Source organism: Flavobacterium myungsuense (assembly GCF_042677265.1).
Classification (GTDB): domain Bacteria; phylum Bacteroidota; class Bacteroidia; order Flavobacteriales; family Flavobacteriaceae; genus Flavobacterium; species Flavobacterium myungsuense.
The window spans coordinates 1-115343 of sequence record NZ_JBHTIZ010000023.1; the positions used below are offsets into that span (position 1 = coordinate 1).

The window sequence follows — 115343 nt, forward strand, 5'->3', positions numbered from 1 at the left end:
AGTATATCAATAAATTTATATTTGACAGACCTATAAACAATATTAAAAATCAAATAATTTAATTACACCCAACGGGTTAGTATTATTTCTTTTTATTTTAAGCGGACTAAGCGGACAAATAATCTCTATAAATGACAGCTTAAAAATTGGTTGTCCACAAAACTTAAAATTTAAAACAAAGCAATTAATCATCCCAGCTATTTTATTTACGTACGGTATAGCAGCAATCGAAAGTGATTATTTGAAACTGGTTAATACAGAGCTTCGCAACGAATTAAAAGAGAGTATTGATGAGAAAGTAACCATTGATGATTTTGCACAATATGCACCAGCTGTATCCGTCTATGCCATCAACAATTTAGGAATAAAAGGGAAAAATAATTTGCGAGATAGAACACTAATTTTGGGAACATCTTATTTATTAATGGGAACTTCGGTATACGTATTAAAGAATTTGTCAAAAATTGAACGACCAGATGGAAGTTCAAAAAATTCATTTCCATCGGGTCACACTGCAACCGCATTTGCCGGTGCAGAATTTTTGTGGCAAGAATACAAAGATGTAAATATTTGGTATGGAATTACAGGATATGCGGTAGCAACTGGAACTGGTTTTTTTAGAATTTATAATGGTAGACATTGGCTTTCAGATGTGTTTATGGGAGCAGGAATTGGTATTTTAACAACTAAAATTGCTTACTGGATTGTACCATATCTTGACCATCATATTTTTAAATTAAATAAAAGTGTGAGTTCAACAATGATTGCTCCATTTTATAATGGAAATCAAATGGGAGTTGGTATGATTTTAAATCTAAAATAATCTATAAATATGGCAAATAAAACATCCCAACATATTTTAGGAACCTCAGCAAATTTGTTAGGTTTTTGTCTTTTCATTATTACATCACTTCATTTAACGAACAAATCCGAAAGTACTATAATTGATTAGTTTACAGCAATTTTAGCATTTCTTTTGACTGTTTCTTCCATTTTTTCTTTTATTTCAATTAAAACTCAAAACAACAAAAGAGAATTGTTATTTGAGCGAATTGCAGATTATTTATTTATTCTAACACTATTTGGAATTTTAATAATAATTACACTTGTAATTATCAATTTTTTGGGGAAATAAGAAGCCTATTTATAACTAATCTATTTTGCTATAAATTATTGTATGCGTCAACATAATGTCTTAAAAAGTTGGCAAACTGATTTCTATTGGGTTAAATTATAGTTATAACTTTAACTATTAAATCTCATAATTGCGCATTCATCTTTTTTTTTAAAATTATAAAATACTCCGTATATAATTTATTCCTAATTTTTTCACTATTGCCATAACAATATTTTGCAATTTAATAAGTTGTTCTCCAAATAACCAAATAAATTATTACCAATAAAAGTGTGAATTTTAAAACATTTACTAAAATTCCTATAACGGTACTTACAAGAATTCACCTCAATTTTATAGTATAACTTATAACACTTTAAACAAATGAAAAAAGCAACTCTTTACTTAATGATATTTCTAGTATCAGTAAGTATATTTCCGACTTCTGCTACTGCAACAGAAAAAAATTCGAATTCAATTAGCAATTCACCAAAAGAGATTCCTGCAGAGGTGCAAGTGATGCTAAACCGTTTGAACGAAATTAAAGCAATGGATAAATCAAACATGAATCGTTTGGAAAGAAAAGCGCTCAGAAAAGAAGTTCGCGCAATCAATACCAATTTAAGAAGCACGGGTAATGGCGTTTATCTTTCCGTTGGGGCGTTACTCATTATTATTATACTATTGATCATTTTGTTGTGAGACGATGAATAACTATTTCTTTCTGTGTATTGCATTGATTGTGATGAATGTTTCTGTTGAAGCTCAGATTATTGTAAATGTTTCTCCGCCAAAATGGGGTCCTTTGGTTACAACAGAAGAATACTATTATTTAACTGATATTGATTCGTACTATATATTCGTCAATCACAGTTTATATATCTTAATAAGGGTGTATGGATTCGTTCTAGAACGTTGCCAAATCGTTTCCGAAATTATAATTTAAATTCGGGTCGTGTGGTTGTAATTAAGGATTATCATGGCAATAGTCCGTATGCTCATTTTAAAAATCATAAAGTGAAATATTACAATAATAATAGTCATTGGAAAGATAATGGAGAAGGAAAAGTGCTTCGTGGAAAAGGGAAAAACAACCGAAATAAAAAAGAGAAATAGTAGGAATCAAAATTGCTTAATAGGGCGGTTTTATATGTAATCTCTATATCATAAGCTACAAAAAATGAAAATAGACAGTTTAACAATTCAAATTGAATATGAATTTTGTAAGTTTTAAAATTAATTCTGTAACAACTAAGGATAATGTTAAAATTAACTTTATTCAAAGTTTAACCTAAATAAAAATGAAAATGAAAAATTTACGCATTAGTCAATATGTATACTTAGTATTGATTTGCTGCTTAGTAATCTCCTCATGCAACAATAAAAATGTAGAAGCAAAAACTACAACCAAACAACATATGGATGCAGGAATTAAAACAATTGAAAATATGCAATCAGCCTACAAAGGCGAGAAAACAGCAACAGCAAAATATAAAGCATTTTCAAAGAAAGCCGAAGAAGAAGGCTATCATAACATTGCATTACTGTATAATGCAGTTTCAGCAGCCGAAAACATTCACGCTATAAATCACAAAGCTGTAATTGAAGATGCTGGAGCTACTGTTCCTGTAATAAAACCTGAATACAAAGTTAAATCAACAAAAGAGAATTTATCTGATGATATAAATGGGGAAGCTTATGAAGCTAAAACTATGTATCCTGATTTTTTAAAAACAGCCGAAACAGCCGACAACCAAATTGCATTTTTAAGTCTTACTTATGCTATGAAAACAGAGCAAAAACATAAAGTTTTTTTCGAACAAGCTTTAGGTGACATCAATAGTAATACCTTAAATAGTTTGCCATCTGAATATTTTGTTTGTCCTGCTTGTGGTAATACTTACACTACTGCACCCAGACATTGTGACTTTTCACTAACTGAAAGAGAAAAATTTATCGGTTTTAAATAAAACATATTATGGATCAAACTCACATTCAATTACTCATTGCACACTTTCCAATTTTTGGTTCCATTTTAGGTGGACTTGTGCTTCCCTTCGGAATTTGGACAAAGAGTAATCAAACAAAAATTGCAGCCTATAATCTTTTTATAATTTCTTCCATTGGTGCAGGAATAGCATATTTTACTGGTGAAGGAGCATAGGAAAGTGTTGAGGAATTGCTGGTGTTGTTGAAGCGACTATAAAATAAAATGAAGAGTTTGCACTTTTTGCATTAATATCTTTAATTATTTTAGGAATTGCTTCTATTGTTGGTTTATTTTTGACTATAAAACAATCACCATTAACAAGAACAACAGCATTTGTTACTTTATTTATTTCAATAATTAGTTTCTTATTGGTAGCAAGAACAGGATATTTAGGCAGTCAAATTAGACATACTGAAATTACAAATGGTGCGCCTGTTCCCTCAGAGTATTCAGAGGAGGAAGATGAAGACTAAAGTTGAACTATTTATAGGGTTGGAGTTGGTTAATGCTACGACACAAATAGCATATAAAAATTCAACAAGATGAATTTGAAATAAAATACAAATAATCATATTGCTATTTTTTGTAGGACAGAATTCAGAAAATGACGACAATTTTATTCATCATATTTATAGTAAGTTTCCTAGCATTTTCGCTTAGTGCAATTTGCGGTGGTGGTGCAGGACTCATACTCATTCCTATTCTTGGACAACTGTTGCCAATAAGTCAAGTGCCCGCAGCGTTGTCAATAGGAACATTTTCAAGTTCTGCTTCCAGACTTATCGTTTTTAGAAAAAATATTTGTTGGCATATTGTAAAATATTTTGTACCTGCTGCTTTGCCCGCAGTGTGGTTAGGAGCTTGGTTACTTAAATATGTAAATCCCGTTTATTTAGAAATTGTTATGGGACTCTTTTTAATTAGCAACTTGACCTTTCTTTTTAAAAAATCAAATGAAATAAATGAAACAAAAAAGCCAAAAAACTTTATTTTAAGTCTTGTTGGTTTTTCAGCAGGTTTTTTATCAGGATTAACAGGTGCTGTTGGACTTCTTTTTAATCGGTTCTATTTGAGTTACGGACTAACAAAAGAGGAAATTATAGCGACAAGAGCTGCTAATGAAATCATCCTACATTTAGTAAAAATTATACTCTATTTTTTGTTTGGACTAATCTCGATGAAAGTAGTTTATGTAGGTATAGTCGTTGCTGTATCTGCAATATTTTCTTCATGGGCGATGAAATGGATTTTACCATTTTTAAGCGAATTTTTATTTAAAAAGACAGGATATTTTGCGATGGTAGTTTCAGGATTTTTAATGCTTTCTCAATCAGCCAGAAATTTGTTCACAGCAAATAACGGAACTATTCATACTGATCTTAAAACAAAAGGTTTAGAGAGCAAACTAAAATGGCAAAATGCAAACTACGAACTTGAATTTGCATATGACTCTGGTTTTAAATTTGAACAAGAAATACCAATGTCAGAACTAACTTTCAAGCAACAAAAGTTAGTTGCCAACAAAAAACAAAATGCAAACAAAATTGTGTTAGAAGTAGTTTATACAATTGGTTCAAAATCTTATGAAGCATATTATTTTAATGACAATCAATTAATTGAACAAATTGACTTTAAATAAAACACACACAGCTAAAACTAAGATTCTAAATCTAGGAATGATATAAAGAATTTAATTAGTTGTATAACAATCAACATTGCAATTAGTGCCAACTTTGCTGAGTTATGAAAATTCATTCACAACATTAAATTCTTACAAAATGATTGGAGTAATTGATAAAGAAAAAAAGGTAAAAGATCCGAAAGTTGAAAGTCAAAAAATAATTGACAATCATCAAAAAGCAGCCATGCATCATGAGGCAGCAGCCATGCATCATCATGAAGCCGCTAAACATCAAATGGCAGGCAACAGTACGATGGCTTGTGGTTGCAATTGCAAAGCAAAAGATCAGACTGATTTAGCTGTTAAAGCACAAAAAAAGAATAAGAGAAAGCAAGCTAAAATAGCTTAAGCTGCCTCTTTGGTTAATTTTTAATTCTAGAAAAGCACCAAAAACCATTTTGGTGCTTTTTTAATTACCAAATACATAATGAAAACAGAAAAAGAACTAACTGAAAATATTTCAAAAATAACAATGACCATTCGAGAGGAATTTCCAGAATTGATTAAATTCTTAAATGAAATGCCCGAAACAATTCCCAATGTAGCGCATCCAGCAATTAATACTAAAATTTTGCAGGATTATTTTAATTCATTAAAAAAATTGCTACAGGAATACGCACCCAATCACAGTCATTTTGGTAAAACCCTTTAAAACCAAACCAATGGAAAATCAAAAAAAAATAGTAATTTACTTAGATCATTTCACTGCAAACCTTATCGAATATACTACAACTGCCAAGTTAGTAAAGACCATAAAATCAGATTTTAATCAATTTGAAAAAAAGAAAATTCTACAAAAAGGGGAAAGTCATTTGCATGATAAAGAGCAACACTTACAACTTCAATTTTATAAAGAAATTAGCGATAATAGTGTTGGTTTTTCAATAGTAGTACTATTAGGGCCTACTACCGCTAAAGCAGAATTAAAAACCATACTCTCTCATGACAATCGATTTTCAGATGCCGATATTAGTCTAAAAATTACGGATAAATTAAACCAAAAAGAACAAATCGCTTTCGTAAATAATTTCTTTTATATTGATACCAAATGAATGCAACATTCATAAAAATGGAGATGCTTTTTGAAAAACTAACTTCTATAATCACTAGAATCTTAGGAAACGCTATTTCCTTTATTTTAGCATTAATCATGGTTTTCTTTTGGTGGTCAACCAATTTATTTACTTCTAGGGATTCGCATCAAAACATTGGCGACATTATCTTTGGAATTACTTTCTTGAGTTTGTTTATTATCCAAAAATCATTTAACAGGTATTCTGCTTTACTACATTTAAAAATAAACGAACTGATTGCCTCACACGAACCAGCAAACAATTCGGTAATGAATACTGCTCATAAAACGGAACAAGAAATTCTAGAATTATCTAAAGAATATATTGAAGATATAATAGAAGAAATCAGTAAGAATGATACTGCGGAGAATCAAAAATAAGTAGGAATTATAAAACTATTTCCTTTAAAATTACAACCCATTTCCTCCCATTGATTCGCATCTTTACTTTTCTTACTGTTCAATAAAAATTAGATTAGGAAGTAAGCATAATCGTTAACAATAAACTATAAAAACATGAAAAAAACTATTTTATTATTTGGTATTCTAATCGCATTTGGTTGCAACATACAATCGCAAAATGTTTCTAAAAACGCTCTCGGTTTGAGATTAGGAGACAACGATGGTTTTGGCGGAGAACTCTCTTATCAGCGAAAACTTAGTGGCAACAACCGACTCGAATTGGATTTAGGAATTAGAGACAGCCATTACGTAAATGCACTAAAATTAGCTGCGATCTACCAATGGTACTGGAAAATTGAAGGCGGTTTAAATTGGTACGCAGGCGTTGGAGGCGGTATAGGAAGTTGGAGATATGAAAGAAAAAATGATAATGACAACGGTAGTTTTGGTTTTGTAGCTGGAGATTTAGGAATTGAATATGATTTTGATTTTCCATTACAAATTTCACTAGACCTACGTCCTGAATTCTATTTAAATTCTGATGAATATAGAGATAATAATTATGGTTCCGATATTGGCTTAGGTATTCGGTATCGATTTCAATAACTATAAAAGCTAGGAATATTGAAACACTTTTGTAAAACTATGTAAAAGATTATGACGCAGCACTTCGCAACTTTGTACGGTTATGAAAAAGCATTCTAACATTAAAAGAAAAACATATGAACACAACAACCTTATTGGGTGATTGGGTAGAACAGAAAGGAAAACTCAAAGAAAAATTTGCAAAGCTTACCGAAAATGATTTACTATATATTGATGGTAAAAAAGAAGAAATGATGGGGAAACTCGAAACCAAATTAGGAAAAACCAAAGATGAATTAAATAAAATTCTTGCAGAACTCTAATGATAAAAAAAACAATTTATATCCTTGCTATAACAGTACTTATAGGAGGATTTTCGCTACTCGGATGCAAATCTAATACTAAAGAAAAAGAAGATGCAATCGAAAATGTTCAAGACGCCAACGAAGATTTACAAGAAGTTGAAGCCAATCAAACAGCTGATGAAATTACTAAAGCTAACGACGAAGAATGGCAAACCTTTAAATCGGAATCGAACAAGACAATTATAGCAAACGATAACAGAATTATGGAATTGAAAAAAGCTATGAATAAACCAGGTACCACTTTTGACGCTTCATATACAAAAGGGATTGATGAACTTCAAGAAAAAAACACTAAGCTCAAAAAACGAATCCTGAATTACGAAAACAATCAAACCGATTGGGAATCCTTTAAAAGAGAGTTCAATTCTGATGCAGATGTCGTTAAGGAAGCTTTCAAAGACTTAACTTCAAATAAAAAAAAATAATCAAAAAGGAAGTAAGTCATTCATGGCATCATTGTAAATCATTTCAAATATTCTTAAATGAAAAAAAATGAAAAATTCAAAAAAACATCTTACAATTCTTTTGTTACTTACATTACACTTTTTTACTGCTAGTGCACAAGGAGATATTAAATTAGGAGTTAAAGGAGGCGTAAATTTCGCAAACTTATCTTCGAGTGACACCCAAAAAAATAAAGTATTAACAGGGATTAATTTTGGACTTTTTGCAAGGGTGCCTCTAACCAAATCATTTGCTCTTCAACCTGAAATGTATTTTACTAGTAAAGGTTCACAACAAACGTATGAAAACGCAATTACCTCGGGAACCGCCAAATTTGAGTTGAACTATATAGAAGTACCCATTATGTTAGTTTTTGATCTTACTAATAACTTCAACTTCCAGTTGGGACCTTATGCTTCTTATTTAATCAGTTCAAAAGTAAAAAATGTCTCTGACATCAGTTTCAATTTTGAAGACAATATAGATTCAGGCGATTTTAACAAATTCGACACAGGTATTGCTGTAGGAGTTGGTTATGACACCAAATCAATTGGTTTTGGTATAAGATACAACCTAGGATTGGTAACTGTCGGCAAGGAAAAAACCTATTTAGGTACAAACTATGTATTTCCCGACGGAAAAAATGGTGTCATCAATTTATTCCTTTCTTATTCATTTTAATAAACTTAAAAAAAAACACTATGAGCAATCTTCTTTACACCATCGCAGTCATTTTAATCATTTTTTGGGCCATAGGATTCTTTGCCTACAGTGCCGGAAGTATCATTCACATTCTCTTAGTCATTGCTGTTATTGCAATTATCTTAAGATTAATTCAAGGAAAACGAGTATAAATTAGTAATCATTAAATAAAAGGAAATTATGAATTCAAGTAAAGTATTATTAGGAGTATTAGGTGGCGTTGCTGCTGGTGCCATTGCAGGTATATTGTTTGCTCCTGCAAAAGGTTCCAAAACAAGAAAAAGAATTGTCAATAAAGGAAAAGGATATGCCAACGATGTCAAAGGAAAATTTGACAAGGTTACCAAGGACTTTTCCAATCAATACGAAACAATTTTGCAAGAAGCGAAAGATATGGTTTCTGATCTTCAAGAAAGATAATCAAAAGAAATGGAAAATAACACCGCAACAATAGAAAAGCTGATTGAAAAATCAGAAATTTACGCTAAAACAACACTAGAATTATGCAAATATGAAGCAGTTTACAAATCGGCTGATATATTTTCAAATTTGGCTGTCAAAATAGCCGTTAGTATTGTTGTGGTCTTATTTATTTTACTGGCAAACGTTGGTTTATCACTCTTTATAGGGCAACAGTTAGGCGAAATCTATTACGGCTTTTTTGCGGTTGCATTTGCTTATTTATGTATAGCAATCCTGATATATATGTTTAGAGAGGAATGGGTTAAAACACCTGTTAGTAATTTCATTATCAATATAATGAAAACCGAAAACTTAGGATGAAGACAATAAGCGAGAAAACAAAATTGGCAGCAGAAATTGCTTTTTTAAAAAACAAACAAATAGAAGATTTCTGTATACTCAAAGAGCAATATCATATCACGATTGATAGTTTTAAAACGCTCAATTTAATCAAATCTGCCACCCGTGAATTTATGGCTGACCCCAATTAAAATCGAATTTAATAAAAGGAGCTATAGGCTTTGGAACAAACTATATCAGTAAAAATGTATTATATCAAGATTCCGTAAATCCTATAAAAAGAGTTTTAGGAAGAGTTTTAAAGTTTGCATGGAACAATTATATTGGAAAAAATAGACAAAAATCTAGTGATATAGGTTGAAGCATTTATTTCAATTATCAAAAACCGATTCGTAAGTTTCGGTTTTTTTTGTTCTAAATAGCTATTGGTATTCAACCATATTTGGTTTAGAAATTTCAAAATTTTGCAACCCAAAATCAGAAGTTGAAATCGAATTGGTTTTAAAAACTGAATTTCCATCAGGAATATTTGGATAAATTGAAAACGAAAATTGAAAGGAATTAAAAACCAAATAGTCATTGCTGACAATAACACCAAACCCAATTTGTGAATAGAGTTTACTCCGGCTAAATCCAATGCCTTTTTGACCTAACATGCCTGCGGTATAACTAAAATACGGATTCAATCGAAAACCAAAAGCGCGCCAAGGAGAATAGCCTTGTGTCTGAAAAGTTACGAGTATTTTCTTGGTTCCAAACAACGCTTCACTAGCAAATCCTGTTATTCCTGTTGCACCATTTAAGGTCAATTTATCAGCATTAGAATCCAACCTATTATTGCCAATAAGTAGTTGAGGCTTTATAAATTGACGCAATTTCCAGTTGCCAAGTTCTAGCAAATTTGTAAAATAAATCATTTTCAAGCTAGATGTACTTTGGTTGGTTTTACCTGAATTTACAAAAGTGCCATATTCTAAATTTCCACTCAAATAGCCAAATTCAAAATAACTACCCATGGCTATTCGCCCACCTAAATAAAATTGATACGCCTCATACTTTTTTTGGTAACCCGTAGTGATATTGTAGACAAATCCTGAAGCAATATCTTCAGTAACATTAAAATTAAAAATGTATTTTTCTTGTGTAAATTTTCTAGATGAAATACCCAAACCAACTAAATACAATTTTTCAGTAGAATAAATATTCAAACTATCAGAATTAACATAGGGCAAGTCTGTATACTTTTTATCAAAGTATCGAGCACTAGTTATAAAGTTGGTCCCACGATTGTATTCAGAATTTCCTTTGAAAATTTGGAAAGAATGTCCAGCCCAGTAATCCTGAAAATTGAATTTAGCATTTTGAGTTTCTTTATATTGATTTGCGTTTAAGGATAGAATTGAATTCAAATTTTGTCCCAAAGCTACACCTGCACCCCAACGTGCATAAGGCGAATAAAAGGGGCGTTCTATCTGTATTAATTTGGCGTTATTGCCATCTACATCAATGCTATAGGCCAATCTGCCACTTACAAACGTATTTCTAATACTAGGAATCGAGTAACTGGTTGAGAAACCATTTTGGCGATTAGTGAGGCTTTCGGTGTAGGAACTTGTAAATTCATGACCTGTGCCAAAAAAGTTTCTATCCGTCAAATAAAAATTAGATTTTGAGCTTGATGTAGAAAAATCGGGAACCAAACTCCAGGCATCTAGGACACGAATAGAAACATCAACAGAATCTTGTGCAACCCTTTCAATATGTGAAGTGACACTTGTAATAAATCGTTGGCTTCTAATTAAACGCTCTGACTCTCTAATCAATAACGAATCTAAAACATCATTTTTATGAATCAAAAGTAAATTCCGAATGGCTAAATGCTTAGTTTTAGGATGCAGTGCGTTCCCTGCTTTAGCTAAAAAAGTTCTTGGAGTTTTAGTTGAATCAACATCCGAATATCCAAACGGATCTAGAGCTGTGATTACTATGTTTCGAATTATTTTGCCTTCAAATGGTGCATAATTAGGTCTTTTTATTTTATGGAAACTACTTTTTTTGACTTTTTGTTTGGCAACTGGTTCAAAAATGAGTTTATAAATAAATTGGGTGAACTTTCTTTTTTTAGAATATTTTTCAATTTTGAGATACACTTTTGCAGAATCTTTTTTGGCTGGAACTCCTTGCGCAAACGATAGTTGACAATTGTAAAAGAATAAAAAAATCAATGTCCACTTTAGTTTTAAAATCATTCTATAAAATTAAGATTAAAATCACCCATTAGCTAAATAAGTGGGAATTATACAATTCTAAAAAATAATTGTAAAATCCCATAAGCGTAACTTTGTGATGGAACACTATAAAGCAAATTATTATGAAAAAATGTGAAGAATATAAAATAAACAATTTCACTACACTGCGCAAAACAGTATTTTTAGTGCTACTTGTGTTTTTGTTTTCAATCAAGGTTGTAGCGCAAAATACGAACAGTCAAACAGAAACAAAAACCACGACATCAACTCTAAAAGATTCTAATGGTGAGCATAAAACCGTTAAAAATGAAGTTATAAATAGAACGCAAAAAATAGAATACGGGCAAGAGCAACCCAATTCAATCAACATCCCTACCATAGACTCTCCCGTAAGTGTTACTAGAACAACAACAATTACAAATCCTGACGGAAGTACCAGAACGGTCGATATTGATCGTAGTTCATATTATGTCTCAGATGGTTCTATATACAAACTGGCTCTAGACGCCTCTGGCTATATATTGACTAATGGAAACTTTGAGCCCTCCTTATTAAGAAAAACATCAACAAACAGCTATATCTATAAATCCAATAATCAAATTGCGATTGGTTATTTTGATTTGGAGGGCAATCTAATTATAGAAAACTATGACAATCAATCAGATAAAGTGATTATAAAAAAATACGGTATCGTAAAATAAGATATTGATATTTTTACAAGAAAATTGATTCCAGTTTAGAAATCGATTTTTATGTTTAATTCATGACCATTTTTTAGTAAATTCATTTTTTAGAAAAATAGATAATTATACTCAACGATTGAAATAGACCCTAATTACTAATAAGTCAATTTATACTTCTAATTCTTAAAATATAAGATAATTTCCATAATCGACAATCTATGTATTTTAATCTATGGCGTTTTTCACACAGCCATCAGGGTTGGCTCCGCTCCTATCATTAATAAATAATTAATTCTGTAGCTTTACCCTAAATCAAAGAAATTAGCAAATGTAGGAAATCTATATATCCAAGCCTTTTCTCGCTCTCGAAGTTCAAACGAAATTTCGCAAACTTAATGTTCCTAATCCTACTTTGGTTGATTGATTATTGTAGCACTGACAAATCCCTAGCATCTATATCACTATGGGAAGCATCAAAAACCGATTTCCCATCTTTAATTACCAATATTTGTGGTGATTCATGGTATACATTAAAACGACTAGCAATTTCATTAGAAATAGCTCTATTTTCTAATACATCTAAATAATAAGTAACGACTTTTTCAGATAAGTCAAATTCATTTTCAAACTGTTTCAAAGCCATTCTACTTACACTGCAACGAGTGCTATGCTTAAAAATTAAAACTAGTTTTTCTGTAGAGGTGTTTACAACCTCATTCAGTTGCCCTAAATTATTCAATGTAATCCAATTGACTTTTGAAATTACTGACTCTTTTTTTTCGGAACTACCAAATAGTGAATTAAATATACTCATTTGTCGTATTTTATGTCGTTTTGTCTTTATAAAATAATGAAAATCATTGTTTAAACGTCAAATTGTCCGTAAATTTATAATGGAATGCCGTTTGACGTTTCTACTGCAAAGTTAGTTATTAAACATTATAAATTATATAAAACCTTTAATCATGAACATTAATAAATTTACCATTAAATCGCAGGAAGCTATTCAGCTTTCACAGCAATTGGTTCAGAGTTTGGGTCAACAGCAAATAGAGAATGAACACATTTTCAAAGTAATATTTGAAGTAGATGAGAATGTAGCTCCCTTCATTTTGAAAAAACTAAACGTAAATGTGCCATTGTTTCTTCAAATTTTAGATAGTACGATTCAAAGTTTTCCCAAAGTAACTGGAGGAGACATTCAACTCTCTAGAACAGCCAACACTACTTTAACCGATGCAGAAATCATCGCAAAAAAAATGAATGATGAATACGTTTCGATAGAACATCTAATCTTGGCCATCTTTAATTCTAAAAGTAAATTGGCGCAAATTCTGAAAGATCAAGGAGTTACTGAAAAAGGATTAAAAGTTGCTATTGAAGAACTGAGGAAAGGAGAAAGAGTAACTTCGGCTTCAGCTGAAGAAAATTACAATTCCTTAAATAAATACGCTAAAAATCTAAATGAATTAGCACAAACAGGAAAATTAGACCCTGTTATTGGTCGTGATGAAGAAATTCGTAGAGTATTACAAATCCTAACACGCAGAACCAAAAATAATCCTATGCTTGTGGGAGAGCCAGGAGTTGGTAAAACCGCAATTGCTGAAGGTTTAGCGCATCGAATTGTTGATGGCGATGTTCCTGAAAACCTTAAAGACAAAATCGTGTTCTCATTAGATATGGGAGCATTGATTGCCGGTGCCAAATACAAAGGAGAGTTCGAAGAACGACTGAAATCTGTTGTGAAAGAAGTAACCGCTGCCGAAGGTGATATAGTATTATTCATCGATGAAATCCATACACTTGTTGGTGCAGGTGGGGGCGATGGCGCAATGGATGCTGCAAACATTCTTAAACCAGCTTTGGCTCGTGGTGAATTAAGAGCCATTGGCGCTACAACTTTAGACGAATATCAAAAATATTTCGAAAAAGACAAAGCACTCGAGCGTCGTTTTCAAAAAGTAATGATTGAGGAACCTGATACCGAAAGTGCGATTTCTATCCTTCGTGGCATCAAAGAAAAATACGAAACACATCATAAAGTTCAAATAAAAGATGAAGCTATAATTGCCGCTGTTGAATTATCTCAACGCTATATTACCAATCGTTTTTTGCCAGATAAAGCTATTGACTTAATGGATGAAGCTGCTTCTAAAATTCGTATGGAAATTAATTCTAAACCAGAAGAGCTTGATGTTTTGGATCGAAAAGTGATGCAATTGGAAATTGAAATTGCTGCAATAAAACGAGAAAAAGACGAAAGCAAACTCAAAGCTTTAGGAATGGATTTGGCGAACTTAAAAGACGATCGAAATAAAATCTTTACTAAATGGAAATCAGAGAAAGATGTTATCGATAATATTCAAGCTGTAAAAACCGAAATTGAAGATTTTAAATCCGAAGCCGAACGTGCCGAGCGCAATGGCGATTATGGAAAAGTAGCTGAAATTCGTTACGGAAAAATTAAGGAAGTCCAAGAACGATTAGAGGGACTTCAAAAACAATTGGCAGAAGATCAATCAGGAGGAAATTCTTTAATTAAAGAAGAAGTAACCCGTGAAGATATTGCCGAAGTTGTTGCAAAATGGACAGGAATTCCCGTGATGAAAATGCTACAAGGCGAAAGAGAAAAGCTATTGAGACTCGAAGACGAACTGCACAAAAGAGTCGTGGGTCAGGAAGAAGCCATCGAAGCAGTAAGTGATGCCGTGCGACGCAGCCGAGCTGGATTGCAGGATATGAAAAAACCAGTTGGAACCTTCCTTTTTCTTGGAACAACAGGAGTCGGAAAAACCGAATTAGCAAAAGCACTTGCTGAATATTTATTTGACGATGAAAACGCCATGACCCGAATAGACATGAGCGAATACCAAGAACGTCATACTGTGAGTCGATTGGTGGGTGCTCCTCCTGGTTATGTAGGTTATGACGAAGGCGGGCAATTGACCGAAGCAGTTCGCAGAAAACCGTATTCTGTAATTCTGTTAGACGAGATTGAGAAAGCCCATCCTGATACCTTCAATATACTTTTGCAAGTTTTAGACGAAGGGCGTCTGACGGACAACAAAGGAAGATTAGCCGATTTTAAAAACACGATTATCATCATGACTTCCAATATGGGAAGCCAAATTATTCAAGAAAAATTCGAAAATCTCAAGGGAAATATTGAAGCTGCAACTGAGCTCGCTAAAATTGAAGTACTCGGATTATTGAAACAAACAGTGCGTCCCGAGTTCCTCAATCGAATAGACGAAATCGTCATGTTTACACCTTTGACTAATGCTAATATTACTCAAATTGTAAATTTACAATTGAAAAGCGTTAAAAAAATGCTAGCCATACAAGGCATTACTTTAGACGCAACTTCAGAAGCAATTGCTTGTATATCTGAGAAAGGATATGACCCACAATTTGGAGCCAGACCAGTAAAACGAGTAATACAAAGAGAGGTTCTTAATGCATTATCTAAAGAAATTTTATCAGGTAAAATTTCTAGTGAAAGTATTGTTTTGATAGATGCGTTCAATAATCAATTGGTTTTTAGAAATCAAAGTGAATTAGTTCATTAAATCATTTTTATTAATGGTTTGTTTAAGTTGAAAAAGAGCACTAGCTGAACAGTTGCTGCCCTTTTTATTCAAAAAATAATCAAAATATTTGTCCCTACAAATTTATAACTAATTCTTCCTGCTGAATAGCTTTTTATGAAATAGAAAAAATTATTTTGACGATTCATCATTTCCCTCCCGCTATATTTTAATATGCATTAATTTTTAAAAAAGAGCTAAAAATAGTATCTTAATGTTAGTTACAGAAAGCAATTAAGTTCTAATTATAAAGATATTTCATTTTATTTAACTCTTCAAAAATAACTTCAATAATTACAAACTTCTATTACTATTTTTTTTTCATGGAAGACAACTTAATAATGGATTGCAAATTAAATCCTGCAAACCATATAATTTTGAAAGTATGAAAGCTATATTTACAAAAAAAAGCTTACCTTATTGGTTTTCAATATTTTATTATTACATTTATATTCCTAAAATCATTTTTGATGATGAAATAAAACCTATTTAATCCACCAATATATGAAAAAAAGTTTTTAAACCGTTTAGTTATCTTAACGATTTCAACTTTAGTTGTAAGCTGTAAACCAAAAACAGAAGAAGTAAAAGTTGACAAAGAGCAAATAAAAATTGAGATTCAAGCCATCGAAAATAAAATGGCCGAATTATTTAATGATAGTAACTTAAACAGCGAAGAATATTATGCCGAAAATGCGATTAGTTTTTCTCAAAACAAACCTCCAATTGAAGGAAGATTAGCTATTCGAAAATCAATTAAAGAAGATTTAGCCAATTTTCCAAATGGATATAAAATTGCCTTTGTAGTTAATGAAGTACACCCTTCAAATGACGGAATTCAAGTGGTAGAAATTGGTCACTACAGGGTTTCTGATTTTGTAAGTACACCTTTGTATACAGGGAATTTTATTGCAGTTTTTGAAAAAAGAGAGGGAAAATATGTTTGTATAAGAGATATGTCTGCCTCTGACCGTCCAAGATTAGAAAGCAAAGTAAAAGATAAAAAAGAATAATTCTAACCTTTTTTTATTTTTAAAAGCACTTTATTTAAAAGGTGCTTTTTTTGTGTATTAATTTTCGCAAAATCTATCATAAATAAATACAGAAAAAAATCACAAAACGATTCTTACTAAATACTAAACCATCAAAACTATTAATCTATTTAACAGTAAAAAGGGTATTCTTCAAAAAATTAAAATAACTTTCTAGCGCGTTCTAAGTCTTCAAAAGTGTCTATGCCAATTCCTACATGAGTAGTTTCGACTAATTTAATACGTTTGCCATATTCTAAATAGCGTAATTGTTCTAATTTTTCTGAAGCTTCTAATGATTTCATAGGTAAGCTATAAAAATCCAATAAAGCTTGTTTACGGAAAGCATAAATCCCAATGTGTTGAAAATACCGAACTCCAACATTCTTTTCTCTGGGAAACGGAATTACAGAACGTGAAAAATACAAAGCAAAACCATTTTGGTCAACAACTACTTTTACGTTATTCGGATTACTGATTTCGGTTTCGTCTTTAATTTCTCGCATTAAAGAAGCTAAATCGACTTGTTTTGCTACATCATTTCTAAAAACCTCAATTACTTTTGCTAAAGGTTCTGCATCAATAAAAGGCTCGTCTCCTTGCACATTGATAACTATATCCACATCCAAATGTTCCACAGCTTCAGCAATACGATCACTTCCCGATTCATGTTCTTTAATGCTCATAATGGCCTTTCCCCCATTTGAACTGATTTCATTATAAATTAAATCGGAATCCGTAACAACAAAAACATCATCGAATAACTTTGTTTTTATTGCGGCTTCGTAGGTTCGTAGAATGACTGTTTTCCCGCCCAAATCCTGCATTAATTTAGCTGGAAATCGTGTGGATGCATATCGTGCGGGGATTACTGCTATTATTTTCATTTTGAGTATTAATTATTTCTCTACAAAATTCTCATCCTTAAATCCTATCAAATACAATTTATCTTTGGCTCTGGTGATTGCCGTATACAACCAGCGAATATAATCTCTGTTGATTCCGTCAGGCAAATACGGCTGCTCTATAAAAACCGTATTCCACTGTCCACCTTGCGATTTATGACAAGTAATGGCGTAGGAAAACTTAACCTGCAAACCATTGAAATATTCGTTTTCTTTTACTTTCTGAAACTTCTTGTATTTGGTACTTTCGTTTTCGTAATCCTTCATCACTTCTTCGTACAATCGATTCGATTCCTCGAACGTCAACGAGGGTGATTCGCTGGTAATCGTATCTAATAACAGAACTGTTTCAAAAGGTTTTTGGTTGGAATAATCTACCATTCGGATTTTTACATTGGCAAACTTAAATCCGTACAACTCTTTGAAATTGAAAATTTCTAAAACCTCAACAATATCACCATTGGCAATAAAACCCGCTTCATCTGAATCTTTAAGCCAAAAGTAATTATTTTTTACGACCATCAAATAATCGCCCGTAGAAAGTTCGCTTTCCTTATCTAAAATTTTGGTCCGAATTTGCTGATTGTATTGATTCGCTCTTTTATTAGATCGCACAATAAAAGCCGTATCTTCTATGCTATACTTATTGTACGCCGAATTAATCGCATCCTGAATATCATACCCATCGGTTAAGCGAACAATGTCTTTAAATCCTTTTAAATCAAACTGAAAGGCATCTACAAAATGTTCTTTTAATAGTTCCCGCAATTCCGTGGCGTTGAATAAAATTCCTGAATTTTCTTCCTGACGCATGACTTCATCCAATTCGATGTGTTTGACTTCTTTGTCATAATTCATTCCAAGAGTATCAATATTTAAGGCTGGGGAAATGTCTAAATTGACTGGTGGCAATTGAGCGGTATCGCCCAGTAAAATAATCTTGCAATTGGTTCCCGAATAAATATAGGAAATCAAATCATCAAGCAAAGAACCATTTTCATATAATTTGCTTTCAGAATTAGTGTCCGAAATCATAGAAGCTTCATCAACAATAAAAAAGGTGTTTTTATGCTTGTTTTGTTGAAGTGTAAAACTCACCCCACCACCCGAATTTTTCTTGGGAAAATATATTTTTTTGTGAATCGTAAAAGCGGGTTTGTGCGAATAATTAGCAATTACTTTGGCTGCGCGACCCGTTGGTGCCAACAGCACATATTTCTTATTAATTTCGGCTAAATTATTGACAATGGTAGAAATTACGGTTGTTTTTCCTGTTCCTGCATAGCCTTTCAGCACGAAAATCACGTTATTATCTGTATTGGTAATGAATTCTGCTATTTGTTGAAAGAAAATATCCTGTTTGTACGTAGGCTGAAAAGGAAAATTTCTGGTTAATATACTATAAAAATGGCTGGAACTCATTTGGGATTTAATTTACCGCAAAGTACAAAAAAATAGCAATGTAAATTTCAATAGCAATTACAAAAAAATCGTAAGTTTGCTACTTTCTGATTTTAAAGTCAAAAAAAGTTTATGCTAGTAAATAACGCCAACATTACCGAAAAAAAATACAGAAAGCTTTCTATTCAGGTTTCCTTGACTGGATTTTCTTTTTGTTGTTTTGATACGTTGAATAATACTGTTTTATCTTTTAAAGATATTGTTTTTGACACCTCTGATAAAACGGCTACAATTGAAAATTTATTTGCAAAAGCTAGAACTGAAAATCCAGAACTAGGAGAAACCTATGATGAAATTACCGTTTTACACGACAACAACCTTTCTACATTTGTTCCTGTGGCTCTTTTTGACGATCAGTTTCTCGGCAGTTATTTGCAATACAACACCAAAGTTTTTGAAACTGATTTTTTTGCTTTTGATGAAATTGCAACTTATCAAATGAATACTGTTTACATTCCGTATGTGAATATCAACAATTTTTTTGTAGACGAATTTGGTTTTTTTACTTACAAGCATAGCAACACCATCTTAGTTTCTAAACTTTTAGAACTTTCTAAAAATGTCGATGCCAAGAAAATGTTTGTTCACATGGGAACTGGACATTTTGAAATTATTATCGTTCAGAATCAGCATCTATTGCTTTTCAATTCATTTGATTATAAAAAACCTGAAGATCTAATATATTACTTGCTTTTTACTGCTGAACAATTAAATATGAATCCAGAGAGTTTCCCATTAGAATTTCTTGGTGCAATTGCTGAAGAAGATGCATTTTATAAAATAGCCTATAAATACATTCGAAACGTATCCTTGTTTGATATATGCGACTTACAGAAAAAAAATTCCTTTTCTAAAGCCGATAATTTAAAACATTTTACTCTTTTTCAATCGTGAGAATCATATCTGGGAAATTCAAAGGAAGACGTATTTCTCCACCAAAAAACCTTCCTGTTCGCCCAACAACTGATATGAGTAAAGAAGCATTGTTTAATGTTTTGAACAATCATTTCAATTTCGAAGGTTTGAAAGTATTGGATTTATTCTCAGGAACGGGAAACATCAGTTATGAATTTGCTTCACGAGGCAGTAGCAACATTACCAGTGTAGATGCTGATTTTGGTTGTGTAAAATTTATTAAAGAAACCGCAACAGAGTTCGATTTTAATATCGCAGCCATAAAAAGTGATATTTTTAAGTTTATCGAAAAATGCAAAGCTTCCTATACTATTATTTTTGCCGATCCTCCTTATGCTTTAGACCAAAAAACGTTCGATAAAATAGTGTTGTCTATTTTTGAACAAAATTTATTGCAAGAAGACGGCATGATGATTATAGAACATTCTAAATATACTAAACTTGATCATATCATTCATTTTTCTTTTAAGAAAAGTTACGGCGGTTCTATTTTTAGTTTCTTTGAAATTGGAAAAGAAAATGGAGTCGAGATTGATGATGAAGATTTAGTTTCGGATTCTGAAGAAGAATAGTATTCAAGTAGTTTACTAGATTAAGAAAATAACCGCAGATTCGCAGATTTAGATTAATTTAAATCTGCGAATCTGCGGTTTTAATAAAAAAGCAGACCTATAAGCCGGATTCTGTCTACGCCTAAACGTAGCCTTATCATTTATCTAGGCACGCAATTACTCACGTACTCCATCTTTCTACCCTTCGACAACGGGCGAGAACCCTTAAATGTCGATATACTTGAAATTTCACCGCATAGAGTTTACCTGTTTTCACTACAGCATTACCTGTACATACTTTCTGTTGCACTTGTCCTCTCCTATCCCGAAGCTTCGGGACAGAATGACGGGAGTTACCCGCTATGCTTCTCTGTGGTGTCCGGACTTTCCTTCCCTAATTAATAGAGACGATAAGGCGGTCTGCGTGGCAAAAGTAGGGATTTTAGATTTAGGATTGTTGATTTTAGATTTAGGATTTTATAATGGAGATTTTGGAATATAGAGAATAGAGCATAGATTTTAAATGTTATTTATTGAAGATGCCATTTAATTGCTATTGTCATTGCCATTGCTTTTATTTTTTTAATTTTTAATTTTTAATTTGATTTTATAAAATCTATATTTGCTATCCAATACAAAACAATGGAACAATTCGTAGTATCGGCTCGTAAATATCGTCCGCAAACATTTAAAGATGTTGTGGGTCAGCAAGCTATTACCAATACATTGTTGAATGCCATAGAAACCAATCACTTGGCTTCTGCCCTATTGTTTACAGGACCTCGTGGCGTTGGAAAAACAACTTGTGCCAGAATCTTAGCTCGTAAAATTAACCAACCCGGTTATGACGACCCGAATGAAGATTTTGCTTTTAATGTATTCGAGTTGGATGCCGCTTCTAATAATTCGGTAGATGATATTAGGAATTTAATTGATCAAGTTCGAATTCCACCACAAACAGGTCAATTCAAGGTTTATATAATTGATGAGGTGCATATGTTGTCTTCGGCAGCTTTTAATGCTTTTCTGAAAACATTAGAAGAACCACCAAAACATGCCATATTTATATTGGCTACGACCGAAAAACACAAAATTATTCCAACGATACTTTCTCGTTGTCAGATATTTGATTTTAAAAGAATCACAGTAAAAGATGCTAAAGAACATCTTGCTGATGTGGCACAAAATCAAGGAATTACCTATGAAGACGATGCCTTACATATCATTGCCCAAAAAGCAGACGGTGCTATGCGTGATGCTTTGTCTATTTTTGATAGAGTGGTTTCCTATTGTGGGATCAATCTTACCCGACAAGCCGTAACCGAAAACTTGAATGTTCTAGATTACGAAACCTATATCAATGTAACTGATTTAATTTTAGAAAATAAAATTCCAGATTTGCTAATGGCATATAATGATATCCTTTCTAAAGGTTTTGACGGACACCATTTCGTATCAGGATTAGCATCGCATTTTAGAGATTTACTGGTCAGTAAAACACCTTCTACCCTATCTTTATTAGAAGTTGGTGAACAAGCTCAAAAATTATACGGATTACAATCGCAAAAAGCATCACAAGATTTTCTGCTAAAAGGAATTGAAATTGCTAATGATTGCGATTTAAAATACAAAGTTTCTCAAAACCAACGCTTGCTGGTAGAACTTTGTTTGATGCAACTGGCCTCTATCACTTTTGATGGAGAAAAAAAAAAGTTGACGGATATATAATTCCTGCTAAACATTTCTATGGTCGCGTTTTAGAAATGGCTGTAGAATCGCCTGAAATACTCGATATTCCTATAATTGCAAGTATACAAAATACGGTTAATGTAGTTGCTGAACCAAATACTGCTATTGCTTCAAATACTGTTACACCTTCGTCGGAAACCCACCTCAAAAAAAGTTTTTCTTCTGATGAAATTAAAAAGTGGGTTCCTGACAACCAAAATTTAAATACTTTTTCGGAAGAAACCAAAGTTTCTGCCTTATCATTAGCAAGTATTCGTGCCAAAAGAGAGTTATTAGAAAATACCAAGTCGATAACTAAAGAAACCGTTCATTTACCTACTGAACCGTTTACCGAAACCGATATGCTATTGCATTGGAATAAATATGCACAAAAATTAGGCGATAAAGGTTTTCGTATCATGGAATCACTATTGTTAATAAATGATCCTGTTTTAAACGGAACAGCCATAACCCTAGAGTTACCAAACGAAGGTTCAAAAATTGAATTTGAGTCAGAAATAAACGGACTACTAGGCCACCTGAAAGGCCATTTACACAATCATGATATCAGTATAACTGTAATTGTGAATGAAAGTGTCGAAAATAAATTTGCTTTTACTCCTCAGGATAAATACAACCGACTCAAGGAAATTAATCCGAATTTAGAATTGTTAAGAAAGACTTTTGATTTGGATTTTTAAATTTTATTACTATATCTTACCTGCATACATTGCCTTAATGATTCCATCAGATAATCCTATTTTTGGAACAAACATTTGTTTGGCTCCACTCCATTTCATGGCATTAAGGTAAATTTTTGTAGCCAAAACAATTACATCGGCTCTATCAGTGTTTAAGCCTAATTCATAAACTCGTTGTTCGTAAGTAAGTGAATTTAAAAACATATAGCGTTTGCTAACATAGGAAAAGGAAAGTGCTTTGTCTTGCTGTTTTCCTGACATTTTAAATAATTTATTAATGTTTCCCCCTGAACCAATTAAAGTTACATTTTCAAATTCATTGGTGTAGGTTTTAATCCATTTTTCTATTTCTTGCCAAACTAAATCGTTTACCATTTGATTTAAAAGCCTAACGGTTCCAATTTTAAATGATTTGGATGCAATCATCTTACTATCAGAAAATAATGAAAACTCTGTACTGCCACCACCTACATCTACATAAAGGTATGTTTTTTCAGTTTTTAAAAGATAATGCAAATCGGTTGACGCTATTATGGCGGCTTCCGTTTTACCGTCAATAATTTGAATATCAATACCTGCTTTTTCCTTAATAATAGCTATAACTTCATTACCATTAGTAGCTTCACGCATGGCCGAAGTAGCTAAAGCTACGTAGCGTTCTACTTTATGCACTTTCATTAATAATTTGTAGGCTGACATGGCATCTACCATTCTATCAATATTTTCTTCAGAAATATCCCCAATTGTAAAGGCATCTTGACCTAATCGGATAGGAAGTCTTACGAGTGCACTTTTGCTGAAATGAGTTTCTTTTCCTTTTTCTTCAACTATATTAGCTACTAATAATCGCATGGCGTTTGAACCTATATCTATAGCAGCATATTTTTTTATTGTGATCATTTGGGGATTATTGGTTGTTATTTATTGCGCTTTTTTATTAGCTTCTGATAAAGCTTGCGTTCTGTTTTTATAATAATTGTAGGTTTCTAATTGTGCTCTAAAAACAGGATTTTGACCACGAACCCTATATTTATTGTCTAATTTTTCAGAATGATAACGTGCTTTTACATTTCCTTTCCAACCAATATCAAAGGTGTCAATTAACTCTTTTTTTATACTTTCGTCATAAATAGGACAAGTTACCTCTACTCGACCATCAAGGTTTCTAGTCATGAAATCAGCTGAAGAAATAAATACGTCAGGATTGCCATTATTAGCGAAAATGTAAACTCTAGTATGCTCTAAATAATTATCGACAATACTAATGGCTTCAATGTTTTCGCTCATTCCTTTTACACCTGGTATTAAGGAACAAATTCCTCTTATTTGTAACTGAATTTTTACTCCAACTCTGCTGGCTTCATAGAGTTTATCAATCATTGCTATGTCTGACAAACTATTCATTTTTAATTTTATATATGCCTCATTACCAACCTTAAAATTATTAATCTCTCGATCAATAAGTTTATAAAATCGCCCTCTTGTGTAGTGAGGAGAAACAATTAAATGTTTGTACCGATGCATTCTAAAATTAACATCAAAGAAATCAAAAATCTTATCAATATCTTTTAAAATTTGCTGATGACAAGTAAAAAGCGTTACATCAGTATAAACTTTAGCTGTTGATTCGTTAAAGTTTCCTGTAGAAACAAGTCCGTATCGTTTTAATTTTCCAAACTCAATTCGTTCAATCACACATATTTTGCTATGTACTTTTAGTCCTTTTATTCCAAAAATAAGATTGATGCCTTCTGTTTGCATTTGTTCGGCATAATATATATTGCTGGCTTCATCAAATCGGGCTTGTAACTCGATTTGTACTGTAACTTTTTTTCCGTTTTTAGCAGCATTTATAAGAGAACTAATGATTTGAGAGTTTTTTGCTAAACGGTATAAGGTAATTTTAATAGTTGTTACTTTTGGATCTAAGGCAGCTTCTCTTAAAAATTTAATTAAATAAGAGAACGATTGATATGGAGCATTTATCAAATAATCTTTTTGACTAATTTTTTCTAAAATACTGCCTTCTAATCCTAAATCGCAAACGGGTAAAGGTTCATTGGTTTTGTACAATAAATCAAACCGTCCCAAATTTGGGAAATCCATATAATCTCTTCTATTGTGATATCTCCCACCTGGAATTACACTATCTGTTGCATGAATATGCATTTTTGAAAGAAAAAAATGAAGCGTATCTTTTCCTATCTTTTGATCATAAATAAATCGAACAGGCTCACCAATTCTTCTGTCTTTTACACTAGTTGCAATTTTTTCGAGCATACTTTTACTCAAATCACTATCAATTTCTAATTGAGCATCTCGAGTAATTTTAATCATGTGTGCAGAAACGCTTTTGTAATCAAAAATATTAAAGATATTACTTAAATTATGACGAATAACATCATCTAAAAGTATGATACATGTTTTATCGTCTTTAGATGGTAAAACCAAAAATCGATTTATGGTTTTAGGAATCTCGATAACAGCATATCTTATTTCAGTTTTTTTATTACCAAGATTTAAGAAAGATTTTGATGATTTTGGGGCATTCATTACTAATTTCACTGCGAGATAGCCTACGGTATCTTTTAATACAGGGAACTCATCCAGATCATTTAAGATAATGGTTACTAGTGCTGGGCTTACTTTTTGAATAAAAAAGTCTTTAATAAAAGCCTCTTGATCCTCTGAAATTTCATCTTCATTGATCATAAAGATGTTTTCATCCTGGAGCTTTTTATCTATGGCACTTAATATTTTAAGACTTTCTGATTGTTGTTTTATAACTATATCAGTAATGTCTTTCAGTAATTGTTTAGCACTAATTCCTCCTAAAACCTTTTCTCCGGTATCGCCCGATAAACTTAATCTTCTAATTGCGGCAAAACGAACTCTAAAAAACTCATCTAAATTATTGGAGAAAATTCCTAAAAAACGAAGTCTATCTAATAAAGGTACTGTTTCGTCTCCTGCTTCTTGTAAAACTCTAGCGTTAAATGCAAGCCAACTTTTCTCTCTATCAATGTATCTATTATTATTAATCATTTCTTATTTTAAATCTTTGGGAAATATTATTTTCATGGTCTTACCTTTTCCTATAGACTGCCAATGCTCTGAATTAAATTGTAATGCAACAAATCCTGAAGTTGAAACATTTTCTATAAAAATATCTCCAAATTTATTAACAAAATTTGTAATTGCCTCATTATGCCCAAAAAGAATAACATTATCATAACTATTATTAAGTGATTTTATGATTCGCTCTAATTTATTTTCATCAAAAGTATATAACTCATCATTAAATAAAATATTTTCAATTGGATACGTTATGTTTTGAGCAAATATAATAGCAGTTTCTGAAGCTCTTTTTGCTATGCTACTATGCATTATGTAAGTTCTTGGCAAAAAAGGTTTGCAATTTGTTGCAACTAAATGCGCATCTTTAATTCCTCTAATTTCTAAAGGTCTATCAATATCTTTTATCGGAGAATCCCAACTCGATTTAGCGTGTCGTATTAGTATTAGATTTTTCATATAATAAATTTAGGATTACCATTAGAATTAATGGCTACAATTTACAAAATAAATACTGTATATTGATCTATATTCTACTATATATAGTCAAATAGAATATTGTCATATTTTATAAATTGTACCGATAAAAATTATAAAAAAATTATATACCTAATTATAAATAGAAAACCACTCGCTAGGAGTGGTTTCATTGTCAAAAACAAAACATAATTAAACTAAACTTATTTTTTTATAAAGATATTGGTATAATATTTATTACCATTTGTAGGATTTACTGTAATTGATACACCAAAGTGAGTAAAACTGCCTTCTATATTTGCCTTGTGGCCTGAACTCTTTAACCAAGCGTTCAAAGCTGAATTTGGAGTTGAAAAATTGTATGCGATATTTTCATTTACTTTTACTGCTCCTAAAACTTGTATGATGTTTTGTGAACGTTCTGAAAACAAATCATGATTTACTACATTTTTTTCAATCATGTATTCGTTATGTTCTTCTGATTTATATGAAATATGATTTACTATTTTAAGCACACTTAAACCTTTACTTACTCTGTACTCATTAATTAAATCAGCTAACTCTAACTCATTAGGTTGGTAGTCATAGTTTTGAACTAATTCAGCTTGTGGTGCTGTAGTATCTTCTGCTGAGTCAGGAGAACAGGAAATCAAAGTGAACACAAATGCCAACGGCAACATTGCTCTTAGTAAAATTCTTTTCATAATAAGTAGGTTTTAAGTTTAAAGTAGATTGTGGGGCAAACTTCTTTAATTGTTATTATTAGACTTTAAGTAGATTGTGGGGCAAAATTCTTATCGTTTAATAATAGTATGAACGTTTTTGTTTTATTTCTTGAGTCAATATTACAAGAATTAACGTTTAAGTGCCAAAAAAAATCGATTAAATACATATATTTGATATTTTAATATATATTTTTCTTACATAATTATTAAATTGAAATGAAAAAAAAGTTAGCTCTAACAAAAAGAACTAACTCCTATAAAAAAACAAAATTAAATACTTACTATGGAGCCAATCGTTTTATTGACCAAGTATAATCTTCTTGATAGGTATATCGAATTCTATCGTGCAAGCGATTGGGTCTTCCTTGCCAAAACTCTACTTCTACAGGGCGGACTAAAAAGCCTCCCCAATTATCAGGTCTAGGTATTTCTTTTCCTTGAAACTGAATCTCTAAATCTTTTAATTTATTTTCTAGATAATCTCTATTGGGTATAACTTCGCTTTGAGGAGATACTGTTGCACCCAATTTACTTCCGTCTGGTCGTGATTCAAAATAATTATTTGAAATATCTTGAGATGTTTTCTCGGCTATTCCTTTTATAATTACTTGTCGTTCTAAAGAGCTCCAAAAAAAAGAAAGGCAAATATTGGGATTTTCTACTATTGATTTCCCTTTTTGGGAATCGTAATTGGTATAAAAAACAAAGCCTTCTTCATTAAATTTCTTTAATAATACTACACGAGCTCTAGGAAATCCGTCTAAACCAATTGTTGAAACTGTCATGGCATTTACCTCGTCTACTCCTCCAAAATCTTGCACCTCATAAAACCATTTATGAAATAGATTTATTGGATCTTCTGGAATCTCACTTTCAATGAGTTCGCTCTTCTCGTATGATTTTCTATAGTTTCCTAAATCTTGATTCATTGTATTGTTTTGATATTGAATTACAAAATTACTGTTTTAGTCAGTTAGTACAATTATTTGTAACAACAATTGTATACTATTTTTGTAGTAACTATCTTGATACCTTCTGAAATTTACAGTTTTGAAAAACTCGAAGTGACGATAATCCAGAATATTAGAATTTAAAATTCAAAGCAAGTATTATCATCTGCAAGAAGTACTTCTGAAAAAATTGTCATCGCTTCTTCTTTAAAAAGTGTTATACTTTCGTATCGAGTTGAATAATGTCCTAGAACTAAGTTTTTAACATTAGCTTTTAAAGCAATCGTAGCAGCCTGTTTTGCTGTTGAATGCATTGTTTTTTCGGCTAAAACTTCTTCTTGTTGCAAAAAAGTTGATTCATGATATAAGACATCAATATCTTTGATGATTGAAATTATTGATTCGTCATAAACTGTGTCCGAACAAAAAGCATATGATTTAGGAGGAACAGGATCAAAAGTAAGTAAGCTATTATCTATAATTCGGGCATCATCTAAAGTAATGTCTTTTCCGTTTTTGATGTTTTGATAAAAACATTGGTCTATATTAAAACTTTTGACAGCTTCTATGTTTAACGGTCTATCTCCTATTTTTTCCCGAAAAAGAAATCCATTTGTATAAATACGATGTTTTAGGGGAATGGTTGTTACAATTACTTTTTCATCTTCATACACTATTTCGCTAGTTTTAGATTCAAGTACATGAAAAAACAAATTGTAATTGGTCCAAGAATTAGATAAACGCAATTGTAAAGTTATTACTTCTTTAATCCCTTTTGGACCATAAATATGCAAGTCATTGTTTCTATTAAGCAACGTAAAAGTCGAAATCAGGCCTACTAATCCATAAAAATGATCACCATGCAAATGGGAAATAAAAATATGATTGATTTTAGAAAACTTTATTTTATTTTTTCGCAACTGTACTTGAGTACCTTCGCCACAATCTATAAGAAACAATCTGTTTTTAATTTCTAAAACCTGTGAAGTTGGATTGGTAATCGTTCTAGGTGTTGCTGCGTAACAGCCAAGTATGGTTAGATTCATTTTAATTGAAATGGATAATTATTGTAAATTATCTAAAATCCTAAATCGCGTTCTATTTCTTCCATTTCAATAATGTCATGAGCTTCTAACAGCGTAGGAACTACAGTTAATGAATCTGGAATGGTATTAAAATCGATATTTTGGGCAACAATTACAAATGATTTTTTGCTTCTTTTGTGAGTTCTCGAAAGCGATGAAAAGCTTATAATTTGTTTTACCGTTAGGTCTTTATACAAACTAATATCTATAATTATATTGTGTTTTTCAAAAGACTTGTATTCATGAGTTACTTTCATTAAAAAAACAACCAAATCATTTTGAGTATCTTTTATAGTAACTGAATGTCCTTTTTGAATTACTTTCATGACAGCTATAGTATTGTTATGCTAATTTACAAAGTTTATTCAGGTTTACAAACTTTAAATACAAATTTATTATTGAATTTTTGAAGCCAATAAATAAATCACGGCCATTCGAATAGCCACTCCATTTTCGACTTGATTTAGGATTACCGATTGTTGCGAATCGGCTACATCACTGGTTATTTCTACCCCTCTGTTTATAGGTCCGGGATGCATGATTACAATTTCTTTATTTAGCGAATCTAATAACGATTTGTCCACTCCGTATTGTTTAGCATATTCCCTTGTTGAAGGAAAATAATTAACATCCATGCGTTCGTTTTGCACTCGCAACATATTTGCTACATCACACCATTCTAAAGCTTTTCGCAAATTTGATTCTACTTTAACTCCTAGCGATTCAATGTGTTTAGGAATTAGCGTATTAGGGCCACAAACTTTTACTTCTGCTCCTTGCATTTGAAGCGCATATATGTTAGAAAGGGCTACTCTGGAGTGTAAAATATCGCCTACAATAACTACTTTTTTCCCTGCGACCTCGCCTAATTTTTCACGAATAGTATAACTATCTAATAGTCCTTGCGTAGGATGTTCATGAGCACCATCGCCAGCGTTAATAATACTAGCCTTAACGTTTTTAGATAAAAAATAAGCAGCACCAGGATTTGAATGTCGCATGACTACCATATCTACTTTCATCGATAGGATATTATTTACGGTATCAATTAGTGTTTCTCCTTTTTTTACTGATGATTGTGCGGCTGAAAAACTAATAACATCTGCAGACAAACGTTTTTGAGCCAACTCGAATGATAGTTTTGTTCGGGTACTGTTTTCGAAAAAAATATTGGCAATTGTAATGTCTCTAAGCGAGGGTACTTTTTTAATGGAACGATTTATAACTTCTTTAAAATGATCTGCTGTTTCAAAAATAAGGGTAACATCGTCATTGTTGATGTATTTTATTCCTAATAAATGATTTACACTAAGTTCACTCATTTTATTAAATTAATTATTATTTATCAGTAAAACCATATCCTCACCATCATTTTCTTGCCAACATACTTTTACTTTTTCGTTATTTATAGCATCTACTTGCCGCCCCCTATAATCAGGCTGAATGGGTAGATCACGACTAAAACGGCGGTCAATTAGGGTTAAAAGTTCAATTGCAGAAGGTCTTCCAAAAGACTGTATTGCCGTTAGGGCTGCACGAATACTTCTACCCGTATACAGTACATCGTCTATAAAAACCACCTTTTTATTTTCGACAATAAAATTAATTTTAGTTTCGCTGGCTTCTAATGGTTTTATCGACTTTCGAAAATCATCTCTAAAAAAGGTAATGTCTAGATAACCTAAAGCTATATTCTTAATTTGATACTCTTGCTCTACTATTTTTTTAAGACGGTTGGCTAAAAAGGTGCCTCTGGGTTGAATTCCGATGAAAACAGTTTCTGAAAAATCATGGTGCTTTTCGATTAACTGACAGGCCAAACGATGCAATATTATATTGACTTCTTTTGATGTAAGCAATACCCTTTGACTCATAGTAAAGTAAACTGTTTGGTTTGCAAATATAGCAATAAGCAATTAGTAAATGATGCTTTTTTTATACAAAACCAAAAAAAATAAATAAACAAAGTTTCAATTGCCAACTATTTTTAACTGAATTAACTACTTTTGCAAAACAATGATATTGCTATGAAAAACACTAAAATTTTAATTTTATTTTTGATAGGAACCGTTTTTGTGTCTTTAGGCGTTGTTCTTAAAGTTCTTGATTATTCCTTTAATAGCCTTTTTTTGATTGTAGGAATGACTTTTAATGCGGTTGCGGGATTTCTTTTGATTTTAAAAATGATTAGGAAAAACGATTCAGGCTCTTTTATGGATAATTAAGGTTTATAAATATTATCGAATGAATATCAAACTTATTACCATTGGCAAAACCGACAATAAAAATTTACAATTACTTATCGAAGAATATCAAAAAAGATTGTCTTTTTACATCAAGTTCGATTTAGAAATCATTCCTGATATCAAAAACGTAAAAAACTTGTCAGAAAGCCAGCAAAAAGAAAAAGAAGGCGAATTGATTTTGTCTAAAATTTCATCAACAGACCAATTGATTTTATTAGATGAAAACGGAAAAACATTTTCTAGCATAGCATTTTCAGAAGAATTACAAAAGAAAATGAATGCTGGAATTAAAACTTTAGTTTTTGTAATTGGTGGACCTTATGGCTTTTCTGAATCGCTTTATGCAAAAGCAAACGGAAAAATCTCATTATCCTTAATGACCTTTTCCCATCAAATGGTGCGTTTGTTTTTTATTGAGCAATTGTATCGCAGTTTTACTATTTTAAAAAACGAACCGTATCATCATCAATAATATTATAAATGCAGATTCTGTATTATTTTGATACAATCTACAGCTTCTTTTACATCATGAACCCTAAGAATTTTTGCTCCTTTTATCAATGCAATTGTATTTAAAACTGTTGTTCCGTTTAAAGCATCATTAGGATTAGAATTCAACACTTTATAAATCATAGATTTTCGAGAAATACCTACTAAAATGTGTAATTCTAACATTTGAAACAATTCAATATTTTGTAATACTTCATAATTTTGTTCTAACGTTTTTGCAAATCCAAATCCTGGATCTAGAATCAAATCAGTAATTCCTAAACTTGTAGCTTTTGCTACTTTTTCAGAAAAATAGAAAATCATTTCCTTAACAATATTATCATAATTGGTTAGTGATTGCATGGTTTGCGCTGTGCCACGCATGTGCATCATTATATAAGGAACTTTATATTTCGCTATGACTTCAAACATATTTTCATCTAAACTTCCGGCGGAAATATCGTTTATCATAGCTACTCCATTTTCAATACAAACCCTAGCCACTTCACTTCGAAAAGTATCGACAGAGAGTATTGTTTTGGGAAACTGTTTTAAAATAGATTGTATCACTGGAAGTATTCTTTCTAATTCTTCTTTTTCTGAAACAAACTCCGCTTTAGGTTTGCTAGAATAGGCTCCAACATCAATGAATGTAGCACCTTCCGAGAGCATTTTTTCTACTTGATTCAAAATCTCATTCTCATTTGAATGCTTGCCCCCATCAAAAAAAGAGTTAGGAGTAACATTCAAAATACCCATTACTTTTGGTGTTGCTAAATCAATGAGATTTCCATTGCAGTTTATGGTCATTATATACGTTTTAATTTTTTGAGTCGAGGTAAATAAATTTGAAAACTCATGATTCAAAAAAATATACTATTTTTGACCCTAAGCCATAAGGCAGAATCGTTCGAAACAAAAAAATTGAATACAAATATACATCAATAATGAAGAATACATCACAAGAATACGATGCGGTTATAAAAATTTGTCGTACCCTTTTTATTAACAAAATGAAAGACTATGGCAGTGCCTGGCGTATTTTAAGATTGCCATCATTAACCGATCAAATATTCATAAAAGCGCAAAGAATTAGAAGTTTGCAAGAAAATGATATTCGAAAGGTAGATGAAGATGAAACCGGAGAATTTATTGGAATCATTAATTACTCAATAATGGCTTTACTACAATTAGAGCTTGGTGTGGTAGACCAACCTGATTTAGGTGTTGAAAAAGCAACTGAATTATATGATAGCAAAATAAAAATTACAAAAGAATTAATGGAAGCTAAAAATCACGATTATGGTGAGGCTTGGCGAGAAATGCGCGTGAGCTCATTAACCGATTTAATTTTACAAAAACTACTTCGTGTAAAGCAAATTGAGGATAATAAAGGAAAAACATTAGTTTCGGAAGGAATTGATGCCAATTACCAAGACATGATTAATTATTCCGTTTTTGCTTTAATTTTAATGGGATTTTCATCAAAAAAATAATTTTGGTATTTCTTTTTTAAATAATCTTGTTTATATTTACCTTTTATAATGCAAAAAATGAAAAAATATAGTGTTCAGTTTTCACGAATTTTTGTTGGAATTTTATTTATTATTTCTGGATTAATTAAACTTAATGATCCTGTAGGTTTTTCTTATAAACTTGGCGAGTATTTTGGGGAAACCGTTTTAAACCTTCCATTTTTAGTCCCGTATGCATTAGCTATTGCTGTATTTATTGTTATTTTCGAAACGGTTTTAGGATTTATGTTGCTCATAGGCTATAAATCTAAATTTACGATTTGGAACTTATTGCTAATGATTGTTTTCTTTACATTTCTTACCTTTTACTCTGCCTATTTTAATAAAGTAACCGATTGTGGTTGCTTTGGTGATGCTTTAAAATTAACTCCGTGGCAATCTTTTACAAAAGATGTTGTGCTGCTGTTTTTTATTCTGATATTATTTTTTAATAAAAAAGCTATCAAACCTATATTTGGTCATCAATTCACGAATGTGTTATTTATAGTAAGTATTTTTTTATGCCTCTTTATGGGGTATTGGGTTTTAAATCATTTGCCTCTAAAAGATTTTAGAGCCTATAAAGTAGGAACAAACATCATTAAAGGAATGGAAATACCTGAAAACGCTCCAAAAAGTGTAATAGAAATGGTATTTATTTATAAAATAAATGGGGTAAATAAAGAATTTACTGAAAAAGATTTGATGTCTATTCCTGAAGGAGCAACGTTTGTAGACCGAAAAGACAATATAATTTCTTTAGGCTACGTTCCTCCTATTCATGATTTTACATTAGAAAAGGAAGGGTCTGATTATAAAGATGAACTATTAAAAGAACCCAAATTAATGCTTTTTGTTGCTTATGATTTATTAAAATCGGATAAAAAAGGATTAGAAAAATTAGAGCAATTAAATCGTTTAGCAAAATCTAAAGGATATAAAGTAATTGGAGTAACTGCTTCATCTTCAGAAGAAATCACTTCTATAAAAAAAGAATTCGGACAAAGTTTTGATTATTATTTTTGTGATGCTACAACACTAAAAACTATCGAAAGAGCAAATCCTAGTATCATTGTCATTGAAAATGCAGTAATTAAACAAAAAGTGCATTATAATGACATTGCTAAAATAAAATTATAGCTTATAAATTAATTATTTTAAACTATGAGTAGTTTCAAAAGCAGAAAAATAAAAAGTAACTTAAATATTAAAATCATACTAATTTGTATTGTATTTTTTATTTTAGGATATTATCTTTTAAATCATGTTTCTGTAATGGAAAACCCTTTTTTGGGTAATACATTTCATATTATTTTGGGTTGTATTTTGATGGCAGTATCTACTTTAATTATAGTTATAACAGTTAAAAAAGAATTTTTTCCTAAAAAAAGAAAAAGAACTAATCATGTCTTTTTAGATGATCAAAAAGAAACTAAATCTTAAATTGTAAACAGAATTATAAATAATGTTAAGAATTGTCCTAAGCACTTATTGAAATTTGGTTTTTAAAAATGCCCACAATTTGCAACAATAAGTATTGGTTTGTAAGATAAATTTGGAGACAATACCACAAAATGGCAACTTGTATATCGAACTGTAAATACAAAGCCTATGAAATTATCCTTTAAATAGCCGACGGAGGTAATATTTACAGTGTAAAAATACTATACTTTAGGTAAAGCACACACTCCAACTATATATAAAAATAACGTTTTAATTTTATTTCTTCAAATGTTTCTTGTAACTCAAATACGAAAAGAAACCTAAAACGGCAACACAAGCTACTGAATAATATACAAAACTTGGTGTTACCACTTTGTCTCCACTAGCATACGAATGCATTCCGGTTAGGTAAAAATTTACACCGAAATACGTCATCATAATTGAGTAGAAAGCAATGATGCTCATTAAATTATAAATCCATTTTCCGCGTAAAGCAGGAACAAATCGAGCGTGAATCACGAATGCGTAAATCATAATACTAATTAAGGCCCAAGTCTCTTTAGGGTCCCATCCCCAATAACGGCCCCAACTTTCGTTGGCCCATTGTCCGCCAAGGAAGTTTCCAATAGTTAACATCACCAATCCTATGGTTAAAGCCATTTCATTGATATACGTAATTTCTTGAATGTTCAAATCCATTTTGGATTTGTTCTTACTGTTGGTAAACAACATTAAAATTAAAGCTACTACCCCTAAAACCATTGCTAGAGTAAACGGACCATAACTGGCCACAATTACTGCCACGTGAATCATCAACCAATAGGAATTTAAAACCGGTTGCAAGTTCGCAATCGAAGGATCCATCCAATTCCAATGGGCAATCATTAAAATCATCGAAGCCACAAAAGTTCCAGAAGCAACCGTCAATTTTGATTTGATATCAAAAGCCAAAGTAAAAAACATGGTTGCCCAAGCCACATAAATCATACTTTCGTAGGCATCACTCCAAGGGGCATGACCTGAAATGTACCAACGCGCCATTAATCCTGCAGTATGCAATAGAAATAAGAAACCTATTAGTATATGAAATCCGTTAATAACAATTCGAATGGCTTTCCTTTCGAAGAAAATATTAATGATTGTAAACAATAGCATCAAAACTCCCGTTAGCATATACAAATAATACAACTTTTTAAAAATATCGTATTTGTTATACATGATTTCAGAAGAAATTTTATCGTCGTTAGGGCGAACCGCACTTCCAAACTTTTTCTGATAATTCTCCATGCTTTGCAAAAAGAAATTCGCATTTACATAATCCTTTTTAATCTCAGCACTATCTAAAGCACTCATGTATAAAGGAAGTATGTTTTTAGTAAACGTAGAATCAGATCCGTGAATGTTGGCTTGATTCAATTCTAAATACGAAATCCATTTGTTATTGGCATCATTAGGAATAGGAAAAATTCTCAAAATACTGCCACTCAATGCCGAATTTAATAAATTTACTTTACGATCGGTTTCTATAAAATCTTTCTGAAATTGATCGGGAATCGATGCTTTATAAGCTTCCTCAATGTAAGGTGTCAATTTATAATTGCCTTTATCATCAAAGAATTTAATAAAAGGAGCATATTTTTCTTTTGATTCCAATCCTATAATTTTCCGAATACTGTCATTTCCGTTTTTGATGTAAATTAAAGGAACTTCAAACCAAACTCTAGGAAATTGTACCATCGACAAAAATACTTGATCGGAATTCATGCCTTTATAAGCATCGCTCTTGCTTACTTTACGCAACAATTCAGACGAGAACGTATTCACTGGTTTCATTCTACCGCCTTCATCTTGAACAATCAATCGACCAAATTTAGCGGCATGCTCCTCGGTAACCTTATATTTATTTAATAGCGAATCAATTTGATTTTGTGTGGGTTTATGACTCGCATGATTTTGTGCAAAGGCATGGCAACTCAAAAAAAGAAGGACAATAGTAACTAATTTTGCTTTCTTATTTTTCACAATTTCTAATTTGCGTTTGATGTCTGCAAAGCGAGAATGCTTGGTAAACAATATCGCCATCATGGCAAAAAACAACATGAAGTAACCAATATAAGTGATTAGTGTTCCCCAGAAATCGTGGTTTACAGATAGTACCGTTCCTTTTTCATCTGGGTCAAACGAAGATTGAAAAAAGCGATACCCACCATAATCTAAAATATGATTCATATAAATGCGAGCATCCGTTTTTTTGTTGTTGTCTAAAACTGTCACTTGACTTTCGAAAGCGGCATAACTTTTTTCGGTTCCAGGATATTTTGTTGCAATAAAATCATTCAGCTGAATTTTGAATGGCAAAGTATAGGCTTTACTTCCGTAGGATAACGTAAAATCTAGTTTACCAATAGTAACCACTTGAGGCTCTCCTATTTTACCCTTAGACCCTAATAACGTAACTTCCTTAGTTGTTCCTTGAGAGCTAATGGTTACCATTAATGCATCGTCGTGTTTTTTAGCTTTAAAATCGTTATTCGAAACATAGGTTTTAAACCCTTTTTTGGCGGGTTCCGGAAAAACAAATTGTGAACCTCCCACATTATACAAAGAACGCATCATTAACGGTTGCGTTGCATCTTTTATCACTTTGCCCTGCATTTTATCGGCCATTCGCATGAACTGTCCATCAAATGGAGTTTGAATGGTATAGGAATCTCCAGTGGTGTTGATATTAACAGCACCTTTAGTAAATTTATTTAAAGCAAATAAAATGTTGTGAATGTTTTGGACTTCGCCTTCTTTTAAATAATGCTCGTGACGGGTTCCATCACCAGATTCGACTAATTTTAAATAAACAATTCCGTTTTTATCTTCAGCAATCGATTCTGTGGCGCCCATAATAAAATTTTTATAGGACACTTCAAAAGGAATATCGGCAAAGTCTTCGATATAGGAGAACGCGTTGTTGGTAACCGGAGAAAGCAACAAAGGATTTTCGAAAACACGTCGCTTCATTTCACCTTTATATTCACCATCTACAAAATAAGTGAGGAACGTTTTATCAGAATAAATTTGATTTTCGGCAGCGCCTTCGCGAATGGGCATCATGCCTTCGTAACTAATATACCGAGTAATTCCTGCACCTATTAGTATGAAAATAAAAGACAAGTGCAATAAAAGAGTCGCCCATTTTTCTTTTTTATAGAGTTGGTACCGTTTTAAATTTCCTAAAAAATTAATTAGAAAAAACAAATGAATGGCTTCAAACCATTTGGTATTGTAAATTAGAATTCGAGCCGTATCCGTATTGTATTCGCTTTCAATAAAGGTTCCGATTCCCATTGCCACTGCATAAGATAAGAATAAAAAAGCCATTAAACGAGTGGAGAATAAAAAGGAAAGTATCTTTTTTTCCATTAGTTTGGAATTAATAAATTAAAAAGTCAGGCAAAAGTAGGCAAAAATGTTTAGTTTTAAATTGGAATTCACCTTGATTTAAGTGTTATTTAAGATTTGTTGACAATAAAAAAAGACGACAACCTGATTTATGAATTTAGGTTGCTTTATATTAAAAATATATGTATTTAATCCGTTGTGATAACTAGTAATTGATGATGATTTTTTGTCAGTTCGATTTTATATTAAGTGTACTTAAACTCTTTTCTCTTTCCTTAAATGTAGTATTTTGATAAATACAAATATAAAGGATTTGAATAGGAATTTGTTATAGAAAATTTTTATGAAGTATTCGTGAACCATTACTTTTTTTATAATTCTTATCTATACAATTTTTAATATTGAATCTATCGCATCACAGTTAATAATGAATCCTTTAGAACAAATTTCGATAAGCTATTTCTTATTTTCCTGTAAAACATACTTCTTTATAATATACTTACTAATCGGTTTTAAAGTTTTCCCACTTTCTGGATGTAAACCTGGGGCATTAAAATATTCACATTTTCCATCCTGTTTACAATACCAAATCACAGGTTGTTTGTTCTTAAAAAAAGTTGTGGTATCAGAAACTTCTATTTTTTTGAAATCCAATAAAGATTCTTGTCCTTCTATGATAGGATTTACGTCTGCAAATCCTATTTTACTTCCCTCACAAACTACTTCTTCATAATGGTCCTTATTCCATTGCACACATTCTTTATCGGGAAAATATTCTTTTTTTATTCCAAAACTTCCAACTATCAAGCCTATTACTCCTACTCCTATGGCTATACTTCTGGCTTTTGGCTTTTTTTGGTGTAGTATTACATTCTCTTGAAAGTACTCTTGCTTAATAATTTCTCGACTTTCTTCTTCCTGAATTGACACTTCCATAGCAGTTTTTTTTACAACCGTTGCGCCTTGTTGTATAAATTTACTAAAAGGCCTCGAATTAAAATTGACTAACACTGCAATTAGATTCAAACTATTGGGATTGGTCTTTGTATTCTTACCCGTTAAAAAATTCTTTACTGCCTTGAACTTCTCTACATCAAAATTTTCGATGCTCCTTCTTAAATTTTCCCCTTCTTTCACTTGAAAAAACAAAGTAAAAATCCCCTCATCGGCTTTGCTTAATCCATGATCCAAAAGCATTACACACAAATTTCTCAATTGAGCAGGTGTGGGTTGCAGTAAAAAACTAGCATACATTCCTTCTTTAACCTCATCATATTGGGCTTTTATGGCTTCGGTGTAATTTTCATACGTACTACTGTTCATAAGCATCATTTGGAATAAAACGGAATCTTTCGGAATTATCGGAAAGACCGGAATTACATTACTACAACTCCAAACAACTCCCATTACTTTGCTGCAGAAATAGTTTTTGTTTTGAATTGTACTCTCAACAAATGTACAAAACTACTTCTAAAAAAGTGTTGCTGGGCAGTATGGAATATTTATTCGGGAAGTATGATTAGACTTTACTGAACCACAGCACTTCACTTCCCAACTGTAACTATAAGGTACCTCAATTTTATCGGTTTGGCACCAATTAACCCTCGATTTCAGGAATCGTACAGCCCAACCTATGTCTAATTTTTACTACTTAAAAAATGAAAAAAGTATCCTTATTATCGTTTTACCTTATAGCTACAGTAGCTATAGCATCATCTGGAACTAGCACCTTGTTGAGTGGAATCCGAAAACAAAATCCCTCTTTCAATACTGAGAAAGTTACTGCTATTGGTGGGACTTCTGGCGGCCCTGCTACTAGACCTAATCCTTAATTCAATTAAGAATTAAATATTATCAGGGAAATTAAATTAATTTTATTATTTTCGGGAAATGATACTCAAAAAGTTACATTTCCCGATTATTATTATAGTGCTGACTGTACTTTTGGTTACGGTATCTTGCAAAAAGGAAGTTAAACCAATAGCTACTTCTAAGTTGACTTCAGAATTCTACACCCTTTTTAATAAAGCAGAAATTCTGTATAAAAATCAAGATTATAGTAAGGCATTTTATTGTTATAATAAAACCAAATTGATTGGTGAAGCACTACATGACAATAATAAAATTGTTTATTCCTTGATGCAAATGGCTCAGATTCAGCGACAACAGTCTGATTATTCGGGTAGTGAAGCTACGGCTACTGAAGCTATTAGACTTTTCAATAAAGAGACCCATATCGAATATCAAACGATTATTTATTCTACGTTAGGAATAAATTTTATGGATAGTTATGATTATGAAAACGGCTTAAAGTATTTTCAATTGGCACTCAGTACAACTAATTATGCATTAGATCAAGCAATTATTAAAAATAATATAGCTAATCTTTATACTAAGAAGAAAGAGTTTAAAAAAGCCATTGCTCTTTTATCAGAAGTTTTAAAACAAAAAGAAGTTCTAGGTAATGTAGAGGCCCATGGCTTAGTTTTGTGTAACCTTGGATATGCCTATTTTCAAGCTGGTGATCCATCTGCCCTTGACTATTTGAATCAGTCTTTGTCCCTTCGTATAAAAGATAAGAATGATTTCTATACTACTGCGAGCTATTTTTATCTTGCTAAGTATTATGAACCAACAAATAGTGTTTTGGCTAAAAACTATGCTATAAAAGCTTATGAATTGGCAACAAAAATAAATAATGCCGAAGACCGTTTAGAAACCTTAGGCGTAATACTCCAAAATAGTGATGGTAATGAATTTAAAAAATATTCTCTTATTCATCTCCGTCTTAGTGACAGTTTAACAAAAGCAAAACAAATTGCCAAGAATCAATTTGCAAAAATAAAATACGATGCTTCAAAATCTAAAGAAGAGAATGTTAGTTTAAAACTGCAAGAGGAACGCACACAAACTAAGAATATGCTGTTATCTGTTACTTTGGTTTCTCTACTCCTTTTATCTCTATTGATTTACTTCTTGATTCAATCTAAGCACAAAAGGGAAAAGTTGCTCACCTCTTACACTACTGAAACTAGAATTGCTAAAAAATTGCATGATGAATTGGCCAATGATGTTTTTCAGGTTATGACTTATGCTGATAATCAGGACTTAACTTCTGAAAAAAACAAAGAATTTCTAGTGAATACTTTGGATACTATTTATTCCAGAACCCGAAACATATCTAAAGAAAACAGTACGATTGATACAGGTCTGAACTTTGTACCCTATTTGAAAGAAGTACTCTCTAGTTATAACAGCGATTCAACCACTATTTTAGTTAATGGTCTAGATCCTGATGTATTGAATGCTCTGGATAGTTCTAAAAAAATTATACTCTACCGTATCATTAATGAGCTGTTAGTGAATATGAAAAAGCATAGCCAAAGCAGTTTAGTCGTTATTTCTTTTAAAAAAGTAAAAAATAATCTCCAATTGGATTATACAGATAATGGGATTGGACTCTCCTCTGATACCTTACTTTTAAAAAATGGTCTTCAAAATGTGGAAAACCGTATTATAGACCTAAAAGGAAGCATTACTTTTGACACTGAAACTAAAAAAGGATTTAAGGTAAGCATCTTAATTCCTTTATAAATTAGCACTCGTTATGTTTAAAAAAGTCATAGTAGCAGAAGATTTAGACAGCATTAACATTGCAGTAGTACAAGCATTAGAAGCTTTAGGAATTCCTGAAATTGAGAATGCTAAATACTGTGACGAAGCTTTCTTAAAAATAAAAAAAGCAGCACTAGAGCAACAGCCTTTTGAGCTATTGATTACCGATTTATCTTTTAAAACCGACCATAGGGAAAATAAACTGCAATCGGGAGAAGAGTTGATTGCTATTCTTAGAAAGGAACAACCTAGTATTAAAGTGATAGTCTTTTCTATTGAAGACAAATCCTATCGAATCAAATCGCTTATTGATTCCCTGGGGGTAGACGGTTATGTCATGAAAGGCAGAAACAGTATCCCCGAACTGCAAAAAACTATAGAAAAAGTATACCTCAACAACGATAAACATCTCTCTACAGCACTGGCTCATAATTTGTCTGCTAAAAGACTTATTGAAATAGAAGCCTATGACATTCAGTTGTTGAGTGCTTTAGCAACTGGTTTGACTCAAGATGAAATTGCTCTAACGTTTAAAAAAGACGCTATTATTCCTAATGGCACTAGCAGTATAGAAAAACGCATCAACAAATTAAAAATCTACTTCAAAGCCAATAATAACGTGCATCTCATTGCTCTAGCCAAAGACTTGGGACTGATTTGATTGCTGATACACTATAGTTTCGCATTGGTTAACTGCACCAAACTTAAAATTGGAACGCGGATGAAACCGATTTAAAAGGAATCCATCGGATTTTTTCAATACATAGGTTGTGAAATTCTTTATGGCTATATCCACTGTATGTTACTTTCAATAATTTACAGGCTTATCTGACTTTGCTATTATTTTATATTTTGTAATGGTCTTTACGGTTTTCCGTAAGGATGGCTTTTCTATTGGTTTTACTTTTGAATCCTATAAAAGATAAATACAACAAAATATGAAAATCTATTATGTTACTACTTTACAACTACACAATGAAGTTTATGTAATTCATGAGGAAGGTTGCAAATACCTCCCTAACTTTTTGAATAGAAAATTTTTAGGTCACTTCCCTTCCTATGAAGAAGCACTAAAAGAGTCTAAAAAAATTTATTCCACTTCTATTGTGTGCCCATTTTGTATTAACGAAAAACTATTTACCAATAAATCATGAAAATATGGAATTTTCTCATTATTCCCTTGGCTGTTTTTTGTTTAAACGCCTGTACAAATTCAACACAAATCAAGGCTGAAAGTGCCGTGAAAGCGTATTTGAAAGACCATTTAAACAATCCTGATAGCTATTGTCCCCATTCGTTTTCGAGGATTACAGCTGTAAAGAAGGGTGGTTCTGTTTGTTATCGCATTACCCATGTCTATACCTTACTGAACTCTTAACAGGATTGGATGAAAATGACTGTTCACTTTATGCTCCATGAGGATTATACTGTTCAAGATAAGGATTTCCTAACTATCAATGGGGATTATGAACTGTTGGAAATCATTGGACAATAGTGGTTGTACTTATAAAAGAATGGTGAATTAGTAGATTAACGAAAAAAAAATAGAAAGTGCATTCTGGTTGCAGACCTAATGTTTATTATAGCAAAATATTTAACTATATAATCTTCCAAAAAACATGAAAATCTATTATGTCACTACTTTCCAGCTACGCAATGAAGTTTATGTTGTTCATGAAGAAAACTGCTCCTACCTCCCTACCTTTTGTAGTAGAGAATTATTAGGTCATTTCGCTTCCTATGAGGAGGCACTGATAGCATCTAGGAAAATTTATTCTACTTCTAGGGTCTGCCCCTTTTGTATCAACGAAAAACTATTTACCGATAAATCATGAAAATATGGAATTTTCTCATTGTTGCGTTGGCTTTTTTTTGTTTGAACGCCTGTACGAATTCACCACAAATCAAGGCTGAAAGTGCCGTGAAAGCGTATTTAAAAGACCATTTAAACAATCCTGATAGCTATTGTCCCCTTTCGTTTTCGAGGATTACAGCTGTAAAGAAGGGTGGTTCTGTTTGTTATCGCATTACCCATGTCTATACCTTACTGAACTCTGACCAGGATTGGATGAAAATGACTGTTCACTTTATGCTCCATGAGGATTATACTGTTCAAGATAAGGATTTCCTAACTATCAATGGGGATTATGAACTGTTGGAAATCATCAAGCAATAGTTGTTGTACTTATAAATGAATGGTGAATTAGTAGGTTGCCGTGAAAAATTTGAAAGTGCATTTTGGTTGCAGACCTAATGTATACTATTGCAAAATATTTGAAAATACAAACTTCCAAATGAAAAAGCACCAAAACCATATCTTCAAACTACTTATAGCTTCTGCAGTTATTATCGTATTCCTTGCAGCGCTCCTTGGGTTTATCTATTTAGCATTCATTTCGTAAACTAGGTTATTCCTAGCCTACTGGTCGCAGAAAAATTACACACAGTTACCCCAATTTGTATCAAGTTACAATCTAAAAAAGCTAAGAAAATTAGAAAAAAAACGCCTCTTTACGGTTTCCCGTAAGGAGATCCATTTTTATCCTTTTAAGTTTGAACTCCACTTAGATTGTAGAGCAAGAATGAACTGTTAATAAAATATTACACATTGCATTCTGGTTGCAGACCTAAGTGTTAAAATTGCAATCAGATTTGGATATAAGAGTTATCATACAATTACACGAGCTACTAATGGCGGGTAGAGCAGGAAATTCAGAGTGTCTTTCTCAAAGACTCGGGATATCTGTTCGCTCCGTGTATAATTATGTTACATTTATGAAAAACGAACTTAATGCACCCATTATCTATAACACCCAAACCAAATGCTATCATTATGATAGAGATTGCGAGTTGCGTTTTAGTGGGTGAAATATTATAACATGAAACAAAAAATATTTCATTATGCACCGGAGAGGAAGACTTAGAGCATCTGCACCAGGAGTATTGCAATATATAAGAACAGAGCGATTAAAAAGTAATTGAAGGTAATCTTGGCAGTTTTATATAGTAATTAGTAGAAGATAAACTATTAATATTAATTGGATTTAAAATATTGCATCAAAGAAATAATCTAATGTGTGTGGTTATTTTTCATAGTCAGAATAAACCGAAAAAAGACTACCATTTGGCTATAAATCTCTTTTTCTAATTTCAAATTAATGGTGCTTACTATTAAACTTTTGGGTTTATTTTGTGTTTAAGTTTTAAAAATCAAAATTTTGCCACAGCAATTGTGATCTATTTTAGTTTTAAAAGTTTATCACAGGTTTTGAAAGTTAATTTATATATTTGAGAAGGATTGCTATTGCTACTTTCTAAGACCAATCTACCTTATGTTGGCCAATTACGTCTTGTTTTATCGTAGTTATATTCAAGTTTGAAAACATTTACACAAATTAACATAAAACTATATCAATGAAAACTAATAGAATATCCTTTTAATTATTAATCTTTTTATTATTTACTTCTTGTGACTCAGTGAATTCAATAATTATCGAAAACAAAACTAATAGTAAAATTGAAATAAGAATGTTTTTTAAAAACCTTGATGATTTAAGCGAAGAAAATATATACTTTGAAAACTATCAAATTGATAAACAATCTATTAGTGTTTCAAAAGAAATTATACCTGATGAAGAAATCATAATAGGGATAGGAAGTGGAATTGCAAAGCCAGTAGAAAAAGTAGATATTCGATTCGATAAAATAGACATTTTAATTGGTGGAAATTCCTTGAGCTTCAATAAAAATGCATTTTATTATTGCTTAGATGAAAGAACTAACTGGCCATTTTTGCTGTTAATAACAAATATTTCACCATAGAATAACGTTTGCTAATAGCTAATTCAAAGGATTTGGGCAATAGGCTTAATAGGAAGTTGGTTTTGTATTTGGGATGATTTGCTGCACTTTTCGCTATCTTTCAAATCACAAATAAAAAGCTCAAAAACTAAAAAAAATTGCAGTAAATGTTTTTGAAATTAAAGAAAAAATGAGCTAAAGAGCTTAGTTTAACTATTTTCGAGACAATATTGCTCGAAGATTAATCTAACAAATAAAAAAGAAATATTAAATACTACTGGCAACAGCAATTTGTAAAAAAAGCAAATCAAAACGCCTCACCAATACTTTTTTTTAATAATATCCAAGAGTAACTAAAAATTTCTAACTTTACAAAAGCAAATAATTGTAAAATCATGAAAATTTTAAAATATATATTTCTATTGCTTTTATTGACTCTTTTTGCAACAACAGTATTTATAGCTACTCAAAAAGGGGATTATGACGTTACAAGAAGTCGAGTAATCAAATCTCAAAGAAGTACCGTTTTTAATTATGTGAACGATTTTAGAAATTGGGAGACTTTTGGTTCTTGGAAAAAGGAAGACCCAGAAATGACTTTTAATTATCCTAATAATACTGTTGGCATTGGTGCCAATTATTCTTGGAAAGGAAATGATGGTAACGGAGAAATGAAAACCATAGCTATAAAAAACAATGTTAGTATTCATCAAAAAATGGACTATAACGGCTCTCTTTCAGATGTTTATTGGACATTTAAAGATACGGCAGGAGGAACAAAAGTAACATGGAGATCTAAAGGAACTATGGGTTTTGGTTTTAAAGTTTATAGTGCTTTTAAAGGCGGGCCGAGTAACGTTATAGGTGATATGTATGAAAAAAGCCTAGCTAATTTAGATAAAACTTTAGATTATGAAATAAACACCTACTCTATTAAAGTGGCTGGTGTTGTACAAAAACTTGGTTGCTATTATTTAAAACAGAGTATTACCAGTAAAATTAGTGATGTGCCAAAAAATTTGCGCATCATGATTCCTAAAATTATTAATTTTTTTAAGAAGAATAAGTTAGTAATGCACGGAAAACCATTTGTTTTGTATCATACTTATGATAATGCATCAGGAATTACTAAACTTTCAGTTTGTATTCCTATTAAAGAAATTGTTTATACTAGTCAAGGAAGCGATATTACTTCTGGACAATTGTATCCGTTTAAAGCTGTAAAAACAATTTTAAAAGGCGATTATTCTCATACTAAAGAAGCTTGGCAAAAAACTTTTAAATATATTAATAAAAATAATTTGTCTCAAAATATAAATGTGGCTTCGTTAGAGTTGTACTATAAAAACATAGAGCAAATTGCAAATCCATCGCAATGGATTACCGAAATTTATATTCCTATACAATCTAAAGCAGTTGTGATAAGCAAACCTAAAACTGATCAAGAACCTGTTGCAACTCCTGTTGAACAAGCAGTTGAATCTTCTGAACCTTAATTTTTTATTTGGAGGAATTAAACCTTTTCCATTAGTTGCATTCTAATAGAAAACATTTTTTTGGAAGAAAAAGATTTCATACAAAAACTATTACATCCTAAAACGCAAAATGAAGCGTTTCAAAAACTCTTACAGGAGTATCAAAAGCCATTATACAATCACATTCGAAATATCGTTCTGAATCATGACGATACCGATGATGTTTTGCAAAATACATTTGTAAAAGTTTTTCAACATCTTAAAAATTTTAAAGGCGATAGCAAATTATTTTCTTGGATGTATCGTATTGCAACAAATGAAGCCATTACATTTATTAATCAAAAAGCAAAACGAAACGGAACTACAAGTGAAGCCTTGCAAAGTAAAATGGTAGATAATTTAAAAGCGGATTCTTTTTTTGACGGAAATGAAATTCAAATTAAATTACAAAAGGCAATAGCCCAATTACCAGAGAAACAACAATTGGTTTTTAAAATGAAATACTTTGAAGAAATAAAATACGAAGACCTATCGGAAATTTTAGGAACATCCGTAGGTGCTTTAAAAGCTTCTTACCATCATGCCGTAAAGAAAATTGAACTATATATGACTTCATATTAAACCTTTTCAAAAAAACAAAGTCTTATGATTATGAATGAATTTAAATTAGAAAACGAACCAAAAATTAAATCTGGATTTAAAGCTCCAGAGAATTATTTTGATGATTTTTCAGCTAAAGTAATACAACAGTTACCTGAAAATGAGCCAAAAGTAATTTCAATTTTTAGTAGAAAAATAACTTGGATGTATGCAGTTGCTGCCATTTTGATAGTTGCTGTATCGATACCTATTTATACTGCAATTGTAAATCAACAAAACGCTTTAGACAAAACAACAATAGAAAATTATCTTACAAGTCAGGATGCAATTTCAGATGATGAGCTAGCGAATTTATTAGACGAAGATGATATTAAAAAAATGAAATTGAATTTCAATATAGAAGATAAAGCCATCGAAGATTTACTTTCAACTCATTCCAATTTAGAAGAATACATAATTAATTAATCTTATTTTATGAAAACGAAAAATTTACTATATCTTTTTTTTATTTTATTTACTGTAAATAGTTTTGCACAACCTCGATTTAAAGAAAAAAGAGAAAAAATAAAAGCTTTGAAGGTAGCATATATCACTGATGAACTGAAACTTAATTCAGATGAAGCAACTAGGTTTTGGCCAATTTACAATGCTTTTGAAGATAAACAACGTGAATTAAAACATGAAAAAATGCGTTCCTATATGGATCGTTTTGATGGAGGTGAGGTTGAAAAAATGAACGAGAAAGAAGCTTTAAATTTCTTAAATCAAATGGAGAATACTGAAGAAGAATTGTTTCAACTTCGTAAAAAATTCATTGTTAATTTAAAAGGAATTCTATCTCCTATAAAAATTATAAAACTCAGAAAAGCCGAAGAAGGATTTAATAGAAAACTATTACAACAATATAGGGAAAAAAACAATACTAAATAGTTATTATTTTATTATTTGAGATTAGGATTTATTTTATATTATTTTAAAATAATTAATATTATAATAGTAATTTTGTATCCTTTTACAAATAATAATTATGAGTTCTCAACATCAAAACCTTCACAGTAAATTAACTTTAGGTGGTTTATTAATCTCTTTAGGAATTATTTATGGTGACATTGGTACATCGCCTTTATATGTAATGAAGGCAATACTTGGATTAGACAATGCTATTAATTACGACCTAGTTCTTGGAGGAATTTCTTTAGTTTTTTGGACTTTAACCTTACAAACGACCATTAAGTATGTACTAATTACTTTAAGTGCAGACAATCATGGTGAGGGTGGGATTTTTGCATTATATGCACTAGTAAAACGGACAAAAATAAAATGGCTAATTATTCCTGCAATCATCGGAGGAAGTGCTTTACTTGCTGATGGAATAATTACACCTCCAATATCTGTATCCTCAGCAGTTGAAGGAATTAGAAATTTTTATCCTGAAATAAATACTATCCCTATAGTTATTGGTATTTTATTTGTTTTGTTTACCATACAACAATTTGGAACAAAACTTGTCGGAAAGTTTTTTGCGCCAGTAATGCTACTATGGTTCTCTATGTTAGCCATAATAGGTATAATACAAATTTCGGGCAATTTAGAAGTACTAAAAGCAGTAAATCCATATTACGCCTACCACTTATTAATGGCTGATAAAGGAGTAAATCCTGAAGGTTTTTTTGTTTTGGGATTTGTTTTTCTATGTACTACAGGTGCTGAAGCACTTTACTCAGATATGGGGCATTGCGGTCGAAAAAACATTAGAATTAGTTGGATATTTGTAAAAACTACTCTTATTCTAAACTATTTTGGTCAAGCCGCTTTTTTAATGAAGCATGAAGGAGAAACTCTTAGAAGTTTAGGAGGTTCTAATGCAAACCCGTTTTATTTATCAATGGCAACATGGTTTCAGCCCATTGGAATTGTAATTGCAACTTTAGCAGCAGTAATTGCTTCTCAAGCTTTAATTAGTGGTTCATTTACATTAATAAACGAAGCGATGCGATTGAATTTTTGGCCAAAAGTAAAAATAAAGTATCCTACTGAACTAAAAGGACAATTGTATATACCCTCCATAAACTGGCTTTTATTTTTAGGTTGTGTAGGAATTGTTTTGCATTTTGAAGAATCAAGTAATATGGAGCATGCCTATGGCCTAGCTATTATTTTATGTATGATTATGACTACTATATTACTCAATTATTATTTAATATTAAAAAGAGTAAAACTGTATTTTATTATGCCGCTTATAGCCATTTATGTAGTTATAGAATTCTCTTTTTTGTATGCAAATGTTACAAAATTTGCAGAAGGTGGTTATGTAACCTTAATTATTGCAATTGTACTAATTCTACTTATGTCAACTTGGTATATGGCAAAACAAATTAGTAAAAATTACACCAAGTTTGTTAAAATTGATGACTATAAAAAAGTAATGGCTGAGCTAAGTGTTGACTTGTCTATTCCAAAATACGCAACCCATTTAGTTTACATGACTAATGCAAGCCGAACAGATGAAATAGAAGAAAAGGTAATGTACTCCATATTACAAAAAAGACCTAAAAGAGCCGATCTTTATTGGTTTGTACATGTGAACATCTTAAACGAACCTTATAAAAAAGAATATAAAGTTACTGAAATTATAAAAGATGACATTTTTAGAGTAGATTTTAATTTAGGATTTAGAGAACCTACAAAAATCAATTTAATGTTTAAAGAAGTTTTGAAAGACATGGTGAAAAATGGAGAAGTAGATGTTACCAGTCGTTATGAATCGCTTAATAAAAATAATATTCTTGGTGATTTTAAATTTGTATTGTCTGAAAAGTTCTTGTCTAATGACAGTGACATGTTGTGGCATGAAAAGTTAATTATGAATACCTATTTCTTTATTAAAAAATTCAGTTTATCTGAAGGAAATGCATTTGGTTTAGATAGTAGTTCCGTAAAAATTGAGCAATTCCCTTTAGTATTGCATCCACCAGAAAAAATATATTTAACTCGAATAAAATAAATTCTAAAAATACTGCTTTGAGCAGTATTTTTTTTGAATCAAAAGCAACAAATATTAACGGGTAAAATTCGTCTTTAAATAGTACCTTTGCAGCTCAAATAATTAAAATGAGATTACACAGAAATTTAGTTTATACTACCATTGATTCACTTAATGCAATATTTAATGAAGGTGAATATGCTGATAAAGTAGTAGCCAGAGCTTTAAAAAAAGACAAGCGTTGGGGAAGTTCAGACAGAAAATTTGTTGCCGAAACTATCTACGAAATTGTTCGTTGGAAAAGATTATACGCAGAAATTGCAGAAGTTAAAGAACCTTTTGATAGAGACAATCTTTGGAGAATGTTTTCGGTTTGGGCTGTTTTGAGAGGTTATCCAATACCTGATTGGAGACAATTAGAAGGGACTCCTGAACGAAAAATAAAGGGACGCTTTGACGAACTTTCTAAAATTAGATCTTTAAAAGAATCTATTCCGGATTGGATGGATGAATTAGGGATAAAAGAATTAGGAGAAAAAATTTGGGCTACAGAAATTGCAGCTCAAAACCAACCCGCTAAAGTAATTTTGAGAGTCAATACCTTAAAAACTACAAAAGAAAAATTACATGCCATTTTAATGGATTTGAACATTGAAACGGAGTTTTTAAAAAACCAACCAGATGCATTAGTTCTAAAAGAAAGAGCTAACGTATTTTTAACAGATGCATTTAAAGAAGGTTTGTTCGAAGTACAAGATGCCAATTCACAATTGGTGGCGCATTTTCTAGATGTAAAACCGGGTATGCGGGTAGTAGATACTTGCGCTGGTGCTGGAGGAAAAACATTGCACATTGCTTCCTTAATGGAAAACAAAGGACAATTGATTGCAATGGATTTATATGAAAGTAAATTGAAGCAACTTAAACTAAGAGCCAAAAGAAACGGAGCTTTTAATATAGAGTACCGAATTATTGATACTACAAAAGTCATTAAAAAATTACACGAAAAGGCAGATAGAGTTTTGATTGATGCACCCTGTAGTGGTTTAGGAGTTTTAAAAAGAAATCCTGATGCAAAATGGAAATTAAAACCTGAATTTATTGATAATATAAGGAAAGTACAAGCCGAAGTTCTAGAAAGCTATTCTAAAATAGTAAAACCTGGCGGAAAATTAGTATATGCCACATGTTCAGTGTTACCGTCTGAAAATCAAGAACAAGTAAAAAAATTCCTAACAACTGATATTGGTAAAAGTTTTAATTTTATAAAAGATGCAAAAATCCTCGCTTCCGAATCTGGATTTGATGGATTTTATATGGCACTATTGGAACGAAAAATCGATTAATTTTTTAAAAACATAAATTACAAAAAACAACATATAAAATTGTTTTTTCTACAATTACATTTGTTAAATTTAAATAAAAATTATTTTTATACTGTAAACAATGATTTTTATTTAAGAATATAAGCTAAATTTGTTTCCTTAAAACAATCTACATTAAATTGTTATTAAATTTTACTATGAAAAATAATTTTTCTTTTTTTCTACTCCTTTTTGTTTTTATAGCAGTCGCCCAACCGCCAGCTGGATATTACAATACAGCTACTGGCACTGGATATGCTTTAAAAACTCAACTTGCTACGATTATTACTAAAAATTATTTAGATCAAACCTATCAAGGATTGTACAATACTTATACTACATCTGATATTGATTTATTTTATGAAAATGATGGTTCTGTACTAGATATTTATACAGAAAAACCAATAGGCTCTGAATGCCAATTTACTTATGATACTGGTGGCGGAAGGGACGATGGAACTTTAGGAAATAATGAATGTGAAAGATACAACAGGGAACATTTAATTCCTCAATCAGTATTTGCATCTGCAACTCCAATGTACTCTGACGCCCATTTTGTTTTACCTTCTGACAAACATGTAAATGCTCAGAGAGGTGACTTGCCTTTTGGTAAAGTTAATGTTGCTAATTGGACTTCAATGAATGGTTCGAAAAGAGGGTCTAATTTAAATTCTGGCTATTCTGCAGGTTATGTAGGGACCGTTTTTGAGCCAATTGACGAATTTAAAGGAGATGTTGCAAGATGTTTATTATACTTTGCTACCAGATATGAAGATGTTGTATCTGGTTATAACTTTACAATGTTTAATAACACTTCTACCCAAGTTTTTACAGATACATTTAAAAATATATTACTCACTTGGAATGCTCAAGATCCTGTTAGTTCTAGAGAAGTAAGACGAAATAATGCTATTTATTCGCGACAAAAAAACAGGAATCCATATATCGATAATAATTCTTATGTTGCAAAAATATGGGGTTCACCTCTAGGAACAAGTACTTATGAAATGGCATCTAAAGTTTCTGTCTTTCCAAATCCTACTAATAGTCGTGCTTTAAATATTCAATCAGAGAGTAGCCTTGATACTATTGAACTAATTACTATAAACGGTCAATTGATACAACAAATAAAGAACCCTGTTTTACAAAATAATTTGTATAAAATGGATAACCTAATTCAAGGATTTTACTTTTTAAAATTAACTTCTAGAGGTCTTTCCATAACAAAAAAGGTAATTGTAAATTAATTATCAAATATTTTAACTATTAAAGTTGTCTTCATAAATAGTGGACATTTTTTTGTTATCAATGAACAATTGCCATAATTAAACCGAAATAAAATACTTTTGTTAAAACTGAAATTTGTCGAATGAAAAAACTAATTATACCTATTCTACTACTTTGCATTAATTTTGCATACTCTCAAGCTGGAGCACCCGCTACCCCATACTATAACGGATTTAATTTTAATCAAACTGGATTAGCATTAAAACAAGCATTAGCAAAAAAAATTACCGAAACCCATACCTATATTCTGACTTATGCTCAAGCAGAAAATGCAATTCGATTTACCGATTTAGATCCAGACGATGCTACTAAAACAAACTTATTATTAGTATACGGTTTTGGACCTTCTGTTTGTACAGCAGAAAATTCTCCTGAAACTACAAATGAAAATGATGACCGTAGACGAAATAAAAATTTCGATGGAGTAAATTCTTGTCAATGGAATAGAGAGCATACTTTTGCAAAATCATTGGGAAGTCCTAATTTAGGCGATTTTGATGCAGGAGCAGATGTACACCATTTACGACCATCGGATGTAGAAAGAAATGCAGATAGAGGAAATAAAAAATTTGGTGTAGGTTCAGGAAATTCAGGGACATTTGGTTCAGACTGGTATCCCGGAGATGAATGGAAAGGTGATATTGCAAGAATGATGATGTATATGTATTTGCGCTACGGAGATCAATGTTTACCAGAAAATGTTGGCGTTGGAAAACCTGTTGCAAATGATCCTGCCATGATTGATTTATTTTTAGATTGGAATGCTGAAGATCCTGTTTCGCAGTTTGAAGATAACAGAAATACGTATTTAGGAAATGTAAGTAGTTTTTATGGTCAAGGCAATAGAAATCCATTTATAGACAATCCGTATTTGGCAACTCTCATTTGGGGCGGAACAAAAGCTGAAAATCGCTGGCCAGGAGTATTCTTATCTACTACTGATTTTAATTTATTATCGTCTGTTATAATTTATCCAAATCCTACAAAAAATAACAGAGTAGACATTCAAACTGAAACAGTTGTTGATGAAATCAGTTTAACAAACATTAACGGTCAATTAATTCAATACTTCAAGAAACCGAAATTGCAAAATAATACCTACTCCTTAGAAAATGTAACTCAAGGATTTTACTTTCTGAAATTGACTGCCAATAATCAATCTATTACGAAAAAAGTAATTGTCAATTAAATTTCAATCGCAAACTTAAACAACAAAAAACTCCGATGTAAAAAAGTACATCGGAGTTTTTTTAATTACAATTAGTATTTTATTGATTAATCATTCATTGATATCAAGAATTCTTCGTTATTTCTTGTTTTCTTAAATCGCTCGTTGATGAAATCCATAGCTTCAACAGGATTCATATCTGATAAGTATTTTCTCATAATCCACATGCGTTGCAATGTTTTTTCGTCTAGAAGCAAGTCATCTCTTCTTGTGCTTGATGATGTTAAATCGATAGCCGGGAAAATACGTTTGTTTGCAATTTTTCTATCCAATTGCAGCTCCATATTTCCAGTTCCTTTAAATTCTTCAAAAATTACTTCGTCCATTTTAGATCCTGTTTCAGTTAATGCAGTAGCAATAATACTCAATGACCCACCGTTTTCTACATTTCTGGCTGCACCAAAAAAGCGTTTTGGTTTTTGTAAAGCATTAGCATCTACTCCCCCACTCAAAACCTTTCCAGAGGCAGGCTGTACCGTATTATAGGCTCTTGCTAAACGAGTAATAGAGTCTAATAAAATAACAACATCGTGCCCACATTCTACCAATCGTTTTGCTTTTTCTAAAACGATATTCGCGATTTTTACGTGTTCCTGTGGCTCTCTATCAAAAGTGGATGCAATCACCTCACCACGAACAGAACGTTGCATATCAGTAACCTCTTCAGGACGCTCATCAATAAGTAAAACAATTAAATATACCTCAGGATGATTTGCTGCAATTGCATTAGCAATATCTTTAAGCAACATTGTCTTACCGGTTTTAGGTTGAGCAACGATCATACCACGTTGTCCTTTTCCTATTGGCGAAAACAAATCGATAATACGAGTTGAAATGGAACTCCCCTTTTCAGCCAATCTGAACTTTTCTGTTGGAAAAACTGGTGTTAAATGTTCGAACGAAACTCTATCTCGAACTACTTGAGGATCATGTCCGTTTATTTTTAAAACACGAACCAATGGGAAAAATTTCTCACCTTCCTTTGGTGGACGTACTACTCCTTTTACTGTGTCTCCGGTTTTCAATCCAAATAATCTTATCTGAGAAGTAGATAAATAAATATCATCAGGAGAAGCTAAATAATTATAATCCGACGAACGTAGAAAACCATATCCATCAGGCATCATTTCGAGTACACCTTCACTTTCTATAATTCCATCAAATTCAAAATCGGAATCTCTAAAATTATTCTTCTTATTTTTAAAATTTGGATTTCCGTTATTCGAATTCTGATTCCCATTACCATTTTGATTTTGCTTATGCAATTGATTGGGATTTATTTTCTTTTCAGGAAATTTTGTTTCTGCATTTTCCTCAGCAACTAATACTTTATTTTCTTCCTCAACAGTAGTGCTTTCATCTTTAGGCAATGCTTTTTCGGCCTTTATTGCAATCTTTTTTTCGTAATCAGATTTTTTAAATTTTACAATTTTAGGCGCATTAGCTACAACTGGTGGGGCTTCTTGAGCAACTACATTTTCTTCAACTATTGGAATAATTTCAGTAATTGGTTCATCAATTTTAGAAAAAAGAGTAGCTGTTTTTTTATTTTGAATTGCTGGCTTTTTTTCTGGTGTAATTCTTGCTCTTTTAGGTTTGTTGTCTATAATTTCTTGAGAATTATTAACTGTAGTTTCAGATGACTCACTAGTGTTTTGATGTTTTATTATCAAATCTATTAAAGCTTCTTTTTTAACGCCAGCAATCTTTATTGTTTTAGCTAATTTAGCTATATCTTGAAGCTCAGCAAGCTTCATTTCTTTTAATACAGAAATATCAAACATGAATGTTATTTGAATTTAATTGATTTGGTATACGATGTAAAATGTGTAGTGTATTTTTATTCTTGGAATTGTTCGTAAAATGAAGTACTTACGATTTTGTTTTGCAATAATACGAATAAAATTTTATCATACAATAGTATTTATAAAAAAGAAAATATATTTTTGTGAACGAAAATCAATTTTATGATTCAAAGAATACAAACAGTTTATCTAATACTTGCTCTAGTCATTACAGGGGTTTTGCCATTTTTTTTTCCTTTATGGACTTTAAGTAATGGCAAAGAATTCTTTTTTATGGTAAATCAAGGTTATGTGGCATTGTTTGGTTTAAGTACTTCTTTATCGTTATTAAGTATCTTGTTTTACAAAAAAAGACAACATCAATTTGTTATCGGCAGATTGAATATCATATTAAATTTAATTTTATTAGGATTATTTGTATATCGTTCGCTAAATGTATCTGGAGAAACAATTGTTGTTTCTGAGAAAGGTATTGGGATGTTTCTACCTATTATTTCTATCGTTTTTTTAGTTTTGGCCAACAAAGCTATCAAAAAGGACGAAGATCTCGTAAAATCTGTGGATAGATTGAGATAAACCTATAAACTTAGTTTATTAGTGCGAAGAAAAACCTGAACGTAAATGTTCGGGTTTTTTTTTGAAATATCACTAAATTTAGTGATATGATTCCTACATAATTTAAGTTAAGTTTGTTGAAATGAATTTTTACAATGGCTGAAAAAATTAAAGTTTATCTCGCAGACGACCATCAAATGCTAATTGAAGGGATGAAAGCCGTTATAAAAACGAACGATAATTTTGAAGTAGTAGGCTTTTCGCTAAACGGAATGCAGCTAATAGAACAAGTTGAAAGGGCTGAAGCTGACATTCTTGTAATGGATATTAACATGCCTGAGAAAGATGGAATAGCAGTTTTAAAAGAATTATCAATTACCAAAACACCCTTTAAAGTTATTGTTCTCTCTAGTTACGATGATTTAAAATTAGTTAAGGAAGTTATAAAATTAGGCGCGCGTGGGTATTTAACAAAGCAAAGTGTAGGTGATAGCATCATAGAAGCATTAACTGAAGTGCATAATGGACAAGAATATTTTTGCAATATCATGCAGGAGAAAATTTTAGCTTCGTTTTCCCAAAACAATAAAAAAGAAGATCAATCAGGACTACTTCCACCCATTTATTTAACAGATCGAGAACTTGTAATTATAAAACTTATTGCTTTAGAATATAGCGGTAAAATGATAAGCGAAAAATTGTTTATTAGTACTAATACAGTTGAAACACATCGGAAAAATTTATTGAAAAAATTGAATGTAAAAAGTTCTATAGGTTTAGTAAAGTATGCCATTAAAAATAATTTGATTCATTTTTAAAGGTATGCATTCATCAAAACAGAAAAATAATACAAGAAATTATTGATTTATTTTAATATGTCTATATATTTATGAAGTAAAAATAATTAATGTTGCAAAAGCGAATCTATATAGTTGTTTCAGTATTACTAATTCATTTTAGTTTTATTGCGTTTGCGCAACAAAAAATACTTTCAAAAAAAGAAATTGCTCAATTAGTTAAAGAATGCACTCTTTTAATGAAATCTGGAAAATACGACCAGTCGTTAATTAAATCTAGATATGCCCTAACACAATGTAAGGCAATTAATGATAATGATTTAATTGCTACCTGTTACAATACTATTGCTGCAAATCTTGATGAATTGAATTATCCTGAAAAGGCATTATTTTATTATAACAAAAGTTTATTTTATGCTGATAAAACGAATAATGACGATCTTAAAAATAAGCTTAACAACAATTTAGGAAATATCTATTGCTTTGATAAGAAACAATTTGAAAGAGGATTTAACCACTACAAAAAATCGATAGCATTAAGTACCAAAATTAAGGATTCCTCTCAAATTTATTTTACTACAATCAATATCATTTGGGCCTGTTTTGATAATAAATTATACAAAAAAGGATTGCCTTATTTAAATTTTGCAAACAAGTTTCAAAAAAAATTCGGAAATTCTTCAAATATTGTTGGTTTAAATATGCTAAACGGTATTTATTATAGTCATATTAATAAAAATAAAGAAGCCAATACCTATTTTGAAAATGCACTAAAGTTTGGACTTAAATACGATAATAAGTCTGATTTATCCTATGTTTACCTAGAATATTCAAAATTCTTAATGAAGATAGGCAATCATAAAAAAGCATATGAATATTTAGAATTATACTCGAAAATTAATGATGAACTCATTAATGAGGAGATTCTAATTAAGACCAATATTGCACACTTAAATCTAGAACTCGAAGAATCAAAAAGACAAATTAAGAGAGTAGAAAATAGCTATAAGCAAAAGCAACAACAGCTTAAAGAAAATGCAGCTAAAAATCAAAGGCTATTTTTAATCATTATTGCTCTGTTAACAATCTTTGGTATTTTGCTTTACTTTTTCTTTCAAAATGCTAAACTAAAACAAAAAAACAAACTCAATAAAATAAGAAGTAAACTACAGCTCAATGTTATTAACGCTACTTTTGACGGTAAAGAAATTGAGCGAAAAAAAATAGCCAGTCTTTTACATGATAGTATAAGTTCAAAATTATCTTCAGCTGGATTACAACTATCTGCTTTTTCAGCTATTACTAAAATTGATTCCGAAGAAATAAAAAAAACAAAAGAAATCCTAAAAGAAGTTCATGACGAAATTAGAAATTTGTCACACGAACTATCCCCATCATTACTTGCTAAATTTGGATTATTTCACGCTATTCAAGATTTATGTGATAAGAATACTAATACTTTGATTGAATTTAAACATACAATTGCTGTTGATTTAAAACAAATATACAATGAAGATTTTGAAACAAAGTTATATCATATTATTTCGGAATTATTTAATAATATTCTAAAACACAGCAGTGCAAGTAAAGCTGTAATTACTATCGAAGAAAAATACAGAGAACTAATAATTATTATAGAAGACAACGGAAAAGGATTTAAAACAACCAAATCTATATCAAATGAAGGATTTGGATTAACCCAAATTAGAGCCAGAATTTCTAGTATGAATGGAAAATTTTCTATAAATTCAATTGTAGATAAAGGTACACTTGTAACTTTAAAAGTACCTATTAAAGAAAAAAATTAAACCTTTTTCTCTATTTCTATAATCTCTAAATCTTTTATTTTTTCGCCATCAATGACAAATCGGAGCATGGTTCGTACTTGATGAAAACCGCTTTTTCCAGCTGCACCGGGATTCATGTGCAGGAAATTATTTTTTTTATCGAACATTACTTTTAAAATATGAGAATGACCACAAATAAATAATTTTGGCGGATTTGTAGTTATTTCAGTCTTAATGTTAGGGTTGTATTTTCCAGGATAGCCTCCAATATGAGTGATCCAAACATCAACTCCTTCGCACATAAATCTATTGTGCAACGGAAACTCCAATCGGGCTTTATCATCATCAATATTCCCATAAACGGCACGTAATTTTTTTTGTTTTTTTATTGAATCGGTAACCATTAAATCGCCAATGTCCCCTGCATGCCATACCTCATCTGCTTGATCAACATATTTCAAAATAGTATCATCAATATGGCTGTGTGTATCTGAAAGTAGTAGGATTTTTTTCATATGTTGATATTTATTGTTTTTTATCTGTCATATGTAATTCGCATATCATCATTGCTGTTTGCAACCAATTTTCAGTCATGCTCATTTCATCGAACGATAATTGGGTTTGGCTGTAAAATTAATCAATACAATTCCAAATTCAAATTAACAATATGTTGTATTTTCACAATACAAAAATCATACATTAATAAGTATCTTTGCCTAATCAAAAAAAAGATTTTCTTGCGCTACTTTATCAAATTTTCTTATAACGGAACAAACTATCACGGTTGGCAAAGTCAGCCTAATGCACATTCTGTTCAAGAGACTCTTGGCAAAGCGCTCTCTATAATATTACATTCTGAAATTAGTTTGATGGGAGCAGGACGCACCGATACTGGTGTTCACGCTAAAGAAATGTTTGCTCATTTTGATTTAGAAATGACAATCGATTCATTAAAAACTATTCACCAACTCAATTCCTATTTACCTAGCGACATTGCTATATTTGATATTATTCGAGTAAATAATGAGGCACATGCCCGTTTTGATGCTACTAAAAGAACTTACGAGTATCATATTCATTCATTTAAAAATGCTTTTCTAGAGCAACAGAGTTGGTATTATAAAAAAGAGTTAGATGTCAGTTTAATGAATGAAGCTGCTAAAATTTTATTAGAACATGAAGATTTTCAATGTTTTTCGAAAGTAAACACGGAGGTCAACACTTTTAATTGTAAAATTTTTGAAGCCTTTTGGCAAAAAGAGAATAATCAATACGTCTTTACTATATCGGCAAACCGATTTCTTAGAAATATGGTTAGAGCAATTGTTGGAACTTTGATTAAAGTAGGCTTGCATCAAATAACATTAACTGAATTTAATGCTATAATAGAAAGTAAAAGCAGAAGCGAAGCTGGATTTTCAGTACCTGCTCATGGATTGTATTTAACAAAAATTGAATATGATTATTTGTAAAGAACAGAAAATAGAAAATAGAATAAATAGTATAGAAAATAGAGATTCTCATTGATATTGTCATTCATATTGTCATTGATATTGATATTGTTATTGATATTGTTATTGATATTGTTATTGACATTTAAAAAAAACTAGCCCAGATTGCAGTGAAAATCCTTTTTGTTTTTGCTGCCAAAAACAAAAAGATTGCAACGTAAAGCTGGATTAAGCTCCTAAAAAAATAATGAAAGCAAAAGTATTCGATACTAAAATATTTAAACGAATCTTGGAATATACCAAACCCTATCAATGGCGGTTTAATGGTGTAATCCTTTTTGCCGTTTCCCTTTCTGTTTTTGCAGCGCTACGCCCCTATTTGTTGAAACAAACCGTAGACGAGTACATTAAAACTCATGATCCTAAAGGGTTGCTTTTTTATGTAAGCATCATGGGAGTTGTATTATTATTAGAAGTTTTTTCTCAGTTTTATTTTGTTTTTTGGGCAAACTGGTTAGGACAAGACATCGTTAAAGACATTCGAATAAAACTCTTCAAACACATGATGAGCTTTAGAATGAAATATTATGATAACGCTCCCGTAGGTCAACTGGTTACTCGTTCTGTTTCAGACATTGAAGCCATTGCTAGGATATTCAGTCAAGGGTTGTTCATGATTATTAGCGATTTAATGAAAATGCTGGTAGTGCTTATCTTCATGTTTATTATGAATTGGAAATTAACTTGGATTGTTATCATTGCGATGCCAATTCTAGTTTTTATTACAAGGATTTTTCAAAAGAAAATGCAAGTAGCTTTTGAAGAGGTAAGAAACCAAATTGCCAATATGAACACCTTTGTTCAAGAACGAGTTACTGGAATGAAGATTGTGCAACTTTTTAATCGGGAAGATATCGAAGCTGAAAAGTTTAGTGAAATAAACAATAAGCATAACAAAGCTTGGATAAAAACAATTTTATACAACTCTATTTTCTTTCCGATTGCCGATATAATTACGTCACTTACTTTAGGTTTTATAGTTCTTTATGGGGGAATAAAAATTTTAAACGGAGACCATTTTACCACTTTTGGCGATTTATTTTCCTATACCATGTTCATAGGAATGTTATTCAATCCGTTGCGCCAGATAGCCGATAAATTCAACGAAATGCAAATGGGAATGATAGCTGCTAATCGTGTTTTTGATATTTTAGACACCAAAGATCAAATTCAAGATACGGGAATGATTGAAGCGCCACTATTTAAAGGTAATATTCAGTTCAATGACGTTCACTTCAGTTACATCAAAAATGAAGAAGTCATAAAAGGAATTAATTTAGATGTAAAAGCAGGGCAAACTATTGCAATAGTAGGATCAACAGGGGCCGGAAAATCGACAATAATTAATTTACTGAATCGTTTTTATGAAATTAGCAAAGGAGCTATTTTTATTGATGGTCATAACATTAATGAGTATAGTCTGAGTTCCATTAGAAAACAAATAGCTGTTGTTTTACAAGATGTATTCTTGTTTGCCGATACCATTTTAAACAACATTACATTAAACAATCCTGAAATTTCAAGAGAACAAGTGATTCAAGCCGCAAAAAAAATTGGAGTTCATGAGTTTATAATGAGTTTACCTGAAGGTTATGATTATAATGTAAAAGAACGAGGCGTTATGCTTTCATCAGGTCAACGACAATTAATTGCTTTTTTACGAGCCTATGTAAGTAATCCAAGTATTTTAATATTAGATGAAGCAACCTCATCAATTGATACGTATTCTGAAGAGTTAATTCAACAAGCTACCGAAAAAATCACAACAGGAAGAACCTCGATTGTTATTGCACATCGACTAGCAACAATTGTCAATGCTGATAAAATTGTGGTTATGGATAAAGGATTAATAGTCGAACAAGGTACACATCATGAACTACTAAACATTGAAGGAGGTTTTTATAAGAATTTGTATAACTCACAGTTTTTAGTTGAAAACAATTCTTAATTCACAATTCGCAATTACATAAATATTCCTTAATTTCGCTAACTGAAAATTATTAAGAAAAAAATAGAACAATAGCATGAGCTTTTGCGACTGCATTTCACAATTAAAAAATAAATAAAAAAACATTGAAATGACACGAGGCTTTGCCGACTGCATTTTGTACAAATAACAAATAAATAAGCACAAAATGAAATACGATATTATAGTTTTAGGAAGTGGTCCTGGCGGATATGTTACAGCAATTCGCGCCTCTCAATTAGGCTTTAAAGTAGCCGTTATTGAAAAAGAAAGTTTAGGTGGCGTTTGTTTAAACTGGGGATGTATTCCAACTAAAGCCTTATTAAAATCGGCACAAGTTTTTGATTATCTAAAACATGCTGCTGATTACGGTTTGACAGTTACTGCTTTCGATAAAGATTTTAATGCAGTTGTAAATCGTTCCAGAAATGTAGCTGGCGATATGAGCAAAGGAGTTCAATTCTTAATGAAGAAAAATAAGATTGATGTAATCATTGGTTTTGGAAAAATAAAACCAGGTAAAAAAATAGATGTAAAAACAGCTGACGGAACAGTAACAGAATACAGTGCCGATCATATCATTATTGCTACAGGCGCGCGTTCTCGTGAATTGCCAAACTTGCCACAAGATGGTGTAAAAGTAATAGGCTATCGCCAAGCTATGACTTTACCCTCTCAACCTAAATCGATGATTATTGTAGGTTCAGGAGCTATTGGAGTCGAATTTGCTCATTTTTATAACGCCATGGGAACAGATGTTACTATAGTTGAATTTATGCCAAATGTAGTACCAGTTGAAGATGAAGATATTTCGAAACAATTTGAAAGATCTATGAAAAAAGCGGGTGTAAAAATTATGACTTCATCCTCTGTAGAACGAATTGATACTTCAGGTTCAGGAGTAAAAGCATTTGTGAAAACAGCAAAAGGAGAAGAAGTTTTAGAGGCTGATATTTTACTTTCAGCTGTTGGAATTAAAACCAATATCGAAAATATAGGTCTAGAAGAAGTTGGTATTGCTACTGACAAAGACAAAATTTTGGTAAATGCCTATTCTCAAACCAACATTCCGGGTTATTATGCTATTGGAGATGTTACTCCTGGTCAGGCTTTAGCTCACGTAGCATCAGCAGAAGGAATAAATTGTGTGGAAAAAATTGCAGGTTTACACGTAGAACCAATTGATTACGGAAATGTACCTGGTTGTACTTATGCTACGCCAGAAATTGCTTCAGTAGGTTTGACTGAAAAACAGGCAAAAGAAAAAGGATACGAACTTAAAATTGGAAAATTCCCATTCTCAGCTTCAGGAAAAGCAAAAGCATCAGGAACTCCTGATGGTTTTGTAAAAGTAATTTTCGATGCTAAATATGGCGAATGGTTAGGTTGTCATATGATAGGTGCTGGAGTTACTGATATGATTGCAGAAGCAGTAGTAGCACGTAAACTTGAAACTACCGGACATGATATCTTAAAAACAATTCATCCACATCCAACTATGAGTGAAGCAGTGATGGAAGCCGTTGCCGATGCTTATGGAGAAGTAATTCATTTGTAAGTACGAGGATAGAGGTACGAAGTAAGAAGTATAAAAAATCCGATTTGGAAATTTCAAATCGGATTTTTTTATGCTAAAATTTTCAAACTTTCAATTAAATAATCGATATCCTCTTTTGTATTGTAGTGACTAAACGAAATTCGTAAGCTGGGTTTAATTGAGTCTTCTTTAGATAAAATTTCGTCTAAAACATGTGAAGGACTTATACTTCCTGATTGACAAGCACTTCCTCTAGAAATAGCTATCCCTTTCATATCTAAATGAAACAATATCATAGCCGTTTTATCTTCTGAAAAAGGCAACATGACATTCAAAATCGTATAAAAACCGTCTTGACTTCCATTGATTTTATACTCGGGGAATGTTAATTCGAGTTGATTGATTAAATAGAATCTCAAGTCAGAAATATGTTTTCTATCCGATTCTAAATTTGCGTAAGAGAGTTCTAAAGCCAAAGCCATTCCTGCTATTTGATGTACCCCTTCAGTTCCTGGACGCAATCCTTTTTCTTGTTCGCCACCATAAAATAAAGGCCGCAATCCTGATTTTCTTCTAACAAAAGCAAAACCAATTCCTTTAGGTCCGTGAAATTTATGGGCACTTGCCACAATAAAATCTACAGGAATTGATTGTAAATCAATTTCGGTTTTACCAACAGATTGCACCGTATCTGAATGAAAAAGCGCATTATTTTGTTTGCAAATGCGTCCTACTTTATTTAAATCTAAGACCGTACCTATTTCATTATTTACGTGCATCAAACTCACTAAGGTTTTAATTTCTTGTGAAAGCAATTCTACTAAATCATTAAAATCAATTTCTCCATTTGGTTTAATTGAAACATAATCGACCTGTATATTGTATTCGTTTTGCAAGGCTTGAACAACGTGTAAAACAGCATGATGCTCAATTTTACTAGTTATGATTCGTTTTACTCTTAGATCCTTAACTGCTGAACGCAAAATCCAATTGTTAGATTCTGTTCCGCACGAAGTAAATATAATTTCTTGCGAAGTACAATTGAGCTGCTTGGCAATAGATTTTCTAGAAAGCTCTAAAATACTTTTTGCATTTCGACCTAAACTATGCGTTGAAGAGGGGTTTCCGTAATCATCTGCTAAAATTGTAGTCATTTCTTGAATGACTTCCTTACGGATTTTAGTAGTTGAAGCGTTATCGAGGTATACTTTTTTCATTACAGCAAAGTTATAAATTTTTAGCTTAATTTATGAAATACAAATTGATTGGGATTGCAAATTAAAATACTATTTTTGTGCTAAATTATATTACGATGAAAAGATTATTGGGGTTGTTGGTTTTTATTGTACTTCTAAATGGCTGCGATGACGGCAAATTGACTGTTGATATTATTAATTTTGAAGATGTTACTGCAAGTCCTTGCGGAGAAATAATTTATAAATTAAAGGATACTGAAGCCTTATTTATGAATATACCTGCATCAGAAAATGCTTTCGTAAATGATGAAACTCTTGAAGGCAAACCCAGAGAAATACTAATTGAAGGTGAAGTAACTGTAAAATACCGTTCGTATAATGGCAAAGTTTCTAAAGATAATATTTGCGAAATAGCTGGACCAATAACCCCAGCTGCTACCAGTGAGTGGATAGCAAAATCTGGAACCATACAAGTTACTACAAAAGCAAATTATTCAGCTACTAATGCAGAAACGGGGCAGAAAAAAATTTCGGGATACAGCCATTTTATTGTTTATAAGAATATTGTTTTTTCTAAAAGTGACGGCAATGAACAAAAGTACGATACTTTTACTTTTGGAACCTACGAAACGAATGCTACAGCGTTACCATTTTCTTTTGATCCAAAACTTGTGAAACAATGTACCTCTAGAACTAAAATCTTTAATGCTAGAAATAATGGAACGGAAAGTTTAGTAATAGAAGATGTAGATTCTAATTTAATTCAAAATAATATCGGTACAATTACTCAACCCATATCAGCTACAACTAACAAACTCGTTTATAGATTGTACAGAGGTTCGTTACCAACATTAGCTTTACAACCTGACTATTTTTGCGGAGATATTACGCCAACTAATCCAGTTCTTTCAGAAGAATGGGTAGCTACTAGTGGGGACATCGAAGTAAGCACAACGACTTCAGGAGGAATACTACATATGATACGTTTAAAGAAAGTAACTTTTAAAAGAGGCAACAGTTCTTTTTATTATGGTGACGATATGCTGTTTGGAGAACTTTTACTTGCAAACTAACTATTTTACATTTTGTTTGATATACACCTCAGTGGCACCTAAACCGTATTTTTGATAATTGGCTTCTTGAAAAACTATGTTCTCATAGCGACCTAGTAAAAAATCGAGCTCTGCCTTTAGTACACCTTCACCTACTCCGTGAATAAAAACAATTTTAGGAATCCTATTTCTAATAGCAAATTCGATATGTCTTTTTGCCGTTTCTGATTGTAATGTAAGAATATCATAGTTGCTCATTCCTCTAAAATTGGTTACTAATTTTTCGATATGTAAATCGAATTCTGGCGGAGGTATTTCGCCTTTAGTTTTCTTTTCTTTTACAAAACTTCTGGGTTTTGGGATTTCTTTTTCTCTTTTTATTTCATTTAAATTAAAACTTCCTGTTTTTATGTTTAAATCGCTGGTATTGTTAATTCTAACAAGTTCTTTAGGTGAAAAAATCATGGTAAAACCATCCTCTGTTTCTATTGCAATTTCATTATTTTTAACCGATAAAACAACACCATTAATTGCCTCGTCTAAAACGGAAACCTTATCACCTATATTAAACATCGTCATTCTTTTTTTCTTGATTCTTACTAGGCGTTTTAGCACTTAACCGCATCATACCAAACATGAATACTACCACGGCAATAATCATTATATATACATTTTTATCATCACCACTTTGCTCGTAAAAAGCAATCGTAATGGCAATAATCATTATTGGAATTAATAGTTTTTTCATTTGAATGGTATCAGATTCCAAAAGTAACAAACTTTAAAATAATATACTTACTAATCGATAATGAATATTTTTTTGTAAAATTGTAAACTAAATACTATTACTTTGGATCTAGAAAGATTTATGATTCCCTGTGTAAACAAAAAGCTTTTTGGAGTGGAATGTTTGGGTTGTGGCACTCAAAGAGCCTTAGTACTACTTTTTAAGGGAGATTTTGCGGGAGCTTTTCATATGTTTCCTGCTATTTATACCACTGTATTGTTTTTTGGAATTCTTGGTTTGCATTTTATTGATAAAAGTAGAAACTATCATAAATCAATTATATTTCTGGCTATAGTTAATGCTATCATAATGATAGTTTCCTATATTTACAAAATGATTATTCACCTCTAAAACACAATATCGAAATGGAAAAACAAAAATTACCCAATGCAACCGCAGTACTTATATTAGGAATTGCATCGATACTAACCTGCTGTTGTTATGGCATCATAGGCCTTATATTAGGAATTGTAGCCATTGTATTGGCTAAAAAAGATAGTGCAACTTATAATGAAAACCCAGAATTGTATAGTGGCTACGCTAATTTAAATACTGGTAAAATTTTAGCAATTATTGGAATTGTTTTAAGTTCCATATATTTAATAATTACTATTTATTTTTATACCGTAATTGGAGAAGATGGCATGAAAGATTTTCAACAAAATTTGATTGAAAAAATGAAACAGCAGCAAGAACAATAAATAAAAAATCCTCCAATTGGAGGATTTTTTAGTAGTATTACTTCTCAAACTGTTGCAATGTTTTTATAATAATTGCAATACAATCGAGCAGTTGCTCTTCGTTAATTACTAATGGAGGTGCAAAGCGAATAATATTACCGTGAGTGGGCTTTGCCAATAGTCCGTTATCACTTAATGACATACAAATATTCCAAGCCGTATCACTTACTTCAGTGTCGTTTATAACCACAGCATTCAATAACCCTCTTCCTCTTACTAAGGTTGCAATTGAACTTGTTTTGATATATTCGTTTAATTTACTTCGGAATAATTCACCTAAAACTCTGGCGTTTTGAGCTAAATTCTCATCTGCTACAACTTCTAATGCTGCTTTTGCAACGGCTGCAGCTATAGGATTTCCACCAAAAGTAGAACCGTGTTGTCCTGGTTTTATAACATACATTATAGCATCATTAGCCAAAACCGCAGAAACGGGATAGGCTCCCCCTGAGATGGCTTTTCCTAAAATTAAAATATCTGGTGTAGCATAAGTCTCTTGTCTTTCACAATGATTTTTACAAGAACAATCTCCACAAACGGCTAAAAGCGATCCTGTTCTAGCAATACCAGTCTGAATTTCATCAGCAATAAATAAAACATTGTATTTGTTGCATAATGCTTTAGCGCGCATCACATAATCACTGGCTGGAGTATAAACGCCTGCTTCACCCTGAATAGGTTCTACAAGAAAACCAGCACAATTTTTTGAAGATTTTAAAACATTTTCTAAAGCTTCAATATCATCATAAGGAATCGAAATAAATCCATTTGTATACGGACCAAAGTTCTTACGAGCATTTGCATCATTTGAAAATGAAATTATAGTTGTAGTTCTCCCATGAAAATTGCCATCACAAACAATAATCTGCGCTTCATTTTCTGGAATCCCTTTTACTTCATAGGACCATTTTCTTGCTAGTTTTATGGCAGTTTCAACAGCTTCTGCACCAGTATTCATTGGTAAAACTTTATCGAATCCGAAATATTTTGTCAAAAACTCTTCGTAAGGACCTAATTGATCGTTATAAAAAGCTCGAGAGGTTAATGTCAATTTTTGAGCTTGTTGCACCAATGCTCCTACAATTTTAGGATGACAATGACCTTGATTTACAGCTGAATAAGCCGATAAAAAATCATAATACTTCTTCCCGTCTACATCCCATACATGTACTCCTTCTCCCCTACTTAAAACTACTGGTAACGGATGGTAATTGTGTGCTCCATATTTGTTTTCTAAAGCGATTATTGCTTCCGATTTTGTTTTTTCAACAACTGACATTTTAAAATTTTTTTAAATACTTGCCTTTACCATTCCTTCTTTTAGAGAGAAATCATCTAATTTGCATCAAATTTAATATTAATTAATCGAAAATATTCAAAAGACAAACACTTTCTGTTTACAGATTGCATTCAATAATAGGCAAATGGGTATTTAAAATGATCAAATTAACTTTAGAATAACTTCTTTTTATTTGAGTAACTATGGTTAAATTGCTCCGTTTTTCAAACAATATTTGTATTTTTTATAAAATTGGTTTGAGTTCCTAAAAAACATATTACTTTTATGCCATAGATAACATTAACTTTTTTAATGGTGACAAAAAATAGTATCATTCAAAATATAGATTCCTTGAAGCTGAACACTTCTATCAATTATGGAATTAAAACCAAAACAGAAGCTTTTACCGAAAAACTGTTTTACACTTTATTTGATTCAAAAGCACATCTTGAGGAAAGCATTAATGAATTAGAAAAACAGTTTAAAGAAATTTCGAGTATTGCCTGCAAAAAAACCAGTGAACTTTGCGATGAAAACTGGGATAAGTTTCTAGCAAAATTGCCAGTTGTTTTAGAAAGACTGAACGAAGATGCAGCTTATATTCTAGAAAACGATCCTGCTTCAAATAGTATTGAAGAAGTATATCTTGCTTATCCTGGCTTTTATGCCATAGCTATTTACAGACTAAGTCATGAATTGTACTCACTCGATTTACTATTATTTTCCAGATTGATGAGTGAGTATGCACATCGCATTACAGGAACTGACATTCATGCAGGTGCCACTATTGCCACTCCCTTTTTTATAGATCATGCTACAGGAATTGTAATTGGTGAAACTACTGTTATCGAAAAGCATGTAAAAATCTATCAAGGTGTAACCTTAGGCGCTTTGAGTGTAAGCAAAAGCATGAAAAACGCTAAGCGACATCCAACAGTTGAAAAAAATGTCTGTATTTATGCCAACGCTACCATTTTAGGAGGCGATACTATCATAGGAAAAAACAGCATTATAGGAGGTAATACATGGATTACAAAATCGATTCCCGAAAAATCTGTTGTGACCAATACTACAACTACAGAAGTAAAAATAAAAGAATTAAAATAGTATGAAGCCTCAAAAGTTATTAGATCTTATTGGAAATACGCCATTGATGGAATCGACTTCTTTAGTAAAAAATAAAAATGTAAAACTGCTATTAAAGCTCGAAGGCAATAATCCTGGCGGAAGTGTAAAAGACCGAGCAGCCTACAACATGATAGCATCGGCAATAGAAAGAGGCGACATAAAAAAAGGGGATAAACTCATTGAAGCTACCAGCGGAAACACAGGAATTGCTTTGGCGATGATTGCACAACTCTTTAATTTAGAAATAGAACTAATTCTTCCTGAAAATTCAACTATAGAACGCACACAAACCATGCGTGCTTATGGTGCAACCGTAATTTTAACGCCCGCTAACGAAGGTATTATTGGTTCACGTGATTATGCTGACAAAAAAATGGCTGAAGGAGGCTACTACATGTTAAACCAGTTTGCCAATGACGACAACTGGAAAGCGCATTACAAAACTACTGGTCCAGAAATTTGGAATGATACCGAAGGAACCGTTACTCATTTTGTAGCTGCAATGGGAACAACAGGAACTATTATTGGGACTTCAACGTATTTGAAAGAAAAAAATCCAAACATACAAATCATTGGTGCGCAGCCTAGTGATGGCTCCCAAATTCCTGGAATCCGGAAATGGCCACAAGAATATTTACCCAAAATTTTTGATGCTTCAAAAGTAGATACTATCATAGAAGTAAGTGAACAAGAAGCACGTGAAATGACTAAAAGATTAGCAAAAGAAGAAAGTGTTTTTGCCGGAATGAGCAGCGGCGGTTCAGTAGCTACAGCACTAAAAATAGCCAATGAGTTAGAATCAGGTGTTGTGGTTGCTATTATTTGTGACCGTGGCGATCGCTATTTGTCTTCCGATTTATTTGACTAAATAACAACTGTATGCAAATTGATTATTTACAATGGATGGGCTATGTTGCCTCAGTAATCATCATGGTTTCTATGATGATGAATTCTATTATCAAATTCAGATGGATCAATTGTATTGGTGCATTACTTTTTTCTACTTACGGATTCTTGATTCATGCCTATCCTGTTGGTGTTCTCAACGGAATTATTCTACTGGTAGACATTTACTATTTAGTTCAAATATATTCTAAAAAAGAAACCTTCGAAATCCTTGAAATTAATGCTGAAAGTGAGTATCTAAAACGGTTTTTAAGTTTTCATGACAGCAACATTCAAAAAATACTTCCGGGTTTTTCCTACCATCCTGATAGGAATACGGTGAGCTTTTATATTTTAAGAAACATGTCGGTTGCCGGTTTGTTCTTAGCCCATCGAGAAAACACCAACGAACTTCACGTTGGTTTAGATTATGTATTACCCGAATACAAAGATTTTAAAAACGGCAAATATGTATATTTTAATTTGAAACAAAAATTTATAGATGCTGGCTATACTAAAGTTGTTGCCAAAGGAAATAATGTGAGTTATTTCAGGTATTTAAAGAGACTTGGTTTTAAGGAAATAAAGCCTGGAGAATATTGCAAAGAATTGTAAATGGAATTTCTTATTAAAATTTTTTAATCTAGAAGTATTTTGTTATGTTTTATTAAAACTTAAAGATAAACCCAGTATCATTTTAAAAAAAAGAAATATTATTTATAAATGGCGACTAGTAACTGAAATTAGCAAAAAAATATTGGGATAGATCTGATAATTTGAGACTGATAAACAAGTTGTCAGACATTGTTTATAAAACCTGAAAAATTGAAAATTGAAAAAAATTAAACTAAATATAAATTAAAACAATTATGAAATTTTTAAAATTAACTTTCGGAATCTTATTTTTATTATCTGTTACTAGTTGTATAACAACTTTACCTCTAAATCAGCAATTTTACAATACAAAAAAAGTTGGAGTAATTTTGCAAGTAGACAGTATTGGAATGGCAAAAGCTGGTGGACAGGGATTATTAGATATGGCTTTAACACCGGGAAATAGATTTACAGAACCTTTGAAGAAAGTTGAGCCTAAGTTTAATTTGAATGAAACATTGAAATCTGAAATTTCAAGTATTTTAAATTCAAAAAATAAACAATTCCAATTTATTGATGAAAAGATAGATTATCAAAATCTAAATAAATTTGAAAAACCAAATTCAGACAAAAAATACAGTAAAAAAGATTTCAGAAATCTAAAGACTTCAAACAATGTTGATGAGATAATGTTTATAAACGTAAAATACGGAATATTAGTAAGCTACTATGGAATGATAGAATTAGACAAGCAGGGATATGTTAATATTGGAACCGAAATTGTAGATTTAAGTGACAATTCACTTTTACAACAAGAAAATTTTCAAACCGTCGCTGAAATGAATGGTAATTGGAAAAAAGGGGAAGATTTTGAAAATCTAAAAAATTCAATCCAAAACGCAATTAATAGTTCTATATCGACTTTGAAAACAAAATTCTAAATAAAACAGCAGTATGCAAAAATGGTGATTAAGAGTCGAAGCTACACAAAATTACAGTGATTGGTACGATAATATTAGACCATTAAACGAGCTATAACTCACGCGAGAATAAACATGAAACTGACTGCACAAAAAATCAACTTTAACAAAATAAAAAACGGGGAAAGCTGAAAACCGAGTAGAGTAGGCAACTGAACATTTATAACAATGAATAAATTTATGATTGATATCCTTTTACAAGGATTAGATAATGAAACAAGAATGAAATTATTACCAAAAGAGCAAGAAATTATAAAAGAGTGGGAAGAAAATGGGTCACTGTTAGCTTCCTATATAAAAGCGGAAACCGCTGGAATCTACTTGGTACTAATGGCTAACGACAAGTCGGACGCAGACAAAAAACTTTCAACGTTGCCTTACTATCCCTATATGAAAATTGAAATAATGACATTGAGATAATCATTTAAAAATTGAACAAAAACTGCACGAAAGTATAGCACTTACTAAATCTCATAACTAGTTTTTCGGTAAATTTTTCGTTTCTTTTTCCTAACTTCGCTCGGTCCTACGCTCCCGCACGAATCCTTTCGTGTGGTAAGTAAGATATTCTAAAGTAAAGCAATAGAATTTGTGTTTACAAGTTAAAAAAAATACTTTTTGTAGCTCACACTTTAATGTTTAGGAAAGCCACACGAAAGGATTCGTGCGGTAGCTGGGGGTCAAATGTTAGCGTAAACCCTAAACAACAACAACTCAAACAATAACCCGACAAATATGGACAGACGCCATTTTATAAAACAATCAACATTATTTTCAATAGGTGGGATGTTAATACCCGCGGCACTTCTTGCATCTTACCGAAAAGAAACCTTGTTTGAAGACATAAACTATGACGGAAAAGTTTTAATTATTGGTGCTGGTGCAGCAGGATTATATGCTGCATATATTTTGAAAACAAAAGGGATTAATTTTCAAATTTTAGAAGCTTCTGCAAATTATGGCGGAAGACTTGGCAAACTTACAGGATTTGCTAATTTCCCTATTGACTTAGGCGCACAATGGTTGCATGGCAAAAAGAATATTACAGGCGATCTAATCGCAAAATCCGGCACAAAAATCACATTGGACAACAGCGATGAAAAATATTGGTTCAATAACCAAATTCTAAGTTCATTGCCCCGCGACATCAATGAGATCTTTACTAGAGAAGATAATTTACCTGATGTGTCCTTTAAAGATTTTGCCATCCAGGAAGGTTATGGAAATGAATATAAAAATATTGTAGAGGCTATAGCGGGAGATTGCGGGGCAGCCGCTTCACGGATATCTGCTTTTTGGAAAATCAAGGAGGAAGAAAATTGGAGTTCTGGTGGTAAAGATTTCAAATTTCAAGAAACTTATTTCGACTTAATTGATAGCCAAATCGCAATTCATATAAAAGATGAAATCTTGCTCAACACTATAGTTTCTAAAATTGATTATTCCCAATCTTCTATTGTTGTAACAGATAGTAACAACAATAATTATAAGGCAGATAAAGTAATAATTACAGTTCCAATTACGATTCTGAAATCGAACGACATTCAGTTTATTCCTGCTTTGCCTTCCGAAAAAACGGCAGCTTTTGCAAAAATAGGTATGGATGCCGGAATGAAAGTGTTTTTAAAATTCACCAACAAATTCTTTGACGAAAATATTATCGGTGGATCAATTTGCGCTGCTTATGCAGATGACAGTATTGGTAAAGCACAAAGCGACAACATATTGCTTGCTTTTATAACGGGTAAACAGGCAGAATATTTAACTTCACTAGGAAGCGATTCAGCTATCACAAATGCCTTGCTTCTTGAATTAGATACAATGTATAACGGACAAGCAACTGCTTCTTTCGTATCCTCCCACGTTCACAACTGGACAACAAATCCTTTTATTAAAGGAGCTTATTCATACAGCACAGTTGGTATTGGAGATTCAAGAAAAATTGCTGCTCAATCGATAAACGAAAAGCTATATTTTGCAGGTGAAGCAATGAACATAAACGGACACCATCAAACCGTTCATGGTGCCGTAGAAACAGGATATAGAGAAGTAAAACATATTTTAAAAGCCATTAAAAAATGAGAAATTTAAATGCAGTTACTATTTTACTTTTTGTATGTAATAACTCGATAGCACTGATTTGTAATCCGAGTCCATGATTAACAACAAAACAAACCCCGAGATCCCCTATGAATCCTTTCGTGTGGTATGTAAGATATTCTAAAGTAAAGCAATAGAATTTGTTTTTACAAGCTAAAAAATTACTCTTTGTAGTTCACACTTTAATGTTTAGGAAAGCCACACGAAAGGATTTGTGCGGTAGCTGGGGAACTGACGAAGTAAACAGTTCCTGCAATAAAAACTAAAAAAAGCTAACTCAGAGTAACCAATTTTAAAACATCAGTACACCTTTAATTTGCGAATCTGAGGTATCCCTTTTTTTAAAACCAAATAAGAGATTCAATTGTTTTAACTCTCCCCACTAGTGCGAGCACAATGTCATTACGTTAAAGAATTTTTGATTGAATATTACTTCGTCAGTTCGAGCAAAGCTCTCGGGAACGATTTCAGACTTCCTATTTTTTGTTAGTAAATAAAATTCATCGATTTTAGGGGTCTCTCAGATCTGAAATCAAAAATCTACAATCAAAAATCTACAATCAAATTTTTAAATAGAATATCTTTTTCAAAAATAATTCCCCTTTTGAATTTATAAAACCATTCAAACTCTTATTTTTGCGACATGGCTAAGAAAAATACAGACAAAATCGTTTTTGATCATATAAAAGTCCTCGATGCTGGCGCAAAAGGCGTTTCGGTAGCAAAAGCTCCAGATGGTAAAGTAATCTTCATTCCTAATGTCGTTCCCGGCGATGTGGTAGACGTGCAAACCTTCAAAAAGCGTAAAGCCTATTACGAAGGAAAAGCGGTTCGCTTTCACGAATTTTCAGAACATCGAATTGAACCCATTTGCGAACATTTTGGCGGTTGCGGCGGTTGTAAATGGCAAAATATGAAATACAGCCAGCAGTTGTATTACAAACAAAATGAAGTAAAAAACCATTTGCAACGCATCGGAAAAATTGAGCTTCCTGAATTGGAACCCATTTTAGGTTCTGAAAAACAATTCTTTTACCGAAACAAAATGGAATTTGGGTTTTCTAATGCGCGTTGGCTTACCGAAAAAGAAATAGAAAGCACCGAAGATTTAGGAAATAGAAATGCTTTGGGTTTTCATATTCCGAAAATGTGGGACAAAATTCTGGATATTACCAAATGCCATTTGCAGGAAGATCCTTCTAATGCGATTCGTAATGAAATTAGAGCTTTTGCGAATGAAAATGATTTATCATTTTTTAACCCAAGAGCGCACGAAGGCTTTTTGAGAACTTTAATGATTCGAACCGCATCAACTGGAGAAATCATGGTTTTGATTCAGTTTTTTGAAGAGGATACAACTAAACGTGAATTGTTATTGCATTTTCTTACCCATCGTTTTCCTGAAATTACCTCGCTTCAATACGTCATCAACGGAAAACCAAACGACACTATTTACGACCAAGACGTAAAATTATTCAAAGGTCGCGAGTATATTTTAGAAGAAATGGAAGGGTTGAAATTCAGTATTAATGCTAAATCTTTTTACCAAACCAATTCGGCTCAAGCGTATGAATTGTATAAAATTACTAGAGCATTTGCTGGTTTAACCGGCAATGAAATTGTATATGATTTGTACACCGGAACCGGAACTATTGCTCAATTTGTATCAAAAAATGCTAAGAAAGTAATTGGAGTAGAAAGTGTTCCCGAAGCCATTGTTGATGCTAAAGCCAATGCCAAACGCAACGAAATAACGAATTGCGAATTTTTTGTAGGCGATATGAAAGTCGTTTTTAACGAAAGTTTTATAGCACAACATGGTAAACCCGATGTTATTATTACGGACCCTCCACGTGATGGTATGCACAAAGACGTGGTAGAACAAATTATGAAAATTGCTCCCGATAAGATTGTATATGTCAGTTGTAATTCGGCTACACAAGCTCGTGATTTAGCTTTAATGGACGAGAAATACAAAGTAACTCGGGTGCGACCAGTAGATATGTTTCCGCAAACGCATCACGTAGAAAATGTTGTACTTTTGGAGAGGAAATTATAGATTGCTTCGCCAGTTCGCCTTTTAGGCTCGGGTGCAGATTTTTGATTTCAGTTATTAAAATTGAATTTTGCCATTGTCATTGAAATTGCCATTGAGAATAAAGATTTATGAAAAAATTACTTCTACTTATGATCCTTATATCTTACTCTTTTTCAAGTTGTGAAAAGGATGATATTTGCGATGCTAATACGCCTACCACTCCACGACTTATTATTGAGTTTTACGATAACGACAACCGAGAAAATAGAAAAAATGTAACTAATTTGTCATTATTAGGTGACGGATTGACGACAGCCATTGTATTTACAACCGGAACTAAAATTCAGGTTCCATTGCAATTAACAACTACAAGCACTACATATACTTTTACTTTAAATGCAGATAATGACAATCCTGCTTTAATTTTTACAGATATTATTCAGTTTAACTATTCGACTAAAACCGTTTATGTTTCTCGAGCTTGTGGGTATAAAATACTTTTTGACCTTAATTCCGACATCACATTGCCGAATCCCTTTGTATTAAATGATGATCCTGCTGTAACCAATGGCAATTGGATTAAAGACATTACAGTTGAAAAATTTAATTTAGAAACAGAAAATGAAACACACATCAAAATATATTTTTAGTATTTGCATCGTGTTGTCATCCTTTATGATTCAGGCACAAGCTAAAAAAACAGACAGTATACCCGTAAAAACCAATCGGTACGGTTTGCGTGTAGGAATTGATTTGTTTAAACTTTCACGATCTTTTTATGAAGACAAATACCAAGGGTTAGAAGTTGTTGGCGATTACAGAATTTCTAAAAAATACTACCTAGCCGGAGAATTAGGAAACGAAAATAAAACGGTTGATGATGCCCAGCTCAATTTTACCACAAAAGGCACCTATTTTAGAGTAGGATTTGATTACAACTTTTATGAGAACTGGTTAGACATGGAAAACAAAGTCTATATCGGAATGCGATACGGAGTGAGTACTTTTAGCCAACGATTAAACAGTTACAAATTGTATAATGCCAATCCTTATTTTGAAGATACGCCTACCGTTTTCCCGAATGAAGTTTTTAATGGGCTAACGGCGCAATGGCTAGAAGTAGTTGTAGGGGTAAATGCTAAAGTTTTTAATAATTTTTATATGGGTTTTAGTTTTAGAATGAATAATCTCATTACAAACAAAAAGCCAGATACTTTTGACAACCTTTATATTCCGGGTTTTAATAGAACCTACAACGGTAATTTTGGCGCCGGTTTTAATTATACCGTTTCCTATTTTATTCCTATTTACAAGAAGAAAGTTGGACTAAAAGTTCCTGAAAAAACCAATAAAAAGAAGTAATTATTTTACCTCTTTTATACCTTTAACAAACAACCATTTCATAAAAAGTTTTTCGCCGTCATTGGTTTTTACGGCTTGGAATTTTGGTGCTAGTATTGTTCCTACTACAAAAGCCGTTAGTGGAATCCAAAATCCAGTAATAGTGGTATAATGTGCTATCAAAAATCGGAAACCAATAAATAATACGGCAAAAGATGTGAGCTGATAAAGAAAGGCTCTAAGTTGTAATTTTGTCATTGTTATACCTTTATAGTTTATGAATTATTTATTTCAGAAGAATTCTCCTGATTGTATTTAACAGCAAATTTCGTTCTTTTACTCCCTTCATACATTTCGTATTTTACCAATCGCGCTTCTAAACTGGCATTGAATAATTTAATTTTTCGAGAAGGTTTTAATCCAACAAATTTCAAAGCTTCAAGATTGGCAGTAATAAACCAAGCATCGGTTCCTGGATAATTTTTCTTAAGCGTATCGCCAATATTTTTATAAAATTCTTCCATGTGAATATCTAAACGCTCATCATAAGGCGGATTAAAAACCATGTGTAATTTGCCTTGTGAGGTTTTTTCAGTATCAAAGAAGTTTTCTTCTGTTATAGTAATGTAGTCTTCCAAATTGGCATTCTTGATATTGGCTTTCGCTTTTTGCACAGCACTTGGCGCTTTATCATACCCTTTTATGGTGTAATGAAACTCTCTTACTTTTTTGAGCAAACTATCGTTAATACTCTCAAAAAGTTCATTATCCCAATCGTTCCATTTTTCGAAAGCAAATTCTTTACGATTAATATTTGCAGGAATATTGCAGGCAATCATTGCTGCTTCGGCTAAAAAAGTTCCCGAACCACACATCGGATCTAAAAAATGACCTTGCCCCTCCCAACCAGAAAGAATTAAAATTCCAGCAGCTAAAACTTCATTTATGGGTGCTATATTGGTGGCCGTTCTATAGCCACGCTGATGCAGTGAGTTCCCAGAAGTATCTAGTGCTACTGAAACCTGATCTTTATCGATATGAATATTAATTCTTAAATCGGGATACACTTTATCTATGCTAGGTCGTTGCCCTGTTCGTTCTCTAAACTGATCGACAATGGCATCTTTACATTTTTGGGAAACAAATTCAGAGTGGTTAAAATACTCCGAATGCACCGTTGCATCAATCACAAAAGTCTGATTGGCATTGATTAATTTAGACCAATTGACTCCTGAAACCCCTTTATACAAGGCTTGTTCATTAGTAGCTTTAAAGAAATAAATGGGTTTTAATATTTTTAAAGCGGTGCGCAACGACAAGTTAGCTTTATACATAAATCCTTTATCGCCTTTAAAACTAACCATTCGCACTCCTTGTTCTACCTCTTGAGCACCAAGCAGTTGCAGTTCTTTAGCCAAAATTTCTTCAAAACCAAAAAAGGTTTTGGCAATCATTTTAAAATTTTCCATTCTCTACAGTAACGACAACACAATATTGTGTAATCTAAAATTAATTTAATTTGTATTTCAAATTCTAAAATTAAAATACATGGCAAAAATACATTAAATTTGCACGCTCAGAATTAATGTAAATGAATTAATGTCAGAAAATAAAAATCTTAAATCCCAAATCCCAAATCTCAAATCAGAAAATTGGTTTGCTTCATGGTTTGATACTCCCTATTATCACATCCTTTACAAAGAGAGAAATTATAGAGAAGCTCAAATTTTTATGGATAATTTGACTCATTATCTTAATCTTCCCGAAAAAGCAAAAGTATTAGACTTAGCTTGTGGAAAAGGTAGACATGCAATTTATCTCAATCAGTTGGGTTTTGATGTAATAGGAGCCGATTTATCAGAAAACAGTATTGCTATTGCGAGTAAAAACAGTAATGATACTTTGCATTTTCAGGTGCATGATATGCGGCTTCCATTTGATGATAAATTTGATGCCATTTTTAATTTATTTACCAGTTTTGGTTATTTCGAAAATGACGATGACAACCTGAAAACATTAATCGCCATGAAAGAAAGCCTTTCAGAATATGGTTTTGGTGTTATTGATTTTATGAATGTAAATCAAGTTATTGCCAACTTAATTCCAGAAGAAGTAAAAACGGTTGATGGAATAGATTTTCACATCAAACGCTATTATATAGACGATCACATTTATAAAGAAATTGATTTTAAAGATAATGGCAATGATTTTCATTTTGTAGAAAAAGTTCGTGCTTTGACTTTACAAGATTTTGCCGAATTGATGGAACAAGCAGGTATTTATCTTTTAGAAGTATTTGGAGATTATAAATTAAAAAAATTCCATAAAACGGATAGTGAACGATTAATTCTATTTTTTAAATAATGAACTATCTTTTACCTTTACTTTCAGTACTTTTAGGCTATGTGATTGCGTTGTTTTTAAAACCAAAAAACAAAACCAATCTTAAACTACTATTGGCATTTAGTGGCTCTTTTTTATTATCGCTTACGGTCGTTCATTTATTACCAGAAGTGTATAAAAGTCAAAATACTTCTATAGGAATCTTCATAATGGTTGGAATTTTATTCCAAATCATATTAGAATTTTTCTCAAAAGGTGCTGAACACGGTCATGTTCATGGTCATGAAGTGATGAATCAAATACCCTGGTTACTATTCATTAGTTTATGTATCCATGCGCTATTAGAAGGACTACCGGTAAGTCATCATAAAGGTTTGGCGATGGGAATTGCCATTCATCATTTGCCAATAGCTATTATTTTAACTACATTTTTCATCAATGCCAATCTGAATAAAAAAGCCATTTTATTTTTTATGTTAACCTTTGCCATTATGACTCCTTTGGGAACTCTTTTGTCGAATTACTTATCCGTTCTCAATGACTATTATACTGAAATAACTGCCATTGTAATTGGAATATTATTTCATATTTCCTCCACTATTATTTTTGAAAGTAGCGAAGGACATAAATTCAATATTGCAAAAGTTTCTATGATTATTTTGGGAATTGGGTTGGCATATTTTTTATAGTTTATATTGAATAATTTACTAAATTTGTAAAAATCATAAAAGTCATGGAAACATCTGTTTTAGAAAGGATTACCATAAAACCAGACGTTTGTAATGGTAAGCCAACCGTAAGAGGTATGAGGATAACGGTAGAAACTATTTTGCAATATTTGTCTGCCGGTGATACTATAAATTCTATTTTAGAAGCTTATCCATTCCTTGAAAAAGAAGATATTCAAGCTTGCATTGCTTTTGCTTTAAAAAATTTATCGACTACAAAAAATGATATTCAACTAGCGAGCTAATTATGAATTCTTCTTTTTTAGTTGATGTTAATTTACCAAAGTTTTTTAGCTTTTTTAATTCCAACGAATTTATTTTTGTATCTGATATAAACTTACAAATGACAGATACTGAAATATGGAATTATGCATTAGAAAACAAATTAATTATTTTAACAAAAGATACCGATTTTTATACTCGTTTTTTAATATCAGAAAATGCCCCGAAAATAATCTATTTTCAATTAGGCAATCTTTCTTTGAAACAGATGCATCACTATTTTAATGATAATTGGGAGAAAATTCAATCTGAAATTGATAACTCTAAACTTATTATTGCAAAAGAAGCTAAAATAGAATGCGTTCGATAATATTCAACAAAATGACTTTCACTAAAACCACCGAACAATCCTCAAAATACGAACATTTAGAAAAAATGTCCGTTCAGGAATTGTTGTCCAACATCAACCAAGAAGATAAAACCGTTCCGCTTGCCGTAGAAAAAGCAATTCCACAAATTGAAACTTTAGTGACTGAAATTGTAACTAAAATGAAACTCGGTGGAAGACTATTCTATATAGGTGCTGGCACTTCTGGTCGATTGGGAATAGTAGATGCTTCTGAATGTCCGCCGACATTTGGTGTGCCATACGATTTGGTAAACGGAATTATTGCAGGTGGAGATAAAGCCATTCGTAGGGCTGTAGAAAATGCTGAAGACAACGCCACTCAAGCTTGGAAAGATTTAGAAGAACATGACATTAACAAAAATGATGTCGTGATTGGTATTGCTGCTTCGGGCACCACCCCTTATGTGATTGGAGGTTTAGAAGCATGTCATCAAAAAAATATCAGTACGGGTTGTATCACTTGTAATGTTGGAAGTCCACTAGCGTTAACAGCAAAGTTTCCAATAGTAGTGGTGGTTGGTCCTGAATTTGTAACGGGAAGTTCTAGAATGAAAGCAGGAACAGCTCAGAAATTAGTTTTAAATATGATTTCAACTACCGCTATGATTCAACTTGGTAAAGTAAAGGGCAACAAGATGGTTGACATGCAACTGAGTAACAACAAATTGGTCGATCGAGGCGTAAAAATGATTATGGGGGAAATACCTGTTTCATACGAAGAGGCTTCTTCTTTATTAAATCAATTCGGAAGCGTAAGAAAAGCTGTTGATGGTTACAACTCTAAATTCTAAATTAAAATGGCAAAAAATCAAAAAGTACTTGCAAAAGGAATCAGGTTTCTAACATTGTCTTTACCCCTACTCTTTATTGGACCATCTGTCATATACAATGCCTTTATGAATAAAAATAATGTTTGGCATTATTTAGTTTTAGCCATTGGAATTATAGTTTGCTTTGCTGCTGTTTATTTCATATTTAAAGGATTAAAAACAATTGTGGACGGCTTATTTGATAGTTAATGGAAAACCTACTCTACATTCATACAACTTTTGAAAAAGAAGTCTATATTCATTCGAAAATAAACAATCGTGAATTTGACGGTTGTGTTTTTAAGAACTGTGATTTCTCGAATAGCGATTTTAATTACAATACCTTTATGGATTGTGAATTCATAGACTGCAATCTTTCGATGACCCAATTGGTAGGGACCAGTTTAAAAACGGTAACCTTTAAAAATTGTAAATTACTAGGCATGCTATTTCATGCGTGTGATGATTTTTTGTTTGGTGTTGAGTTTCAAGAATGTGTTCTCGATTACTCTTCATTTGCCAATAAAAAAATGCAAAAAACAACTTTCAACTCCTGCTCTTTAAAAGAAGTTTCATTTATTGGAACAAATCTTTCTAATGCTGTTTTTGAAAATTGTAATTTAGAGAACGCCATTTTTAACGATACCCAATTGTCAGCTGTTGATTTTAGTTCTGCTTATAATTATAAAATTGACCCCGAATTTAATCCGATGAAGAAAGCGAAGTTTTCTAGAGAAGGAATCTTTGGACTTTTAGAAAAATATGATATTAAAATTGAGTAAATCCTCACCCCCAGCCCGTCTCCAAAGGAGAGGGGAGCCGTAACTTAAATAATATGAAAAAAATACTTATTCTGCCTCTTATCTTGTTATTGATATCCTGCTATAATTTTGAAAACAACTGCAAGGATTTTAAAACCGGAAAATTTATATCGGAAATCACCATTGATGGTGTAAAAAAGCAAACTACATCTACTCGAACCGATTCGATAGTGATTGAAACCTATGAGAGTAAAACAGATACGGCATCGATTAGATGGATTAGCGACTGCGAATATGTTTTACAGAAAATAAATCCAAAGAATATGTCTGAAAAAAAAGCAATTGATATTAAAATTTTGAGTACTACAAAAAATTCGTATACCTTTGAATTTGGAGTGGTTGGAAATAATAAAAAACAAAAAGGAACAGCAACAAGAATAAATTAAAACCAATTAGATGGAAGTATTTTTTAACCCGAATGCGTGGATAGCCCTATTAACATTAACCTTTTTAGAAATTGTATTAGGAATAGACAATATTATTTTTATATCTATTGCAACTGGAAAATTACCTGAAGAGAAACGTAAAAAAGCAACAAAAATTGGAATGTTTCTAGCGATGTTTATGAGAATTGTGCTACTATTAGGAATCTCTGTGCTTATTGCAATGAAAGAGCCTTGGTTTAAACTTGATTACAGTTGGTTAAGTGCTCAGATATCAGGGCAAAGCATCATATTATTTCTAGGTGGTATTTTTTTAATTTATAAAAGCACGAAAGAAATTCATGAAAAAGTAGAGGAAAAAGGCGAAGAAGAAAAAGAGTTGAAAAAATCAGCAGCAAAATCATTTGGTAGTGTTATTTTTCAAATTATTTTAATTGATTTAGTATTTTCATTTGATAGTATTTTAACAGCCGTAGGAATGACAAATGGTGTTGAAGGTGCTTTGTATATTATGATTACGGCTGTAGTTATATCTGTATTAATTATGATGCAATTTGCAGTTCCGGTAGGGAATTTTGTCAACAAACATCCTTCTATTCAAATTCTTGGATTATCCTTTTTAATATTAATTGGATTTATGTTGGTTACTGAAAGTGCCCATTTGTCGAATGCTTCCTTCTTTGGAAACCATGTAGATACTGTACCAAAAGGCTATTTGTATTTTGCCATTTCATTTTCTTTACTAGTTGAGGTTTTGAATATGAAAGTTTCTAAAAATATGAAAGAGAAGAAATAATTATAGAAAAGATTTCAGAATGCCAACTAAAATAAAGTTATCTGTCCATCATCGTCTAATTGAATATCGCCATCATCAATGACTTGATTTTCTATTTCTATTTTTTCTGGAACAATTTCCTCAGGTGCTTCATAAGGCAATGGCTCTAATAAATTGATTTGTTTTACTTTGTCAGTAGTCAATTGATTTCCTAATGCTTTAAAACCTTTAACGGCAATAAAACTTTCAATATCTACAGTTAAATTTTCTTTTTGTACCCCTTTTATTTTATTAAAAACTAATTCGGCTACAGGACGATAATCTGTTGCTACAATTTCCAATTGCGAGTTGGGATGATCGGTAATAAAACTCTCCTCCTTTCCTTCGGTTTCCACCAAAAAACGCTTCACATAATAGCGTTCTTTTTCGCCATCATAGTATATTGCAGAAATGGGTTTATTGGGTATCCATTTTTCTAAAACCACCATGTCTTCATCAAAATGGGTTGACAATTCTGGAATATTAACTTTGAGTTTTCCGGTTTGTGAAATCACGAGAATTTTATCAGTAGGCCTAAATTCTCCTAGTAATTCACCACGAGCATCGACATTTAAGCGCTGTACTGTGTCATCAAACCAAACTTTTCTTGGAAGTAAAGTTGATATTCCCTTTTCTTTGATTTCTATTTTCTTTATTGGATATTTAGAAACGATATTTCCTTTTGAAGCCCTACCTTTTATAGCGATGCTTGCAAAATCAACATCCCATTTTAATTTTTTTATACTTCCAATTTGACGCAATAAAATGGTAATTACTTCTGCTTCACCATTAGGATTATGAGTGAAATACAAAACTTGTGAACCTTTATTTTCATTCGTTAAATCGTACAATTTATCTCTTGTAACTCCCGAAACATTGAATCGTTTAATATAGGCTGGGCCGGATTTTCCATCGCGATAAATCATGTTGTAAATGGTACGTTTGTCACTTTTATCAAAAACAGCTACATGTATAATGTCTTTTCCAACAAACTTTTTATCGTCTACTTTGCAAATCATCATACTTCCATCACGAAGGAAAACTATCACGTCATCAATATCGGAACAATCGGTAACGTATTCGTCTTTTTTTAAACCTGTTCCTACGAAACCCTCTTCCCTATTGACATACAATTTAGTATTACGTAAAGCTACTTTTGTCGCTTCAATATTGTCGAAACTTCGCAGCTCCGTTTGGCGTTCTCGACCTTTTCCGTATTTCTCTTTTAATTTGGTAAAATAAGCAATCGCGAAATCGGTTAAATTTGCTAAATTAAATTCGACTTCCTTCATTTCGTCTTCCAACTTGGCAATTAAATCATCGGCTTTGTCCGAGTCAAAACGCGTAATACGAATCATCGGAATCTGGGTCAATCGTTGCAAATCATCATCGTTAATTTCGCGAACAAATGATTTTTTGAAAGGCTCAAATCGGTCGTACATATAAGAATAAAGTGATTCTCTGTCAGAATACAATTTAAAATCAATATACATTTCTTCCCGAATGAAGATTTTTTCTAAAGTCGAAAAATGCCATTTGTTTTTTAATTCCTCTAATTGAATTTCCAATTCTGCCTTGAGCAAATCTACCGTTCTATCTGTAGAGATTTTCAACATTTTAGACACACCAACAAAAAGTGGCTTATTGTCTTCAATGACACAACCTAATGGCGCTACCGAAGTTTCACAAGCCGTGAAAGCAAACAAAGCATCAATGGTTTTATCTGGAGAAACTCCTGGAAAAAGATGGATTAATATCTCAACCTCAGCAGCAGTATTATCCTCTATTTTTTTGATTTTGATTTTACCTTTTTCATTAGCTTTCAAAATACTGTCAATCAAAGTAGTGGTATTGGTCGAAAATGGAATTTGGGTAATGACCAACGTATTCTTATCCAATTGTGAAATTTTGGCACGAACCCGCACTCTTCCGCCCCGCATACCGTCATTATAATTGGAAACATCTGCAATTCCGGCCGTTTGAAAATCAGGAAAAAGGGTGAAAGGTTTTCCTTTCAGAATTTTTATCGAAGCATCTATGAGTTCATTAAAATTGTGTGGTAATACTTTAGTTGAAAGTCCAACAGCAATTCCTTCGGCACCTTGTGCTAAGAGCAATGGAAATTTTACGGGAAGGTTATTAGGTTCGGCACGACGACCATCATAAGAAACGCCCCAATCGGTGATTTTTGGTGAATACAAAACCTCCAAAGCAAATTTAGACAAACGTGCTTCAATGTATCGGGAAGCCGCAGCGCTGTCACCCGTTAGGATGTTACCCCAGTTTCCTTGGCAATCAATCAACAATTCTTTTTGACCAATTTGCACCATGGCATCACCGATACTCGCATCTCCGTGAGGATGATACTGCATGGTGTGCCCTACAACATTGGCTACCTTATTGTAACGACCATCGTCCAACTCTTTGAGTGAGTGCATGATTCGTCGTTGTACGGGTTTGAAACCGTCTTCAATAGCAGGGACGGCACGTTCTAGAATTACATATGAGGCATAATCCAAAAACCAGTCTTTGTACATTCCTGTAACTTTGGTAATGGTATCTTCGGTATTTTCATCATTCTCGTAGAAATGATTTCCTCCCGAAGAAACGATATCATCAAAACCTTCGTCACCAATGGACTCGTTTAAGTCGTCGTTTGTTTCGTCTTCTGAAATGTTATCTTCGTCTTCGTCTTTCATTTATGCTGAATTGTTTCAGTATTTCTTTTGTATAATTTTTTACCTACTCTATTGATGTGCTCAATTAACGATTGCGATTTTAAGTCCTTGTAAATTGAAATATCAAATTTATATGGAATATAACTATCATCTAATTTATGCCAAAGTTTTGATAAATCATCATTAGTTACTTCCCCTTTAAGTGTAATATCAATATCCGAACCTTCTTTGAAATTTCCCTTTGCTCGTGAACCATAAATTATTACCTCATCAATAGAAATACAACTATCAATAATTTTTAAAATTTCTCTATAACTTTTAGGATAAATACCAAACATTATAAATAGTTTTTCATTTTTGATTCAAATTCTGAAAATTTTTCATAATAATCATTTAAAATAATTTTCATAATTTCTAAAATCTCAGCTTGATCATAAATATGGGAAGTGGTATTTCTGCTTTTTATCATTTCTAACCATATTTCTCCATTTGTAATAAGACCAACATTAAAGGCCTCTTTAACAGCATTTTTACTTCCAAACAAATCGGTTTTGCCTTGTTCTTCTAGAAAATCTTTCATTACTTTCCAAGAAAGCTCTTGAGTAACTTCAAAAGCTTGGACAACACCTTGAAGCTCAAGCTCTGTAAAACTTCTCTCTATTTGAATATTTTTAGCATTTTTTAATTGTTTGAATGCACCTGTAAAATGTTCAAACCTTTGTTTCCATCGAATATCTTGATTTTCCATAGCGTTTAAGTTAATTCGTCTCAATCGAGTCCAATTCTACTTTCAAATTATTGATGATAAATACTTGTCTATCTGGTGTATTTTTACCCATATAGAAAGACAATAATTGTTCTACTGAGGTATTTTTATCCATCATTACAGGATCTAACCGAATGGTTTCTCCAATAAAATTTTTGAATTCATCGGGCGATATTTCTCCCAATCCTTTAAATCGGGTAATCTCTGGCTTGGGTTTTAATTTTTCGATAGCGTCTTTACGTTCCTCTTCTGAATAGCAATAGATGGTTTCTTTTTTATTTCGAACTCTAAAAAGGGGCGTTTGCAAAATATACAAATGTCCTTCTTTGATTAACTCTGGAAAAAATTGCAAGAAAAATGTAATTAATAATAAACGAATGTGCATTCCGTCTACATCGGCATCGGTGGCGATTACAATATTATTGTAACGCAATTTTTCTAATCCATCTTCAATATCTAAAGCGGCTTGTAATAAATTGAATTCTTCGTTTTCATACACAATCTTTTTGCTCATTCCGTACGAATTCAAAGGCTTACCACGCAAACTAAATACGGCTTGAGTATTGACATCTCGCGATTTGGTAATCGAACCCGAAGCGGAATCTCCCTCGGTGATAAAAAGAGTACTCTCTAAATTTCTTGGATTTTTAGTATCGGGTAAATGAGCACGACAATCTCTCAACTTTTTATTGTGTAAATTGGCTTTCTTGGCTCTATCGGTTGCTAATTTTCGAATGCCTGATAGTTCTTTTCGTTCTCGTTCTGCCTGCAAAATTTTACGCAACAAGGCATCGGCTGTTTGCGGATTTTTATGGAGGTAATTGTCTAATTTATTTTTTACAAAATCGTTGACAAACGTTCTAACCGAAGGCATTCCGGCTTCTGAACCCATATCGGTAGAACCTAATTTGGTCTTGGTTTGCGATTCAAAAACGGGTTCCATGACTTTGATGCTAATTGCCGTTACAATCGATTTTCGCACATCGGAAGCATCAAAAGGTTTGTTGTAATATTCCCGAATGGTTTTTACAATTGCTTCACGATAGGCAGCCAAATGTGTTCCTCCTTGTGTGGTGTTTTGACCATTTACAAAAGAGTGGTATTCTTCTGAATATTGGGTTTTACTATGTGTTAAGGCAATTTCTATATCATCGCCTTTCAAATGTATGATTGGATATTCTAAATCATCAGCATTAATAGTTTCTTCTAGTAAATCTTTTAATCCGTTTTCAGAATAGTATTTTTCGCCATTGAACAAAATAGTCAAACCGTTGTTTAAGTAACAATAGTTTTTAAGCATTTTTATTACATATTCCATACGGAATTTGTAATTTTTAAAAATGACTTCGTCAGGAATAAATGTAACTTTAGTTCCTTTTCGTTTGGTTGTATCAATAATTTCTTCATCAAGCACCAAATTTCCGCCAGAGAATTCAGCTGCTTTTTGCTTCTCATCACGAACAGATTCTACTCGGAAATAATTCGACAAAGCATTTACAGCTTTTGTTCCTACACCATTTAATCCAACTGATTTTTTAAAAGCTAGCGAATCGTATTTTCCACCTGTATTCATTTTAGAAACCACATCAATCACTTTTCCTAAAGGAATTCCACGACCGTAATCTCTAACGGTAACGGTTTTATCTTTGATGGTAACCTCGATGGTTTTTCCTGCTCCCATCACAAATTCATCAATGCAGTTGTCCAAGACTTCTTTTAGTAAAATATAAATACCATCGTCTGGCGAAGAACCGTCACCGAGTTTCCCGATGTACATACCAGGACGCATACGGATGTGTTCTTTCCAATCGAGTGATCGTATATTGTCTTCGTTATACTGGGTTTGGTCTGACATCTTTATTGGTATCGAATTTTACTGAGTTCTATTTAGTGTATGCTTAGGCATAAATCACAGGTGTGCTAATATAGTGGAATTTGATAGAAAATAAAAATGGAAAATTGAGAAGTTATTAATAATGATATTGACAATACATTTATGATTTTCGATTTCAAATTTTCAAATGAAAACAAATGAGATCTATAACATAAAAATTAAAAAAAAGGATTAATTATTTAGATTAAAATTAATCTTACATCCATTATATTATTATAAATTACTTTTATAATATTTTCTGAGTTTTAGGTTTAACTCTTTAGGATTAAATGGTTTAATAATATATTCATTGATTCCTAATGATATTGCTTTTTCAAGATACCCATAAGATGCAGATGCAGTTAAGGCAATTATTGGAATTATAGGATCTCTAAACCTAATATTCATTGTAGCTTCGTAACCATCCATTACTGGCATTGATAAATCCATTAAAATGACATCATACTTTCCTTTTTCGTATTTTTGAGTACCAATTAAACCATTTAATGCAACATCGACTTGTACATTCCATTGTGACAAGATTTTTTCGGCTACTTTAACATTTATTAGATTATCTTCCACTAGTAACACCCGTAATCCTTCAAGATTTTCTTCTTGATAATCATGAAATAAAAAATCATTTTTTAAATCTGAGCTATCAGTAAAAAAAGGCACATTCAAAGTAAAACTAAAGGTAGATCCTTTGCCTAATTCACTTTGCAACTCTATATCAGAATCTAATAACTGAAGTAGTTTTTTAGATATTACTAATCCTAATCCTGTACCACCAAACTCTCTTGTTGTAGCTTTTTCTGCTTGTTCGAACTTTTGAAAAATTTGTTCAAATTTATCTAATTCAATACCAATTCCAGTATCAATAACTTGAATTTTAAATTTAGATTTGTTTTGATTAATTTCTAATTGGTTTACTTTAATGGTAACACGACCGTTCTTAGTAAACTTAATAGCATTTGAAATTAAATTAGTTAGAATTTGCCCAATTCGTAGTGGATCGCTAATAATATTTGGAGTAAAATTAGGGTCAAATATAACTGAAATATTATTTGAGTTTTCCTGAGCTTTTACTTCTAATGATTTTCCTAGTTGTACAACTAACTCTTTTAAATCAAATGGAATATTTTCGATATCAATTTTTCCAGCTTCAATTTTATTAAAATCGAGAATGTCATTTATAAGTAAATATAAGTTCTTAGCAGAATGTTTTAAAACTTCAATATTTTCCTGAAAACTGGCTAAAGTATTCTCTTTTTCCATGATATATATTAGTCCTATAATAGCATTTAAAGGAGTTCTAATCTCATGGCTCATTATAGAAAGAAAATCAGACTTTGCTTCATTTGCTTTTTCAGCATTTAATTTAGCCAAATACAATTGATCTTGAAATTCTTTTTTAAAATCAATTTCTTTATTTAAAACATTTAATAAATCAATTACATTGTCTTCATTTCCAATCTTTAATTCGTTGTCATTCAATTGCTTTATTGCATGAATTAACTTGTTTTGAACATCTTCTTTATCGCCTAATTGTTCTTTTAGTTTTAAGTTAATTTGAAAATATTCAATGTCATTTAACCGAGAAGATTGTTCAAACAATTCTGCATCACGTTCATAACTCATATAGGACAAATTCACTACTTCAATAAATTTGGCAATAGCTTCATTATTGGCAATGAGGTCATCTGACAAAAATTTGTTTATTTGCCGTTTAAGTTGTCTATGAATGTTTTGATTATTCATTACGATTCATACATCGTTGTTATTGTCATGGTTTGATTGTGCAACTCGCAAGCAACTTTACTTAGTGTTGGTGAAATTTCACCATAAGAATAGAAGCCACAAACCAGCATTTCATCTCCAAAAACTTCTTTAACTACTTCTATTTCTTCTTCTATTCTATTACCAAGCACTATCTTTCTTCCAACGCAACTTACTAATAATGCTAATTCTGGTTCTTTTTTTTGTTTTTTACGAATAAGTTCCGCAGCATTATAAGAAGCATCAATAAGTTTATCAAAATTCCCTTTCATTAACCGAACCATAGATCCAATTGGAATGTTTCCTGCAAAAGTCATCGATTTATTTTCTTCATCTATAGCTAAAATGGTTCTAACAATTGGTTCAGAATTTTCATTTTCTTTCATTGAAAGAGGGAAATACAATGAAGATCCTGGTAACTCATCAGCATATTTTCCAAGGTATTCTTTATATAAATCTAAGGCATAACGGTCGCCTATTTTATACAAAATATTTTTTTTAGAAAGAGTAACCTCACGTTCTGGACCAAAATCACTCCAACCTCCTTCTGAGCCAAAACCAAAATGTATGGCATCACCATAGAAACCAATGGCAACAATTTTCCCAGATGAAGCATCGTTATTTAATCCTACAATAGTTTTTTCGAAATTGTATTCATCACCAGCTAACCCTCCAAAAATTGGAATCAATTCGTTTGTTTGTAAAATTAGCTCATTAATGAGTTCAGTACCATTAATAAAGCTTCCTTCAGAAATGATTAAAATTGATTTCAAATCATCGGTAAGTAAATCTTTTTTAATTTTATTTCCTAAAACCTGAATATCTGAATTTAACAGGATATCTATCTCAGAGACTTTAATAGTTGTTTTATCTAAAGCTATTGCAGTTGCGACTAAATTTTTTTCAACTAAATTGGTATTTGAGATTTGTCCAGATGTAGAACAAATTACAATTTGGGCATTTGGATACAGACTTTTCAATTTCTGAAATGGAGTTGCTTTTTCTAAAAATGTCCTTTCGCCAAAAGCAAGAACTAAATCAGCTTTTTGAAAATTAAATTCGTCTGTAGAAAACAAGATTTTTTCTTCATTGTTTTCATCAACTTTTACTTGCTGCAGTTTCATTTTAATAGAATTTTAGGATTATAAAGAAACTAAATTGTTTTTACAAAAACAAAAAAAACCTACAAAAGAAATTTTGTAGGTTTTTATGTATTCAAATTCCACTTAGTTTTTGATATTTAAACATTAAATCTAAAATGCATGACATCGCCATCTTTTACAATATATTCTTTACCTTCTACTTTAAATTTTCCAGCTTCTTTGGCTTTTGCTTCAGTTCCGTAGTGAATGTAATCTTCGTAAGAAATTACTTCTGCACGAATAAATCCTTTCTCAAAGTCAGTATGAATTACTCCAGCCGCTTGAGGTGCAGTTGCACCTATGTTAATAGTCCAAGCACGAACCTCCTTAACTCCTGCAGTGAAATAAGTTTGCTGTTTTAACAATTTATAAGCTGCACGAATTAAAACAGAAGCGCCAGGCTCTTCTAAACCCATATCTTCAAGAAACATTTTACGTTCTTCATAGGTTTCGAGTTCCGTAATATCAGCTTCGGTTCCGACTGCTAAAACAATGACTTCGGCATTTTCATCTTTAACCAATTCCCGAACTTGATCTACATATTTATTACCTGTCGCTGCCGAATCTTCATCGACATTACAAACATATAAAACGGGTTTTGAAGTTATTAATTGAAAGCTTTCAAACAACTCTTCCTCTTCATATCCTTTTGGCGTAACGGTTCTAGCTGATTTTGCTTGAAGCAATGATTCTCTAATTCTGTTAAGCAATCCTTCTTCAACTTGTGCTTCTTTATTGCCTGTTTTCGCCGCACGTTTTACTTTTTCCAACCGTTTTTCAACGGTTTCTAAATCTTTCAATTGCAATTCGATATCAATGGTTTCTTTATCTCGAATTGGATTTACATTACCATCAACATGAATAATGTTGTCATTATCAAAACAACGCAAAACATGAATGATAGCATTGCATTCTCTAATATTTCCTAAAAATTGATTGCCTAAACCTTCGCCTTTACTCGCCCCTTTTACTAATCCTGCAATGTCAACAATATCTACAGTTGCCATCTGAACGCGCTCAGGTTTAACCAATTCTTCTAGTTTATTTATTCTAGGGTCAGGAACGTTTACAACACCAATATTGGGTTCTATAGTACAAAACGGAAAGTTAGCACTTTGCGCTTTAGCATTAGACAAACAATTAAATAAAGTTGATTTTCCTACATTAGGCAATCCTACAATTCCTGCTTTCATTTTTTATGAGTTGACTATTAACATTTTTGTTAACGATTAATTTTTATTCTAAAAAGTGTGCAAATATAAAGGTTTATATTTTCTGATAAGAATTTAATACAATTTTAATCTGTACGTTAAAACTAAGTTAAAAAAATATTATATTGCAAGTGATTAAACAAAAACAATTAATAACTAATTCATTTATTATGAAAAAAGTCACATTATTATTATTTTTATTACAGATCTCTTTTCTATTTGCTCAAAAAGAAGTAGTTGGAAGAGTTGTAGATGAAGCTGGATCACCATTACCTGGAGTGAATGTTTTAGAAAAAGGTACTTCAAACGGTACTTCAACAGATTTTGATGGTATTTATAAGTTAAAAGTAAATGAAGGAGCTTCATTAATTTTTAGTTATTTAGGGTATTTAAATATCGAGAAAAGCACAACAAATGGATCCAAAATTGATGTAACTTTATCTTCTGGCGGGCAAGAATTACAAGAAATTCAAGTTGTAGGTTCTAGAAATTCTAAAAGAACTGTTGTCAATTCAGCTGTTCCAATTGACATTATTAATGTAAAAGATGTTACTACCCAAAGTGGTAAATTAGAAATTAATGAGTTGCTTCAATACGTTGCTCCTTCATTTAATGCTAACAAACAATCCGGTTCAGATGGTGCCGACCACGTAGATCCAGCCTCATTAAGAGGATTGGGACCAGACCAAACGTTGGTGTTAATTAACGGAAAAAGAAGACATCAATCATCATTGATTAATCTTTTCGGAACAAGAGGAAGGGGAAATACCGGAACCGATTTGAATGCTATTCCAGCTAGTTCTATAAAACGAATTGAAGTTTTAAGGGATGGTGCCGCGGCACAATATGGTTCAGATGCAATTGCTGGAGTTATCAATATTGTATTAAATGATAATGTAAATGAGTTGACAGGTGCTGTTACTTATGGAATGTTTAATACCAATGCTGATGGGGATTTTCTTCCTGGAACTCCTAATACAAAAGATTTTAGATTGGATGAAAACGGCAATGGAAATTCTATAGGTAAAAACAAAAACTTTGATGGAAATTCCGTAAAAGTTGCTGCAAATTATGGTGTTAAAATTGGTCAAAAAGGTGGCTATGTAAACTTAACTGGAGAATTTTTAAATAAAGAGAAAACTTTAAGACCAGGTTATGATTTTAGAAAAGGATTTGGAGAAGCCGGTATAATAGGATTAAATTTAATGGCAAACCTATCCATACCCATTACTAATAAAATTGACTTTTATGCTTTTGGAGGAACAAACAATCGAAATACCGATGCTTATGCCTTTACCAGAAACGGGGGAGAACGTGTAGTAGAAAGTATTTATCCAGGAGGTTTTACACCTAGAATTACATCTAAAATTGCTGACAACTCAATTGCTGGAGGATTTAGAACAAAAACTACAAACGGCTGGAAAATTGATTTAAGTAACGCATACGGAAAAAATATTTTTGATTATACCATAAAAGGAACACTAAATGCTACTTTAGAAAATGCTTCACCAAAAGAGTTTGATGCTGGTGGTTTTAGTTTAAGTCAAAACACAACGAATTTAGATTTTTCAAGAAATTTTGAAACTGTTTTGAATGGGTTAAATGTGGCTTTTGGTGCAGAATATAGAATTGAAAAATATAACATTGCTGCAGGTGAAATAGGGTCTTATGCAACATACGATACTAATGGTAATCCTATTACAGATCCTACAACTCAATTTGCACCAACAATACCTAATCCTGATTTTGATACTAGCTTACCAATTTCTGATGACAACCCAGAAACTCTTGTTAGACCAGGTGGTTCTCAAGGTTTTCCTGGATTTAGTCCTAAAAATGTAGTTGACAAGAGTAGAAACAGCAAATCATTATACTTAGATACTGAACTAGAAGTTTCAAAAATATTTTTGATGACTGCAGCTCTACGCTACGAAAACTATAGCGATTTTGGTAACACATTAAATTTTAAATATGGATATCGACTTAAATTAAGTGATAAGATTAATCTAAGAAGTTCATTTAGTTCGGGATTTAGAGCTCCTTCGTTAGCGCAAATCTATTTCAATACTAACTTTACAAATTTTAATGCTAGCGGAGCAACTGAAGTTTTACTTTCTGAAAATGATAGTCCTGTAACTAAAGGTTTTGGAATTGACAAATTAAAAGAAGAGAAATCAATGAATGCATCAATTGGTTTTACTGCAACTTATAAAAACTTTACGGCTACCGTAGATGGTTATTTGATAAATGTAAAAGATAGAATCGTACTAACCGGCTATTTTGATGCTTCTGCTTTGAATCTTAATGTTGATGCTGCTCAGTTTTTTGTTAATGGTGTTAATACAGATACTCGAGGGATTGACTTAGTTTTTGCCTGGAAAAAGAATTGGAATGATTCAAAACTTGGAATCACATTTGCTGGAAACATAAATAGAATGAGAATATTAAATGTGAAAAACAAATCTCTTGATGAAGAAATCTTCTTTGGCGCTAGAGAAAAAGCATTTCTATTGGCTTCAGCTCCTAAAAGTAAATTTGGCTTAAATTTTAATTACAACGTAAAAAAGTTTGATGCAGGTTTAGCTTTTACAAGATTTAGCAAAATAGTTTTAGTAGATTATAACAACGAAGATGATGTTTATACTGCTAAAACAGTTACTGATTTAACATTTGGTTATCAATTATCAAAACAATTAAAACTGAGTATTGGTAGTAATAACCTATTTAATATATATCCCGACAAACAAGATGAACAAGGAAATACAGAAGCAGGTGGCTACTGGGATGCTGTTCAAATGGGTTTTAGTGGAGCGTATTACTATGCTCGTTTAGGATTTAATTTTTAAAAAATAGCACAAAACAAAATATAAAATCCTGTTCGTTTTAATGCGAACAGGATTTGTTTTTTTTAAACACCCTAGCTTTAATCTCTACTATCTATAAAGTTAATAATTTGCTGCTCTTCATCAGTAGCTGTTAATCCTGATACATTCCAGTAATCAGATAGAACTACGTTCTTTTTATTGTAAAGTGTTTTATCTTTAAAAACTTCACTATCCTTAAAGCTATAATTTTTAGTACTAAAATTAGTAGTTAAAAAATAATTACGAACTTCAATGTTCTTAGTTCCGCTTTTTTCTATTTTTTCAAAACCAATTTCTTCTTTAGAACTTACTAAATAATAGTTCGCATTATCTATTTTATAAATAGTTTTAAATAATGATTTATAAATATTTTTACTTCCGATAGCTGTTTTTTCTTTAGTCTTAGCCAATTCATTAGGAGAAATTACCGAACTAACTTCAATAATTAATTTCTCTTTAGGATCATAAATTATTGAAAAATCATCTGATAATCTTTTAGAATTTTCGTTTGGATATGCGGTTATAATATTATATTCTTTGTTTTTGGAGTAGACTTTAATTAAAAAATCAAACTCCTTTTTGGCTACTGATTCTAAAAGTGGATTTAAATACTTAAAATTATAATAGTTTTCCATGATGTCATTTAGGTTATACCCCAATAAATCTGATGTATTCACATTATCAAGTAAACCAATAGATCTATTTTGTTCTACTAATATATTAGAATTCGCTTTCTGTACCCTATCATAAATCTGAAAATTAATTAGTCCATCATTATAATAAGAATATTCTCCGTTAAGTTTAAAAAATTCTCGTGAATATACTTTTAGTCGTGCTGGTACCGTGAGCTTCTTTTTTGAATTTTCAATTAATGAAGAAAGAATTTTTTGCGGATGACGCTTGGTAAGAATTATTTCATCAAGACCATTTACATTATTGTTCAAATATATAATGGTCTCCATTTCTTTTAAAGAGGTTGATCTAATAGTAATTGCAGTATACGAAGTGTGCGTTATTTCGATATTTGAAGTGCCTTTTAAAACAAAACTGACTTTCCCTTCAGAATTACTCAACAAATTTTGTTTTGTCTTTAAAATTAAAATCGTTGCATCTTCTATCGGAAGATTGGTTTCTTTGTCCTTCAACAAAATAGTTTTTTCTACATTTTGAGATGAAACCGCGAAAGACAAAAAAATAGAAAATAAAACAAGTATATTTCTCAACATAAATAATTTAACTTGAAACAAATCTAATAAAAACTTGCTTCAAAATTAAACAATTCATAAAAGCAACCTACAATTTAATGAAATAGTATATTAAAAAGATAAAAAAAACCTGAGCTTTCACTCAGGTTATTGCTATTCGTTATGAAGAAAAGCTTGTCTATTTAGCAAGGTTTCCTCACTTTCTACATGATTGTCATCAAGAATACAACAATCTACCGGACAAACCGCAGCGCATTGTGGTTCATCATGAAATCCTTTACACTCTGTACATTTTCCAGGTACTATATAGTAAACTTCATCAGAAATTGGAGTTTGAGCCTCATCAGCATCAACTTCTTCACCTGAGGGTAAAACTACTTTCCCTCTAATCTTTGTTCCGTCTTTGTATCGCCAATCGTCAGCACCTTCATATATTGCAGTGTTTGGACATTCTGGCTCACAAGCACCACAATTGATACACTCGTCTGTTATTATAATTGCCATTGTATTATATTAGAAGTTAGAAGTTATAAAGTTAGAAGATTTTACGCTTTACGCATTCACTTTTGACTTATAACTATTTATAGCTTATTTTTGTGCAAAATTACAATCAAAACATTTCAAATGCAAATCATTCTGACTTTAGAGCAAAAAAAAAATATTTTTATTGAATTAGGAAAATTTTTAAGTCAATTTTCATCAACAAAAAATCTTAAAAATGATACTGTTATAAATAATGAGTTATTCTTTGAAGATTTTTTAAATTTAATTGAACTATCGCAATCGCACAATGGTTGGTACACTAAAGAAAATGTCATTTTTGCTATAGAATCCTGGGCAGAAGCCTTGACCGAAGATAATCTTAACCAATGGATTTCATCGTATGATTTTAGTACTGTAAATGCCAAAACAGTTGGATTAATTCTTGCAGGAAATATACCTTTAGTTGGCTTTCATGATTTTATTTGTGTCTTACTTTCAGGTCATAAAGCTTTGATTAAGACATCCTCAAACGATCAGCATTTATTGCCTTTTTTAGCCAAATACATCATTTCAATTGAACCTGAACTAAATAACTACATTACATTCGTAGAGGGCAAACTTGAAAATTTTGATGCAGTAATTGCCACTGGAAGCAACAATACATCGCGCTATTTCGACTATTATTTTAAAGACAAACCTAGTATTATCAGAAAATCTAGAAATTCTGTTGCTGTTTTAAACGGGACAGAATCTAAAGAACAGATGATTGCATTGGGCAAAGATATTTTTTCTTATTTTGGTTTAGGTTGTAGAAATGTCTCTAAATTATTCATCCCTAAAGGATACAATTTTGACCTTTTTTTTAATGGGATGTTTCCCTATCAAGATGTTATAAAATATGAAAAATATGCCAATAATTACGACTATAATAAAGCCGTTTTTCTGATGAGTAATTTTAAATTATTAGATAATGAATTTTTAACGATCAAAGAAGATACAAGCTACTCCTCGCCTATTGCAAGTGTTTTTTATGAATATTACCATGACTTAGATGAGATAAAAAAACGATTGGAAACGGAAAAGGATCAAATTCAATGCATTGTATCTAATAACTTAATAGAAAATAGCGTCGCTTTTGGAACAACTCAAAAACCACAACTCTGGGATTATGCTGATAATCTTGATACTATCGATTTTTTAATATCACTTGCATGATAAATTAAATATTTTACGATACAACTACAACGTTATTGTTAATAACATCCAAAATAATAAAAAGTAAAAAGAGACCTAATTTGAGTTCTATTTCCGAAATTTGCACCTTAATTTTTTGAATTAAAATCATACTATGAAAAAACATAATTATAGCGCTGGACCATGTGTTTTGCCTCAAGAAGTTTTCGAAAAATCGGCTGAAGCCATTCTTAATTTTAACAATTCAGGATTATCAATACTAGAAATATCACATAGAAGTAAAGATTTTGTTGCCGTTATGGACGAAGCTAGAGCATTAGCTTTAGATCTTTTAGGATTAACCGGAAAAGGGTATCAAGCACTTTTTCTTTCAGGTGGAGCAAGTTTAGAATTTTTGATGGCGCCATACAATTTAATGAAAGAAAATGGAAAAGCCGCTTATTTAGACTCTGGTACATGGGCAAGTGCAGCTATAAAAGAAGCAAAGTTTTTTGGCGAAACGGTAATTGTGGCATCATCAAAAGAGCAAAATTACAATCATGTTCCAAAAGGATATACTGTTCCTGCCGATGCAGACTATTTTCATTGTACAACCAACAACACCATTTTTGGTACTCAAATGAAGGAATTTCCGAATTTGAATATGCCAATTGTTTGTGATATGAGTTCAGATATTTTTTCTAGAGTGTTAGATTTTACAAAATTCGACTTAATATATGCCGGTGCTCAAAAAAATATGGGACCTGCAGGAACTACACTTGTAGTTATAAAAGAAGAGATTTTAGGAAAAAACGGAAGAACTATACCTAGCTTTTTAGATTATTCTAAGCATATTAAAGCAGAAAGTATGTACAATACACCACCTGTTTTTCCTGTTTATGCTTCACTATTAACCTTGCAATGGCTGAAAAACCTTGGAGGAATTGCTGCAATTGAAAAAATAAACAACGCTAAAGCCGCACTAATTTATGCTGAAATAGACAGAAATCCTTTATTTAAAGGTGCAGCAGTTGCGGAAGATCGCTCTACAATGAACGCTACTTTCTTATTAAATGATGAAGCGCATGCTCCAATATTTGATACCATGTGGAAAGCAGCGGGAATTTCTGGTTTGCCAGGTCACCGTTCTGTTGGTGGATATAGAGCGTCTATGTACAATGCACTTCCTCTAGAAAGTGTTCAGGTATTGGTAGATGTTATGAAGGATTTAGAAACAAAAGTTTAATCGATTATTTGTTAATTTGTTAAATATACAATTAACTTAACGAATACATTTTCTAAACAATAAATAATTTATGTTAATCAAAATCAAATCGATTAAACGGTTAGCCAAATAAACAAATAAACTCAAAATGAAAGTATTAGCAAATGATGGAATTTCTAAAAGTGGAATTCTTGCTTTAGAAAAAGGTGGTTATGAAGTGATTACTACAAAAGTGGCACAAGAACAAGTAGCCAATTACATAAATCAAAACAATGTTAGTGTAGTTTTAGTTCGAAGCGCTACAAAAGTTCGCAAAGATATTATTGATGCGTGTCCTGGCCTGAAAATTATTGGTCGTGGAGGAGTTGGAATGGATAATATTGATGTAGATTATGCTAAAAGTAAAGGAATTCATGTTATAAATACTCCAGCATCATCCTCAGAAAGTGTTGCTGAATTGGTGTTTGGACACTTGTTTTCTGGTGTACGTTTCTTACATGATTCCAATAGAAACATGCCATTAGAAGGCGATTCTAATTTTGACGGTTTGAAAAAAGCATACGCTAACGGAACTGAATTAAGAGGGAAAACACTCGGAGTTGTAGGAATTGGACGTATTGGTCAAGCTACAGCAAAAATGGCTCTTGGCTTAGGAATGAAAGTTATTGCTGCAGATATGTTTATTCCACAAGTGGATGTAAAAGTGGAGTTTTTTGATGGTCAATCTATTACAACAACTATTGTATCACAATCTTTAGAATCTTTGTTTGAAGAAGCTGATTTTATTACTTTACACGTTCCGGCTCAAGACGGATACATCATTGGAGCTAAGGAGTTAGCAACTATGAAAAATGGCGTAGGTATTGTAAATTGTGCTCGTGGTGGCGTTATTGATGAAATTGCCTTGATTGATGCATTAGATAGCGGAAAAGTAGCTTTTGCAGGTTTAGACGTTTTTGAAAGCGAACCTAAACCAGAAATGAGAATTTTAATGCATCCAAAAATTTCCTTGACACCTCATATTGGTGCCGCAACTGATGAAGCACAAGATAGAATTGGTACTGAACTAGCTTCTCAAATTATTGGTATTTTAGGATAGTTCATTTATTTTAAACAATTTAGAGGGAATTTAGCAAAATTATTTGTTAAATTTCCTCTTTTTTTATTATTAAATTTTAAGCTTAATTTTAAATGAATAAAACTAGTTCAAAAAATTAACACAATTAGTAAAGCAGTGTGATAATGATGCAATTCCAAAAAAAATTAACGAGGGTATAATGAATGAAACTATTGCGTTTGATTACTAATGAATTAACTTACGGAAAATGCTAAAAAATCTAAAAAATAAAAGTATTGAAGTTTATGATTTAGTAAATGCTATTTCTAGTTGAAACAGAAACTCAACTCTTAGGATACGGTTTCAAAATTAGGCTATCAATTTGGATTAGACTAAAATGCCAAATGGTAAATAGATATTGGTAATACAATTACTGGAGTTAGCAAAATTGGACTTGGATGTTTTCTTGATAAACAATTTTGAATATAAATATTTATTGACTTTTATAAATAAATAAGAACGTACAATCGTTTGGCTTTTTATGATTAAACATATTTTTTTAGTTTTTTTTTAATTATAGAGTTTTTATTCTAAAAACAAAACTTTCTTATTGGAGTTGTATAAAACCAAATCATAAGGAACTAATTGAGTTGAAACTGTTTCTGAAGCAGCATCAAAATTAATATGGTTGTGTTTTCTAAATAAATAAATCTCTTTTAAACAATTATATAAACTTTGGTGAATAGATGTCGTAAAAGTAGGTAATTGCTTATTTGACACCAATAAATCAACTTGGTAATTTGAACTACTTTTCGATAGATTGTTTCCAATTATTCTAATTGTAAATGTTGTAGGAACTCCATTTTGTTTCCCTTGATATTGTACTACCATATTTTTAAGATTAAAATGTAATTAAATAATAAAAACCAAATTCTATTTAAGTTGATTTCTTTATAAAATTATAAAAAAAAAGAAACACATTGATTAAAAATCTATAAATTTTAAAAATATTATTTCTTTAACCGCCTTCAATACAAATTATGATTAATGAATAGAAATTAACAATAAGCTAAATGCTTCTTTAAAACGTTTGCTTATCATTAATTAATCAATAAATTTGCAAAAAAACAAATGAAAAATACTGTTTTAACTGAGGTTCACGAGAGCTTGGGAGCTAAAATGCTTCCGTTTGCTGGATATAACATGCCTATTTTATATGAAGGCGTAAATGCTGAACATGAAACCGTTCGCAATAATGTTGGCGTTTTTGATGTCTCTCATATGGGTGAATTTTTACTATCAGGACCAAATGCACTAGCTTTAATTCAGAAAGTGACAACGAATGATGCAGCTACATTAACCATAGGAAAAGCCCAATATTCATGTTTGGCAAATAAAGATGGTGGTATTGTTGATGATTTAATTATCTATAAAATTAAAGAAAAACAATATCTATTGGTTGTAAATGCTTCAAATATCGAAAAGGATTGGGATTGGATTTCTAGTCATAATGATTTGGATGTAGAAATGAAAAACCTTTCGGATGATTATTCTTTATTGGCTATTCAAGGACCAAAAGCCATAGAAGCAATGCAGTCCTTAACTTCAATAGATTTATCAACAATTCCATATTATCATTTTGAAGTAGGAGATTTTGCAGGTTTTCCGCATGTAATTATTTCTGCAACAGGTTACACAGGTTCAGGTGGCTTTGAAATTTATTGCAAAAATGACCAAGTTAAAACCATTTGGAATAAAGTTTTTGAAGCGGGTGCTGCTTTTGGGATAAAGCCTATTGGTTTGGCAGCGAGAGATACTTTACGTTTAGAAATGGGCTTTTGCTTGTACGGAAATGATATTAATGACAGCACCTCACCTATTGAAGCCGGTTTGGGATGGATTACAAAATTTAACAAAGAGTTTACCAATTCTGAAAATCTGAAAAAGCAAAAAGAAACTGGAGTTTCTAGAAAATTAGTAGGATTTGAGATGCAGGAGCGCGCTGTGCCTCGACACGATTATGAAATTGTAGATTCCTCTGGAAATAAAATTGGTATTGTAACTTCAGGAACAATGTCTCCTTCACTTGGCATTGGTATTGGCTTGGGATATGTAACTAATGAAAATAGTGCTATTGGAAGTACTATTTTTATTCGAATCAGGAAAAATGATGTTCCGGCTAAAGTGGTAAAATTACCTTTTTATAAAAAATAAATTAAACCTAGTTTCAAAACTATACTATTCAATTTTGATATTAAAATTGAATTTTGATATTGGTATTGAAAAAGTTATTTTTGCAGTCTTAAAAATTGATTTTAGATTGATGATTAATAATTTTTGATTTTAGAAGTAAAAAAACAATAAGAAATGGGAAGAGCGTTTGAGTTTAGAAAAGGGAGAAAAATGAAACGTTGGTCGGCAATGGCTAAAGCATTTACCAGAATTGGTAAAGATATTGTTATGGCTGTTAAAGAAGGTGGTCCAAATCCAGAGGCCAATTCTAGATTGCGAGCAGTTATACAAAATGCGAAAGCTGCTAATATGCCAAAAGACAATGTTGAGCGTGCCATTAAAAAAGCGACAGATAAAGACACTGCAAATTATAAAGAAGTTTTGTTTGAAGGATATGCACCACATGGTATCGCATTATTGATTGAAACAGCAACTGATAATAACAATAGAACTGTAGCTAATGTAAGAAGTTATTTTAACAAATGTAACGGAACAATGGGAACACAAGGTTCGGTTGAATTTATGTTTGACCATACTTGTAATTTCAGAATACCAAAAGGGGAAATTGATCCTGAGGAATTAGAATTAGAATTGATAGATTTTGGTGCTGAAGAAGTTTTTGAAGACGAAGATGGTATTTTAATTTATGCTCCTTTTGGAAGTTTTGGAACCATTCAAAAAGAATTAGAAAACAGAAAAATGGAAATTCTTTCTTCAGGTTTTGAACGTATTCCTCAAATTACAAAAAAACTTACTGAAGCTGAAATGGCAGATGTAGAAAAATTAATTGAAAAAATGGAAGAAGATGATGATGTGATGAATGTATACCATACTATGGAGGAAAATTAATTTTTATTACTCTCAAAATGGTGTATCAAATTATAATTAAAAAAATCCGTTTTAAATAATAATTCATTATTTTTGATAGATTTAAGATCACTGACTATGACAAAAGTATTTTTCCTTTTCCTTTTTTTTTCCTTAACGGCTTCTGCTCAAATAGCATCAACTGATTCTACAGTTACTATTAATGAAGAAAAAGTATTTCGTTCTACAGATGTAGATTTGAAACCTCAACTTAACGAAGGAATGTATACTTTGTCAATGTTTATTAGTGATAACTTTAAATTTCCTGAGGCCATTAAAAATAAAAAAATAACGATTTTTTCAAGCTTTATAGTAGAACCCGATGGCACGTTAACCAATATTAAAGCTTTTCATGTTAATGTAAAAGAGTATCTTCCTACAACAGTTGTAAAAACATCAACAGAAAATGAAAAGATAAATCAATTGGATCAAATAGAATCAATGAAAGCAGAAACGGTTCGTGTTCTTAAATTATTTAAAAAAACATGGATTCCTGCAACTAAAGAAGATAAAGTTGTTCGATGTTTATATAACTACCCTATTAATTTTAATATTGAATAAATAATTAGTATTTTAAGAATTACACAAAACAAAAAAGAGAGTTTTCTACTCTCTTTTTTGTTTAATATTTATTTTAACTTGATTTATGATTTAAATATTTGTGTTAAGCTAAAAAATATTATTTATTTAAAATATGATATTGAATAAGTCCATCAATTGGTCTTCTTAAAACGTTACCTAATTGCATTCCGTGTTTCGTTAATACAATTTGTAACTCCTCTTTAAGGTAAAATGCAATTGAACCAATGAAATGAATTGGTACTTCTTTACAATTCTCATATTGAGAGATATAGTTTTCGACAAAATCCTCCATAGCAGCAAAAATAATTTTCTTGCAAAATTCATTTTCTTTATGCTCAATTAAAAATTTTGCAAATGTTGCTAAATAAGCGTTAGGATTTGGCTCTTTGTATAAATTATGCTTAATATAATCAGCATCTAAATTATAGGTCTCTTCAAATTTGGTCGCTAAAGCTTTAGGCATTTTATTAAAATAGTATCCACGCAATAATTGTCTGCCAAATTGATTTCCGCTACAATCATCCATGGCAATATAGCCTAATGATTGCACTTTTTGGTGTAAAACCGAACCATCAAAATAACTACAATTAGAACCAGTACCAAGAATACAAACAATTGCAGCTTCATCTTTAGGTGTTGTAGCATATACTGCTGCGTAAGTATCTTCATGAACCGATACTATAGCTTTTGGAAAATATTCTTGAAAAACTTCAGCAAGAAAATTTTTCATTCTGTCAGTACCACAACCCGCACCATAAAAAAACAAATGTGAAACTTTATTTTTATTATGAGAAATATCAAATTTATCATTAAGACGAATAATAATTTCTTCTTTATCTAAAACTTCAGGATTTAGACCCAAAGTTTGAGCTGTAAACAAAACTTTTCCACTTTCATCAATTGAAATCCAATCTGCTTTTGTGGAACCACTATCTACTAATAATTTCATTTTTTTAGGATTTTGTCCCGATACGAACGGGTTAGAATTTAAGAATTTTCGTAAATGCTAAATTTGTTAATACTATATTTTATTTTCTTGATAATTAATTAACTATTTCATAACAATAAAGGTAAACATGCAGAAATACTAGTATATAAATATACTTTACAGTTAAAATAAAAAAAATGTAATGAAAGAATTAAGAAAATAAAAATCCCGTTAAGATAATAAAACGGGATTTTTACATTTAATTTATTTTAAATTGGCAATATGAACTGATAAATCAATTAATTTGCTTGAATATCCGTATTCATTATCATACCAAGATACTAATTTGAAGAAAGTTGAATTTAAACCAATTCCTGCAGTTGCATCAATAATTGAAGTTCTTTTATCTGATATAAAATCTTGAGATACAACAGCATCTTCAGTATATCCTAAAATACCTTTCATAGTTGTTTCAGAAGCTAATTTTAAAGCAGCCATAATTTCTTCATAAGAAGTTTCTTTAGCTACTTTTACAGTTAAATCTACTGTAGAAACATCGGCAGTAGGAACTCGAAACGCCATACCTGTTAATTTTCCGTTCAATTCTGGAATTACTTTTCCAACCGCTTTAGCAGCACCTGTTGATGAAGGAATAATATTTATGCTTGCTGCACGACCACCTCTCCAGTCTTTTCTAGAAGGGCCATCGGCAGTCATTTGAGTTGAGGTAGTAGCATGAACTGTTGTCATTAAAGCTTCTACAATTCCAAAATTATCATTAATAACTTTAGCTAAAGGTGCTAAACAGTTTGTTGTACATGAAGCATTAGAAACAACCAAATCAGAAGCTTTTGCAGTTTCGTGGTTTACTCCCATAACAAACATTGGAGCGTCTGCAGATGGAGCTGAAATGATTACTTTTTTAGCACCACCTTTAATGTGCTCGCTTGCAGTTTCAATAGTTGTAAAAATACCAGTACATTCTGCAACTACATCTACATCTACTTCATTCCATTTCAAGTCTGCAGGGTTTCTTTCAGCGGTGATACGGATATTTCTTCCGTTTACAAACAATTTTCCATCTTTTACTTCCACTTCTCCATCAAAACGTCCATGAACTGAATCATATTTTAATAAATAGGCTAAGTGATCTACATCTAATAAATCATTAATTGCAACTACTTCAACATTATCTCTATTGAATGATTCTCTGAAAACAATTCTTCCAATTCTTCCGAAACCGTTTATTCCTAATTTTACTTTTGACATTTTAATTTAATTTTAGTTACTGTTGCTTTAATTTTTTAATTTTCTTATTTAAATTGACATTATATCAGAAACACGTAGTAATTCCCTATCAATTTCTGTATGCCCTTTTATAGCCTGCTCTAATGGGGTTAATGCTATTTTATCATGTATTAAACCTACCATTAGGTTTGATTTCCCTTCTAATAACGATTCAACTGCTTTTACACCCAATCGACTTGCAAGAACTCTATCAAAACAAGAAGGAGCTCCACCACGTTGCATGTGTCCTAAAACGGAAACTCGAACATCATATTCAGGTAAATTGGCTTCTACATAATCTTTAAGTTCAAAGACACTTTTACCTATTTTATCACCTTCAGCAATCACCACTATACTAGATGATTTTCCTGCTGCTTTACTTTTTTTAAGGGAATCTAATAATCGTTCTAGTCCCATATCTTCTTCAGGAATTAGAATCTCCTCAGCACCTGCTCCAATACCTGCATTCAAAGCAATATGTCCAGCATCACGCCCCATAACTTCAACAAAAAATAATCTATTATGAGAACTTGCAGTATCACGAATTTTATCAATTACATCTACTACAGTATTGAGTGCTGTATCATAACCTAAAGTATGACTGGTGCCAAAAATGTCATTATCGATGGTTCCTGGAATTCCCATAACTGGAAAACCATATTCTTTATTAAAAACTTCAGCTCCTGTAAAACTTCCATCTCCACCAATAACTACAAGTGCATCTACACCCGCCGCTTGAAGTTGACTGTGTGCTTTTTTTCGACCTTCAGGAGTCATAAATTCTTTTGATCGTGCTGATTTAAGAATAGTTCCACCTTTATTCACAATATTATGAACTGTTCGTGGACCCATATCTTTAAAATCGCCTTCAATCATTCCTTGATAACCTCTATATATTCCTACACATTCTATGTTATGATAGGCACATGTTCTAACAACTGATCGAATTGCAGCATTCATTCCTGGAGAGTCACCACCAGAAGTTAAAACTCCAATTTTTGATATTTTTTTTGACATCATTTTTAAATTAAAATGTAAAGCTAACAAACATCTCTCATATTAGAGATAGTGATTATAATTAATTTTTAAAGCAATATAATTTCAAACGTTTTTGTTAATAAGTTTTTATTAGCTTCGTTTATTTTATCCTACTATTTTGCGTTAAAATGAAAATAAAGTGAAATAATTTGCAAATATGTAAAAATAATTAATATTGAAGTGAACGTTAAGTAGGTAAATATATGATTTTTAGTCCTCTTTAATAGGAATAGCCTCTTTATTAATTTCTGGTATTTCTGAATCTTTTTTATTCTTTTCTTTCATATGAATAAAGTCAGGCAAAGGACTTGAATCTTCTATATCAGTTGGTTTTGCAATCACTTTTTCAATAGTTTGATTTTTAAAAATCTTATGCAATAATTCTTTAAATGTATCAAAATCAACTTCATAAGAAATACCAATTCCTTGTGTATAGCCAATACTTTGGCCTATTAAATTAATATCATTTTCTCTATTAAATCCTCGAAGATTTAACGTTCCATCTTCATTAACTCTGTATTGAATTTCGATATCGCCAACAATTGCCGATTCATTTATTCCTCCTACTGGAACTCCTAATTTACCATTTATTGAAATTCGTTCATTAATTTTTGTAGAAACTGTAACTCCTACTCTACCATCTGTTTGCGCTCCAGGGTTCCTATTTGCAGAAACTATATTTACGCCTACTGAAATTTTAGATTCATCGTCTTTAAAAATATTACCAAAAACATCACCAAACTTCTCATACAAATTATTTGTTATTGATGTTTGATCAATTCCATCAACAGCTAAAAAGCCTCCTGTTGATAATAGAATTAAAGCTTGCTTTTGTCTAAAATCTTTATCATCTAATTTGGTTTGAATTTGAGATCTTAAAATTGGACTTAAATTGGGGAAATTTATATTAAAATCAGGGTCTGGATTGCTTAAATTACCTTTCAAACCAATTACTACCTCTAAATCTACTTTTCTATTAAAAGTAGAATTATCTAATAAAACAGATGGATTAGCGGTAGTTTTGTATACAGCATCTAAATTTAAAATTGCTTTCATCGGATCGCCTTCCCAAACAACAGTGCCTCCTTTTTTAATGTCAAACTTTTTATTGATAAGCCCTCCATATTTAAAATTGTAAGTTCCTTCATAAGCTTGAAAATCTCCCCACATATTGAATTTTCCTAGTGTGTTTATTTTAAATAATAACGATCCAAAACCTTTTCCTTTCATTCCATGTCCTGAATTTCTATCTAAGATAACTTCAACTTCAGCATTTGGATTAATATCGAAATCAAATTCTAATTCTAATCCTTGATAATTCCTTACTGGTATCTTTTTTTCTGTATTTAAATTGTATTTTTCATCAAATGTTTTAAAATGGAAATTACTATTACTTCCAATTACTTCCTTATCACTAATTGGAATTTTCATTGATGTTCCTTTTTCTGATTTTGCATTTACTTTTATAAATAGGGCATTTGTTGGTCCTTTTATTGTTGCATAACCATCTATAAATGCCGTTCCGAAATAAGCTGCATCTTCACTATCCTTGGTGTCTAATGCCAAAAATCTGTTTGAATTTATATTTAAATCTAATTTCCAATCTGAAAAATTCTTGTGTTCAATACTTCCGTTTAATTTCCCTTCAGTATTGTATTTCGTATCTTTTAAAGTGGCGTTTCTAATTAAAAATTTACTTTCTGTCACGTCTACAACTGCATTATCTTCAATATTATAATCCGTATTTAGATATGGGATTTTTAGCCCTGCCTTATTAACAAATAGTCTTCCATTTATATCTAAATCATTTATTTCGCCTCGAATGTTCGATTTACCAGAAGCAAAACCTCTTATATTTGAAATAACTTCTCCACCTAAAGGGCTTAATATTCCTAAATTAAAACTTTCTAAATTTAAATCTAAATCTAAACTCGTCGTATTATTTACAATTTCTATTTCTCCGTTAGCAGAAAAGGATTCTACATTTTCATTTTCTAAAACGGAATTGAGATTGAATTTTTTAAAGCTATCATCACCTTCAATATCTAAATTGAGACTTCCTAAGGCAATATTGTTTATACTAAAATCATCAATTCGTATGGATGATGTAGGTTGATATATAGTATTTAATTGTTTTAGACTTACGCTTCCGTTTAAACTTCCGTCTAGCTTAAACTTTTCGACAGTTGGTAAAATTTTATTTATCTCAACATTCTCAAAATCTAATTTCAAATCTTTATAGGCCAAATCTTTTAATTGACCCATCAATTCTATTTTTTGATTTTCATGAGACATCACAACATCTTCGATTGAAAAATTCTTGAGTGCTTTATCAAAAACTATCTTGTTTTTTATATCTTCATTCTCATTTAAAAACCATAAATAATCTTTAAACTTGAGTTCTGATTTTTTAATTCCTACAACACTTTTTCCTTCTTTATTAATAGTATGGTATAAATTTAAATTGTAATAATCTTGAGATGCATTACCGCCCTTAAACTCTGACCGAAGAAACAATGTATCTTTGGTAGTTACATTTATTAAACTAAAATCATTTACTTTATAATATTTTGTTTTTATGCTATCAAGTTGGATATACGTATTATATAGTGGGTTTTTATTGTCTATTTTTATAGCTAAATTATGAAATGAGTTGGAGTAAGCATCAATTTCTGGCGAATTAAAATTCAGTTTAAACTCATCATTATCTGAATTGATATTTCCTTTAAAAACTGTGTTTTTTCCAATGTTAATACCGGGGTAAAACACTTCAATAATTTTATTATAAATGGCAAAATCGAATTTCAGGAATTGTCCTTTTATGATTTTGTTTGGATTGTAATTTGCATAAAGACTTCCGAATGAATTCTCGAGCATTTTTTTTAGCTGATTGACTTTGAATTTTCCTACTACTTTTCCCTCTATAATATCAGGAGAATTAATAGTTATGGTTCTCAGCAAATCAGAATCGAAACTAGAATTTATAGTGAAATCATCAAAATAGTAGGTGTCTTTATTGTTTTGATAGGATGTTTCATTGATATTTATATCTCCAACTAAATTATCTAAATCGTTTCCAGAAACATTCATTTTGATGTCTCCTTTAAAAACAGAAATGGTATCTTTTGTTACCAATTTTAGGTTTCTTAAATTTGCATAATCAATTTTAGTATGAAAATTATATGCAATATCCTTTTTCCCTAAATTGACTAATCCATCAAAATCCATAAACAAATTAGGATCGTTTATAAAAACTTTACCTTTAAAAATTGGGTCTTTAAAATTTCCGTCTACAATAATTTTAGAATAGTCATAACCTTTATATTGCAATTTATAAATATTGCCAGAAAAAGTGGTGTTTAAATATTTTTGTTTAAACCCTTTTCCATCAACATCTAGGTTTAAAGATACTTTGCCTAAATCTTTCTTATTCAAAAACGCACCAATATTAAAATGTTCTAAAATTATATTTCCAGAATAAGTAGCATTATCAATGTTGTTTATATTATTCATCATCAAATTCGATTGAATATTACCTAAAGCTGTTGTCATATAAAAATCGGCATTGATATAGGTGGTTGTTACTGTCGATTTTCCTTTTAAATTAAATTGACCAATTTTTTTTAAACTTGAAGGTAATTTTTTTCCTAAAACATTAGGTAATAAGGCAACAAGGTTTTCATAATTTGAAGATACTTTATTAAAACTACCTTTCATGTAAAATCGCTGGCCATTTTTTCCGAAAAGATTCTTGAAATTTACATTTCCAATAATTTGAGATTTTTTCCCATCAATTAAATTTAGGTTTCTAGCATAAATATCATTTAGAGTACCCGTTAAGATTGTTTTAAAAGTAAAAAATTGATCTTTTCCTATTTCTTTATAAAAATAATAAATATCATTTGTAGATAAAGAAGCTTGATCAATATCTATAACAAAACGTACTTTATTATTAAAATCATGAAAATCTTCTCTAACATAATTTAATCGAACATTTCCCTTCAATAAAGAATTATTAGTAACGACATCTAAATCATCAAGTAAAATATTTTTTTTAGTATATAAAAATTCAGCCGAAAGGTTTTTAATAAATAAACCTCTATGATCTTGAAATGACATTTTCTCAATAATTGTCGAAACATTGGGACCATGAATTTTAAAATTGCTAATGGTAGCGTTCAGTTTTGTAAAATCGACATCTTTAGGTATTTTCCTATTTTCATCAATAAGAATAAACCTGCTATTCGTAATAAATGCATTATTTGCTGTAAGCAAAAATTTCTTTTTTGATGGCTTCCCTGAATCAAAAGATGCAATAAATTTATCGAGATTGGTTTCATGTTCACCTTTATAGGTCTTCATGTTCAAGGTTAAACCATCTAATCTAATATCTCCAAAATGCAAATCGCCAGAAGTTAGCTTTTTAAAGTCTAATATATTGGTATTTATCCTTTTAGTATAAATTAATGTATCTTTATGATGATCAAAAATGAGTATTTTTTTTAACTTGACTCCGCCGAAAATGGTAATGCTAATTTGTTCTATATTTATATTTGTTTTATAGCTTTTATTTATTTCAGTTGTGGCATATTGTGCAATCTTAGTTTGAACAAAAGGTAGTGTTAATGCAATACCAATTCCTAACAAAAGTAGAACTAGTAGTAGAAGAGAGCGAAATACTATTTTTTTAAATCTTTTAATTCTTGTTGTTTTTTAAATTTATTCCTGAAATTTCAATATTGATAAGGAAAGTAGAAGCCTTTTGATAAAAAATCTTTAATTTTGGCTTCGCTGTAAAAATAAAATTTTTATATCGGTTTATCAAATATAAATCAAAAATCGTGCTCTTTTATGCAACAGGAAGATGTTTTTATACTAGCAATTGAAAGTTCTTGTGATGACACCGCCGCTGCCGTATTGCAAAACGATAAAGTATTGTCAAATGTTGTAGCCAATCAGCTCATTCACAATCAATACGGAGGTGTTGTCCCGGAGTTAGCATCGCGTGCACATCAACAAAATATTGTACCTGTAATTGATGCTGCTTTAAAGAATGCAAATATTAGCAAAGAGCAACTTTCAGCAATTTCATTTACGCAAGGACCTGGACTTATGGGCTCCTTACTCGTTGGTAGTTCGTTTGCTAAATCATTGGCATTAGCTTTAAATATTCCATTAATTGCTGTCAATCATATGCAAGCTCATGTTTTAGCACATTTTATCGATGAAGCAGGATATGACAAACCTACTTTTCCGTTTATTGCATTAACAATTTCCGGCGGACATACACAAATTATAAAAGTCAATTCTTTTTTCGATATGGATATTATTGGAGAAACAACGGATGATGCTGTTGGAGAAGCTTTCGATAAAAGTGCTAAAATACTAGGATTACCCTATCCTGGCGGACCTTTAGTAGATAAATATGCACAATTAGGAAATCCTAAAGCCTTTACTTTTACAAAACCCAAAGTTCCTGATTTAGATTTTAGTTTTTCAGGATTAAAAACGGCGATTTTGTATTTTATTCAAAAGAAGACCATTGAAAACCCAAATTTTATTGAAGAAAATTTAAATGATATTTGTGCTTCAATTCAACATACCATTATTGAAATTTTAATGGATAAATTACAATTAGCGGTTGCAGTAACTGGAATTAAACAAATTG

The 115343-nt window shown here is 31.5% G+C and carries 120 protein-coding genes and 1 other RNA gene (1 of these 121 running past the window's edge); 82 read left to right on the forward strand and 39 right to left on the reverse strand.

Annotation, left to right across the window (positions count from 1 at the left end; genetic code table 11):
- Positions 1-61 precede the first annotated feature (61 nt).
- The 20 genes from ACFQ0S_RS08355 to ACFQ0S_RS08450 all read left to right on the forward strand — a co-directional run bounded on the left by ACFQ0S_RS08355 (position 62) and on the right by ACFQ0S_RS08450 (position 9308).
- A complete protein-coding gene (locus ACFQ0S_RS08355; protein ID WP_379756315.1) occupies positions 62-823 on the forward strand; it encodes a phosphatase PAP2 family protein in 762 nt (253 codons plus the stop codon).
- Positions 824-1498: 675 nt separating this feature from the next.
- The gene (locus ACFQ0S_RS08360; protein ID WP_379756300.1) at positions 1499-1816 is read left to right on the forward strand and encodes a hypothetical protein; all 318 of its coding nucleotides are present in this window, start codon (positions 1499-1501) and stop codon (positions 1814-1816) included.
- Positions 1817-1859: 43 nt separating this feature from the next.
- Positions 1860-2060, forward strand: coding sequence for a hypothetical protein (locus ACFQ0S_RS08365; protein ID WP_379819078.1), 201 nt, complete (start codon positions 1860-1862; stop codon positions 2058-2060).
- 11 nt (positions 2061-2071) lie between these two features.
- On the forward strand, positions 2072-2230 hold the full coding sequence (locus tag ACFQ0S_RS08370) for a hypothetical protein (protein ID WP_379756294.1): 159 nt from the start codon (positions 2072-2074) through the stop codon (positions 2228-2230).
- A 191-nt stretch (positions 2231-2421) separates the two neighbouring features.
- Positions 2422-3084, forward strand: a complete 663-nt coding sequence (locus tag ACFQ0S_RS08375; RefSeq protein WP_379756291.1) for a rubrerythrin family protein — start codon at positions 2422-2424, stop codon at positions 3082-3084.
- A gap of 8 nt (positions 3085-3092) precedes the next feature.
- Positions 3093-3278, forward strand: a complete 186-nt coding sequence (locus ACFQ0S_RS08380; RefSeq protein WP_379756288.1) for a hypothetical protein — start codon at positions 3093-3095, stop codon at positions 3276-3278.
- A 119-nt stretch (positions 3279-3397) separates the two neighbouring features.
- On the forward strand, positions 3398-3577 hold the full coding sequence (locus ACFQ0S_RS08385) for a hypothetical protein (protein WP_379756286.1): 180 nt from the start codon (positions 3398-3400) through the stop codon (positions 3575-3577).
- A 131-nt stretch (positions 3578-3708) separates the two neighbouring features.
- On the forward strand, positions 3709-4743 hold the full coding sequence (locus ACFQ0S_RS08390; RefSeq protein ID WP_379756283.1) for a sulfite exporter TauE/SafE family protein: 1035 nt from the start codon (positions 3709-3711) through the stop codon (positions 4741-4743).
- Between the two features lie 76 nt (positions 4744-4819).
- On the forward strand, positions 4820-5134 hold the full coding sequence (locus ACFQ0S_RS08395) for a hypothetical protein (RefSeq protein ID WP_379819079.1): 315 nt from the start codon (positions 4820-4822) through the stop codon (positions 5132-5134).
- 78 nt (positions 5135-5212) lie between these two features.
- A complete protein-coding gene (locus ACFQ0S_RS08400) occupies positions 5213-5437 on the forward strand; it encodes a hypothetical protein (RefSeq protein WP_379756277.1) in 225 nt (74 codons plus the stop codon).
- Positions 5438-5447: 10 nt separating this feature from the next.
- Entirely contained in the window at positions 5448-5837 is a 390-nt protein-coding gene (locus ACFQ0S_RS08405) for a hypothetical protein (protein WP_379756274.1), read from the forward strand.
- A complete protein-coding gene (locus ACFQ0S_RS08410) occupies positions 5834-6238 on the forward strand; it encodes a low affinity iron permease family protein (RefSeq protein WP_379756271.1) in 405 nt (134 codons plus the stop codon). Before ACFQ0S_RS08405 ends, ACFQ0S_RS08410 begins: the two co-directional genes overlap by 4 nt.
- A 135-nt stretch (positions 6239-6373) precedes the next feature.
- The gene (locus ACFQ0S_RS08415) at positions 6374-6865 is read left to right on the forward strand and encodes a hypothetical protein (RefSeq protein ID WP_379756269.1); all 492 of its coding nucleotides are present in this window, start codon (positions 6374-6376) and stop codon (positions 6863-6865) included.
- A 116-nt stretch (positions 6866-6981) separates the two neighbouring features.
- Positions 6982-7167, forward strand: a complete 186-nt coding sequence (locus tag ACFQ0S_RS08420) for a CsbD family protein (RefSeq protein WP_379756266.1) — start codon at positions 6982-6984, stop codon at positions 7165-7167.
- A complete protein-coding gene (locus tag ACFQ0S_RS08425; RefSeq protein WP_379756263.1) occupies positions 7167-7634 on the forward strand; it encodes a hypothetical protein in 468 nt (155 codons plus the stop codon). The genes ACFQ0S_RS08420 and ACFQ0S_RS08425 overlap by 1 nt, the downstream gene beginning before the upstream one ends.
- A gap of 67 nt (positions 7635-7701) precedes the next feature.
- Entirely contained in the window at positions 7702-8334 is a 633-nt protein-coding gene (locus ACFQ0S_RS08430) for a porin family protein (RefSeq protein ID WP_379756260.1), read from the forward strand.
- 20 nt (positions 8335-8354) lie between these two features.
- Positions 8355-8507 carry a lmo0937 family membrane protein gene (locus ACFQ0S_RS08435; protein ID WP_379756257.1) on the forward strand — a complete coding sequence of 51 codons (153 nt, stop codon included), beginning with the start codon at positions 8355-8357 and terminating at the stop codon, positions 8505-8507.
- A gap of 28 nt (positions 8508-8535) precedes the next feature.
- Positions 8536-8775 (forward strand): YtxH domain-containing protein, encoded by a 240-nt coding sequence (locus ACFQ0S_RS08440; RefSeq protein ID WP_379756254.1) that lies wholly within the window; start codon positions 8536-8538, stop codon positions 8773-8775.
- A 9-nt stretch (positions 8776-8784) separates the two neighbouring features.
- The gene (locus ACFQ0S_RS08445; RefSeq protein WP_379756251.1) at positions 8785-9138 is read left to right on the forward strand and encodes a hypothetical protein; all 354 of its coding nucleotides are present in this window, start codon (positions 8785-8787) and stop codon (positions 9136-9138) included.
- The gene (locus ACFQ0S_RS08450) at positions 9135-9308 is read left to right on the forward strand and encodes a hypothetical protein (RefSeq protein WP_379756248.1); all 174 of its coding nucleotides are present in this window, start codon (positions 9135-9137) and stop codon (positions 9306-9308) included. The genes ACFQ0S_RS08445 and ACFQ0S_RS08450 overlap by 4 nt, the downstream gene beginning before the upstream one ends.
- A gap of 231 nt (positions 9309-9539) precedes the next feature.
- On the opposite strand, the gene ACFQ0S_RS08455 is transcribed toward ACFQ0S_RS08450, so the two are convergent.
- Positions 9540-11366, reverse strand: a complete 1827-nt coding sequence (locus ACFQ0S_RS08455) for a hypothetical protein (RefSeq protein WP_379756245.1) — start codon at positions 11364-11366, stop codon at positions 9540-9542.
- A gap of 122 nt (positions 11367-11488) precedes the next feature.
- Here ACFQ0S_RS08455 and ACFQ0S_RS08460 point away from each other — a divergent pair, with 122 nt between their 5' ends.
- Entirely contained in the window at positions 11489-12067 is a 579-nt protein-coding gene (locus tag ACFQ0S_RS08460; RefSeq protein ID WP_379756242.1) for a hypothetical protein, read from the forward strand.
- A gap of 406 nt (positions 12068-12473) precedes the next feature.
- On the opposite strand, the gene ytxJ is transcribed toward ACFQ0S_RS08460, so the two are convergent.
- Complete coding sequence (ytxJ, locus tag ACFQ0S_RS08465) at positions 12474-12863, reverse strand: bacillithiol system redox-active protein YtxJ (RefSeq protein WP_379756239.1); 390 nt, start codon at positions 12861-12863, stop codon at positions 12474-12476.
- 151 nt (positions 12864-13014) lie between these two features.
- Between ytxJ and clpB the strand changes: the two genes are divergently transcribed.
- Positions 13015-15621, forward strand: a complete 2607-nt coding sequence (gene clpB, locus ACFQ0S_RS08470; RefSeq protein WP_379756236.1) for an ATP-dependent chaperone ClpB — start codon at positions 13015-13017, stop codon at positions 15619-15621.
- A 656-nt stretch (positions 15622-16277) separates the two neighbouring features.
- The gene (locus tag ACFQ0S_RS08475; protein WP_379756233.1) at positions 16278-16652 is read left to right on the forward strand and encodes a YybH family protein; all 375 of its coding nucleotides are present in this window, start codon (positions 16278-16280) and stop codon (positions 16650-16652) included.
- A 179-nt stretch (positions 16653-16831) separates the two neighbouring features.
- On the opposite strand, the gene kdsB is transcribed toward ACFQ0S_RS08475, so the two are convergent.
- Positions 16832-17557: a 3-deoxy-manno-octulosonate cytidylyltransferase gene (gene kdsB, locus ACFQ0S_RS08480; RefSeq protein WP_379756230.1), complete on the reverse strand. Its 726-nt coding sequence runs from the start codon at positions 17555-17557 to the stop codon at positions 16832-16834.
- Between the two features lie 12 nt (positions 17558-17569).
- Positions 17570-18997: an ATP-dependent DNA helicase gene (locus ACFQ0S_RS08485; RefSeq protein ID WP_379756227.1), complete on the reverse strand. Its 1428-nt coding sequence runs from the start codon at positions 18995-18997 to the stop codon at positions 17570-17572.
- A 111-nt stretch (positions 18998-19108) separates the two neighbouring features.
- Here ACFQ0S_RS08485 and ACFQ0S_RS08490 point away from each other — a divergent pair, with 111 nt between their 5' ends.
- Positions 19109-19930 carry a DUF3822 family protein gene (locus ACFQ0S_RS08490; RefSeq protein WP_379756224.1) on the forward strand — a complete coding sequence of 274 codons (822 nt, stop codon included), beginning with the start codon at positions 19109-19111 and terminating at the stop codon, positions 19928-19930.
- On the forward strand, positions 19927-20523 hold the full coding sequence (locus ACFQ0S_RS08495; protein ID WP_379756221.1) for an RsmD family RNA methyltransferase: 597 nt from the start codon (positions 19927-19929) through the stop codon (positions 20521-20523). Before ACFQ0S_RS08490 ends, ACFQ0S_RS08495 begins: the two co-directional genes overlap by 4 nt.
- An 84-nt stretch (positions 20524-20607) precedes the next feature.
- Here the strand turns inward: ACFQ0S_RS08495 and rnpB are convergent.
- Positions 20608-20929: RNase P RNA component class A (rnpB, locus tag ACFQ0S_RS08500), an RNA gene on the reverse strand.
- A gap of 215 nt (positions 20930-21144) precedes the next feature.
- On the opposite strand from rnpB, the gene dnaX reads away from it, so the two are divergent.
- Together dnaX and ACFQ0S_RS08510 are read left to right on the forward strand one after the other, a co-directional pair.
- Entirely contained in the window at positions 21145-22230 is a 1086-nt protein-coding gene (gene dnaX, locus ACFQ0S_RS08505; protein WP_379756218.1) for a DNA polymerase III subunit gamma/tau, read from the forward strand.
- A 35-nt stretch (positions 22231-22265) separates the two neighbouring features.
- On the forward strand, positions 22266-22931 hold the full coding sequence (locus ACFQ0S_RS08510) for a DNA polymerase III subunit gamma/tau (RefSeq protein WP_379756215.1): 666 nt from the start codon (positions 22266-22268) through the stop codon (positions 22929-22931).
- 9 nt (positions 22932-22940) lie between these two features.
- On the opposite strand, the gene ACFQ0S_RS08515 is transcribed toward ACFQ0S_RS08510, so the two are convergent.
- The 9 genes from ACFQ0S_RS08515 to pyrR all read right to left on the reverse strand — a co-directional run bounded on the left by ACFQ0S_RS08515 (position 22941) and on the right by pyrR (position 31117).
- Positions 22941-23831: a Ppx/GppA phosphatase family protein gene (locus ACFQ0S_RS08515; protein ID WP_379756212.1), complete on the reverse strand. Its 891-nt coding sequence runs from the start codon at positions 23829-23831 to the stop codon at positions 22941-22943.
- Positions 23832-23852: 21 nt separating this feature from the next.
- Positions 23853-25976, reverse strand: coding sequence for a polyphosphate kinase 1 (ppk1, locus tag ACFQ0S_RS08520; RefSeq protein WP_379756208.1), 2124 nt, complete (start codon positions 25974-25976; stop codon positions 23853-23855).
- Positions 25977-25979: 3 nt separating this feature from the next.
- Entirely contained in the window at positions 25980-26465 is a 486-nt protein-coding gene (locus tag ACFQ0S_RS08525; RefSeq protein WP_379756205.1) for a SixA phosphatase family protein, read from the reverse strand.
- A 221-nt stretch (positions 26466-26686) separates the two neighbouring features.
- Entirely contained in the window at positions 26687-27187 is a 501-nt protein-coding gene (locus tag ACFQ0S_RS08530; RefSeq protein WP_379756202.1) for a CAP domain-containing protein, read from the reverse strand.
- Between the two features lie 302 nt (positions 27188-27489).
- Entirely contained in the window at positions 27490-28137 is a 648-nt protein-coding gene (gene pdxH, locus ACFQ0S_RS08535; protein ID WP_379756199.1) for a pyridoxamine 5'-phosphate oxidase, read from the reverse strand.
- 161 nt (positions 28138-28298) lie between these two features.
- Positions 28299-29204, reverse strand: coding sequence for a ribonuclease Z (locus tag ACFQ0S_RS08540; RefSeq protein ID WP_379756196.1), 906 nt, complete (start codon positions 29202-29204; stop codon positions 28299-28301).
- A 32-nt stretch (positions 29205-29236) separates the two neighbouring features.
- Positions 29237-29569: a ribonuclease Z gene (locus ACFQ0S_RS08545; protein WP_379756193.1), complete on the reverse strand. Its 333-nt coding sequence runs from the start codon at positions 29567-29569 to the stop codon at positions 29237-29239.
- 69 nt (positions 29570-29638) lie between these two features.
- Positions 29639-30565, reverse strand: coding sequence for an aspartate carbamoyltransferase catalytic subunit (locus ACFQ0S_RS08550; protein WP_379756190.1), 927 nt, complete (start codon positions 30563-30565; stop codon positions 29639-29641).
- Positions 30566-30574: 9 nt separating this feature from the next.
- The gene (gene pyrR, locus ACFQ0S_RS08555; RefSeq protein WP_379756187.1) at positions 30575-31117 is read right to left on the reverse strand and encodes a bifunctional pyr operon transcriptional regulator/uracil phosphoribosyltransferase PyrR; all 543 of its coding nucleotides are present in this window, start codon (positions 31115-31117) and stop codon (positions 30575-30577) included.
- 153 nt (positions 31118-31270) lie between these two features.
- Here pyrR and ACFQ0S_RS08560 point away from each other — a divergent pair, with 153 nt between their 5' ends.
- Both ACFQ0S_RS08560 and rlmH read left to right on the forward strand, forming a co-directional pair.
- A complete protein-coding gene (locus ACFQ0S_RS08560) occupies positions 31271-31468 on the forward strand; it encodes a hypothetical protein (RefSeq protein ID WP_379756184.1) in 198 nt (65 codons plus the stop codon).
- 19 nt (positions 31469-31487) lie between these two features.
- Positions 31488-31961 carry a 23S rRNA (pseudouridine(1915)-N(3))-methyltransferase RlmH gene (gene rlmH / locus ACFQ0S_RS08565; RefSeq protein WP_379756181.1) on the forward strand — a complete coding sequence of 158 codons (474 nt, stop codon included), beginning with the start codon at positions 31488-31490 and terminating at the stop codon, positions 31959-31961.
- Positions 31962-31963: 2 nt separating this feature from the next.
- Here the strand turns inward: rlmH and folP are convergent, their stop codons facing one another.
- Entirely contained in the window at positions 31964-32788 is an 825-nt protein-coding gene (gene folP / locus ACFQ0S_RS08570) for a dihydropteroate synthase (protein ID WP_379756178.1), read from the reverse strand.
- Positions 32789-32925: 137 nt separating this feature from the next.
- Between folP and ACFQ0S_RS08575 the strand changes: the two genes are divergently transcribed.
- The 3 genes from ACFQ0S_RS08575 (at position 32926) to ACFQ0S_RS08585 (ending at position 34935) form a co-directional block, all read left to right on the forward strand.
- On the forward strand, positions 32926-33474 hold the full coding sequence (locus tag ACFQ0S_RS08575; protein ID WP_379756175.1) for a DUF1599 domain-containing protein: 549 nt from the start codon (positions 32926-32928) through the stop codon (positions 33472-33474).
- Positions 33475-33531: 57 nt separating this feature from the next.
- A complete protein-coding gene (locus ACFQ0S_RS08580; RefSeq protein ID WP_379756172.1) occupies positions 33532-34632 on the forward strand; it encodes a BT_3928 family protein in 1101 nt (366 codons plus the stop codon).
- 135 nt (positions 34633-34767) lie between these two features.
- Positions 34768-34935 (forward strand): hypothetical protein, encoded by a 168-nt coding sequence (locus tag ACFQ0S_RS08585; protein ID WP_379819080.1) that lies wholly within the window; start codon positions 34768-34770, stop codon positions 34933-34935.
- 276 nt (positions 34936-35211) lie between these two features.
- Here the strand turns inward: ACFQ0S_RS08585 and ccsA are convergent, their stop codons facing one another.
- Positions 35212-38349, reverse strand: coding sequence for a cytochrome c biogenesis protein CcsA (gene ccsA / locus ACFQ0S_RS08590; RefSeq protein ID WP_379756165.1), 3138 nt, complete (start codon positions 38347-38349; stop codon positions 35212-35214).
- Positions 38350-38784: 435 nt separating this feature from the next.
- Positions 38785-39651 carry a hypothetical protein gene (locus ACFQ0S_RS08595; RefSeq protein ID WP_379756162.1) on the reverse strand — a complete coding sequence of 289 codons (867 nt, stop codon included), beginning with the start codon at positions 39649-39651 and terminating at the stop codon, positions 38785-38787.
- Positions 39652-39986: 335 nt separating this feature from the next.
- Between ACFQ0S_RS08595 and ACFQ0S_RS08600 the strand changes: the two genes are divergently transcribed.
- The 15 genes from ACFQ0S_RS08600 to ACFQ0S_RS08670 all read left to right on the forward strand — a co-directional run bounded on the left by ACFQ0S_RS08600 (position 39987) and on the right by ACFQ0S_RS08670 (position 54642).
- Entirely contained in the window at positions 39987-40160 is a 174-nt protein-coding gene (locus tag ACFQ0S_RS08600; protein WP_379756159.1) for a hypothetical protein, read from the forward strand.
- A 58-nt stretch (positions 40161-40218) separates the two neighbouring features.
- Positions 40219-41922, forward strand: a complete 1704-nt coding sequence (locus tag ACFQ0S_RS08605; protein WP_379756156.1) for a tetratricopeptide repeat-containing sensor histidine kinase — start codon at positions 40219-40221, stop codon at positions 41920-41922.
- A 13-nt stretch (positions 41923-41935) separates the two neighbouring features.
- Positions 41936-42604, forward strand: coding sequence for a response regulator (locus ACFQ0S_RS08610; protein WP_379756153.1), 669 nt, complete (start codon positions 41936-41938; stop codon positions 42602-42604).
- A 277-nt stretch (positions 42605-42881) separates the two neighbouring features.
- Positions 42882-43097, forward strand: a complete 216-nt coding sequence (locus ACFQ0S_RS08615; protein WP_379756150.1) for a hypothetical protein — start codon at positions 42882-42884, stop codon at positions 43095-43097.
- 722 nt (positions 43098-43819) lie between these two features.
- Positions 43820-44119: a hypothetical protein gene (locus ACFQ0S_RS08620; protein ID WP_379819081.1), complete on the forward strand. Its 300-nt coding sequence runs from the start codon at positions 43820-43822 to the stop codon at positions 44117-44119.
- Positions 44120-44595: 476 nt separating this feature from the next.
- Positions 44596-44811, forward strand: a complete 216-nt coding sequence (locus ACFQ0S_RS08625) for a hypothetical protein (protein ID WP_379819082.1) — start codon at positions 44596-44598, stop codon at positions 44809-44811.
- A gap of 609 nt (positions 44812-45420) precedes the next feature.
- Entirely contained in the window at positions 45421-45765 is a 345-nt protein-coding gene (locus ACFQ0S_RS08630) for a hypothetical protein (RefSeq protein WP_379756144.1), read from the forward strand.
- 374 nt (positions 45766-46139) lie between these two features.
- Positions 46140-47240, forward strand: a complete 1101-nt coding sequence (locus ACFQ0S_RS08635; RefSeq protein ID WP_379756141.1) for an SRPBCC family protein — start codon at positions 46140-46142, stop codon at positions 47238-47240.
- Positions 47241-47300: 60 nt separating this feature from the next.
- Positions 47301-47840 (forward strand): RNA polymerase sigma factor, encoded by a 540-nt coding sequence (locus ACFQ0S_RS08640; RefSeq protein ID WP_379756138.1) that lies wholly within the window; start codon positions 47301-47303, stop codon positions 47838-47840.
- Between the two features lie 30 nt (positions 47841-47870).
- On the forward strand, positions 47871-48284 hold the full coding sequence (locus tag ACFQ0S_RS08645; RefSeq protein WP_379756135.1) for a hypothetical protein: 414 nt from the start codon (positions 47871-47873) through the stop codon (positions 48282-48284).
- Positions 48285-48293: 9 nt separating this feature from the next.
- Positions 48294-48749 (forward strand): sensor of ECF-type sigma factor, encoded by a 456-nt coding sequence (locus ACFQ0S_RS08650; protein WP_379756132.1) that lies wholly within the window; start codon positions 48294-48296, stop codon positions 48747-48749.
- A 97-nt stretch (positions 48750-48846) separates the two neighbouring features.
- Positions 48847-50823: a KUP/HAK/KT family potassium transporter gene (locus ACFQ0S_RS08655; RefSeq protein WP_379756129.1), complete on the forward strand. Its 1977-nt coding sequence runs from the start codon at positions 48847-48849 to the stop codon at positions 50821-50823.
- Positions 50824-50930: 107 nt separating this feature from the next.
- A complete protein-coding gene (locus ACFQ0S_RS08660; RefSeq protein ID WP_379756126.1) occupies positions 50931-52148 on the forward strand; it encodes an RsmB/NOP family class I SAM-dependent RNA methyltransferase in 1218 nt (405 codons plus the stop codon).
- Positions 52149-52324: 176 nt separating this feature from the next.
- Entirely contained in the window at positions 52325-53413 is a 1089-nt protein-coding gene (locus ACFQ0S_RS08665; protein ID WP_379756123.1) for an endonuclease, read from the forward strand.
- A 122-nt stretch (positions 53414-53535) separates the two neighbouring features.
- Positions 53536-54642, forward strand: coding sequence for an endonuclease (locus ACFQ0S_RS08670; protein ID WP_379756120.1), 1107 nt, complete (start codon positions 53536-53538; stop codon positions 54640-54642).
- 86 nt (positions 54643-54728) lie between these two features.
- Here the strand turns inward: ACFQ0S_RS08670 and rho are convergent, their stop codons facing one another.
- Positions 54729-56465, reverse strand: coding sequence for a transcription termination factor Rho (rho, locus tag ACFQ0S_RS08675; protein ID WP_379756117.1), 1737 nt, complete (start codon positions 56463-56465; stop codon positions 54729-54731).
- Between the two features lie 183 nt (positions 56466-56648).
- Between rho and ACFQ0S_RS08680 the strand changes: the two genes are divergently transcribed.
- The 3 genes from ACFQ0S_RS08680 to ACFQ0S_RS08690 all read left to right on the forward strand — a co-directional run bounded on the left by ACFQ0S_RS08680 (position 56649) and on the right by ACFQ0S_RS08690 (position 59646).
- Positions 56649-57062 (forward strand): DUF4293 domain-containing protein, encoded by a 414-nt coding sequence (locus ACFQ0S_RS08680; protein ID WP_379756114.1) that lies wholly within the window; start codon positions 56649-56651, stop codon positions 57060-57062.
- A 134-nt stretch (positions 57063-57196) separates the two neighbouring features.
- Positions 57197-57859: a response regulator gene (locus ACFQ0S_RS08685; RefSeq protein ID WP_379756111.1), complete on the forward strand. Its 663-nt coding sequence runs from the start codon at positions 57197-57199 to the stop codon at positions 57857-57859.
- Positions 57860-57948: 89 nt separating this feature from the next.
- Entirely contained in the window at positions 57949-59646 is a 1698-nt protein-coding gene (locus ACFQ0S_RS08690) for a tetratricopeptide repeat-containing sensor histidine kinase (protein ID WP_379756108.1), read from the forward strand.
- On the opposite strand, the gene ACFQ0S_RS08695 is transcribed toward ACFQ0S_RS08690, so the two are convergent.
- Positions 59643-60140 carry a metallophosphoesterase family protein gene (locus ACFQ0S_RS08695; RefSeq protein ID WP_379756105.1) on the reverse strand — a complete coding sequence of 166 codons (498 nt, stop codon included), beginning with the start codon at positions 60138-60140 and terminating at the stop codon, positions 59643-59645. The genes ACFQ0S_RS08690 and ACFQ0S_RS08695 overlap by 4 nt on opposite strands.
- A 222-nt stretch (positions 60141-60362) precedes the next feature.
- Between ACFQ0S_RS08695 and truA the strand changes: the two genes are divergently transcribed.
- From truA to lpdA, 3 genes are all read left to right on the forward strand, one after another.
- Positions 60363-61097 carry a tRNA pseudouridine(38-40) synthase TruA gene (gene truA, locus ACFQ0S_RS08700; RefSeq protein WP_379756102.1) on the forward strand — a complete coding sequence of 245 codons (735 nt, stop codon included), beginning with the start codon at positions 60363-60365 and terminating at the stop codon, positions 61095-61097.
- A 226-nt stretch (positions 61098-61323) separates the two neighbouring features.
- On the forward strand, positions 61324-63084 hold the full coding sequence (locus ACFQ0S_RS08705; RefSeq protein ID WP_379756099.1) for an ABC transporter ATP-binding protein: 1761 nt from the start codon (positions 61324-61326) through the stop codon (positions 63082-63084).
- Between the two features lie 187 nt (positions 63085-63271).
- The gene (lpdA, locus tag ACFQ0S_RS08710; RefSeq protein ID WP_379756096.1) at positions 63272-64660 is read left to right on the forward strand and encodes a dihydrolipoyl dehydrogenase; all 1389 of its coding nucleotides are present in this window, start codon (positions 63272-63274) and stop codon (positions 64658-64660) included.
- A 68-nt stretch (positions 64661-64728) separates the two neighbouring features.
- On the opposite strand, the gene ACFQ0S_RS08715 is transcribed toward lpdA, so the two are convergent.
- On the reverse strand, positions 64729-65856 hold the full coding sequence (locus ACFQ0S_RS08715) for a cysteine desulfurase family protein (RefSeq protein WP_379756093.1): 1128 nt from the start codon (positions 65854-65856) through the stop codon (positions 64729-64731).
- A 95-nt stretch (positions 65857-65951) separates the two neighbouring features.
- On the opposite strand from ACFQ0S_RS08715, the gene ACFQ0S_RS08720 reads away from it, so the two are divergent.
- Positions 65952-66908 carry a hypothetical protein gene (locus ACFQ0S_RS08720; protein WP_379756090.1) on the forward strand — a complete coding sequence of 319 codons (957 nt, stop codon included), beginning with the start codon at positions 65952-65954 and terminating at the stop codon, positions 66906-66908.
- On the opposite strand, the gene ACFQ0S_RS08725 is transcribed toward ACFQ0S_RS08720, so the two are convergent.
- Both ACFQ0S_RS08725 and ACFQ0S_RS08730 read right to left on the reverse strand, forming a co-directional pair.
- Entirely contained in the window at positions 66909-67460 is a 552-nt protein-coding gene (locus tag ACFQ0S_RS08725) for a Smr/MutS family protein (protein ID WP_379756087.1), read from the reverse strand. It lies immediately after the preceding gene.
- Positions 67453-67635: a hypothetical protein gene (locus ACFQ0S_RS08730; RefSeq protein ID WP_379756084.1), complete on the reverse strand. Its 183-nt coding sequence runs from the start codon at positions 67633-67635 to the stop codon at positions 67453-67455. Before ACFQ0S_RS08730 ends, ACFQ0S_RS08725 begins: the two co-directional genes overlap by 8 nt.
- Before the next feature lie 120 nt (positions 67636-67755).
- Here ACFQ0S_RS08730 and ACFQ0S_RS08735 point away from each other — a divergent pair, with 120 nt between their 5' ends.
- Positions 67756-68025, forward strand: a complete 270-nt coding sequence (locus ACFQ0S_RS08735) for a DUF2752 domain-containing protein (protein ID WP_379756081.1) — start codon at positions 67756-67758, stop codon at positions 68023-68025.
- Between the two features lie 14 nt (positions 68026-68039).
- Positions 68040-68375, forward strand: coding sequence for a CCC motif membrane protein (locus ACFQ0S_RS08740; protein ID WP_379756078.1), 336 nt, complete (start codon positions 68040-68042; stop codon positions 68373-68375).
- Between the two features lie 37 nt (positions 68376-68412).
- Here ACFQ0S_RS08740 and rocD read toward each other — a convergent pair whose 3' ends face one another.
- A complete protein-coding gene (rocD, locus tag ACFQ0S_RS08745; RefSeq protein ID WP_379756075.1) occupies positions 68413-69693 on the reverse strand; it encodes an ornithine--oxo-acid transaminase in 1281 nt (426 codons plus the stop codon).
- A gap of 315 nt (positions 69694-70008) precedes the next feature.
- Between rocD and epsC the strand changes: the two genes are divergently transcribed.
- From epsC to ACFQ0S_RS08790, 9 genes are all read left to right on the forward strand, one after another.
- Entirely contained in the window at positions 70009-70800 is a 792-nt protein-coding gene (epsC, locus tag ACFQ0S_RS08750; protein ID WP_379756312.1) for a serine O-acetyltransferase EpsC, read from the forward strand.
- A 1-nt stretch (position 70801) separates the two neighbouring features.
- Positions 70802-71689, forward strand: coding sequence for a cysteine synthase CysM (gene cysM / locus ACFQ0S_RS08755; protein ID WP_379756072.1), 888 nt, complete (start codon positions 70802-70804; stop codon positions 71687-71689).
- An 11-nt stretch (positions 71690-71700) separates the two neighbouring features.
- Positions 71701-72321 carry a hypothetical protein gene (locus ACFQ0S_RS08760; protein WP_379756069.1) on the forward strand — a complete coding sequence of 207 codons (621 nt, stop codon included), beginning with the start codon at positions 71701-71703 and terminating at the stop codon, positions 72319-72321.
- A gap of 254 nt (positions 72322-72575) precedes the next feature.
- The gene (locus ACFQ0S_RS08765; RefSeq protein WP_379756066.1) at positions 72576-73241 is read left to right on the forward strand and encodes a hypothetical protein; all 666 of its coding nucleotides are present in this window, start codon (positions 72576-72578) and stop codon (positions 73239-73241) included.
- A gap of 207 nt (positions 73242-73448) precedes the next feature.
- Complete coding sequence (locus tag ACFQ0S_RS08770) at positions 73449-73700, forward strand: muconolactone Delta-isomerase family protein (protein WP_379756063.1); 252 nt, start codon at positions 73449-73451, stop codon at positions 73698-73700.
- Positions 73701-74015: 315 nt separating this feature from the next.
- On the forward strand, positions 74016-75362 hold the full coding sequence (locus tag ACFQ0S_RS08775; RefSeq protein WP_379756060.1) for a flavin monoamine oxidase family protein: 1347 nt from the start codon (positions 74016-74018) through the stop codon (positions 75360-75362).
- A 661-nt stretch (positions 75363-76023) separates the two neighbouring features.
- The gene (rlmD, locus tag ACFQ0S_RS08780) at positions 76024-77439 is read left to right on the forward strand and encodes a 23S rRNA (uracil(1939)-C(5))-methyltransferase RlmD (protein ID WP_379756057.1); all 1416 of its coding nucleotides are present in this window, start codon (positions 76024-76026) and stop codon (positions 77437-77439) included.
- 128 nt (positions 77440-77567) lie between these two features.
- Entirely contained in the window at positions 77568-78068 is a 501-nt protein-coding gene (locus tag ACFQ0S_RS08785) for a DUF6452 family protein (protein WP_379756054.1), read from the forward strand.
- Positions 78040-78780 carry a DUF6048 family protein gene (locus ACFQ0S_RS08790; RefSeq protein ID WP_379756051.1) on the forward strand — a complete coding sequence of 247 codons (741 nt, stop codon included), beginning with the start codon at positions 78040-78042 and terminating at the stop codon, positions 78778-78780. The genes ACFQ0S_RS08785 and ACFQ0S_RS08790 overlap by 29 nt, the downstream gene beginning before the upstream one ends.
- Here the strand turns inward: ACFQ0S_RS08790 and ACFQ0S_RS08795 are convergent, their stop codons facing one another.
- Positions 78781-79017 carry a hypothetical protein gene (locus tag ACFQ0S_RS08795; RefSeq protein WP_379756048.1) on the reverse strand — a complete coding sequence of 79 codons (237 nt, stop codon included), beginning with the start codon at positions 79015-79017 and terminating at the stop codon, positions 78781-78783.
- A 17-nt stretch (positions 79018-79034) separates the two neighbouring features.
- Positions 79035-80228 (reverse strand): THUMP domain-containing class I SAM-dependent RNA methyltransferase, encoded by a 1194-nt coding sequence (locus ACFQ0S_RS08800; protein WP_379756045.1) that lies wholly within the window; start codon positions 80226-80228, stop codon positions 79035-79037.
- A gap of 130 nt (positions 80229-80358) precedes the next feature.
- Here ACFQ0S_RS08800 and ACFQ0S_RS08805 point away from each other — a divergent pair, with 130 nt between their 5' ends.
- From ACFQ0S_RS08805 to ACFQ0S_RS08845, 9 genes are read left to right on the forward strand one after another with little or no spacing between them, the layout of a single operon-like run.
- The gene (locus ACFQ0S_RS08805) at positions 80359-81123 is read left to right on the forward strand and encodes a class I SAM-dependent methyltransferase (protein ID WP_379756042.1); all 765 of its coding nucleotides are present in this window, start codon (positions 80359-80361) and stop codon (positions 81121-81123) included.
- On the forward strand, positions 81123-81791 hold the full coding sequence (locus tag ACFQ0S_RS08810; RefSeq protein ID WP_379756039.1) for a ZIP family metal transporter: 669 nt from the start codon (positions 81123-81125) through the stop codon (positions 81789-81791). Before ACFQ0S_RS08805 ends, ACFQ0S_RS08810 begins: the two co-directional genes overlap by 1 nt.
- Before the next feature lie 44 nt (positions 81792-81835).
- Positions 81836-82075, forward strand: coding sequence for a DUF433 domain-containing protein (locus tag ACFQ0S_RS08815; RefSeq protein WP_379756036.1), 240 nt, complete (start codon positions 81836-81838; stop codon positions 82073-82075).
- A 2-nt stretch (positions 82076-82077) separates the two neighbouring features.
- Positions 82078-82422 carry a DUF5615 family PIN-like protein gene (locus ACFQ0S_RS08820; RefSeq protein WP_379756033.1) on the forward strand — a complete coding sequence of 115 codons (345 nt, stop codon included), beginning with the start codon at positions 82078-82080 and terminating at the stop codon, positions 82420-82422.
- A gap of 11 nt (positions 82423-82433) precedes the next feature.
- On the forward strand, positions 82434-83252 hold the full coding sequence (gene murQ / locus ACFQ0S_RS08825; RefSeq protein ID WP_379756030.1) for an N-acetylmuramic acid 6-phosphate etherase: 819 nt from the start codon (positions 82434-82436) through the stop codon (positions 83250-83252).
- Positions 83253-83258: 6 nt separating this feature from the next.
- Positions 83259-83480 carry a DUF6095 family protein gene (locus tag ACFQ0S_RS08830; RefSeq protein ID WP_379756027.1) on the forward strand — a complete coding sequence of 74 codons (222 nt, stop codon included), beginning with the start codon at positions 83259-83261 and terminating at the stop codon, positions 83478-83480.
- Positions 83480-84052, forward strand: a complete 573-nt coding sequence (locus ACFQ0S_RS08835; RefSeq protein ID WP_379756024.1) for a pentapeptide repeat-containing protein — start codon at positions 83480-83482, stop codon at positions 84050-84052. Before ACFQ0S_RS08830 ends, ACFQ0S_RS08835 begins: the two co-directional genes overlap by 1 nt.
- 53 nt (positions 84053-84105) lie before the next feature.
- On the forward strand, positions 84106-84477 hold the full coding sequence (locus tag ACFQ0S_RS08840; RefSeq protein WP_379756021.1) for a DNA topoisomerase IV: 372 nt from the start codon (positions 84106-84108) through the stop codon (positions 84475-84477).
- Positions 84478-84487: 10 nt separating this feature from the next.
- Complete coding sequence (locus ACFQ0S_RS08845; RefSeq protein WP_379756018.1) at positions 84488-85270, forward strand: TerC family protein; 783 nt, start codon at positions 84488-84490, stop codon at positions 85268-85270.
- A 26-nt stretch (positions 85271-85296) separates the two neighbouring features.
- On the opposite strand, the gene ACFQ0S_RS08850 is transcribed toward ACFQ0S_RS08845, so the two are convergent.
- The 7 genes from ACFQ0S_RS08850 to ychF all read right to left on the reverse strand — a co-directional run bounded on the left by ACFQ0S_RS08850 (position 85297) and on the right by ychF (position 94716).
- On the reverse strand, positions 85297-87987 hold the full coding sequence (locus ACFQ0S_RS08850; RefSeq protein ID WP_379756015.1) for a DNA gyrase/topoisomerase IV subunit A: 2691 nt from the start codon (positions 87985-87987) through the stop codon (positions 85297-85299).
- Positions 87984-88304 (reverse strand): nucleotidyltransferase family protein, encoded by a 321-nt coding sequence (locus ACFQ0S_RS08855; RefSeq protein ID WP_379756012.1) that lies wholly within the window; start codon positions 88302-88304, stop codon positions 87984-87986. The genes ACFQ0S_RS08850 and ACFQ0S_RS08855 overlap by 4 nt, the downstream gene beginning before the upstream one ends.
- A complete protein-coding gene (locus tag ACFQ0S_RS08860) occupies positions 88304-88714 on the reverse strand; it encodes a nucleotidyltransferase substrate binding protein (RefSeq protein ID WP_379756009.1) in 411 nt (136 codons plus the stop codon). Before ACFQ0S_RS08860 ends, ACFQ0S_RS08855 begins: the two co-directional genes overlap by 1 nt.
- Positions 88715-88724: 10 nt before the next feature.
- Complete coding sequence (locus tag ACFQ0S_RS08865) at positions 88725-90587, reverse strand: DNA topoisomerase IV subunit B (protein WP_379756006.1); 1863 nt, start codon at positions 90585-90587, stop codon at positions 88725-88727.
- Positions 90588-90839: 252 nt separating this feature from the next.
- Positions 90840-92312, reverse strand: coding sequence for an ATP-binding protein (locus ACFQ0S_RS08870; protein ID WP_379756003.1), 1473 nt, complete (start codon positions 92310-92312; stop codon positions 90840-90842).
- Positions 92313-92362: 50 nt separating this feature from the next.
- On the reverse strand, positions 92363-93505 hold the full coding sequence (locus ACFQ0S_RS08875) for an FIST signal transduction protein (RefSeq protein WP_379756000.1): 1143 nt from the start codon (positions 93503-93505) through the stop codon (positions 92363-92365).
- Between the two features lie 116 nt (positions 93506-93621).
- On the reverse strand, positions 93622-94716 hold the full coding sequence (gene ychF, locus ACFQ0S_RS08880; protein ID WP_379755997.1) for a redox-regulated ATPase YchF: 1095 nt from the start codon (positions 94714-94716) through the stop codon (positions 93622-93624).
- Positions 94717-94904: 188 nt separating this feature from the next.
- Between ychF and ACFQ0S_RS08885 the strand changes: the two genes are divergently transcribed.
- A complete protein-coding gene (locus tag ACFQ0S_RS08885) occupies positions 94905-97580 on the forward strand; it encodes a TonB-dependent receptor (RefSeq protein WP_379755994.1) in 2676 nt (891 codons plus the stop codon).
- 77 nt (positions 97581-97657) lie between these two features.
- On the opposite strand, the gene ACFQ0S_RS08890 is transcribed toward ACFQ0S_RS08885, so the two are convergent.
- On the reverse strand, positions 97658-98824 hold the full coding sequence (locus tag ACFQ0S_RS08890; protein WP_379819083.1) for a hypothetical protein: 1167 nt from the start codon (positions 98822-98824) through the stop codon (positions 97658-97660).
- Positions 98825-98956: 132 nt separating this feature from the next.
- Entirely contained in the window at positions 98957-99307 is a 351-nt protein-coding gene (locus tag ACFQ0S_RS08895) for a 4Fe-4S dicluster domain-containing protein (protein WP_379755988.1), read from the reverse strand.
- A 120-nt stretch (positions 99308-99427) separates the two neighbouring features.
- Here ACFQ0S_RS08895 and ACFQ0S_RS08900 point away from each other — a divergent pair, with 120 nt between their 5' ends.
- From ACFQ0S_RS08900 to ACFQ0S_RS08910, 3 genes are all read left to right on the forward strand, one after another.
- Positions 99428-100501 (forward strand): acyl-CoA reductase, encoded by a 1074-nt coding sequence (locus tag ACFQ0S_RS08900; protein ID WP_379755985.1) that lies wholly within the window; start codon positions 99428-99430, stop codon positions 100499-100501.
- Between the two features lie 133 nt (positions 100502-100634).
- Entirely contained in the window at positions 100635-101705 is a 1071-nt protein-coding gene (serC, locus tag ACFQ0S_RS08905) for a 3-phosphoserine/phosphohydroxythreonine transaminase (protein WP_379755982.1), read from the forward strand.
- 127 nt (positions 101706-101832) lie between these two features.
- On the forward strand, positions 101833-102783 hold the full coding sequence (locus ACFQ0S_RS08910) for a D-2-hydroxyacid dehydrogenase (protein ID WP_379755979.1): 951 nt from the start codon (positions 101833-101835) through the stop codon (positions 102781-102783).
- Between the two features lie 543 nt (positions 102784-103326).
- Here ACFQ0S_RS08910 and ACFQ0S_RS08915 read toward each other — a convergent pair.
- The gene (locus ACFQ0S_RS08915; protein WP_379755976.1) at positions 103327-103632 is read right to left on the reverse strand and encodes a hypothetical protein; all 306 of its coding nucleotides are present in this window, start codon (positions 103630-103632) and stop codon (positions 103327-103329) included.
- 240 nt (positions 103633-103872) lie between these two features.
- Here ACFQ0S_RS08915 and gcvT point away from each other — a divergent pair, with 240 nt between their 5' ends.
- From gcvT to ACFQ0S_RS08930, 3 genes are all read left to right on the forward strand, one after another.
- A complete protein-coding gene (gcvT, locus tag ACFQ0S_RS08920) occupies positions 103873-104955 on the forward strand; it encodes a glycine cleavage system aminomethyltransferase GcvT (RefSeq protein ID WP_379755973.1) in 1083 nt (360 codons plus the stop codon).
- A 153-nt stretch (positions 104956-105108) separates the two neighbouring features.
- Complete coding sequence (locus ACFQ0S_RS08925; protein ID WP_379755970.1) at positions 105109-105822, forward strand: YebC/PmpR family DNA-binding transcriptional regulator; 714 nt, start codon at positions 105109-105111, stop codon at positions 105820-105822.
- A gap of 96 nt (positions 105823-105918) precedes the next feature.
- Positions 105919-106401, forward strand: a complete 483-nt coding sequence (locus tag ACFQ0S_RS08930) for a hypothetical protein (RefSeq protein ID WP_379755967.1) — start codon at positions 105919-105921, stop codon at positions 106399-106401.
- 118 nt (positions 106402-106519) lie between these two features.
- Here ACFQ0S_RS08930 and ACFQ0S_RS08935 read toward each other — a convergent pair whose 3' ends face one another.
- The 4 genes from ACFQ0S_RS08935 to ACFQ0S_RS08950 form a co-directional block, all read right to left on the reverse strand.
- Entirely contained in the window at positions 106520-107371 is an 852-nt protein-coding gene (locus ACFQ0S_RS08935; protein ID WP_379755964.1) for a BadF/BadG/BcrA/BcrD ATPase family protein, read from the reverse strand.
- Positions 107372-107614: 243 nt separating this feature from the next.
- On the reverse strand, positions 107615-108619 hold the full coding sequence (gene gap, locus ACFQ0S_RS08940) for a type I glyceraldehyde-3-phosphate dehydrogenase (RefSeq protein ID WP_379755961.1): 1005 nt from the start codon (positions 108617-108619) through the stop codon (positions 107615-107617).
- 48 nt (positions 108620-108667) lie between these two features.
- Positions 108668-109654, reverse strand: a complete 987-nt coding sequence (gene pfkA / locus ACFQ0S_RS08945; protein ID WP_379756309.1) for a 6-phosphofructokinase — start codon at positions 109652-109654, stop codon at positions 108668-108670.
- A 231-nt stretch (positions 109655-109885) separates the two neighbouring features.
- Complete coding sequence (locus ACFQ0S_RS08950) at positions 109886-114322, reverse strand: translocation/assembly module TamB domain-containing protein (protein ID WP_379755957.1); 4437 nt, start codon at positions 114320-114322, stop codon at positions 109886-109888.
- A gap of 204 nt (positions 114323-114526) precedes the next feature.
- Here ACFQ0S_RS08950 and tsaD point away from each other — a divergent pair, with 204 nt between their 5' ends.
- Positions 114527-115343 carry the 5' portion of a tRNA (adenosine(37)-N6)-threonylcarbamoyltransferase complex transferase subunit TsaD gene (tsaD, locus tag ACFQ0S_RS08955; RefSeq protein WP_379755954.1) on the forward strand. Its footprint extends 206 nt past the window's final position, so only the first 817 of its 1023 coding nucleotides appear in the window; the start codon lies at positions 114527-114529; its stop codon lies beyond the right edge, outside the window.

Bases quoted from the DNA above. Each gene is read 5' to 3' on its own strand.
- ACFQ0S_RS08360 (WP_379756300.1), top strand. From the start codon at position 1,499: ATGAAAAAAGCAACTCTTTACTTAATGATATTTCTAGTATCAGTAAGT.
- ACFQ0S_RS08365 (WP_379819078.1), top strand. From the start codon at position 1,860: ATGAATGTTTCTGTTGAAGCTCAGATTATTGTAAATGTTTCTCCGCCA.
- ACFQ0S_RS08375 (WP_379756291.1), top strand. From the start codon at position 2,422: ATGAAAAATTTACGCATTAGTCAATATGTATACTTAGTATTGATTTGC.
- ACFQ0S_RS08380 (WP_379756288.1), top strand. From the start codon at position 3,093: ATGGATCAAACTCACATTCAATTACTCATTGCACACTTTCCAATTTTT.
- ACFQ0S_RS08390 (WP_379756283.1), top strand. From the start codon at position 3,709: ATGACGACAATTTTATTCATCATATTTATAGTAAGTTTCCTAGCATTT.
- ACFQ0S_RS08400 (WP_379756277.1), top strand. From the start codon at position 5,213: ATGAAAACAGAAAAAGAACTAACTGAAAATATTTCAAAAATAACAATG.
- ACFQ0S_RS08405 (WP_379756274.1), top strand. From the start codon at position 5,448: ATGGAAAATCAAAAAAAAATAGTAATTTACTTAGATCATTTCACTGCA.
- ACFQ0S_RS08410 (WP_379756271.1), top strand. From the start codon at position 5,834: ATGAATGCAACATTCATAAAAATGGAGATGCTTTTTGAAAAACTAACT.
- ACFQ0S_RS08415 (WP_379756269.1), top strand. From the start codon at position 6,374: ATGAAAAAAACTATTTTATTATTTGGTATTCTAATCGCATTTGGTTGC.
- ACFQ0S_RS08420 (WP_379756266.1), top strand. From the start codon at position 6,982: ATGAACACAACAACCTTATTGGGTGATTGGGTAGAACAGAAAGGAAAA.
- ACFQ0S_RS08425 (WP_379756263.1), top strand. From the start codon at position 7,167: ATGATAAAAAAAACAATTTATATCCTTGCTATAACAGTACTTATAGGA.
- ACFQ0S_RS08430 (WP_379756260.1), top strand. From the start codon at position 7,702: ATGAAAAATTCAAAAAAACATCTTACAATTCTTTTGTTACTTACATTA.
- ACFQ0S_RS08435 (WP_379756257.1), top strand. From the start codon at position 8,355: ATGAGCAATCTTCTTTACACCATCGCAGTCATTTTAATCATTTTTTGG.
- ACFQ0S_RS08440 (WP_379756254.1), top strand. From the start codon at position 8,536: ATGAATTCAAGTAAAGTATTATTAGGAGTATTAGGTGGCGTTGCTGCT.
- ACFQ0S_RS08445 (WP_379756251.1), top strand. From the start codon at position 8,785: ATGGAAAATAACACCGCAACAATAGAAAAGCTGATTGAAAAATCAGAA.
- ACFQ0S_RS08450 (WP_379756248.1), top strand. From the start codon at position 9,135: ATGAAGACAATAAGCGAGAAAACAAAATTGGCAGCAGAAATTGCTTTT.
- ACFQ0S_RS08455 (WP_379756245.1), bottom strand. From the start codon at position 11,366: ATGATTTTAAAACTAAAGTGGACATTGATTTTTTTATTCTTTTACAAT.
- ACFQ0S_RS08460 (WP_379756242.1), top strand. From the start codon at position 11,489: ATGAAAAAATGTGAAGAATATAAAATAAACAATTTCACTACACTGCGC.
- ytxJ (WP_379756239.1), bottom strand. From the start codon at position 12,863: ATGAGTATATTTAATTCACTATTTGGTAGTTCCGAAAAAAAAGAGTCA.
- clpB (WP_379756236.1), top strand. From the start codon at position 13,015: ATGAACATTAATAAATTTACCATTAAATCGCAGGAAGCTATTCAGCTT.
- ACFQ0S_RS08475 (WP_379756233.1), top strand. From the start codon at position 16,278: ATGGCCGAATTATTTAATGATAGTAACTTAAACAGCGAAGAATATTAT.
- kdsB (WP_379756230.1), bottom strand. From the start codon at position 17,557: ATGAAAATAATAGCAGTAATCCCCGCACGATATGCATCCACACGATTT.
- ACFQ0S_RS08485 (WP_379756227.1), bottom strand. From the start codon at position 18,997: ATGAGTTCCAGCCATTTTTATAGTATATTAACCAGAAATTTTCCTTTT.
- ACFQ0S_RS08490 (WP_379756224.1), top strand. From the start codon at position 19,109: ATGCTAGTAAATAACGCCAACATTACCGAAAAAAAATACAGAAAGCTT.
- dnaX (WP_379756218.1), top strand. From the start codon at position 21,145: ATGGAACAATTCGTAGTATCGGCTCGTAAATATCGTCCGCAAACATTT.
- ACFQ0S_RS08510 (WP_379756215.1), top strand. From the start codon at position 22,266: ATGGCTGTAGAATCGCCTGAAATACTCGATATTCCTATAATTGCAAGT.
- ACFQ0S_RS08515 (WP_379756212.1), bottom strand. From the start codon at position 23,831: ATGATCACAATAAAAAAATATGCTGCTATAGATATAGGTTCAAACGCC.
- ppk1 (WP_379756208.1), bottom strand. From the start codon at position 25,976: ATGATTAATAATAATAGATACATTGATAGAGAGAAAAGTTGGCTTGCA.
- ACFQ0S_RS08525 (WP_379756205.1), bottom strand. From the start codon at position 26,465: ATGAAAAATCTAATACTAATACGACACGCTAAATCGAGTTGGGATTCT.
- ACFQ0S_RS08530 (WP_379756202.1), bottom strand. From the start codon at position 27,187: ATGAAAAGAATTTTACTAAGAGCAATGTTGCCGTTGGCATTTGTGTTC.
- pdxH (WP_379756199.1), bottom strand. From the start codon at position 28,137: ATGAATCAAGATTTAGGAAACTATAGAAAATCATACGAGAAGAGCGAA.
- ACFQ0S_RS08540 (WP_379756196.1), bottom strand. From the start codon at position 29,204: ATGAATCTAACCATACTTGGCTGTTACGCAGCAACACCTAGAACGATT.
- ACFQ0S_RS08545 (WP_379756193.1), bottom strand. From the start codon at position 29,569: ATGAAAGTAATTCAAAAAGGACATTCAGTTACTATAAAAGATACTCAA.
- ACFQ0S_RS08550 (WP_379756190.1), bottom strand. From the start codon at position 30,565: ATGAGTGAACTTAGTGTAAATCATTTATTAGGAATAAAATACATCAAC.
- pyrR (WP_379756187.1), bottom strand. From the start codon at position 31,117: ATGAGTCAAAGGGTATTGCTTACATCAAAAGAAGTCAATATAATATTG.
- ACFQ0S_RS08560 (WP_379756184.1), top strand. From the start codon at position 31,271: ATGAAAAACACTAAAATTTTAATTTTATTTTTGATAGGAACCGTTTTT.
- rlmH (WP_379756181.1), top strand. From the start codon at position 31,488: ATGAATATCAAACTTATTACCATTGGCAAAACCGACAATAAAAATTTA.
- folP (WP_379756178.1), bottom strand. From the start codon at position 32,788: ATGACCATAAACTGCAATGGAAATCTCATTGATTTAGCAACACCAAAA.
- ACFQ0S_RS08575 (WP_379756175.1), top strand. From the start codon at position 32,926: ATGAAGAATACATCACAAGAATACGATGCGGTTATAAAAATTTGTCGT.
- ACFQ0S_RS08580 (WP_379756172.1), top strand. From the start codon at position 33,532: ATGAAAAAATATAGTGTTCAGTTTTCACGAATTTTTGTTGGAATTTTA.
- ACFQ0S_RS08585 (WP_379819080.1), top strand. From the start codon at position 34,768: ATGGAAAACCCTTTTTTGGGTAATACATTTCATATTATTTTGGGTTGT.
- ccsA (WP_379756165.1), bottom strand. From the start codon at position 38,349: ATGGAAAAAAAGATACTTTCCTTTTTATTCTCCACTCGTTTAATGGCT.
- ACFQ0S_RS08595 (WP_379756162.1), bottom strand. From the start codon at position 39,651: ATGAACAGTAGTACGTATGAAAATTACACCGAAGCCATAAAAGCCCAA.
- ACFQ0S_RS08600 (WP_379756159.1), top strand. From the start codon at position 39,987: ATGAAAAAAGTATCCTTATTATCGTTTTACCTTATAGCTACAGTAGCT.
- ACFQ0S_RS08605 (WP_379756156.1), top strand. From the start codon at position 40,219: ATGATACTCAAAAAGTTACATTTCCCGATTATTATTATAGTGCTGACT.
- ACFQ0S_RS08610 (WP_379756153.1), top strand. From the start codon at position 41,936: ATGTTTAAAAAAGTCATAGTAGCAGAAGATTTAGACAGCATTAACATT.
- ACFQ0S_RS08615 (WP_379756150.1), top strand. From the start codon at position 42,882: ATGAAAATCTATTATGTTACTACTTTACAACTACACAATGAAGTTTAT.
- ACFQ0S_RS08635 (WP_379756141.1), top strand. From the start codon at position 46,140: ATGAAAATTTTAAAATATATATTTCTATTGCTTTTATTGACTCTTTTT.
- ACFQ0S_RS08645 (WP_379756135.1), top strand. From the start codon at position 47,871: ATGAATGAATTTAAATTAGAAAACGAACCAAAAATTAAATCTGGATTT.
- ACFQ0S_RS08650 (WP_379756132.1), top strand. From the start codon at position 48,294: ATGAAAACGAAAAATTTACTATATCTTTTTTTTATTTTATTTACTGTA.
- ACFQ0S_RS08655 (WP_379756129.1), top strand. From the start codon at position 48,847: ATGAGTTCTCAACATCAAAACCTTCACAGTAAATTAACTTTAGGTGGT.
- ACFQ0S_RS08660 (WP_379756126.1), top strand. From the start codon at position 50,931: ATGAGATTACACAGAAATTTAGTTTATACTACCATTGATTCACTTAAT.
- ACFQ0S_RS08665 (WP_379756123.1), top strand. From the start codon at position 52,325: ATGAAAAATAATTTTTCTTTTTTTCTACTCCTTTTTGTTTTTATAGCA.
- ACFQ0S_RS08670 (WP_379756120.1), top strand. From the start codon at position 53,536: ATGAAAAAACTAATTATACCTATTCTACTACTTTGCATTAATTTTGCA.
- rho (WP_379756117.1), bottom strand. From the start codon at position 56,465: ATGTTTGATATTTCTGTATTAAAAGAAATGAAGCTTGCTGAGCTTCAA.
- ACFQ0S_RS08680 (WP_379756114.1), top strand. From the start codon at position 56,649: ATGATTCAAAGAATACAAACAGTTTATCTAATACTTGCTCTAGTCATT.
- ACFQ0S_RS08685 (WP_379756111.1), top strand. From the start codon at position 57,197: ATGGCTGAAAAAATTAAAGTTTATCTCGCAGACGACCATCAAATGCTA.
- ACFQ0S_RS08690 (WP_379756108.1), top strand. From the start codon at position 57,949: ATGTTGCAAAAGCGAATCTATATAGTTGTTTCAGTATTACTAATTCAT.
- ACFQ0S_RS08695 (WP_379756105.1), bottom strand. From the start codon at position 60,140: ATGAAAAAAATCCTACTACTTTCAGATACACACAGCCATATTGATGAT.
- ACFQ0S_RS08705 (WP_379756099.1), top strand. From the start codon at position 61,324: ATGAAAGCAAAAGTATTCGATACTAAAATATTTAAACGAATCTTGGAA.
- lpdA (WP_379756096.1), top strand. From the start codon at position 63,272: ATGAAATACGATATTATAGTTTTAGGAAGTGGTCCTGGCGGATATGTT.
- ACFQ0S_RS08715 (WP_379756093.1), bottom strand. From the start codon at position 65,856: ATGAAAAAAGTATACCTCGATAACGCTTCAACTACTAAAATCCGTAAG.
- ACFQ0S_RS08720 (WP_379756090.1), top strand. From the start codon at position 65,952: ATGAAAAGATTATTGGGGTTGTTGGTTTTTATTGTACTTCTAAATGGC.
- ACFQ0S_RS08725 (WP_379756087.1), bottom strand. From the start codon at position 67,460: ATGTTTAATATAGGTGATAAGGTTTCCGTTTTAGACGAGGCAATTAAT.
- ACFQ0S_RS08730 (WP_379756084.1), bottom strand. From the start codon at position 67,635: ATGAAAAAACTATTAATTCCAATAATGATTATTGCCATTACGATTGCT.
- ACFQ0S_RS08735 (WP_379756081.1), top strand. From the start codon at position 67,756: ATGATTCCCTGTGTAAACAAAAAGCTTTTTGGAGTGGAATGTTTGGGT.
- ACFQ0S_RS08740 (WP_379756078.1), top strand. From the start codon at position 68,040: ATGGAAAAACAAAAATTACCCAATGCAACCGCAGTACTTATATTAGGA.
- rocD (WP_379756075.1), bottom strand. From the start codon at position 69,693: ATGTCAGTTGTTGAAAAAACAAAATCGGAAGCAATAATCGCTTTAGAA.
- cysM (WP_379756072.1), top strand. From the start codon at position 70,802: ATGAAGCCTCAAAAGTTATTAGATCTTATTGGAAATACGCCATTGATG.
- ACFQ0S_RS08760 (WP_379756069.1), top strand. From the start codon at position 71,701: ATGCAAATTGATTATTTACAATGGATGGGCTATGTTGCCTCAGTAATC.
- ACFQ0S_RS08765 (WP_379756066.1), top strand. From the start codon at position 72,576: ATGAAATTTTTAAAATTAACTTTCGGAATCTTATTTTTATTATCTGTT.
- ACFQ0S_RS08770 (WP_379756063.1), top strand. From the start codon at position 73,449: ATGAATAAATTTATGATTGATATCCTTTTACAAGGATTAGATAATGAA.
- ACFQ0S_RS08775 (WP_379756060.1), top strand. From the start codon at position 74,016: ATGGACAGACGCCATTTTATAAAACAATCAACATTATTTTCAATAGGT.
- rlmD (WP_379756057.1), top strand. From the start codon at position 76,024: ATGGCTAAGAAAAATACAGACAAAATCGTTTTTGATCATATAAAAGTC.
- ACFQ0S_RS08785 (WP_379756054.1), top strand. From the start codon at position 77,568: ATGATCCTTATATCTTACTCTTTTTCAAGTTGTGAAAAGGATGATATT.
- ACFQ0S_RS08790 (WP_379756051.1), top strand. From the start codon at position 78,040: ATGAAACACACATCAAAATATATTTTTAGTATTTGCATCGTGTTGTCA.
- ACFQ0S_RS08795 (WP_379756048.1), bottom strand. From the start codon at position 79,017: ATGACAAAATTACAACTTAGAGCCTTTCTTTATCAGCTCACATCTTTT.
- ACFQ0S_RS08800 (WP_379756045.1), bottom strand. From the start codon at position 80,228: ATGGAAAATTTTAAAATGATTGCCAAAACCTTTTTTGGTTTTGAAGAA.
- ACFQ0S_RS08805 (WP_379756042.1), top strand. From the start codon at position 80,359: ATGTCAGAAAATAAAAATCTTAAATCCCAAATCCCAAATCTCAAATCA.
- ACFQ0S_RS08810 (WP_379756039.1), top strand. From the start codon at position 81,123: ATGAACTATCTTTTACCTTTACTTTCAGTACTTTTAGGCTATGTGATT.
- ACFQ0S_RS08815 (WP_379756036.1), top strand. From the start codon at position 81,836: ATGGAAACATCTGTTTTAGAAAGGATTACCATAAAACCAGACGTTTGT.
- ACFQ0S_RS08820 (WP_379756033.1), top strand. From the start codon at position 82,078: ATGAATTCTTCTTTTTTAGTTGATGTTAATTTACCAAAGTTTTTTAGC.
- murQ (WP_379756030.1), top strand. From the start codon at position 82,434: ATGACTTTCACTAAAACCACCGAACAATCCTCAAAATACGAACATTTA.
- ACFQ0S_RS08830 (WP_379756027.1), top strand. From the start codon at position 83,259: ATGGCAAAAAATCAAAAAGTACTTGCAAAAGGAATCAGGTTTCTAACA.
- ACFQ0S_RS08835 (WP_379756024.1), top strand. From the start codon at position 83,480: ATGGAAAACCTACTCTACATTCATACAACTTTTGAAAAAGAAGTCTAT.
- ACFQ0S_RS08840 (WP_379756021.1), top strand. From the start codon at position 84,106: ATGAAAAAAATACTTATTCTGCCTCTTATCTTGTTATTGATATCCTGC.
- ACFQ0S_RS08845 (WP_379756018.1), top strand. From the start codon at position 84,488: ATGGAAGTATTTTTTAACCCGAATGCGTGGATAGCCCTATTAACATTA.
- ACFQ0S_RS08850 (WP_379756015.1), bottom strand. From the start codon at position 87,987: ATGAAAGACGAAGACGAAGATAACATTTCAGAAGACGAAACAAACGAC.
- ACFQ0S_RS08855 (WP_379756012.1), bottom strand. From the start codon at position 88,304: ATGTTTGGTATTTATCCTAAAAGTTATAGAGAAATTTTAAAAATTATT.
- ACFQ0S_RS08860 (WP_379756009.1), bottom strand. From the start codon at position 88,714: ATGGAAAATCAAGATATTCGATGGAAACAAAGGTTTGAACATTTTACA.
- ACFQ0S_RS08865 (WP_379756006.1), bottom strand. From the start codon at position 90,587: ATGTCAGACCAAACCCAGTATAACGAAGACAATATACGATCACTCGAT.
- ACFQ0S_RS08875 (WP_379756000.1), bottom strand. From the start codon at position 93,505: ATGAAACTGCAGCAAGTAAAAGTTGATGAAAACAATGAAGAAAAAATC.
- ychF (WP_379755997.1), bottom strand. From the start codon at position 94,716: ATGAAAGCAGGAATTGTAGGATTGCCTAATGTAGGAAAATCAACTTTA.
- ACFQ0S_RS08885 (WP_379755994.1), top strand. From the start codon at position 94,905: ATGAAAAAAGTCACATTATTATTATTTTTATTACAGATCTCTTTTCTA.
- ACFQ0S_RS08890 (WP_379819083.1), bottom strand. From the start codon at position 98,824: ATGTTGAGAAATATACTTGTTTTATTTTCTATTTTTTTGTCTTTCGCG.
- ACFQ0S_RS08895 (WP_379755988.1), bottom strand. From the start codon at position 99,307: ATGGCAATTATAATAACAGACGAGTGTATCAATTGTGGTGCTTGTGAG.
- ACFQ0S_RS08900 (WP_379755985.1), top strand. From the start codon at position 99,428: ATGCAAATCATTCTGACTTTAGAGCAAAAAAAAAATATTTTTATTGAA.
- serC (WP_379755982.1), top strand. From the start codon at position 100,635: ATGAAAAAACATAATTATAGCGCTGGACCATGTGTTTTGCCTCAAGAA.
- ACFQ0S_RS08910 (WP_379755979.1), top strand. From the start codon at position 101,833: ATGAAAGTATTAGCAAATGATGGAATTTCTAAAAGTGGAATTCTTGCT.
- ACFQ0S_RS08915 (WP_379755976.1), bottom strand. From the start codon at position 103,632: ATGGTAGTACAATATCAAGGGAAACAAAATGGAGTTCCTACAACATTT.
- gcvT (WP_379755973.1), top strand. From the start codon at position 103,873: ATGAAAAATACTGTTTTAACTGAGGTTCACGAGAGCTTGGGAGCTAAA.
- ACFQ0S_RS08925 (WP_379755970.1), top strand. From the start codon at position 105,109: ATGGGAAGAGCGTTTGAGTTTAGAAAAGGGAGAAAAATGAAACGTTGG.
- ACFQ0S_RS08930 (WP_379755967.1), top strand. From the start codon at position 105,919: ATGACAAAAGTATTTTTCCTTTTCCTTTTTTTTTCCTTAACGGCTTCT.
- ACFQ0S_RS08935 (WP_379755964.1), bottom strand. From the start codon at position 107,371: ATGAAATTATTAGTAGATAGTGGTTCCACAAAAGCAGATTGGATTTCA.
- gap (WP_379755961.1), bottom strand. From the start codon at position 108,619: ATGTCAAAAGTAAAATTAGGAATAAACGGTTTCGGAAGAATTGGAAGA.
- pfkA (WP_379756309.1), bottom strand. From the start codon at position 109,654: ATGTCAAAAAAAATATCAAAAATTGGAGTTTTAACTTCTGGTGGTGAC.